This is a genomic window from Leisingera sp. MMG026, assembly GCF_021654205.1.
Lineage (GTDB): Bacteria > Pseudomonadota > Alphaproteobacteria > Rhodobacterales > Rhodobacteraceae > Leisingera.
This window is the reverse complement of sequence record NZ_JAKFZM010000007.1, coordinates 1-113770: the sequence shown is the minus strand read 5'-3', so window position 1 is coordinate 113770 and position 113770 is coordinate 1. Positions and strand designations below refer to the sequence as shown.

Genomic DNA, 113770 nt, shown 5'->3' with positions numbered 1-113770 from the left:
ACGGATGAGCGCCAAGCGGCTGTTGCTGCCCGTGTTGAGAAGGACGTCGAGCTCCTTCTCCGTGAGGTTCAGCATGGCGTAGTCCGCAGGCTGCGCGCGGATATTGGGCAGCAGGATCTGCGTCGGCACGGCCTCGACGATGGTCTTGCCGGTCCGGGTGCGCTCGAGCTGGCTTGCGTATTGCGTCATCATCACCGCGACGGTGTTCTGCTTGCGCGCAGTCACGAGCCAGTTCGACAACCGTTCGGCGAAATATGCGTTGTCGAGCGCCTTCCAGGCCTCGTCGATCACGATGATTGTGGGGCGACGATCCTCGATCTCGCGCTCGACCCGGCGGAAAAGATAGGATAGGACCGCCATGCGTTCTTTCTCGGCCTCGCTGTCGAGAATGCCGGTGAGATCGAACCCGACCACTTCGCCTTCGAGCGAGAACGTATCTTCCAGCGTCTGGCCGAAGATCCACCCATAGCGGCCGTCTTCGGTCCACTCAAACAGGCGCTGGTGCAGATCGCCGCCATCATCGGTGGACACAAAAAGCGATGCGAAATCCCGCCAGTTCCGCAGGGCCGGATTGGAGGCCTGCGCGTTCTGGCGCACCACTTCCTGGATGCGGTTGGTCTGTGCCGGGGTCAGGGGCTTGTCGGCGCGGTAGAGCAGCGTGGTGAGCCAGTCCGAGAGCCAGGCGGTGCCGCGTGCATCGGTTTCGGTCCAGAGCGGGTTGAGACCCGTAGGCTGACCGGCGTTCAGGGACGCGTAACGCCCGCCATTGGCGCGGACCGCCATCTCCATACCATTACGGTAATCGAAGACGAAGATCCGTGCGCCTGCGCGACGGGCCTGGGTCATCAGGAAGGCCGACAACACCGATTTACCCGACCCGGGCCGTCCCATGATCAGGGTATGCCCGCTGGTCGGTTCTTTGTCGGGCGAACCTTGCTCGTGATAGGAAAACCGGTAGGCGCTCTGCTCCGGCGTGGGCAAATAGGTGACGACCCGGCCCCATGGGGTTTTCGCGGCGGGTTTGCCGAGCTGTGTCCGGTGAAAGGCCGCAAAATCCGCGAAGTTGCGATTGGTGACGGCGCTGGCACGGACGCGCTTGGGCTGGTTGCCGGGATGCTGGCTCAAGTAATGCGCCTTGGCCGCGACCCGCTCGCCGATCATCTTCACGCCTTCGGTTGCGGCGGCGTTCATGATCTCGGCGCTGAGGGTTTGCAGTTCTTCGAGCGTGTCGCAAAAGAGCGTCACGACCATGTGATGCTCGCCGAAGCTTTGGCGCTTGGCCTCGAGATCATCGGCGGCGATGTCGAGGGCTTCCAGGAGCGAGAGGGCCGCGTCCTGGCTGGCCTGCATCTGGCGCTTTTGCCGCTTGATGCGGCCCGCCATGAGGTTCGAATTGATCGGCGTGAAGGAGTGCGTCACGATCATGTCGACCGGCAGGTTCAGCATGTCGAACATGGTGCAGGAGGTGGCCTCAGCATATTCCCCGATGGTGAAACTCTTGCCGTAGCGATGGCCCACGACGCCTTCGGAAAGCTCGAAATGGTCTCCGTGAAACGTTACGCGGGTATTGGCGACGTTGAAGGACAAAAAGCCGTAGGTGTTGGCCGGGTAGAGCGGCAGCTCGGTGCCCGTGTTCAGCGCGCCCAAGAATCCCACCAACTCTCCCGATCCGGCTGAGAGCATGCGCGGCTTGAGCTCTGCGAGGCCGGACAGGAAGACGTTCACGGCCTCACCGAGGCGCTGCAGGCGTTTGCGGGTCTCCTCCTTCAGTCGGTCCGGCGCGCTGCGGCTGAGGAACGGCAGGAGGCTTTTCGGGGGCGGGCGGTGAATGACGGTGAGCGTCAGTGTTTTGTCGCGGAGCCCGCTGGTCTCGAGTTTCGCGCGCCAGCGCCGGTCAACCTCGCCTGCGAAGCTGTCCTCACGGATCGGGTCGAGATCAGGTTTGATGGCCTTGGAGACCTTGTGGACGTAATAGCTGAATTCCGGCCCGAGCTGCGCGACGATGCGGGCAAAGAGCGCCGTCACCTTGTCGAGATAGGCATCGTCCGTCGTGTAGCTGTTGATCCCCTCGAGCCGGATGCAGCGGAAGAGTTCGTTCACCCGGGTCCGCACGGTCTGGTCGTCGACGAGGCTCACATAGGGCAGCATATGCGCGAGGCGGGTCTCGCGCGCATACCAGTCCGGCGTCATCGTGCGGGCATCGAGCGCAGCATCACGGGCGTCATCACGGGGCATAGCTGTCCCCGCCATGGATGGACCTGTTGCGCGTGGGCGGTGTCTCCTGCAGGGCCGTCATCATCACGTCGATGAAACGCGGGTCCCAATCGGCGGCCTTCCACAGCACCGGATAGAGAAGGGTGGCCACGCCCAGCACCGCGATGTGCTGGACCCAGACGAACAAGAGCACCGAGCCAAAGAGCCAGACCATCGCGTACATGATGGGCAGGCCCAGAAGCTTCGGCGGGCGCACGAGGCCGAGAAAGAGAGGCGAGCGCTCAGCCACCGGCAAAGACCGCGGCAACGATGGTGGGGGCAGCCGCGACACCGGCGATGCCCACGAGGACCCAAAGCGCTTGGCGCAGGTCGATGATGTTGAAGAACCAGCTCAAGAAAACGCCGAGAACGGCAAGCGTCGCGATGACAACGCCAAGTGGGCCGGTCAGCGCATCCACGATGCCCTGTAACAGGCTCTGGATCGGGGAGAGATCAATGCTCTGGGCGAGGGCGGGTTCGGCAATCAGCAGGAATAGCGCCAGCGAGGCGACAAAGAGGTTTGAAATCTGTTTCATGAATTTGATCCTTCCAATCGGGCCGCGACGGCCATGACGCGGGCCACGTGGTTCTGGGTTTCTCGGTAGGGGGGAACGCCGCCATACTGGCGGACCGCATCGGGTCCGGCGTTGTAGGCAGCCAGCGCCAGGTGCGGATCGCCGAACGTCTCCAGCATTATCGCGAGGTAGCGGGCGGAGCCGTCGAGGTTCTGCAGCGGATCACGCGGGTCGACGCCCAGATCACGCGCCGTCGCTGGCATCAATTGACCAAGGCCAATGGCACCTGCACTTGAAATCGCATCCTGCCGGTAGGCGCTCTCAACCTCGATATTGGCCCGATAGAGAGCCAGCCAATCCGTCACGGAAAGCCCCGCGCGACGCAGGCCAGGATGGCCGGCATAGCGCAAGGCCGTGGTCTGAATCCCGGAGAGAACATCGGCGCGGGGCAGGGGAGTCATGCGGGCAAGGGCCGCGACTTGGACGCCCTCTTGCTCGGCCTCTACCTCGCCGAAGATCGCGATCCCATCGGAAGCCGAACTCTGACCAATCCCGTCATAGTAGTTTCGAGCAAAGCTGCTTTGGGAGCGGGACGGGATCAGGGAGCCGTCGCTCTCCATGACCAGGACCATTTGCGCTGAGGCAGGTGCTGCGACCAGCCAGAGGCAGACGAGGTTAGTTGTCAGCGGCCTTGTCTGACGAGGCTTTGTCTGACGGGGCGAGTTTATGCGTGCGGCTTGTGCCCGCCTCAAGCGGCAGGTCGACATGCGCAAAGCCAAGGCCAATGAAGAAAGACACCACGCCGGAGATCGTCTTGAACTCGCGGATCTTGATATCGTTGTAGGTCGTCCGTGTGCGGGCGGTGACGAGGAGCTTTTCCACCCCATCATCAGAGACAACGCGCATGATCCAGACCCCGTAATAGCTGGGGCCTTTCTTATGTGCCGACTCCTGGCACAGGATTTCTGCGCTATAGCCGCTTTCCACGAGCTCGCGGAACCTGGCTTCCGTAACCACATTTGGTGCTTCGATGTCCCAGTTCATGGCCCGGCTCACGCTTTCTCCAATGGCGCGACCCCAGGCATTCCTACTTGAAGCCCAGAGTTACGATAGTATATTATCAACCGCAAGATGTAATATCGTGCTTTGGCTGTAGTTTGGTTACGCAAACACTAGTCACGGCCAGTGTCCGCGATCAAGGAGATAACAGGTTTGAGAAACCCAAGGTTGACATGCCTGCTCCCATTGCAAGCTATGGCCCTTCTGATCTGCGTTCCTGGGCCGGTTTTGGCGGAATCCTGCTTTGCGCCATCCCGTCCTTTCCTGCCAAGCGATTCGCAGGCCGCGCGGGACTATGCGGATATCATCCGCGGCGACTTCGAAGATTACATTCAGGATATCCAGAGCTACTTCCGTTGCCTCGACGGTGAACGGGCCCGCGCCTTCGAGGAAGCGCGCGAAGTCAGCGAGGAATATGGCCGGTTCCTGCAATTGGTAGGGGATTGATGGGCAACCTCGGGAGCATCAGACTTGCAGCCCATGGAAACCAGACGCCGATAACACCCTCATATATCTACTTTTTAGATAACAGATTTCATCCGCTAGCGACGTCACAAAAGGTATGTGACGCGTGGCAAAGACAATCAGAAGCAAGGGACAAGTGGCACTCTGTCAGGCGTTGGTCGACGCCCGTGTCAAAGCGGGCCTTGGTCAGAAAGACCTGGCAGACAGGCTCAGATGCCACCAGTCCCTTATTGCCCGCCTTGAGAGCGGCCAGCGCCGGGTCGACGTTGTCGAGCTGGTCGTCTTGGCGCGCGCCATCGGCTTTGACCCGTTCGAGGTTCTGGCGATCGTTGAAGCCGCCACGGAGCCCGACCACAGGATTTGAAGCCAATGAATTGTTGAGAACACGGGAACCCACTTTCCCGGTCTGATGATCATTTCCTCATCGAGGACCAGTTAGCCAACATCAAAGAAGCCCGGCGCGCGGTCGTAGTGAACGCTCTGCAACCCCACGCCGCAATTCGCAGCGCCGCAGTGCAGGAAGCCAGTAAACAGTGAACGAAGATAAGGGTGAGGGCGTCGCGATCGCCAATCTGATCGGGACCGATGGGTGCAGTGTTGTTGGTTGGGTTTATCGCTGGAGGACAGGCTCACATGCGGTGATGTGGGACGTCCAAGGGCCCCAGCCGGTATCGGAAACCCGGCCGGATATAAGTGACGAACAGAAGCAAGAAATCGACTTCGATGCGCTGACGAGGATCGGAAGAAGCGACGACGGGTGAACAGAGCGAACCCGCGGTGTTTGCCTAAACGCCAAACAGCATGTGGACCGCGAAGCGTATGCGGTGCGGTCGTGCAAGCCAAAGAAGCCGTCTTCCATGACAAATCTACGTAGCGGCAGGTCAGTAGTTCACCTGCTCGAACCCGTAGTTGCCGTCATAGTCACGCCAATCGACGAAGACGGATCGGTGATAAATGCCAGGGCAATGCTCGCCCCAACGTTCAAGTCCCACATGGGCCTCGGGCAGGGCAGTTATCGAAGATCGCTGCCATGAGAAATCGCCTTGGGTCCCGTAGGTGCCGAGGACCACGGTCGCGCTTCGGTTACAATCCCCATCGCGCCCGGACTCGTGCTGTCGTGCATACCGTACATCGAAGACGCGGATGGACCGCACGAAATTGAACTCTGGCCCGCTGATATCGATGTCCGCGCGGTCCTGAACGAGCCGCAGGGCGAGGTCGGTGGGAACGAGATTATCTACTGGCAAGGATTGAAGCGGTCGACGGCTGTCGGTTCGGTACAAGGCTTCAAAGATGCCGCCAGCGTTGTTTTGTAACCGATCGTTCTCGTAGGAGGCGCCCATGGGACAGCGCCAGATTTGCAGCGGTGGTTCGACCGGCCAAGGTGTAATCCGCCGGATAAATTCGGCGCGGGCTCGGGCGCAAGGGACGGAAGCAGGCCAGCCGCCAGACAGGCACAAGAGGATCGCGCAATCGATCGGGTATGTCTGCGCGCGGGCGGGTATTGGCAGCGAAGAACCTGTCACGGTCAAAGCGACTGCGACCGAGGGGAGGAGCTTCTTGAGTAAATGGCGCATGCTGTGGAGCCTCCGTGATAGGAGTTCAGCATACATACAATAATATACTATCGCAACGCTAAGTATAAAGTCGCATAATGAAGTTTATGTTATTTCTTCTCCGGCTAATGCCGACCTTCGCTTATGCTTGGTAAAGGTGCACATCGCGGGACAATGCCGTCATTCGTTTTTCATATTTCGCTGACGCAGCACGGCTTCGCGCATGCGGCAGGTTTGTCGCTGCGTTGCAGCTCAAGTTGCCAATGCGGTCATTCAATCTGGCTAAATGTCACAAAGTCCAAACTCCACCTTCGCTGTCTCTTCGCAGCATGTTTTCGAAAACAGTAAGGCGCACAACAACTTGAAGCACCTACAACAATCACACCAGTCCCGTAAATAATGACGGGATCTTTATCCATGGTTTACCGACGATCTTGAAGCGATTCCTCGACGGTCCAATTGTTGCGCTCTTGATCTAAAGATTTCACGATTTCGAAGCTCTAGTGACCAGATTGTTTGGCTACGAGATCCTCGCGCAGCGATAAACCTCCAAGGCTAGAATAATCCGTTTGCGGGGTTCTAAGAGTAGGACGGAATATTGACTTTCACCGCCATGGAACAGCCTTGAACCGACTTGTCGCTTTGGTCCTGAAGATTACCTTGCGGGAGACGGTATCGCTACTTCGACACCAACCACGGTTGTCCCCGCCAAGTTGCCCTGTGCAGACCCGGTCCACGCAACGACAACGCCAGCTGCTGATCGCGTAATCCTTGGAAATCCTACCGACTCTCGCCCACGATTGATGTGGAGTGCTTGTGGCGAAGTACACCCGCTCTCCGGCGACACCTGACACACGACTATTGCTTCACCGCCATTCGCATACTCCAACCAAAGAGCAAGTGCTTTGCCGTCACCCATCTGCAAGACATCTACGCGACCTGCGGGTGTGCCGAGATCGAGTTGCAACGGGTCTTCAAAGGATGCGCCCCCATCCCTGGAAAACGCAATTCGAGCCTTTGCCTCGCCATTGGCACCGGTGAACCACACGACTACCGCGTACGTTCCCAACGCATCGATGGCAGGTCCGTTGACAGGGCATCCTGCGATTTCCCAGCCGTCGCCGTAGATTGTTTCGGGGTCGGTCCATTCTTCTTCGACCAACCTGACAACCGAAATATCGCGGATTTCTTCGGCTGTTCGGTCCCTGTAAACCGCTATGATGTTACCTGCTTCCTTGCGGACGGCCGATGTTTGACAGCACGTACAAGCGCGTGGGTCGAGCAGGCTTTCCGGTCCCATTGAACCGTCCGGCGCAATGCGACGTGCGCGGACCTGCATGGCATTCTCATAGCTGTCGTCTGCGGCTTGATTATCGTATGCACGACCATCTAGCCAAAGAGCTGTCAAACCAGCGCTATCATCAGGGATTAGCGACACGAAACCATGTTCACGCTTTGATCGGTCATCGTGGGGTATGATTGGCGTTGTCCAGTTCAAACCCTCATCGAAGGAGAAAGCGATCTTTACGTCGTATTGATAGCTGCCCGGCCCATTCAATTCCAACCAATGCGCTGCAAGCGTCCCATCGCTAAGCCCAACGACTGACGGAAAGTCGGCCCAGTTCACAAACAGTGTCTCAGATTGATGAATTGTACGCGCCTCCGTCCAATAGGTGCCATCGAACAGGGCCATCCGAACGGCGTTGTTACCTTCGGTCCAACTCATCACGATCCGACCATCGGGCAGTGTTGAAAGCGAGGGTTCACGTGCGTGATCCCCAACCGGTGCAACCAGTGGTCTGACTGGAAACAGAGGGGCATCTTCAGCCGCTACAAAGGGCGCACCGAGCATAAAAAGAGCCGTGCAAACGAATAAAAATCTAATCGGCCTCAACCTCCGGTCCAACCGAAACGAGATAAGCCCAGACTGCCTTGGCATCCGTTTCTTTCTTCAATTTGAATGACATGCCAGATTTCGCCTTGCTGTCGTTCAGAAAAGTCGCGAGGAACTTCTTCGGATCTGCAATATAGGCTACGAAATCGCTCTCGTTCCAGACCAAGCCATTCTCGCCCGCTTCACGAATAGAGTCCCGAAATTTATTCCCAAACATTTCTTCGGTCCCTGCTGTTCGGTTGTACACACCATAAAGATTTGGCCCAACCGCGCCACCCTTTCGGATAACGTCACCATCCGTCCTGACGATTGAGTGGCAGGCCTTGCACTTGTTAAATACCTTGTCTCCGGCCGATGCGTCGCCGGTTGCATGTCCATCGGCGAGAACACCTGTTCCGGACAATGCCAATGCTAGCGTTGCGATAAATTTAGGTTTCATTCGTTTCTCTCCCCGTTGATGACAGTTATTATCTACTGGATGGCTGTTATGCTTTTGCCTCAGGTCGACAGGTCACTCAGTTAATTCCGTTTTCCCTTTGAAGAGCCCGTATATATGCCACGATATTCAATACTTCTGCTCGTGTTACGCCCTCGACAGCTGGCATGTTGCCAAACTTCCAATGGTGCGCCCGAACACCATTCTGTGCTGCGAGGACAAACGCCATGTCACCGTGGTGGCCCGGCTCATAAATCTTGTGCACCAGCGGTGGAGCAACGCCGTCCTGACCCTGCCCATTGACGCCGTGGCAGGTCGCGCAGGCCGCACCATAGGCACGCTTGCCGATTTGCTCTTGCTCGGTGAAACTTGGGGGCAGCCTGACAGTTGCAAGCGCACCTGCGGGAAGTGCCATTCTTTCGTCCGTCTGAGTACTCGTCTGGGAGTGGGTCGGCTGCAGGATGTACCATCCTGCCGCAGAAACGGCGATCAGAGCAAAAAATATTGCTGCCCATTTCATGCTATCAAACTCCTTCATTGTGAAGCGAGGTCTCCATGCCCCTCGAAAGGCAAAGTCGTTTTTCTGAGCGGCGATTGCTCGAATTGGCTGACCTTTTCCAGCGTACTGTCATCAGCCTGGGCCACTTCGGACGAGTGGCCTGACCCGGCAAAAAAAGCCGTGATTTCGTGATACCGGATTCGGGTGTCTTCCAAGGTCTGATAGTAGCGGAAAAGTTCCTTCAGCGGTGCCGAGAAGTCCTTGTGCGCTGCCAGGACGGCCACCAGCGCGCCGAGTGTGATCCGCCCTTCGATGACGAAATATCCACCCAGAGAGTAGAACAGGAATGGCGTCAGCGCGGTCAGAAAATTGTTGAGGGCCTTGATGAAGAACTTCAGACGGAAAATCTTCCTGCGCACGTGCTCAAGCTCTCTAAAACTTGCGCTTACTGGCAGCAGCCCGGCCGGATTGACCTGCCGTTCGCGCAATTGATCGCTGAGCTGCCTGCCAAGCTGTCGGACCTCCTTGATCCTGGTGCGTGAAAGCGCGTTGACCCGCCGTTGCAGCTTGGGCAGCAGCACGAGCTGAATTGGCAGTACCGTCAGTGCGGCGGCACCCAAGACAGGGTCCTGAACGAACATGAAAAACAGGATCGTCAGAAGCGTACCGCCTTGCAGGATTGGCAGCGTAAGGACATCTGCCGCGAAGCCACCGATGGGCTCGACTTCCTGTGCGAGAATAGGGACGATCTCGCTTTGGTTTCCGGAGTCTGGATCGCTGCGCCATTGCCGATAGACCAGCAGGCGGAAGCGCCGCAGAAAACGCTCGGCGACATACCCTTTGAAGACGTTAAGGCTATATTTGTTTAGCCCATTCAGGATAATAGCCAAAAGGTAGAGACCGCAAAGAAGCATGAGGAAAACGACCTGGTCGACGTCTCGTCCCAAAACGGCAACTGGGAAACGGCCAGAATCCAGAGCGTTGTTTACGATCTGTTTTGGCAGTTCCAAAGTCAGATAGAGTATAGGCATCGCGATGAGGCTAACCACGATCATCAACGCTTGCTGCCTTCTTGAATAGCGCAAGACGGTGCTGAAAAGACTTCCTTCGAGCCCTCGTATGGGCTCTGGGTGGATCGCAGGCGTGCTGCGGTACTTCCAAAGCTTCAGAATGCCGCGAATAGCAAGATATGAGCCAACACTGATCAGCAGCGCGGGGGCCAAGACCAGTATGAGATGAATGAACGGATGAACCCAGTCCGGCGTGGCATCGCTGTAGTCGTACCCAAGGGCGGCAGCTACGTCGTGTACAAGCAGGTGATACCTATCCAAGAGTGACATTGAAAATGTCTAATCCTTGGACTTCGGCGCAAGGTGATCGTGCACGATGATGACGCCCCACATGCCCGCTTCCCGGTGGCCGGGAATCAAGCATACGAACTCCAGGTTGGTCATATCGGAGAAATCCCAGATCAACTCGGCATTTTGCCCACTAGGGATCGAAACCGAGTTGGCGCTGTCATGCTGCATATCGGGATGTTCGCGCATCCATTGCTGATGTTTTGCGACCTCGTCAAAGGAACCGAGAAAGAACTCGTGATCCAATGCGCCGGTATTTCTGATTGAAAACTGGACAACCGAGCCGCTTTCAATCTGGATCGCGTCCGGCTCGAAAAGCATGTAGCCGCTTTCCGTCTCCCGTATGGATATTTCAATCGTCCTGTCGATCGAGGAGCCATCACCGGGTTTCCCGATCGGATCATGGCCAGGCACTTCGAAGGCTCGCGCGTGAGGCTGCTGGCCCTTGCCACTGGAAGCGCCCACTGAAAAAGCCGGAAGGACAAGCGCAAGGGCGATGGTGCAGGTTCTCAGGAAATTCTTCATGCTCGGCTACCTCCGTAGCGCTTGATTTTATGGGATCTTCTTGCTTGCTTGGGCTAAGCGATCAAGGCGATGGGGCCGGAGTGTTTACCCCCGGCCCCATTGTTAGTAGTTACTTCATCTGCGTGACGGTCAGTTTACCCTTGACCCGGTCGGCAACGAACTCGATGTCCTGACCTTCCGCCATCTTGGCCACCATCGCCTCGTCGGCGCGGAACACCATGGTCATTGCCGGCATATCCAGGTTGACGAGAGGGCCGTGGATAATTGTGACCTTGCCGGCCTTTGCGTCGATTTTCTTGATGGTGCCGCTTGTGTATTCCACGTCAGCCTGAGCCATCTGGTCACCGACTGCGACCTCACGGTGCATTCCCGATTCGTAGTGGCCCGGGATCAGGCACGCTGCTTCGAATGTGCCAGAATTTGCGAAAGTCCAGACAACTTCGCCCGAGGCGCCCGCATCGAGACGGATACGGTTCGGATCGTCATGTTCCATGTCCATCTTGGCCATTTCGATCTTGTGCTCGGCATTACGCTCTACCGTGTCGAGGACGAATTCATGCTCCAGCTCACCCTTGTTGGTGATGTTGAAGCGGATGGTTTCGCCCTCCTTGATATCCATCGGCTCACTCTCGATCAGCATCTGGCCCTCATCGTTTTCGAGCAAAGTGACGTCGATTGTGCGGTCAACCTTGGCGGCGTCACCCGGCATGCCGACCATCATTGCGGCTGGCTTGGTCTCCCCATGTCCGCCGTCGTGTGTACCTGCAGCAAAGGCCGGTGCTGATAGCGCGATCGCGAAGCTTGTCGTCAAAAGAAGATTTCTCATTTTATTGTCCTGTAGGTTGGTTCGGTTGGAGATGACGAAGGGCCGCTCAGCCCTTCGAGGTTGGTTTCGGTGTGAGAATGGTTTTGGGGCTGTTGTTGGAGGCAAAGTCGGGTAATTCGCCAGTCCATTCGTAGGCCATCTCGCCCGGAGGGTTCTCGTACCAGCCGGGATCGGAGTAATCGTCCGCGTCGATGCCGTCCCGCACCTTCACGACCGAAAACATGCCGCCCATCTCGATGGGTCCGTACGGGCCCCAACCCGTCATCATCGGGATGGTATTGTCGGGTAGCGGCATTTCCATTTTTGCCATGTCCCCCATGCCGGACATGCCCATCGGCATGTATTCCGGCTGGAATTGACGGATCTTCTGGGTCAGCGGCTTCTTGTTCACCCCGATGAACGTCGGCACGTCATGGCCCATGGCGTTCATCGTATGGTGCGATTTGTGGCAATGGATCGCCCAATCTCCCAGATGATCGGCGACGAATTCGTAGGCGCGCATCGCACCTACGGGAATGTCGATGCTGACCTCCGGCCACTGTGCTTCAGGCGGCACCCAGCCGCCATCCGTGCAGGTGACCTTGAAGTCATAGCCGTGCATATGGATCGGGTGGTTCGTCATCGTAAGGTTCCCAACCCGTACTCGCACCCGGTCGCCCTTGTTCACGACCAGCGGATCGATGTCGGGGAAGATCCGGCTGTTCCAGGTCCAAAGGTTGAAATCCGTCATCGTCATGATGCGGGGTACATAGGTACCCGGATCGATGTCGAAAGCATTCAGCATGATCAGGAAATCACGATCCACCGGCATGAATGTGGGATCCTTGGGGTGGACCACGAACATGCCCATCATCCCCATCGCCATCTGGGTCATTTCATCGCCGTGGGGGTGGTACATGAACGTTCCGGACTTCACCAAGTCGAATTCGTAGACGAAGGTTTTGCCCGGCGGGATGCTTGGATGGCTCAATCCGGAGACCCCATCCATGCCTGAAGGAAGAATGAGCCCGTGCCAGTGCACCGTTGTGCCTTCCGGCAGCTTATTGGTGACGTAGATGCGCACCCGGTCGCCTTCGACTGCTTCGATCGTCGGGCCGGTGGATTGGCCGTTGTAGCCCCACAAATGCGCGATCATGCCGTCGGCAAGCTCGCGTTCTACCGGTTCGGCCACGAGGTGAAATTCTTTCACCCCGTTGTTCATCCGGTGCGGCAGGGTCCACCCGTTCAATGTGACCACAGGTGTGTAGTCCGGCCCGGTACTAGGACGCGCCGTGATCGCCGTTGCTGCGCTATCCATTTGGGCAGCTTCGGGCAGGCCCATGTTCAGGGTTTGACCCCAGGCTTTCGAAGAGACCAGCGTTGCACCTGCCGCGCCGGCTCCGAGTAATTGACGTCTATTTAGCATGTCAGTTCCTTTCAGTGTCCTGCGCCGCCACCGGCGGCAAGTGTCGCGCCTTCTCCACCAGCACCGCCACCGCCTTCGCCGCCGCCATAGATCGCAGCGGTCAGATCAGCCTGTGCCATGTAGAATTCGCGTTTTGCGTTTGCCGCTTCCAGTGATGCGCCCAGTTTCTCGCGCACGTCTGTCAGCAGCTCGAAAGTGTTGGTGATCATGCCGTTATAAGACAGCAGCCCCTCTTCTTCGACGGTCGTGCGTAGCGGCACCAGAACGTCGCGATAGTGGCGGGCGATCTTATACGCGGCGTGATAGGAGGCTTCAGCACCACGCGCTTCGGACCGGACGTTGACGGCTCTTTCTGCCAGCACGTTGGCTGCTTGCAGGTACGACAATTCCGCCTTGCGCATCCGTGCCTTCCCGGTGTCGTAGATCGGGATTGCGAACTCCACCTCCACCTGAGGGGTGGTCACGGTCTCCGTTTCTCCGTCCTCAATTTCCCGCTCCGCTTCGAACCCGGCAATGAATTCGAGATCGCTGATAATGCGAGTCTGATCAGTCAGACCAAACGCCTTGGCCTGTGCTTCCAGGCCAAGTTTGGCAACGCGCAGATCAACCCGATTTCGCAATGCTTTCGCTTCGATGTCAGTCACACGGCCGACGGAACGCGGCAGCGCAGGAAGAGCATCGGGCACATAATAGTCGACTTCGGTGCCCCACAGCCCCATGAGCCTGGTCAGCTGCTCTTTGGACCGGGTAGCATTCAAGCGTGCCTGGGCAAGTTGTCCGGCGAGTTCGGCATTGAATGCCTGTTCACGGGCCTGCCCGGCTGTGTTAAGCGCGCCGGTCTCGCCCAGTCTCATCGCTAATTCCGATCCGGCGTCAGACGTCGCTTTCGCACGGCGGAGATAACTCACAGCCTCGAAGGCGGCTACGGCATCGACCCATGCCTTCCGCGTCTGATTGGCCAGTGCGAGTGTGTCGTTCACGGCGCTCAGTTGAGCCTGCCGGAAGTTTGCGTCTGCAATGGCCGTACGCTGCTTGCGAGTGGTGGCATCGAGCACGTTCGACCGGATCAGTCCCTCGATCGCCCTGTAGGCACCCAGTTCGGGCGCACCGATGCCCAGTATACCAATCGACACGATTGGGTTTTCCGGCATCGATTGCTGCCAGGCCTCTGCGGCAGACAGGCCGACGTTTGCATAGGACGCCTGCAACCCTTTGTTGTTCAGAAGCGCGACCTGAACGGCGGTGTCCGCCGAAATGGTCTTGCGGTGCACCATTGCGTGCACCTGCTTCTTCAAGGCCTCGTTTTCGGCCTGGGTTTCGGCGAAGGCTGTCCGTTTGCCGAGGGCTGGTGTGACCTGGCTGGAAATATTGGCGAAGCCAGCTTTTGGTTCCGTGTAGATGCCCGGCACAGCGGTAGCACAGGCACCCAGGATTAGCGGAAAGCCGAAAACCAGCGGAAACTTCGATACCCGCATCAGTTGCCCTCCGTCTGTTCTTGATTGACGGAACGCCAGTCGCGGGGACCTGTAGGGCCGCGATAGGTGTAGCCCGCCAAGGGGTCCTGATAGCTGATCGGCGATGAAACTGCCGTGTTGACGACGGCCTGTTGGGTCGCGACGGACGGCAACGGGGTGGGCTCATAGGCGCATGCGCCAAGCCCGAGGGCCGAAGCCCCCATAAGTAGATGAATTTTCATGAAAGTAACCTGATTGGTGAACGTTGTCTCACGCAGACTCTGCGCAAGGCTCACACCCGTTTTGGGCGTCGGTTCAGATCAGGAATCGAGGGGGCCGCAGGAACCCTGCTGTTTCCACCGAATACGTTTGACCGTCGAGAATGACATATTCACTTGTACCAACCGGCTCTGCTTCGATCTTGGTGTCTTCGAGGAAGACGACAGAAATACAGATACCGTTGCAACACTCTTGGGATTGTTGCTCTTTGCCATCCTTGTCGGACGCTGCGATGTCGCTTGCGACCCTAAGCTTCTCATGCGCGTGATGCGCATCGCTTCCGGTGTCATGAGTCATGGCGGCACCAACGACAACAATAGACTTGGCTTGATGTCCGTCATGCATGCCGGACGCCGCGTGAGCGGCAGAAGGTGGTGAAAATACCAAGGCTAACGCAAACGCAATGCACGTAAACGTCTTGAACCAGCATGATATGAAAACTCGAAAGCTCATGCTCTAGATATCGGATACCGAAGCAATCCAGTCAATCCGTCCTGCGCAGGAAGGTTTGTCGCTTTTTTGTGAAAAAGGCGAGATTCGGCCGCTGCCGTCAGAAAATGTTGCATATCAGAAACATATAAAGAGCCAATATTCCCCTCCGGTCAGCGGAGCGATGCTGACGCGTCTTGTGCTACCGAACTTCAGCCAGCTTCTCAGACCTGTAGCCCGCGTCGCTGATCGCTACCGCCAATGCAGTTTCATCCAGAGTGCTGTCGACGCCGACGATAGGTGCAGTCAGATCGCACGAAACTTTTGCATCTGGGTCGGCAGCCATGATGGGCTTTTGCATGGAAGCGGCACGATGGCCGCGATCTCCGCGCAGATTGCAATAGACCCTGAAAGGAGTCCGCCCACTCGGATAGGAATATTCCGTTCTGAAAATTACCGCCAGCGTAAGACATGCAGAAAAGCTACTTTCCAATGCTATCAACATTTCCGCAACTAGGTCCGGCAGTAACCTACCATTTGTTATGTCGCTCGGCCTGCAGTCGAGACATGGAACGCGGTTCAGGAGATTTCGAAACTTAAATTTCATTCGTCCCAAAGACCTGGAGCGAATGCTTGGTTCCCAAACGCAGGTTCAACATCCTCGATCTCAAGCCGTATATGTGCCAACGTTCTAACATGCAGAGGTTTTTCTCCGTCGACATGCCCGGTGTTCAATTTGTGAGCATTGTCTTGGCATTCAGCCTCGCAGCGTTACTGGCGGTCCTCTGCCTTTATATCTTGCTTTCGCCGGGCTTTGCAGCGGCTCTTGCCGCCGGCGGGCCATCGCTGGCCCGCTTTCTGAGGCAAGTTACGACCAACGGTCTGCCCGTAGTTTTTGCCATAAACTATGTCAGTTTTTTTCTTTTCGCGGTGATACAGAAACCAAAGGTCGCCCGCCGAGATACGGCGTTTTTCGTGCTGGTGGATATCTTGCTCAGAGCCATTCTCTTTCCAAGCCTCCACGCACTGATCTACGTTTTGTCTGCCGACTGGTTCGAGTCATTCGGGGGCAGTCGTGCAACCGCGTTGTCGGTCGTTGCCCCAACCCTTGCGCGTTCGGCGTTTTTTGAGAACATCTCCGGAGTTTATCTTTATGCGACAATGATCAGCGCGCTGCCGCTATATGTTTCAGCTTTCGGGCAGTCGGAATTTCTTGGACCGACCGTTCGTCGCTTGCCAATAAAAGCGGGCTTGATGCTGCTCGCCTTGTTTGCGTTTGCCCTGTCGGTCGGATTGATCGCAATCGGTGCACAAGGCATCGCATTCCTTCAGGGCTAAATGATGGCTGGCTATTCACCGTGGGAATGCGCGGCCTGAGGTGCCAACCATCGCGACAAGTAAACGCGCTCGAAAGCGAAGACAGCGATCATTCCGACAGCCGCATACAGAACGATCATCGGGTCGCTTTGAAGCTTCATCACGGTGAAAGCTGCCAGTACAACTACATCGAGCGCCAGGGCAGTCAAAAGCACGATACCTGAGGCGCCGACGTCTGCTCGACGATAGTGGAACACGCCCCAATGTATGATCATGTCCATGACGAGGTAAAAGAAGGCACCGAGGGATGCGATCCGGCCTAAATCAAAGAGCACGGCCAACGTCGCTGCGATGACGACAGTATAGACCAGGGTGTGGCGTTGGATGGGACCTGGCATACCGAAGTGGCTGTGCGGGATCATTTCCATGTCGGTCAGCATCGCCAGCATACGCGACACCGCGAAGACGCTGGCCAGAACGCCGGACGCCGTTGCGACAGCGGCCAGGATCACCGTGAGTATGAAGCCGGTTTGTCCAAGGGCGGGCTGCGCCGCCTGTGCCAGCGAATAGTCACGCGCTGAGATGATCTCCTCGATCGTGAGACTCGAACCGACCCCGTAGGCGACCAACAGGTAGACGACGACGCAGATTCCGATCGAGAACATGATCGCTCGGCCAACATTGCGATTTGGTTCAGTGATCTCGGCCCCGCTGTTGGTGATCGTGGTGAACCCCTTGAACGCGAGGATGGCCAGCGCCGTAGAGGCGATGAACCCCGTGAGCCCGTAGGATTGAGAGGTCTCGGACGCAGCGGCGAACGCAAAACCACTAGACCACAGGGCCGCGATGCCAAACAGAGCTATGCCTCCAATCTTGATCGCTGCCATGATCAGCGAGAACAGCCCGACCGAGCGATTTCCGGCGATGTTCACCAGAAAGGCGAAAACGATCACGGCCACGGCCAGGGCGGGGACCAGTGGGCCGCCTTCGATATCGAAAGGGCGCAAGACATAGGTGGCGAAGGTTCGCGCGACGAGGCTTTCCGCGATCACCATGCTGAGCGCCATCAGCAGCGCGGCACCGCCCGCGATGGCTCCGGGGCCATAGCACTTCTGCAGGATCATGGCGATGCCACCCGAGGACGGCCATTTGTTCGACATCCTGATGTAGCTGTAGGCGCTGAAGCTTGTGACGACCGCGCCGGCGATGAATGCAAGCGGGAAAAGCGGGCCGGCGAGCTGCGCGATTTGCCCCGTCAACGCAAAGATTCCGGCGCCGATCATCACGCCTGTTCCCATCGCAATGGCTCCGCCCAGACTGATGGAATCTTCGCGGTACGTTTCTTTTTCGCTCTGCATAAATGGTCCCCTTTTAATTTTGGTTCGTCCGAATGCTGTTGCGCGCTTCTAGATACGAACGCCGCGAAGGCGCAGCGAATTGAGCACCACCGAGATTGACGACGCGCTCATGGCGAAGGCAGCAAACATCGGACTGATGAGGATGCCAAAGAAGGGAAACAGAACTCCCGCCGCGACCGGCACGCCGGAGGCGTTGTAGATCAGCGCGAAGAACAGGTTCTGGCGGATGTTGCGCATAGTGGCCCGGGCGAGCCGCCGCGCACGCACGATACCGTCGAGGTTGCCCTTGACCAGCGTGATGCCCGCGCTTTCGATGGCCACATCGGCGCCAGTGCCCATGGCGATGCCGACATCGGCTTGTGCCAAGGCCGGCGCGTCGTTGACGCCATCCCCGGCCATCGCGACCCTGTGACCCGCCTCTTGCAATTCACGGATGATCCGCGCCTTGTCCTCCGGCAGCACGTCGGCCCGGATCTCATCGATGCCGAGCCGTGCGCCGATGGCGTTGGCAGTGCGTTCGTTGTCTCCGGTCGCCATGATGACGCGGAACCCCAGTTCATGCAGGTCCTTGATGGCCGCAGGTGTGCTCTTCTTCACCGGATCGGCGACAGCGACAAGACCTGCAATGTCGCCATCCAGCACCACGAACATTACCGTCTCACCTTCGTCGCGGCGGGCATTGGCCTTGGCGGTCAACGCGCCTGCCTCGAGCCCTAGTTCGCGGATCATCGCCAGATTGCCGAGCGCCACCGCTTTGCCGCCCACAACACCCTTGACGCCCTTGCCAGTGATCGCCTCGAAGTCCCGAGCATTGTCCATTTTGACATCTCGCTCCTCCGCACCCCTGACGATCGCTTCGGCCAAGGGGTGCTCCGATCCGCGCTCAAGCGATGCGGCGAGACGCAAGACCTCGGCTTCGTCGTGGCCGGGTTGCGGGAGTACGTCGACAAGCCGCGGCTTGCCTTCGGTCAACGTGCCGGTCTTGTCGACGATCAGGGTATCGACTTTCTCGAACCGCTCCAGCGCCTCGGCGTTCTTGATTAGGACCCCTGCCTGAGCGCCCCGTCCTGTCGCCGTCATGATCGACATCGGTGTCGCCAGGCCAAGCGCACAAGGACAAGCGATGATCAGAACCGCCACTGCCGAAATCAATGCGTAGGAAAGCGCAGGCGCGGGCCCCCAGATCGCCCAGGCGATGAAGGACAGGACCGCGATACCGATGACGGCCGGAACGAAATATCCCGCCACCTTGTCGGCATATTTCTGGATCGGGGCGCGCGAGCGCTGCGCGTTCGACACCATCTCGACAATTTGAGCCAGCATCGTGTCGGACCCGACACGCGTCGCCTCCATCACCAGACTGCCAGTGCCGTTGATCGTCGCACCAGTTACCGGGTCGCCTTCGGTCTTCTCGACCGGCACAGGTTCACCGGAGATCATGCTTTCGTCGATCGAGGACCGGCCGTCCAGAACCACGCCATCGACAGGAACCTTGTCACCGGGCCGTACGCGCAGCCGGTCGCCGACCTGTACGTCCTCCAGCGGGATCTCCTCTTCGGAGCCATCGTCCCGCATGACCCGCGCGGTCTTGGCGGCCATATCGAGTAGCGCACGGATCGCCTTGCCGGTTCCTTCACGTGCGCGCAATTCCATCACCTGACCGAGCAGCACGAGCGTCACGATCACCGCCGCCGCCTCGAAGTAGACGCCGACATGGCCTTCGGAGTCTCGGAACCCATCAGGGAATATGTCCGGTGCGAGAACGGCAACGACGCTGAAGAGCCAGGCGGCAAGAACGCCCATGCCGATCAGGGAGAACATGTTGAGGTTCAATGTGCGGAACGAAATCCATCCGCGTTCCAGAAACGGCCAGCCGCACCACAAGACCACTGGCGTTGCCAGGATCAATTCGATCCATTGTGTGGTGCCTTCGCCAAAAAAAGTCCGGACTGCGGGGAAACCGACGAATGGCCCCATCGTGAGGACAAGGAGCGGGATCGTCAGGACTGTGCCGACCCAGAACCGCCGTGTGAAATCCACCAGTTCGGGATTTGGACCTTCATCGCCCGGCACACCGGATTCCAGTTCCAACCCCATGCCACAGATCGGGCACGCGCCCGGATCAGGCTGCCGCACCTGAGGGTGCATCGGGCAAGTGTAAATGGGACCATCATGCCCTTGGGGAACCAGATCATATCGTCCATCCGCCGGCGCGGCACCTGCTTGGTGGTCGTGATGATCATGTGCTGAATGGACCTCGAGCTCCGATTCCGGCACGAGATGCATCCCGCATTTCGGACAATTGCCGGGCTCAACCTGCCGCACCTCAGGGTGCATTGGGCAAACGAATACCGAAGAAGCTGCTGTGGTTTCAGAACTGTCGGGGGTGCTCATTTTGCGGTCCTTTCCGAGAATGCTTCTCTTGCCTAAGGCTTCCATCCACAGGAGGGTCAAGAGAGATCAGTATGGTGATTACATTGCGGATCTGCGGGGTGGCGCTGTCCGGCCCCGTTCCCGTCGGGCGAGCACGATCAACGCCAGCCCGACCAACACCATCGGCATGGAGAGCAACTGGCCCATCGTCAAACCCCACTCACCAAAATGGAGCGCATGGCCAATCGGGTTGTCCGCCGTCACAAACTGTTGGTCCGGTTGCCGGAACATCTCGACGAAACTTCGGGCAAGACCATAGCCGGTCAGAAACACGCCAGCCAAGGCACCGGGCATTTTCAGCCAGCCCCGGCCCCAAGCGAGATAAATGAGCAGCATTCCAAGAATGAGCCCCTCCAATAGCGCCTCGTACAGCTGGGACGGGTGTCGGGCGCAGAGGCCGCTAATCCCTGGGCAGGCCTGCGCGACTTCGCCGGGAAAGATCACCGCCCAGGGAACGTCCGTCGGCCGCCCCCACAGCTCGTTGTTGGTGAAGTTCGCCAGCCTCCCAAGAAACAAGCCTGGTGGTGTTGTCAAAGCCAGCAAGTCGCCAGTGCTGAGCAATGACGCGTTTTGTCGAAGGCAGAACAACAAGGCCGCGATGACAACGCCCGCGAAGCCCCCGTGGAAAGACATGCCGCCTTGCCAGACCATCAGAATCTCCAAGGGATTGGCGAGATAATATGCGGGCTGGTAGAACAGTACAAAGCCCAGGCGACCACCAGCAATCACGCCGATGATGATCCACGTCAGAAGATCTTCGATCTGCGTCCGGTCAAGCGGCGGTCCAACTGATGTCCAGAGCGCGGGACGGCTTATGGCACTCAAACAAATGCGCCAGCCAATCAGGATACCGAAGATATAGGCTAGCGCGTACCAGCGGAGTGCGAATGTGACCCCCCCGATGTCGAAGGAGAAGAGGTCGGTTCCAATATCCGGAAATGGCAATCCCGCTGGCAGCACTGGGTCAGTTCCTCATCAGGAATTTACGTGGGGATTAGATGGCATTAATCGAGCACCGCCAATGGCGCTGGCTCTGCGACAGGGCATCCAACGCCCATCCCGCCATCACGCGGTGTCGAGGGCGTCCCGCAGGAGATCGCGGACTTCGCCGGCGACCGCGTCCAGGTCTTGGTTCTGCACCGCCTGCATCGAAGCGACAGGATCGACCGCGCTGACCTCGGTGTCGCCGTCCACTTGCCGCAGGATAACATTGCAGGGAAGCATCGCACCGATGCGAGGCTCGATCTCGATGGCTTTGTGCGCCATGCCCGGATTACAGGCCCCCAAGATGCGGTAAGGCGGCATGTCCGCATCAAGTTTCTTTTTCATCGTCGCTTTGACGTCAATCTCAGTCAAAACGCCGAAGCCCTTGTCTGCCAAAGCATCCCGAACACGCATCTCTGCGTCATCGATTTTGGTGTCTTTCAGGACGCGATCATAGGTATAGGCCATGGGAATTTTCCTTTCAGTGTCTCTATTTGTTGGCATACCGAGGCTAAACGGTTCAGGTCGCGGTTCGGTTCAATGTCCCGACCGCGAATGGTTTTGGCGTTGTGAGGACGGGTGCCGGAAAATAAACCGGCACCCATTGGCTCAGTTGTCCTGCATCATGGAGCCGTTGCCCATGCCCTGACCGTTGCCGGGCCGCGCAGGCGCATCTGCCATATTCGACCGCATCATCTGCATCCGCTCCATCCTATCGGCAGGAGCGGCCATCTCTTCCGGCGTCACCGCGCCGTCGCCATCGGCATCGAGGTGTTGGAAACGATCCACCATCATTTCGCGGATCATTGCGCTGTGGAGAGCTTCAAACTCGGTAATCGAGAGGTTTCCATCCCCATCGCTGTCAAACTCGGAAAGCTTGGCCTGAAGCCGCGTGCGCATTTCTTCCGGCGTGGTTGTGCCGTCTCCATCAGTGTCGAACATTTGCATCATGCCGGCACCCATGCCTGGGCCCATCATACCACTGCCCATGCCTGCGCCCATCATGCCGCCGCCCATCATGTTCCCGTGCATGCGCTTCATCATGTCCATCATTCCGCCCATGTTCGCCATCATGCCCGGACCACCGTTCTGCATCATGCCTGCCCCACCTTGGGCACCAAGCTGCCCACCGTGCCCATGGTTGGCATCCGCGAAGGCCGCGCCACCAAAGGCGGTTGCAGCCAGGGTCATTGCAGCGAGTAAAGTGTTGCGTTTCATTTCGATCACCTCGTGTCAGTGTTGCGATACCCACTATATGGGATGCACCTGCAGATGCGGAATAACACGCGAGCCGGTGTTTTGTATCGCGAGGTCACAAAGGCGGGGTCTGTTACAAACTGCGACAAATCAATTCGGGGCGAACGCTCCTCTTCATCTAAGACATGCGATATCCAGAGAAAAACCTGTCGAGGAGTCGTGTACCAACTGACACCGAAACCATGTTTCGGTGGAAGTGAAATTCGGAAGAGTTGGTGTCGAGAGTGGCAGAGGCCCTGATGTTCCCGAAAATTCAGTCATTCAACCCATGGCAGGAGGCTGCAAGTTGCTCTTTTTGAACCGCATTTTCTTGGTGCTTGCCTTGGTGATTTTGGCGGGGTGCGGTGCAGGAAACGACATGCGCCCTGATGCTTCAGCCGAAGTCATCAGTAGTGCATCCTACAGTCACGACGGACCGGCCGCGTTGACGCTGTACACTATGATCAATAACAGGTCCGGGGCGGGTGCGCATACCAGCGTCATGATCAATGGGTCGCAGCGCGTTATCTTCGATCCGGCAGGAACGGTCCGGCTGAGCGCGGTACCGGAACGGGGAGATGTGCTTTATGGCATTACTCCACAAGTGGCCGATTTTTACGCACGGGCTCATGCACGGGAGACCTACCATGTCGTCATACAAGAGATCGATGTGTCCCCCGAAGTCGCGGAGCGCGCCTTGCAACTTGCATTGGCAAACGGTCCGGCTGCTTCAGGCTTTTGTAGCGTCAGTACTTCTGCGATCCTAAGGCAATTACCAGGATTTGAATCCATTGGACGCACATTTTTTCCAAAGCGCCTGATGGCGGATTTTGGCAAGTTGCCGGGCGTGCGAACCACAAAGCTGTTCGAGAACGATGAGGACGACAAATCCGTAGCGATCGCACAGTTCGAAAATTCACTTGCGACGCGGCCTTGAGTGTTCGTCCAACAATTCGTTGCAAGTTGTCCCTGCACGACGCGGTACTCGGCGTGTGAGCCAAAGATTCTCTGTCCTACGAATAGGTCAGCTTCGAGCGGTAACGCTGTCTTCGGCCGAGTAAAGGAACGCCGTCGATCCGACAGCGACATTCGGATAGAGATCATTGATATGGGCCATCACCATGCGCACGCATCCCGAACTGGCCCGGCCGCCAATGCTGCGAGGGCTCGGCGTTCCGTGAATTCGAAGGTACGTATCCCGATCTCCGACGAATAGATACAAAGCCCTGCTGCCCAAGGCATTGTTGGGGCCGGGCTCCATACCGTCGGCAAACCGCTCGTAAGCCTCCGGATCGCGTTCGATCATTGACTGTGTTGGCGTCCAGTGCGGCCATTCGACCTTTCGGCGGATCGTATAGGTGCCGGGTTCATAGAGATCGCCCTTGGCAATCGCGACCCCGTAGCGCATCGCGGTGCCATCTTCCTCGATATGGTACAGATAGCGCGCGATCGCATCGACGTGAATGTCACCCGGGCGCAAACCGTCATTCGCCAAAACGCGTTGCGGCAGCAGCCTGGGATGCAGCCCCCATGGGTTGGTTGTTGCCGGGTCATAGTTGGCGGGCGTGACCTGCGCATCCCAAGCTGCTTTTTCGGCTGTTGTCGGCCAGGTCTTAGCGAATGCTGGCGAACTCAGAGAAGCTGAAAACAGCGAGCCGGAAAGTGCAAGGAAGTGTCGTCTTGTAACCATGAAGCGAAGCCCTTTGTTTGTTTTCGATGAATGCGAGACGATTCAAGAAACGTCCGCGACCCCATGCCATCGACCCTTTTGATGTCTTGCGATCGCGACCAACCAGAGGCAAGCAAGGACACCGCTTAGGATCGCGTTCCAACTCGCCATGGACAACGTCAGAAATTCCCAGACAACCTCATTGCACAGAACAAGAGTGGACGCATTTGAACTCGCAGAGGGCAGCAATTCCGATACCGACATTTGGGAAACATCGAGGCCGGATCCCGTGCAAGAAGTCGGTCCCTCCCACCAGCCGCGCTCGACACCGGTATGAAACATTCCCAACGCGGATGTGCTGAGTGCCGACAGGGCACCGATTATCAGGATTGGCAAAATCGGCAGAGCAAAGAGCAACAGAGCGCCCATTCCAATGGCGATTGCGTGTGGGTAGCGTTGCCAGATGCACATTGCGCACGGCGCGTACCCAAGAGCCTGGAAAACGAAGGCCCCTAACAGCAAGGCGGCTGATCCTGCCGCCGCAGTCATGCCGAGAGATTTTGGTGTCAGGGTCAATGAACGCTCCCGTTGGCAATCGATGGACCTGTTTCTCGCTTGTCAGGTTACGTAGACGGCAAAAGGCCTGTTATCATTCAGAGATTTGTAACGGTATGTATCCGTCTCGACCCTCAGCCGACTCTGATCCACGTTGCCATACCGTCGGCTTGGTGGCTCAACATGTGGCAATGCAGCATCCAGGATCCCGGATTGTCCAGGACGACGAGAATATCCCGCGTCTCGCCGATATCCAGGAAGGTCGAGTCCCGGTATGGACCGGCTTCCCCCGCCGCATCGAGTTCCCAGAAATGGTGGCCATGCAGATGCATGACGTGTGGAAACCCGGTTTCGTTGCGGATTGAAATGCGCACGGTCGTCCCCCGCGCGACGGATAGGAAAGGGGTTCGAGGCAGTCCAGATACGTCATTGAGCGCCCATGTTCCAGTGCCGTTATGGGACGCGCTTCCCGCACCTCCCTGGAGCACCAGCTCCGCGGTTTGGCCGGGGTCTTGCGGGGCGGGCATTCGGTTGGCGGGCAACGCGGTGATGGGCACTTTCGCAGGGTCACGAGAGCCGGAAACAGCGATTTCGCCAAGGCTCAACGTCCACTCTCCAAAGCTGTCGTCGAATCTAATAGGCCCGGTCGCATCACCAATCACATCGCATCTTTGCCCCGGAGCTAGGAGGATGGGTTCGAGTGTCTGTGGCTGCGCCAGGGGCATACCATCCAGTGCAACGATCTTGCCTGCCAGACCGTCCAGCCCGACACGGTAAACCCTGTCGATAGAGGGATTTATCAGGCGCAAACGCAGGCGGTCGCCTTGTCTCACATTCTTGCTGGTTCCATTGGAAACAAGCGCCGTGACCGTATTGCCGATACGGCCCTCGGTCGCGAAATGAGCCGGGTTGAACCCTTCGTCGTACTGTCCGGACTGATCCAACAAGACATCGAAGAACTGAACAACAATGTCATGGTCGACAGCCGGCGCATTTTGCTCCTCGACGATGAAGGCGCCGAAAAGGCCGCGGCTGACCTGATCGTAAGACAGGTAATGCGAGTGATACCAATACGTGCCGGCATCCGGGACGCCGAATTGATAACGATACGTGTCGCCCGGAATGACCACATCCTGAGTGAGAACGTTGACACCATCCATCCGATTTGGAACCCGCAACCCATGCCAGTGAACAAGAGCGCCCTCCTCCAATCGGTTATCGAGGGTAATGCGGGCGGTTTGTCCTTGTCGCATTCTGACTTCTGGGCCCGGCAGACCACCGTTGAAGCCCAACATCGACACGTCGTACCCAGCAAGGCGCGCCTTGATCGATTGGGGCGCGAGGATCAACTCGCGTGTCGCTGCTGGCAAGCGGGTACCAGCCAGCGCAACGGTCATCCCGCCAAGGAAAGACCTCCGGCTCAAAGACAATTCCGTCACCTCATGAATGATGGACTGGCTTTCGCCAACTGCCGCACTTGTGCCATTTCCGGAAGAGGAACTTCAAGGCGACAGAACGCTCCTCACGCCGTTGTCACTTTGGGATACAGGAAGACGCGGGCGCCAATTTCTACGCGATCATACAAATCTTTTACGTGTTCATTCGTCAACCGCGCGCATCCATTCGACACGGCCGATCCAATGGTTTCCGGAGCGTTGGTTCCATGAATACGAAGATAGGTATCGCGTCCCTCATCATCATAGAGATACAGCGCGCGGGCCCCGAGCGGGTTGTTTGGCCCGCCTTTCAGCCCATCCTTGTACTTCGCGTATTTGCGTGGCTCGCGCCGGATCATGGCGTTCGTTGGCCGCCACCATGGCCATTTGGCCTTGCGCGCTACCGTGAACTCTCCGGGTTCGTACAAACCTTTGCGCCCTACCCCGACCCCGTAGCGGATCGCCATCCCGTCCTCGAGCATGAAATAAAGGAAAAAATCGTCGGGAACGACGTGGACATCGTCTTTAACCCAGTCACCACGACGGGTGTTTACCAATTGCGGTTCGAACCGTTCGGGCAATTTGACTTTGTGGGCCCAGGCAATTGTGGGCAGAAAGCAACCCATCGCTCCGGCACAAATCAATTCTCGTCTCGTGAAATTCTGCATGGCGCGATCTCCTCGGACCCATGAAAATTCAGTGCGCGTCAGGGGCAAAGAAAAGAAGCCGTGAACCGGGGCAAACGACGCGCCTTTGTTGCCTTGAAACTACGAAAATTCGCGCTTTTGGAACTCTCCAGCGCTGGAATGTTGTTGTTTTACAGAGAACTGCAAGGAGGTGACTGGAAATGCACTACTCACGGTTCTTTATGATGATCGGAACATCGACCGTGGTCATGTTCGTTCTGATGTACCTGAACACCTATCTTTGGGGCCATATCTTCTTTTCGGAGACACGCCTTTACATGGCCATCCTGATGGGGGCGACCATGGCCGTGATCATGTTGGCGTACATGTTGTCCATGTATCAGAACACCAAAGCCAACATCGCGATCTTCGGGGGCGCCATACTTGTCTTTGCGGCAAGCCTCTGGCTGGTACGCGGGCAATTTACGGTGCAGGACAGGTCCTACATGCGCGCCATGATCCCGCACCACTCGATCGCCATCATGACGTCGACTCGTGCCGAGATCACCGACCCGCGCGTCCGGGGGCTCGCAGACGACATTATCTATGCGCAGGACAAGGAAATCGCCGAAATGCGCTACCTCATTGCTGACATTGGCGCAAACGGTGAGGCATCGGCCACGCCGACCGGAACGCCGGTACAGGTCGTGGATGCGCAACAGGCGCTTCAAACGGAGGTCGTGTCAAAAATCGATCCCGAGTTTCTGACGGAAGACGAAATCGCAGCGGTGTTCCCGAATGGTGGAGACTGCCGATTTGCCTACACCTCGGACAGTCCAGCCGTGCTGGTGACCGGTGAGACCGGCGAAGGGACTGGGGCCGCGATGAAGATCAGCGGTGACCTGGTGCGCCTGGATGCGCAGGGCGAAAATGCGTTTTCTCAAGGCCCGCTATCGGCCGAGATCGTAGAGACAGACGGTGACCTGACCGATCTGATCGTCAGCGCGGAACCGACTACGAAGCCGGGTTCCGTGGTCAATTCACCTGCGCCGGATAAGGAGGAAAGCATATGCCCCGGGACACAGACAGTAAATCCGCGCAGCTTTATCGCATGGTCATGCCGGGCCATGTCTGCCCCTACGGTCTGAAATCGAAAGACCTGCTGGAGCGGCAAGGCTTCGAGGTGGAAGACCATCCGCTTGAGACCCGTGAAGACACCGATGCTTTCATGGAGAAGCACGGGGTCGAGACGACGCCGCAGACCTTCATCGGCGGAGAACGGATCGGCGGCTACGATGATCTCAGGGTGTTCTTTGACATCGACCCACCCGAGGAAGAGCAAAGCGACACGACCTACCAGCCGGTCATCGCGATCTTTTCCGTCGCCGCGCTATTGGCACTGGGCCTGTCTTGGCACCAGTACGGGTCGGTCTTTACCTTGCGCGGGTTCGAATGGTTCATTTCGCTGTCCATGACCATTCTCGCGATCCAGAAATTGCAGGATGTCGAAGGGTTTTCGACGATGTTCCTCAACTACGATCTGCTGGCGCGCAAATGGGTACGATACGGCAAGCTTTATCCGTTCGGCGAAGCGTTGGCAGGTGTCCTGATGACTGCCGGCGCGCTGCTGTGGCTCTCGGCGCCTGTCGCCCTGTTTATCGGCACGGTCGGCGCTGTCAGCGTATTCAAGGCTGTCTACATTGACAAGCGGGAGTTGAAATGCGCCTGCGTCGGCGGTGACAGTTCCGTCCCGCTGGGGTTCATTTCGCTGACGGAAAACCTGATGATGATCTTCATGGGTATCTGGATGCCGGTCCGCGCAATTTGGTTCTGAAACGTGCCGAACCGGCATCGATTATTCGGACATTCGTACAGGTGAGAGATCTGCGAGGATCGGGCAATCCGGACGATGATCCCCGGCACATTTCTCCACAAGCTCGGTAAGCGTCGTTCTCATGGATTGCAGTTTCTCTATCTTCTCCTCGATCTGGCGAAGATGGTCTTCCGCAACCGTTTTCACCTGAACGCTTTCGCGGTTTTCATCCTCGTAGAGAGCCAGAAGCGTCCTGCAATCTTCGATGGTGAACCCCAAGGCCCGTGCTCGACCGAGAAACGCCAGCTTGTGAACGTGGTTCTCGGTGAATGCGCGATAGCCGTTCTCACTTCGGTTCGGGCGGATCAGCCCGATTTCCTCGTAGTAGCGGATTGTTTTTGGGGGCACACCCGATTGTCGGGAAACGTCTCCGATGTTCATGTCGAACCTCCGTTATTCTGCTGGAGCAGGAGTGACAGCTGCCAGCTCTGCCGGGATTGCGCGCTGCTCGTCCATCGCCGGCGCGATACCTCGCAGGCGCAGGGCATTGGTTAGAACGAACACCGAGGACAACGCCATCGCGCCCGCCGCGAGAATTGGTGACAGGAGCAGCCCAAAGGCCGGATAAAGCACCCCGGCGGCGACCGGAATCAGCGCGACATTGTAGGCAAAGGCCCAGAACAGGTTCTGCCGGATGTTTCGCATGGTTCGCCGCGACACTTCGAAGGCATTCACCACGCCGCGCAAATCGCCGGACATCAGGACGACATCCGCGGACTCGATGGCCACATCAGTGCCGGTGCCAATGGCGATACCCACATCGGCATGCGCCAGCGCCGGGGCGTCATTGATCCCGTCGCCGACAAAGGCGATGCGCTTGTTCCCTTCGCGCAAACCGTCAAGCGCCGCGACCTTGCCGTCTGGCAGAACGCCGGCAACGACATGGTCGATGCCGGTTTCGCGGGCGATGGCTTCGGCGGTTTCGCGTTTGTCCCCTGTGATCATCGCAACCGCAAGACCCTTCTCGTGCAGCGCTGCGATGGCTGCGCGGCTTGCCGGTTTGACCGGATCGGCGACGCCGATCACGGCGGCGACACGTCCATCTATGGCAGCGTAAAGCGCCGTGCGACCCTTGCTTGCGATCTTCGTTTCCTCTGGAGTCAATGCCGAGACGTCAATGCCTTCGCGCGCCATGTAGCGGTCGGCCCCAACCAACACCTCCACGTCTTCGACCACGGCGCGCACGCCGTAACCTGTGACCGATTGAAAGCCTTCGGCCCCCGCAAGAGGTGCGCCCTCGGCCCGCGCGGCACGGACGATGGCGTCCGCGACAGGATGCTCGGAGAGCGACTCCACGGCGGTGATCTTCGAGAGCGTTGTTGAACGATCGAACCCTTCGGCCAGCACCAGGTCAGTCAGTGCGGGTCGCCCCTCGGTCACCGTGCCTGTTTTGTCGAGGGCGACCACATCAACGGAATCAAGTTGCTGCAAGGCGTCGCCCTTGCGGAACAGGACACCCATTTCCGCAGCACGTCCCGTCCCGACCATGATCGAGGTCGGCGTCGCAAGCCCCATCGCGCAGGGGCACGCGATGATCAGCACCGACACACCGGCGATCAGCGCCATTGTCAGGGCCGGATCAGGCCCGAAAACCAGCCAGACCAGCACGGTCGCCGCCGCGATCGCCATGACGGCAGGTACGAACCAAAGCGTGATCCGGTCGACCAATCCCTGGATCGGCAGCTTGGCGCCCTGGGCCTCTTCGACCATGCGAATAATTTGCGCCAGGGTTGTGTCGGCGCCGACCCGGGTGGCGCGGAATTGCAGACTTCCGGCACCATTGACCGTCCCGCCGGTCACCGGATCTCCGGCACTTTTTTCAGCGGGAATCGGCTCGCCTGTCAGCATGCTTTCGTCGACGCGGCTGGTCCCCTCGATGACCTCGCCATCAACCGCGATGCGTTCACCAGGGCGCACGATGACGATGTCACCCTGAACTAGCGCATCGATCTCGATCTCTATGCTTTCACCGTCCCGCATCACGCGTGCGGTCCGCGCCTGAAGCCCCAGCAGCTTCTGGATGGCCGCGCCCGTTCTCCCCTTAGCGCGCGCTTCAAGAAAACGCCCCAGCAAGATGAGGACGACGATGACCGCTGCCGCCTCGAAGTAGACAGAGCGCAGCGTGTCAGGCAAGGCCGATGGTACGAATGTCGCAACTACGGAATAGAAGTAAGCCGCCCCGGTGCCGACCGCGACGAGGCTGTTCATGTCGGGCGCGCCCCGGAATAGGGCCGGGAAACCCTTGGTGTAAAACGTCCGGCCCGGGCCGAAGAGAACGATTGTCGTGAGAACGAATTGAAGAAGCCAACTCGTCTGCTGACCAATCGTGGTCTCGATAAGCATATGAACGGCCGGAATGACGTGGCCACCCATCTCGATCAAAAAGACCGGCAAGGCGAGGATGGCTGCAAAGGTGACCCGTTTGGCAAGCGCCAGAGCCTCTTCCTCCTTGCGCGCAACCCTGTCGTCACCGGCTTGGGCCGTTGCCACGGTGGCCGGATACCCTGCCGCGCCGCTTGCATCGATCAGATCGGATGTCGTGACAAGACCTTCGACGTAAACCACCGTCGCCGTCTCGGAGGCGAGGTTGACGTTCACCTCGACCACCCCGGGCACCGCGGCAAGCGCCTTGTCGACCCGCCCGACACAAGAGGCACAGGACATGGCCGCAATCGTGAGTTCGGCCCTGACCGTCCGCGCAGGGTAGCCCAGCTCGCGGAGAGTTTCGATGACTTCCGGAACGCGCTTGAGCGCGTCCACGCTCATACGCGCGGTTTCGGATGCAAGATTCACCGACACATCCTCTACGCCGTCGATTGCATTCAATGCGCGATCGACCCTGCCGACACAGGACGCGCATGACATGCCTTCGATCGGCAGGCTGATCTGTTTGGGTTCGGGCATATGTTTCACCTGTTTTTCCATTCGAGGTGGAATGTAGGGCTTCCAGTAACTGGAGGGTCAATGGGAGGGCGCCAAATAAATTTCTTCTCTTGACCTTCCAGGCCCAACCGCCCCGAAGCTGCACAAATGGGCGTTATGAAGAACATGACATGAACACGTCACGATGGCCTGTAACTTTTGGGTCCACCCGACCAAGAAAGTGTCACATATGGAGCAGTGCGGCCATATGTGACGCTGCAATCTGTCACTTATGACCGTCTCATGCGGGTCTACCCTTTTGTGACGCGATATCGACAGCGGCCATTCATGCTGTGCGCGGCGAAACCTGGCTGAGAGCCAATTGCAGAAGTGTCAAAATTTCGCTGCATGCGCGCGCAGCAGAGATTTTTCCGAAGCGGCGAAAGATTTTATGCTGCCTGGCAGCGGAAACAGCAGCCGTTCATGCAATGCGCAGCAAATCTGAAACCATGAATTCGAAAATTGCGGAACAATCCCGCCTTTTGCTTTTGCCTCTTTCGCTGACGCAGAAAACCTTGGTAAATTCGGCGCAGAGCGCGCGGTGTTCTTGCAAATTTCCCCAAAACCGCCGTTCATGAGCTGAACGTCCACAGGATTTCAGGCCCGCCTCTAGCTGCGATCATTTTCAGCCCGCAACCAGTTCAAAAATGCCTCCGCACCCTGAGACATCGGCCGATCCGTGAAAATGACAAAGTACCCCGCGTTTTCAACCCTGACATCGGACAATCTGACAAGTGTTCCGTCGTCAAATTCAGGTGTTATCAGATCATCCCAAAGGGCGATCCCCTGACCATCCACCACCGCCTGAACGCGGCTGTTGGAGTCCGGAATCGTCAGGCTGGACCGGCTGGGCGCGTAAGCGAGCCCAGCGGCTTTGTGCCAGGCCCGCCAACCCGCATCGCCGGAGCTGTCCCCCAAAAGCGGAAGCTGCCTGACCGCCTCGGGCAATCCAAGCTGCGTTACCCGCTCTGCGACAGCGCGGTTGGCGGTCGGGACGGCAGGCAGGGACAGAAGAAGTTCGCTCTTGTGGTCCTCCCAGCCGCCAATTCCCCAGAGGATAGCCATATCGACTTTGACAGATCTCAACATTTCGACGGAGTTGAACGGTTCGATCCGCAGGCTGATACCGGGATTGGCCTCGAAGAAGCGAGTGAGCCTTGGTGATAGCCAGCGCGACGAGAAATAGGTCAGTGCGCCAACGGTCACGGCACCTGACGCGGTACCACGCAGATCTTCGATTTCACGGTCGATCTGGCTCAAGGCTGTTTGGGACACATGCCACAACCTACGCCCTTCTTCTGTCAGCACGAGCTTTGCATGTGCACGCTCGAACAGGCGAAAACCGAGCTCGGCTTCAAGCTTGTTGATTTGGTAACTGATCGACCCTTTCGACTGATGCACCTCGTCCGCCGCCTTGGTCATCGAAAGATTGCGCGCAACGACATCAAAGGTCTTGAGAGAATCATAGGAACGAAAGCGCATAGCTATTGTCTAATTTTTTCGAACGACTTGTGCAAATCATTAGATTTGCGCCAAGCCCAGGCGGCACAATATCCTAAACTCAATGCGTGGCACCCATCTATCCTTGTCGAAGATCACCCGCAGATGTCTAACAATTCTGAACGGTGAACTACATGACAACCGACCTCTCCCACTATCGTTTCGTCGCCAAGGCTCTCCCCAATCAAGGGGCACGTCCACGCGAGCTTGCCCGCACCATGCCTGCCCATCCGCTGAGCTACATGGAGCTGCCGCATGATCCCGAATACACGCTCTACAATTCGCGCCTGACACCAGAGAAACTCGACACGGCCACAGATGACGAGATGTATTGGGCCGTGCGCACCAACGTAATTTTCCGGCACACCGGTGAATTGCCGATCGAAATCAGCGGCCCTGACGCCGAAACGCTGCTGAACAAGGTTTTCACCCGGAGTGTCAGCAAGGTGAAACCGGGGCGCTGTTCGTATCAGTTTGCCTGCTACCACGATGGCGGCATGATTACCGACGGGGTGCTGTTGCGGCTTGCGGAAGACAGGTTTTGGATGGCGCAGGCCGATGGCGACCTGTTCAGCTGGTACAAAGCGCATGCCCAGGGTCTGGATGTGAAAATCCACGATCCGAATGTTTGGGTCAGCCAGATCCAGGGTCCACGCTCGCTGGAACTGCTGGCAGCTGTGCTTGACGGACCGATGCCGAATCCCTTCCGCTACTTTGATTGTGCAGAGGTTTCAATTGCAGGCCAGACTTGCTGGATCAGCCGTTCGGGTTTCACCAATGAGCTGGGCTGGGAGGTCTATCTGCTGCCTGATACGGATATCCCTGCAATCGGCGACAAAATCATGGAGATCGGCGCTGCATTCGATATCCTGCTGACCGGAACGCCTGTGTTCCGCGCGCGGCGGGTCGAGGCCGGGTTGCTCAATGCCGGGTCAGATTTCGGGGCGGAGACGACACCGTTCGACGCGGGGCTTGGCGGTTTTGTCGAATTTGACGACCGTGACTTTGTTGGCCGTAAAGCGCTGGAGGCCGCCGATAAATCCTGCCGAACCTGGGGCATGCGGGTAACCGGCGGCGTGGCACAGCTTGGACGCGTTATGACCATTGATGGCAAGCCAGTCGGCCGTGCCTGTTCCTCGGGCTATTCGCCCTATCAGGGCTGCGGTGTTTGCATCGTGCGCATGGACGATCCCGCGCAGGGTCCGGGCACGCAGGTCGATGTACTCTGCGCCGATGGGTCCACCCAGAGCGGTGAGCTCTGCACCCTGCCTATGTATGACGCCGACCGCCTGATCCCGCGCGGCAAGTTGGTGAATATTCCAACCAAACCGAATGCAGATTAGTGACCTTCATGCCCGGCGTTTCAACAGCACGCATCGGGAGTTGCGAACCAGAGGCGGCTTCGGCCGTCTCCACGCACTTTGCTTTTCTACTGTTGAGGTCGTCCTCTTCCTTGGATCTTTGTGCTGCGCTGGACGTGTTGAATGAAGCTAACCAGTTTGACCAGACGCCCAGATATTCGTGGTCTCTGTTCAGTGAAGACGGAAACGCTGTGTTGACGTCTAACGGTTTGTCCATGAATGTGGATGGTCCGATGATGCCGGTCAGCAGAAGAGACACGGTGATCGTGCTGGGAGGCAAAGAATACGTCGACGCATCTACTTTGCCAGTTCTGGCCTGGTTGCGAAGTGTTTCCCGGAAAGGTTCGCGCATAGGCGCGGTGGGAAGCGCTGTCTTCACCTTGGCCAAAGCCGGGGTACTTTTGAACGAACCGGTAGCTGCGCATTGGGTATACAGGGGAGCAATTGCCGAAACTTGCCCAGACTTGGATTTGGAGCAGAACATCTTCTGTATTGGCAAAAAAGGCCTGACCTGTGCCGGAGGGGCTGCGACCTTGGATATGATGTTGCAGCTGATCGCCGAAAACAGTGGCAGCAGTATAGCCAACTGGGTGGCAGACAGGCTTGTTTGCGGCTCTGTTAGGACTGGGCAAGAAGAGCAGTCGGTTGCTGAGTTCCTGCATACAGGAAAGCGAAACACCAAGCTCGCAAGCGCAATCAGACTTATGCAGTCAAACTTGGAGGAACCTATTCCAGTTCAAGAAATAGCTTTGTCGGTTGGTATTTCAGTGCGGCAGCTTGAACGTCTCTTCAAGGCGCTTTTGTCTACAAGTCCAAAAGCATTCTACAGAAAACTGAGGCTCGAACATGCGCGGCGATTGCTTCATCAAACAGCGTTGCCAATCATCGAAATTTCCATTGCCAGCGGCTTTAGCAGCCAATCCCATTTTTCCAGACTTTATCGCAGGCACTTCGGCGTCTCCCCTCATCAGGATGCTGCAATCTCGTTGGGCAACAGGTCGAGGAATCTATAAAGTGCCGGATTGTGTGCTTCCTTGAGCCAAACCGCCGAAATGTCGACCACTTTTCCCACATCCCGGATGCGCACAGCGCTGAGCCCTGCCCGGCGCGCGCGCACAACGCTCTCTGGATAAATCAGGACGCCCATGCCCAGCAGCACAAACGTGAAGAACTCATCCCGAAGGTACGCAACCTGACCGGTCTTTGGGACAAACCCCCGTTCGATGCAGAGATCTCTGACAAGGTTGGTGAATGGAAGCCAGGGTGTGTCACCTCAATCGACGGTCGAGAGATGGCCGTGGAAGACCCCTCCACCGAAGAGAAGATCGCAACTATCACGCTAGGCGGTGATGCGGATGCCGATGCGGCTGTTGCCGCAGCCAAAGCTGCCTTTCCGGACTGGGCGACCACGGAACCCGAGGCTAGGGTCGCCGCGCTCGAACGGCTAATGGACATCTATAAGTCTCGCGCACAAGAAATGGCACAGGCGATAAGCCACGAAATGGGCGTACCGATTGCCTTGGCGAAGACGGCTCAGGTGGGGGCCGGAGCCGGGCATCTGAAAAACACCATCCGCACGGCGAAGGGCTTTGCCTTCGAACGGCGCTTGGGCGACCACGCGCCCAATGACATGATCCTCTATGAACCGGTCGGCGTCTGCGCTTTGATCACCCCCTGGAACTGGCCGATGAATCAGGTGATGCTCAAAGTCGCGCCTGCATTGGCAGCGGGTTGCACGATGGTTCTGAAACCCGCCGAGCAGGCACCGCTCAGCGCCATGCTGCTGGCCGAAATGATTGACGAAGCAGGTTTTCCGCCAGGTGTATTCAATCTGGTCAATGGAGATGGCGCAGGCGTGGGCAGCGCCCTCACCGCGCATCCGGACGCGGATATGGTCAGCTTCACCGGCTCGACACGTGCAGGTGTAGCGATCAGCAAATCCGCGGCAGACACCGTCAAACGCGTCAGCCTTGAACTGGGCGGCAAGGGCGCCAACATCATCTTTGCCGATGCCGATGCCGATGCCGATGAAAAGGCGGCCACACGCGGTGTGCGCCATTGCTTCAATAATTCCGGCCAGTCTTGCAACGCACCGACCCGGATGCTGATTGAACGCTCAATCTATGAACAGGCCGTCGAAACCGCGCGTTCAGTTGCAGAAAAAACTGAAGTCGGACCGGCAAACGTTGAAGGTCGACAGATCGGCCCAGTTGTCTCAAAAACCCAGTTCAACAAGATCCAATTCCTGATCAAGCGCGGTTTTGATGAGCGAGCAAGATGGGTTGCGGGCGGACTGGGCCTGCCGGAGGGGTTGGAGCAAGGCTACTTTGTCAGACCTACCGTCTTTGCAGACGTCACACCGGACATGACGCTTTGGAAGGAGGAAGTCTTTGGCCCGGTTCTGGTCATGACTCCGTTTGATACCGAAGAAGAGGCCATCGCATTGGCCAACGACACGCCCTACGGCCTGACCAACTATGTCCAGACCAACTATGTCCAGACCGCTGATAAGGCCCGTGCACGCCGGGTGGCGCGGCAACTCCGTTCTGGCATGGTTGAAATGAATGGCAAATTCAGTGGGGCGGGCTCCCCTTTCGGCGGCATGAAACAGTCCGGCAATGGGCGCGAAGGCGGCGTTTGGGGCTTAGAGGAATTCCTCGAGGTCAAAGCCGTCACCTGTTGGGAGTGAAAACTGGATTCGGTTCTTTTTTTGGAACCGAGCCTCAAATCTGTGCACCCAGAAAGGCGACAAGTTTTTTTGCGATCTCCGATGCAATTTCAACGTGAAGGAAGTGTCCGCATGCGTGGAAGATCTGAAGTTGAGCCATTGGAATAGCTTGCGCCATGGCTTCGATTTCTGTGGCTTTCACCATGCGGTCTTCCTGCGCCGCAAGAATCAATGTCGGGACTTGAAGCGCGGACAACTTTGCGCGCAAGTCCAACTTTGAACACGCAGTGAAATCGTCAAGCAGAACGTTTCCTCCGGCAGACATCATCCTTTGCCGCGTAGTCTTCACAAAGTGCTCTGGCGTCGATTTATGCCAACAGGAGCGCGCGATGGCGGCGACGGTATTTTCGGTCTGGTTCTTTAATCCCTCCAGCAAATCGGGTGTGACCGACATTCGCGCAGCCCCAGCGATCAGACACAGTGAGGAAATTCGTTCGCTGGATTGCAGCGCGGCTGACAACACAACTCCGGCACCCATTGAGTGCCCCACTAGGCAAACGTTTTCCAGACCAAGCGCTTCAATGAACCTGAACACCGCTGAACCGTAGCTGTCGATATCACTAAGGCTTTGGCCATAGGATCCACCGTGACCGGGTAGATCGATAGCAAAGACTGGATAAGAATGCAGCGATTGCCCGCCCTGGCCGGGCAGAACAGCCGTCGACGACGGAAGGCCAAGAGGGGCTGTCGCCGCCGCCACACTCCTCCAAGACTGCGGCCAGTCGAGCTTGGACCCGCCCGAGCCATGAATCAGTACAAGTGAAGGTCGCTCCGACGTCACCGCAATCCCGTTGGAGTTAAAGCAAATATCTTGCCCATTCACGCTCACCTTTTGGTTAGCGAATGTCTCAAGCCGAGGTTGAGGTCTCACAGCCGTCACACCAGCTTGTGCATTGTTTCCAGATCAGTGGAACCGATCTCGTCTACAATTTTGCTGCGCAGTTTTCGCATCGCGCCCAGCCATTTGTCGTAGTTGGCCGATTTGAATTGGATGAATTGCGCGACATCCGCGTGCGGCAAGATCAGGAAGCTTTCCTGCGCAACACCCTCAACCACGGTTTCTGCAAGTGCTTCTGGCGTGATCACACCCGGCAGATCGCTTGATGCGCCTTTATCGGCATACCCCAGCATCGGGGTTGCCACATATTGCGGACAAATGACCGAAACCTTGATCCCGTCACCGCCATGGGTGATCGCGACGGATTCAGCGAACCCTAAGGCAGCATGTTTGGTTGCAGAATAGGCCGCATCACCGATTTGGCTCAGCAACCCGGCAGCCGAAGACATCTGCAGCAGATAGCCGCTCCCGCGTTCGATCATGCCTGGCAGAACCGCGCGAGCGGCATAGACATGCGCCATCACATGAACGTCCCAGCAAAGGCCCCAGGTGTCATTGCTGGCCGAGGCTGAATGTGATGGCTCGCCCAAACACACACCCGCGTTTGAGCAGAACATGTCCACCGGGCCAAAGTGCTGCTCTGCCCGCTTAACCAACGCCTGCACATCGGCCTCCTTGGTTACGTCGCATGCCACACCCAAACCATCAATCGCGGCCGCGGTTGCTCGCGCAGCACCTTCGTCCAGATCGGCGACAACAACCTTTGCACCCTCCTTGGCGAACCGAGTGGCTAAGGCCGCACCAATGCCGCGTGCGCCGCCGGTGATAATGATCGTCTTATTCTTAAGATCCATGAGATTTTCCTTTCGCAAATTTTTACAGAAGAGATGGCAGCCACAGCGCCATCGAGGGAAATGCAATCACAAGGCCAATCATCACAAACATGGCGAAGACGAACGGGATCGCCCCTTTGATTACGTCTTTGATTGGTCCGCTTTGGCGGATGGATTGCACAACATAGAGGTTCAGCCCAATCGGCGGTGTGATCAAAGCGGTTTCCAGCAGCAACATCAGCACCACACCGAACCAGATCGGATCGTACCCAAGGGCGACGATCACCGGCACGACAATGGGGGTCGTTGTGATCAACATGGACAGGCTCTCCATGAAACACCCCATCACCAGATAGATGGCGATAATGATCAACAACACCTGAAACGGGGACAGGCCCAGGCCTTCGATAAAGCTTTGGAATGCGGCCGCGAGGCCGATGACGGCAAGCACGAAGTTCAAGAATGCCGCTGCCAGAATGATCAGCATGATCATCGCTGTTGTCCGCATGGTGCCTTCAAATGATTTCAGAAGCATATCCCGTGTCAGCTTGCCGTTTTTCCACGACAGCAAGAGTGCCGCAAGAACGCCCAGAGAGGCACTTTCCGTTGGCGTCGCCCAACCCGCATAAATGGAGCCGATGACCACGATGAAAATGAACAATGGCTGCAACAGATTTGGCAGGCTCGCGAAACGCTCAGACCACGAAATTGAGATCTTTTCGCCGCCCCAGCCTTTGTTGGCGAGGCACAGAAGGACGATGGTAAGACTGTAGAGCCCCGCCAAGACCAGCCCCGGTAGGATACCCGCGAGGTAAAGCTTGGGCACGGATGTATTGGTCAAAAGCCCGTAGATGATCAGGCCAACGGAAGGCGGTATCAGAATGCCAAGTGTCCCACCGGCGGCAAGCGAGCCAAGAAACAGGGGTGTGTGATAGCCGCGCTTGTCGATCTGCGGCACCGCAACCGTCCCAACGGTGGCCGCCGTGGCAACGGACGACCCAGACGTCGCCGCAAAGATAGCGCTGGAACCGATATTGGAATGCATTAGCCCGCCCGGCAGCCATGACAGCCATTTTGCCATCGCATCATACATCTTTTCAGCGATGTCCGAGCGCAGCATGATCTCGCCCAGCATGACAAACATGGGCACCGCAACGAGCAGAAATTCGATCGAGTTTTCCCACATCATGTCACCAATGGCGCGACGCAAAGGCATGATGGAAAAGCTCTCGTCCAGCACCACACCCAACAGGCCAAGTGCTGCGCCAACCGGGATTGCAAGGAAGATGAACAGAAGCAGAAGTGAGAACGTGACGATAAGGATCATGATTTGCCCTCCGTCTCGACCAGCTCCGCTTTGATTTCACCCTCGATGCCTTCAGAGCCGATAAGCTCAGAGACTGCATCCCAATTGCGGCGCAGCACATTACCTGCCACACGAAATGCAATCAACACCCACATCGCCAGGGCAAGTCCGATCCCGCTGATCCAGACAATCTGAGGAATAGAAAGCGGTGTGCGCAGGGGCGTGACCGAGATACGGCCGGTTTCAACCGTTCCTTTGACCAGTTCAAACCCGTACCAGCCAATAAGTGCGAACAGCGCGCCAAGTGCGAGAAAGCTGAGAATGTCCAATGCAATACGCAAAGGGCGCGGCATCAGATTATAGACAACGTCGATCCGCACATTTCCTTTCTTTCTGATCACTGCGGCGTAGGACCAGGCAGTAGCTGCCGCGAAGACATAGCCTGAAATTTCATCCGCGCCCCCAAGCGACGCGTTGAAAAGCTTACGCATGATGACTTCCAATCCCACCATGAAAGCTGTCATCAAAAGGGCCGCCCCTGCGACCCAAACGGCAATTTCTGAGACACGGTCAAGCGCGCCTTGTGTTCGGATCAACATGGTAAACCCCCTGCAAAGTTGGATGGCGGCACCAGCATGCCAGTGCCGCCAGGCGCGTTACTGAATGGATAGACCGTTGGCGGCGCCGATCGTGGCGTTCCACGGGCCTGCGCAGTCCGCGTCGCCGCAGCGGTCGAGCCAGCCTGGGAAGACATGGCTTTGCAGGATCCCTTTGGCCTGCGCGCTATCGTCTTCGGTCATCGGGATAAGGCTCATGCCGACGGCATCACCTTTGGAACAACCAGCGTCATCACCCGTCAGACAGGCCAACCCCTCGTTTTCTTCGGTGACATAGTTCGTCCAGGTAGTGTCTTCCCAATTGCTGATCTGCTCGGCCAGTGCGGAGCGGGATGCGTCATCAATGCTCTGCCATTTGGAAAGGTTCGCGTAGAGCCCCGCCATGCCCATGTTAATCGGCAGTTCACCAACATAGTTGATCACCTCGTGCCAGCTGGCGTCATAGGCTGGGATCGCACCAGTGACCGCGCAATCGACGACGCCGTTCTGAATGGCAGGAACAACCTCACCGAATGCAATCGTCACGTTCGTCGCCCCTGCGCCCGACAAGAAGTCTGCGTGGGTGGCGCTTGAGGTCCTGATCTTGCGGCCTTCAAGTCCGGCCAAGCCATCGAACTCGTCCTTGCAGAACACGAACTGGCGACCAAAGGGGTAATGCGCCAGCATGATTAGGTTCTGCTCCGCCAGACGTGCATTGATCACGTCGCGGTAGGCATCGGCATTGGCACGTGCACTGGCCATATCGGTTGCTACACCGGCAAGATCGATGCCTTCCATCTCGGGCGTCGATCCGGTGACATAGGCGACAACCATGTTGCCCATATCGAATACTCCGTTTTGTAGCAAGTTGAGCGTCTCGTACCCTTTCAGGCCCATGACAGAGATGGAGACGATTTCGCCGCTCATCTGACCTTCGGTGTTTGCAGACAAGGTTTCGGTCCAGAACGGCGCTTCGTAGTTTTTGAACTGGCTGAGACTGCTCCAGGTCCCAAGCACCTTAAACTGGTGCGGCTGGATGTCGTCTGCCTCTGCCGTTCCAGCGGCGACTGCAAAACTTATCCCTGCGATGGTGGCGAGTGATTTCAACATGAGTTTCCTCCCTTGGATGTGTTGAATATGTGCCGCTGCGGTTATTCCGAGCGGTCGTTGATGGGTGTGTTGGTGGTCCAGTCAAAACTTCCGGTGTCGCGTTCCTGAACGGCCTGTTTCCAGCCGACCGCCTCGACGCGGGCCTTGAAATTCATCCCTTCGGGCGAATGGCGGGTGATCCCGTCAAAGACGGTGGCCAATCTTTGGGTCTGGTTGATCTTTTCTTCCACGGCCGCATTGATCACCATCTTCTGCATGGCCAGCTGGTTGATCGGAACGCTCGCCATCCGGGCGGCCAGTGCTTCGACCTCGCCGTCCAGCTGTTGATCCGGCACCGATTTCAGAACCAATCCCATCTCGGCTGCCTCAGCCCCGGTGATCTTGTCGCCGGTGAACATCATACGCTTGGCTTTTTCCGGCCCCAGCCGGTGCACCCACATCGCCGTCGTCGGGCAGCCCCAAACACGGGTGGGCATATAGCCGATCTGCGCTGTGTCGCCCATGATCGTCAGGTCCGCGCAAAGGGCTATGTCCGACCCACCTGCCACAGCGAACCCGTGCACCTTGCAGATCACTGGCTTCATCGCGCGAAAGAGCGACATGAAACTTTGCGTATTGGCCCACATAAACTGGAAATCCTGCATCGGATCCCAAGGCATCTCTTGCACAACCTGATTTGTACCATTGCCTTCGGCGTAATGCGCCAGGTCATAGCCTGAACAGAAAGCCTTGCCCGCACCCGACAAGACCATCACATGCACGTCCCTGTCGGCATCCGCTTGCGCCACCGCCGCAGCCAACTCGCCTGGCAAGTCATCGTCGATGGCATTCATCACCTCGGGACGGTTCAGGGTGATCCGACCAATGCGGCCGTCTTTCTCGTAAAGAACTTTTGGCAAGGTGCGTTGCTCCAGTTGTGACTCTCGGTTCGCTGACCGGTTATGGGAGCATGGTTGGCAAACCTGATATTTTCCATTATTAGTTTTCTATGTTTTGATAACTTTGGAGTATCAATAATGTTACCAACACTTCGCCAACTCCTCGTCTTCAAAACCGTAGTTGAGCAAGGCAGTTTTCGAAAAAGCGCTGACGTCCTGAACACATCCCAGCCAGCGCTGTCGAACTCTGTTAAGGCGCTGGAGGATGTTCTGGGAACGTCGGTGTTCTTCCGAACAACACGATCTGTGGAACTGACTGCGGCTGGCACCGCGCTTTATGCGCGCACCGATCAAATTTTTGAGATGGTTGAGACTGCCACATTGGAAGCCCGCGATGCGGCAGACGGCAAAGGCGGCAGGCTACGATTAAATTACGTGGATTTTGCGATCCTGGGTGGATTGCCCGATGTGCTGGAAAACTTTCGGTCGAAAAACCCGAAGATAGAGATTGACATAGGTTTCGCCCGCACGCTTGAACAGATTGAAAAAATGCAGAAAGGCCAGATAGATATCGGGTTCATTTTTGACATGGACACGCCTATTCCGCCGGATTTCAGGCGATTGGTTTTCAGTGTTGAAGGGCTTGCCGCTGTTGTGCCCAGAGCGCATCGGTTGGCCAAGAGGGCCACGCTGGAGCTGGAGGAGCTCAAAGGCGAACCCATCATTGCGGGCGACGCCAGATGGGAGCGGTATACGGATATGGTCAACGAGCATTGTATTGCCCGTGGCTTCTCGCTCGAGATTTCTCAGCGGGCTTACTTGCGCGACGAGATGCTGTCCCTCGTTCTGGGCGGCATGGGGGTTCTGATCTATCCCAATTGCATCATGAACGCCGCACGCTTTGGTTTGCGGGCTATTCCGATCAGCGATGTTGGCGATGTTATCACGACCTCACTGATCTGGCGCAGCGACAGCGCGAACCCAATTGTAGCCCCGTTTGTCGACGCTGTGCGCAAGTCGTTGGGCAGCGACTTTGATGTAAAATAATTATCAATACATAGATTTTTGATATTTGAGAATTCGCGGCACGTTGCCTCTGATATTTCATGAGAACAATGAATAATCAGAGCCACAAATGTACAACTTACACCTCGAAAAAGCGTATTTCCCAGCTCAGTCAGACATGGATGCAATCGATGTGCCTATTGGCGAAGGCCTAAGGGAGGTCACAGCAAGCAACATTTACAAGCCGGCACTGACTGAGATCCGTCAAGATGGGTCTCGGGGACGCTCCTGGACATACGGCGCGCTTTGGGATGATTGCGAACGATTAGCGCTTGCTTTGAGTTCGCGTTTTACCAAGGGCGAAAAGATTGTGGTCTGGTCTCCAAACAGCCCTGAATGGGTTTTGATGGAATATGCCTGTGCGCTTGCCGGTCTGGTGCTTGTAACGGCCAACCCATCGCTGCAAGCCAAAGAACTTCGGTATGTACTCGAGCAGTCTGGCGCTGTTGGCCTGTTCCATGTTCAGGAATTCAGGGGCAACCCTATGGCACAGATCGCCACGCTTGCCAGCGACGGCAATAACTTCCTGCGGGAAGTAACTGATCTTGATGATCACGACGTTTTGTTTGCACGAAGCTCAAACGAGGCACGTCTTCCTGAAGTGTCGACCTCCGATCCGGCACAAATTCAATACACGTCAGGAACGACCGGGTTTCCAAAGGCCGCGCTGTTATCCCATGGGGGGCTGTTGAACAACGCGCGCTTCTATGCAAATCGCTGCGGCGTCACACAAAACAGCATCTGGATCAACATAATGCAGATGTTTCACACATCCGGCTGTGGGATGGTGACGTTGGGCGCAATGCAGGTAGGCGCGCATATGGTACTTGTCAGCTTGTTTGACGCGCCGCGCATCGTCGATCTGCTTGAAAGCGAAAAGGCCGATGTCATTCTGGGCGTTCCGACAATGGTGGTCGCCCTACTTGAGGAACAGGAACTTAACCCACGTGATACAACTGCGCTGCGCGTGATCAGCTGCGGCGGCGCAAATGTTGCCGCGGATTTGATACGACGGGTGAAGAAAGCGTTTGGATGCGGATTTTCGACCCTCTATGGCCAGACGGAGCACTGCCCAGTCATCACCCAGCACCACTTGGACGACAGCATTGATGATATCTGCAAGACGATTGGCCAGCCGATCCCGCAAACAGACGTGTCAATCCGACGCTTGACTGACAATTCCTGCGCTGACCTGAACGAGTCAGGTGAAATCTGCGCGCGCGGTCCGTGCACTATGCTTGAATATCACGACAACCCAGCGGCCACGTCCGAGACGATTGACGCAGACGGTTGGCTTCATACAGGCGATCTGGGCACAATGGATGCGCGAGGCTATCTCAAGATCACCGGACGGGTAAAAGAGATGATTATTCGTGGCGGAGAGAACCACTTCCCTGCGGAAATCGAGAATGCGATGCTAACGCATCCAGAGATTCAAGAAGTCGCTGTGGTCGGCATCGCCGACGAGAAGTGGGGCGAGTTAATCGCGTGTTTCCTCCGGACATCGGGCGATGCAACTTTGAGCGCGGCGGAACTGAAATCTCATTGCCGATCCGAATTGTCTCCGCAAAAAACGCCAAATCTTTGGATTGAGGTCAAAAGCTTTCCGATGACCGGGTCCGGCAAGATCCAGAAATTCGCCTTGCGCGATTTGTTCGAACGCGGTGAACTCACACCTTTAACGGCATAGGTGATCCAATGACGAATTCCGAACGGGATCTGCTGACGGCGACGCATTGGGGCACCTACCGGGTGGATGTTGAGAATGGTCGTGTCACCAACCTTCGCGGGTTTGAGCATGACCCAGATCCCTCGCCAATTGGGCCGGGGATTGTGGATGTGCTTGACGGCCCAACACGGATCACGGCCCCGATGGTGCGCAAGAGCTGGCTGGAAGGTGGCCCGGGCACGGCGGGTGACAAACGCGGGTCGGACGCATTCGTGGAGGTAAGCTGGGCTGAGGCCAACCGGCTGGTCGCTGCAGAGCTTACCCGCGTGCGCTCCACCCATGGCAACCGCGCGATTTATGCCGGGTCTTACGGCTGGGCCAGCGCAGGGCGGTTTCACCACGCGCAAAGCCAGCTCAAGCGGTTTCTGAACTGTATCGGTGGATATACCGGTTCCAAAAACACGTATTCCTTCGCTGCGGCAGAGGTGCTCGTACCTCATGTCCTCGGCACCTTCCGCGGGCATTTGGATACAACCACAAGCTGGGAAAGCATTGCATCAGATTGCGACCTGTTCGTCGCTTTCGGCGGTGTGCCTCTGAAGAACGGACAAATCAGCCAGGGTGGGACCGGCGCACACGTACAGAAAGGCGGATTGCTTGCGGCACACAAGGCAGGCGTCAAGTTCGTCAATATCTCTCCTCTCAGGGCGGACCTGCTGGACCGGGTCAACGCAGATTGGCTGCCCATCCGGCCCAATACAGACGTGGCGCTGATGCTGTCGCTGGCCCATGTGTTGCTCAACGAAGACCTGCACGATCAAGCGTTCCTTGACCGCTACACCGTCGGTTTTGCGCGTTTTGCTGACTATCTGTTGGGCAAAACGGATGGCATTCCCAAATCACCTGAATGGGCCGCAGACATTTGCGAGATTCCTGCCGACACCATCCGTGATTTGGCCCGTCGCATGGCGCGCAGCCGGACCATGATCTCAACCGCTTGGGCTTTGACACGTCAGGATCACGGCGAACAACCGTTTTGGGCGGCCATCGCACTTGCGGCGATGCTGGGGCAGATCGGCCTGCCGGGGACGGGCCTGGGTTTTGGCTATTCGGCGATGAACAACACCGGATTGAACCGCACGCCAATCCACTATGCGTCCTTTCCGCAAGGCCATAATCCTGTGCCGGATTTCATCCCCGTGGCGCGCGTGACAGACATGCTGGAGACCCCCGGGGGGAAATTCGACTATGACGGCGCGTCTTACAAGTATCCCGACATCCGGCTCGTCTGGTGGGCCGGTGGCAACCCCTTCCACCACCATCAGGATCTGAACCGTATGCGGCGGGCCTGGGCCAAGCCCGAGACCATCATCGCCAATGAATGGTGCTGGAACGCATTGGCCAAACATGCCGATATAGTGCTGCCCTGCACCACGCCGCTGGAGCGCAGCGACATCGCACTGACGCCCAAAGACCCCTATCAAGTGGTGATGGATCAGGCCATCGAACCCGTGGGACAGGCGCGTGATGATCACGAAATCCTACGTGGCATTGCCGCTGAAATGGGCGTGGAAGAGGCGTTTACCGAAGGGCGCAGCCCGCAGGATTGGCAACGCTGGATCTGGGAGGTTTCGCGCCAACAGGCCGCAGGACAACGTGTTGAGCTGCCCGATTGGGAGAGCTTGCAGCGCGACGGCTGGGTCAAGGTACCGGTGCCGGACAAGCCCACTGTCATGCTGGATGCTTTTCGCACCGACCCGGAGGCCAACCCGCTCGCCACACCGTCGGGCAGGATCGAAATCTTTTCGCAGACCATCGCAGACTTCGGCTATGACGATTGTCCCGGCCACCCTGCGTGGATGGAACCGACCGAATGGCTGGGCGCTGCTGCCCCGGACGATCTGCACATGATATCCAACCAGCCCCGCAACAAGCTGCACAGCCAGTTAGATCACGGCGCGGTCAGCCAGGCTGACCGGCCAAAGGGCGTTGAACCGATGACGATGCACCCGAGAGACGCAGCGGTGCGCGGGCTGATCGAAGGTCAGATTGTCAAAATTCACAACACCCGCGGCGCATGCCTTGCTGAACTGCGGATCAGCGACATGATCCGACCCGGCGCTATCCAGATTGCGACCGGCGCATGGCTCTATTCTGACGGCGACCTCTGCCGCCGTGGCAACCCGAACGTGCTGACCCGTGACAAAGGCACATCAAGACTGGCCCAGGGTCCCGTGGCGCATTCTTGCCTTGTCAAAGTAGAGACTATTGCAGGCCAAGTGCCTCAACAAAAAAGGTGAACTGAACGCTGAACAGCAAAACAAGACTTCAAAATTCACGTGGGATGACCATAGTACTTGTCCGGCCCAACGGACCTATTTGCATTGGCTGACGCGCGCCACAAGCAAAAGAGCTGTCCATGTCCACTCGGTTGCGCGTCTCTCTTGTCCGGACATCATGCGGCGAAGTGCAGTTTGAATGGTGACGCCGAGACCGGCTGGGAATGACCGCTTCGACGATTTGAATTGCGACGCCGCATGAACGCCGCTGCATGTATTGACTAATGCTGCGTGAGCAACCGTTGCACCAGCAAAAGGCCGGTTTGTCCCGCATCTTACCCGTTCACGCACGGCGCAGCGAACGGCCACTCCATCATACGTTCTCTATACGTTCCTCATAACCCCCATCTGTGCACGTTCGGGGCGGTTGGGCCTTCCAGCGCGGGGAAGCCCCATGTCACCGGCAGAAATCAGATCAAGGAGTGGTTCCGATGAAGTTCAGCGTTCCGGACATGAGCTGTGGGCATTGCACCGCAGCAATCGAAAGCGCAGTGAAAACCGCAGATCCGAATGCAGGCGTAGAATGTGACCTTTCTGCCCGACAAGTGCGTGTCGACAGCGTGTTACCAGCCGATCAGGTCCAAGCGATCATTCGGGATGCGGGCTATGACGTGGAACCTGCGGCCGCTTGATGCAGTGCCCGGACCACCCAGGGGCGGTCCGGGCAAGAACTTTCAGTCTTCGTCTTTGCGGGCTTCTTCGACCAAGTCGGCAAGCTGCGCCTTTTCGACAAAGCCAGGCACCAGCGCGTCACCGATCACGAAAGACGGCGTGCCGTTGAAGCCCAGAGCTTGGGTCAGTTGCATGGATGTCGCAATGTGCTCTTCGACCTCGGGGGCCTCCATGTCCTTGCGCAACTGCGCGATATCCAGGCCGATCTCCTCGGCAACGCGCAGCACGGAGGCCTCTTCCGCGCGGCCTTCCAGCCCCATCATCGCCCAGTGAAACTCTTCGTATTTGTCCTGCTTGCGCGCTGCCAAGGCCGCTTTCGCGGCGAACACCGATCCGTCTCCGAGAATGGGCCATTCACGATAGACGAGGCGAATGTTTGGATCCTCTTCGATCAAAGCCCGCACCTCGGGTTTGACCCGCCGACAATAGGGACAGTTGTAGTCGAAAAATTCCACAACGGTGACGTCCCCTTCCGGGTTGCCGAGAACCGGCGCATTCGGATCGTTCTCGATCAGATCGCGCTGGTCATTCAGAACTTGGGCCTGACTGAGCTCCTGCGCTTGCGCCTGCCTCTGTTCGAGGATCGCCACGGCCTCCATGACAATCTCCGGGTTCTCGCGGATTGCCTCGAGCACAAGTTCCTTGACCCGGGACTCTGACAGTTCGTCGGCGAGTACCGGTATCGGAAGCAAGGCAGCTATCGCGACAGTCGTGAAGGCTTGTCTGAAACGCATTTTAATTATCTCCCCGTTGTTCGTCGGCTTCTGTCCGCGCGGCCTGGACTTCGCGAACGCGGTCTGGCCAGGTGGACCGGATGAAGGCCAGGATGTTGTGAATTTGCTGGTCGGTCAGCACGTCTGCGAAACCCGGCATTCCGCTGTCGTATTCGACACCCTGACGCGCCAGAAGCGCCGCACCCCCCAGTTTTGTGTAATCGAAGAGCAGGCTGTCAGGATGATGCCAGGTGTGACCCGTCTCATCATGCGGTGGTGCTGGCAGGCGCCCATCCGCGCCGGGCGTTCGCCATTCCGGCTGGCCTTCCAGATTTGCGCCATGACAAGACGCGCAGTTGTCTGCGTAGAGCAACGCGCCTTCTTGGATGTCGGAGCTCTCCGCCTTGGACGCGCTGCCGACATCCGAGGATGCACTGGTCGAGAGCCAATAGGTGAAAGCGGCTGCGACAACAGTGATCGGAACGGACCAAACGAGATACCTCATGTGACCCGCATCCAGGTTGTCATGCCGGACGCGGCGTGGCTGAGCATGTGGCAATGGAACAGCCACTTGCCGGGATTGTCCGCCGTAAAGGCGATCTCGCGGGACTCGTTGCCAGCCAACAGGATCGTGTCGCGCATCGGTCCGAACGCGCCGTCGGGGCGCAGCTCACGGAAATGCATTCCGTGCAGGTGCATCGCATGTGGGAACACGGTCTGGTTCTCGATCTTCAAGCGCACCGGCTCGTTCAGGGATAGATCGGCCAATGGCGTGTCGGTCATTTCGGCGACATCATTCAGGGCCCAGAACTTGCCCGCCTGGGCAAGCTGACGAAACCCAAGGCGTTCCCCTCCGAGCATGGCAGACTGCATCCGCCCCATTGCTCCACCGGACATGACCAGTCGCAAATCACGCGCTTCGGCAAGGTCCGGCGCGTGTGCCGCGGGATTCGGCGGCAGCGGCAGCGGCTTGTCTCTCGGTACTGAACTGGTTGTGCCATCGACGGAAAAAGTCACCAGCGGGGTCAGTTGATCATCATCGCCGATGCGCAGCACCTCTGCGGTTCCGCCTTCGTCTGCGGTCACATCGACGATCAGGTCCACGCGCTGTGCGGGACCGAGGATCAATTCACCGTCAACCGGCTGGGGTTGGCCGATAGGCATCCCATCCAGGGCCATCGTCCAGCCACTCACCCCCGATAGCCTCAGCGGGAAAATCCGCGCGCTAGCTGCGTTGATGATGCGCAAGCGAATGCGTTCGTTACGCTTCGCGGGCAAGGTCAGGTCATAGCGCCCATTGGTCGTGATGAAGTTGCCGGTACGTCCACTATGGCTCATCATCATAGGCTGTTCGAAATTGTCGAACAGCTGCCCGCTCTCAGGGTCGAGCAACCAGTCCTCCAGAACGATGACTTCCTCGCTGTCGATGTCCGGCCCATCGGCCTCTTCGACGATCAAGGCACCGCGCAAACCACGCGCGACTTGCTCGTATGAGCGATTATGCGCGTGATACCAATAGGTGCCCGCGTCTGGTACGACGAAGTCGTAGTCAAAGGTTTCACCCGGTGCCACGGGCTCCTGGGTCAGCCCTGAAACGCCATCCATCGCGTTGTCGATCCGGATTCCGTGCCAGTGAACCGAACTGGGGTCAGGAACCTCGTTGCGGAACCTGCGGCGCACCCGATCGCCTTGAGCGACCCGAATTTCCGGAGCCGGAACGAGGCCGTCATAGCCCCAGATCTCTGTTCCCGGGTAGGTGTCCGGAAGAAGCTGTTGACGCGCAACCTTGGCAACCACGTCCTCGAACGGGGTTGCGGCATAAGCCGACCGCGGGATGGCCGCCGCGCAGGCCGCCAGTGTCGCATGGCGCAAGAAATCCCGACGTGTTTGTTTCATTTCGATCCTCGATAAAGCGAGGGCTTGTTGCCCCCGCGTGATGTTAGTTCGAAGCGGGGTTCTCCGCCTCGACCGTGTCCTTGTTCAGCAGGAAAAGCGCCATCGCTTCGCGATCGGCAGGTGTCAGAAACCGAGTTCCCTCGCGAACCACTTCCGCCATGCTGCCGCCGAAAGCATCGCCCGAAGGGGTGATGCCGGTCTGGAGCGCATAAGCGAGGTTTGAAACCGTCCAGTCGTTTTTGGCCAGGTCTTTTGGCCGTATCGCGGGTGCCTTGCTGCCACCGGGAAGCTGGGCGTTGCCTGCAAAGGAAGCACCGATATCGCGACCTCCTGCAAGATTGCGCGGCGTATGGCAGGCTCCGCAATGTGCCGCACCGCGCACCAATTCCCGTCCGCGGTTCCATGCGCCGCTTCGCCCTTCAACCGGTTCGGTATCCGGATCGTAGAAGAACGCCGCTCGCCAGAGCTTCAGCCCCCATCGTTGATCGAATGGGAAGCTGACATCGTTTTCTGGTGCAGGTTCGTCCACGGGCGGCACGGTTTGAAACGCCGCCCAGAGGTCAGCGATATCCTGGTCAGAAAAATCCGCATAGAACGTATATGGGAAAGATGGATAGTAGGGCGTTCCATCGGGGCCGATCCCCTGCCGCACGGCTTTTGCGAACTGTTCTGCCGTCCATTCGCCCATGCCATGTTTGGGGTCGGTCGTCAGGTTGGGCGGATAGAACGTTCCGAACGGGGTTTCGAGCGGCGCCCCTCCGGCAAGTGGTGCGCCGCCCGCTTCAAAATTGGTATGACAGGCAATGCACCCACTGGCGCGCGCCAAATATGCGCCCCGGTCGACATTGCCCTCTGTTGCAATCGGAGTCACTGCACTGCCGACAGGCCATGCAATAACAGCGCCGAGGCCGGCCGTGCCAAGCACGGCGACCCCGCTGACGAGTGTCAAAAACCGGCGCATGGTTAGTCTTCTTCCGCCCGGAAGCGTTCATGGCATGCGGAACAGACCTGGGTCGTCATCGCGAATGCCGCGTCGGCGGGCATTTCGGAAATGGCGGCGGCATCCATCATGCCGCCTCTGCCCATCATCGCGCTCCCGCCCATCATGGTTGTATCGCTTCCCATCATGGATCCGCCGCCCATCATCGAGGCGCCATCCGTGGAGGTATTGCCACCCATGCCGCCTAACCCATTGTCGGCTGCGCGTTCCAGGCCCTCAGAGTATTCCTCCAGCTGACTTGCCAATGCTGCGAAGCGGTCCCAATCGGTCCACACCTCGTCTTTGGCTTCCGAGGGCATGCCCCCCGTGCCCTCCGGGAACAGCTTTGTCATGCTCTCGCCGGCGTGCTGCTGGAACAGGCGCGCTGCATCGCCCACTGTTTCTGCGTCATAGGCCGTTTCACCCCGCATCATCGGGGCTACGGTTTTGACTGCCTTTCCCATGGCGGCCATGGCATCCATGCGTTCCTTTACGATGCCCGTGGCACCGCTATGCGCAAATGCCGCAACCGCGGTTCCTGCAATCAACACTGCCGCTGTGATAGTTGTCTTCTTCATGTCTTGGATCCTTCTTTGGGTCTGCTTTTCGAGCGATGTGAAATCAGACCCACCGTCGTGGCGGTGGAGGATCGCTGGTGGAGCGCAACTCTGTTAGTTGGGTCGCGGCGTCTTGCATGACAGCCGTCAGCAACTGAGGCTCGTAAACCACGTTTGGCTGGAGAAACACCACAGCCGTGACAGAACAATCGAGTCCCGGATGACAGTGGCCAGAGGCCTCGTTCGTCGATGACCCTACATCTTCGTGAGCGTGAAATTCTTGCGCCAAGGACGCTTCACCATGAAACGCTGGCGCCTCAGGCACTCCGAGAACCACTTGGAAAAGGCCGAAAACGATCGACAGAATCCATCGGTTTGTCTTCGACCAACGCATCAGTCAATCCCGTTGGCCCGCTGTAGTTCGCGGACATAGGCGGCAACCATCTTGACGTCTCCTTGTGTCAGTCCTTCGATCCTTGGCATATTACCGAATTTCCAGTGATGCGCACGCACGCCATTTTGAGCGGCCAGAACAAAGGCCATGTCTGAATGGTGGCTTGGCTCGTAAATCTTGTGCACAAGAGGCGGGGCAATCCCGTTTTGTCCCGCTGCGTTTGCTCCATGGCACTCGGAACACTTAGCCTCGAATATGGTTTTCCCAATCGTGGCTTGCTCCGAGAATTCTGCCGGCAGTTGGACCTGAACGATTGGGTCGCCTGCTTCTATCTTACTCGTGTCAGGAGGCGTCATGGAATGACCCATCGCTGTATCTTCCGCAGAAATGAACTGCCAAGTTGCAACTCCCCCGCCAGCTATAACTACGGCTGCGATAAGTGCGGTCAATTTATCCATGCTTGTGTCTTCCGTCTTGCCCGTTGTGTCAGATGAGTTTGACCTGAGTGCCGACAGGCATGCGCTCATAGACCTCCTCGATTTGTTTGTTGAACAAACCGATGCAGCCGTTTGACGACCGACGGCCGATCTTGCGCGTATCCTGTGTCCCGTGAATACGGTAGTACTGCCACGACAGGTACAGTGCACGAGTGCCCAAGGGGTTGTCCGGATCACCCCCCTCGACACGAGCCGGCCATTCCGGATTGCGTTCCCGCATGGAGGGCGTTGGCGCCCAACTGGGGTTTTTGCGTTTTTCCACCACTTCGGTGTAACCGCGTTTGGTGAGTTCGTCGGTCAGCGGAACGGAAGTTGGGTAGATCCGCATCTCGCCATCTGATGTCCAATGCTGGAGCGACTTCGTCACGGTATCGGAGATGATGATCCCCTTTCCGAGTGCGTCGAAGTGGTCTTGCCAGTCATGAACTCGGAAAGAAGAAATGTTGCGGCGAATGGTTTCGGCTCGAACCACGCTTGGTGCAGCCAAAGCGACAGCCGCATACCCCAATAGGCTTCGTCGATTGATCTTTTTGTTTCGCAATGTCGTCATGACACACTCCTAGCCTCGGGTTTGTTGCATCTCTTTTACGGGAGACCCGGCATCAGGCAACCTGACAAGGCCGCGAGAAGTGTATCCATTTGTATCCTTGACCTTACCCTGCTGGAGGGTCGCAAATGGCGCGAAGAACGAGACAATGAGGGTGTCATGGACCACCAAAACCACAGAAAAAAGCCGATCACGGACAGGCTCATGCATTACGGAATGATGGCGTGTTGCGTCGTCATGCTGCTGCCCATTGCGGGATTTTTTCTTGCCGGCGGCACATTGGCGGGCATGTGGGGCAATGCAGCGGCTTTCGCCCCACTCCTGCTTTGCGTCGGTGCGCATCTCGTGATGCACAAATTTATGGGAAAGTCGTGCCATTCGAACGAAGAGAAAGGCAGTATCGAAGAAACACCCGTGTCCGTGCCTTCTGCGATTCCCGTGGTTGCACGCAACAGGCGATAATTTGCGCGGGAAAATGCGAGCAAGCGCATGGTTGCTGACGATTACAACGCTTGGCGGATGCGCCGCAAGTCTTGAAGACTGTCCCGAGCGGGAGGTCATCGTTTCCACCAAGCAGGCATCGATCATCCTCCCCGACGGGTGTCGGTTGATATCCTCGTCCTCTGTCGACGTAGCGCGTGTTGTTTGTTCTGATGGTCGACAAGGCTTTGCCGTCGGCGGTCTTTGAGACAAAGTTCCGGGTGCAGATTCAACCCGAGCCGGCTTTAAGGGAAGGAAGCGGATCCTTGGCGAAAACCCTGTCGACACTGCGCCGGGTTCTGATTTTGCCCGCACTGATCCTGGCGCTTTCCTCTGGCAGTGGCTCGGCGGAGACATCAGCCGCGTATCAAAGCTCTCCGCTGAAGGCGCATCTCATCACGGCACAGGACGGTGTTTCCAAGAACACGCAGACTCTTTCCGCCGGACTTCATCTCCAACTGAACGAAAACTGGAAGACCTATTGGCGGTCGCCAGGAGAGGTGGGAATACCGCCTTCGGTCGAATGGAGCGGTTCCGAAAACGTCGCAGATGTCGAATTCATGTGGCCTTCCCCGACACGCTTCACCGCCTTCGGCATCGAAAATTTTGGTTATGCGGGTGAAGTCGTCTTTCCGCTGCGCATAACGCTCAAAGATCCCGGCGCACCTGTGACTCTTTCCGCGCAAGTCAAACTGCTGGTGTGCTCCAATGTCTGTGTCCCGGAAGAGTTTGACCTGTCACTTCGCCTCGGACGCGGCAACGACATCGACAGCACTGCGGCTGGGCTGATTGGCACGTTTTCCGAGCGCGTCCCCGAAGGAGCCGAGGCGGGTGGCGTCAGCGAGGCAAATGCCTTCATCGACGAAGACCTCACGGAGTTGATCGTCAATCTGCGCGTCGATGAACCACTCCAGTCGCCGGATGTGTTTCCCGAACTGGGTATCGGTGTTGCGCTTGGCAAACCCGATATACGTTTGGGAGAAGAGGATCATTTGCTTTGGGCGCGCTTGCCGATCCTCTCGTCGAATACGGATGTGACGGTGGCGCCGTCGATTACCGTCACCGATGGCGAGAACCGGGCCTTCACCGTGATTGCGGATCGCGTGGCGCGACGTACGGCACCGCCCTTCGAACTGGCCGCCACGACACCGGACATGATGGAACTGCTCTGGATTGCCGTGATCGCGCTGCTGGGTGGATTGATCCTGAACGTGATGCCCTGCGTGCTGCCGGTGCTGTCCATCAAGGTGTCGTCTGTGCTCAAACACACAGATCACGACACAACCCGTGTCCGGTTCGGTTTCGTCGCAGCCGCCGCTGGCATCATGACGTTCATGTGGGGTCTGGCGCTCATCCTTTGGGCGCTCCAGACGGCAGGGCTCAGCGTCGGGTGGGGGCTGCAATTTCAAAGTCCGCTATTTCTTGCGGTGATGATCGCAGCCCTGCTCGTCTTTTCGGCAAATCTGTTCGGAGCGTTCGAGTTCGCCCTTCCACAAGGCATGCAGACAAGGCTTGCAGATACCGGAGGGCGGAGCGGATATTCCGCCGACTTTTTCACCGGCATGTTCGGTGCCGTCATGGCGACGCCTTGTTCGGCACCGTTCCTCGGCACCGCGGTGGCCTTTGCTTTGGCCGGGCGTGGCGTGGACATTCTCATCGTCTTTACGAGCCTCGGGCTCGGCCTCGCCCTGCCCTATCTCGTCATCGCCGCGTTCCCGCGTCTGGTCGCGTTCATGCCCAAACCTGGCCGGTGGATGCTGATCGTCAAGAGCTTGATGGGGATCTTGCTGCTTGCAACCGCCGTTTGGCTGTTCTGGGTGCTCGACGGTGTCGCCGGGCTGGCCTCCGTCATCGCGGTCGCGGCGTCTTCCGGTCTCGCCGTTCTGATCTTGTCCCTCCCGAATGTGCAGTCCCAATTCAGATGGTCTATTGCCACGGCCAGTCTTGTTCTGGCTCTTGCCGCGGGTCCTCTCCTGCAGCAATCAGCGCCTGCCCGTGCAGGGTCGCAATCGGCGTTGGCTTGGGTCGCATTTGACCGTTCGGACATAGCGAAACGCGTGTCCGCAGGAGAGGTCGTCTTTGTCGATGTAACAGCTGACTGGTGCCTGACTTGCAAAGCGAACAAGACACTTGTCATCGACCGGGAGCCGGTCCGCAGTACGCTGGACGCGCCAGGCGTCACGCCGATGCAGGCAGATTGGACACGCCCGGACGCGCGCATTTCCCGTTACCTTGAGAGTTTCGGCAGATATGGCATCCCTTTCAATGCCGTCTATGGACCGTCGGCACCAAACGGCATTGTGCTGTCCGAATTGCTTACGACCGAAGACGTGATGGACGCCTTGGCGCAAGCCAGCGGTCGAGATGTTTCCGCAAAGGTTGCCGGACAGGAGTGATCTGCCCGGGCGGGACACCGACCAGCAGTCAGCCGCCGAGCCGCTCGAGCGCAGCGCGGACCGCCGCACGCCGAGGATCATTGGCGGGCTGCTGCTCCAACAGCGCTTCAGCCTTACGGTAGGCCTCAATGGCGCGATCCTGCTCCTGAAGGACGGTATAGGCGTTTGCCAGCCGCATCCAACCATCCAGATCTTCCGGTTCATCCTCAAGACGCCCAGCCAGCCGCGAGACCATCGAGCGGATGAACTCCGCGCGGTCCGCGTCATTCATCTCTGACGCCGCCGCAACATCTGCCGCACTCGGGCCGGGTTGTGATGTCGGCCCGCTGGGTAGATCGACGACCGGGAGGTCGGCGGCCGCTGCAATCCGGTTGATCTGCAAAACGTATGTTTCCATCCAGGGCACGAACGTCTTTTCCTGGTTCAGCCGGGAAACGAGCAGATCGTAGGCCTTACGCGTCTCTTCTTTTTGAAGATGGTAGAGAGACTCGAAATAGGTTGCCGCAGGATTGGATGGGTCAAGTTCCAAAGCGCGATCAATGGCCAATTTCGCCCGTGGAATAACAACGCCATCATTGGCAACCGCGACAGCCTCCGCCAGCATAGAGAATGTCGCGGAGGTGGCATCCTCCCGTTTGGCGACAACTTCAAATGCTTCGACAGCATCAACTGTTCTGCCCATGCGCTGATAGGTCTGGCCCAACAGCATCCACCCTTCGCTGGGGCCGCCGGTCGGATCGGATACAAGCCTTTCGCGAAGTTGTATTGCAAGCGCCATCACTTCATCAGTCTGTGCGCGCTCCTCTGCACGGGCAGCGAAGGCCATTGAAGGCACCTCAGGCGATCCCATTGTCAGATAGTAGCCCGCGGCAATAACCGGCGCGAGGACCGCCGCGACAACGAGAGTGACTCTGCCGCCATTGCGGGATGATCCGGTTTTTTCTCCCGAATTGCGGGTCGTCGCGAGGATCCGTTTCTTGATTTCGAGTCTGGCTGCTTGAGCTTCCTGTTCAGAAATCAAACCGCGGTCCATGTCTCGTTGAATTTCCCGCATCTGATCGGCAAGGATCGCCGGTACCGCATCTCCTCTGGTGAGAGTGTTCGATTTGGACAGCAGCAGCGGGTAGAGGACAATTCCGACTGCGAGCAGCGTCAGAAGACCGAAAATACCCCAGATCATGACGCATCCCCCGCTTCGTTTCGTCTGAGAATTTCGGACACGGTGTTTTCATCCTCCGAGCCCAAATCTTCAAATGCCTCTTGCTTTCGCCGACTCATCAGTACCCCACCACCAACGAAAACCCCGATGAGGACGAAAGCGATCGGCGCAAACCAAAGCGCGTAGGTCGCAGGCTCCAGAGGCGGCTTCAGCAGCACGTAATCCCCGTACCGCGCCCGAATGTATTCGATCACCTCGGTGTCAGCGTCTCCGGTGACCAGTCGCTCGCGTACGAGCAGACGCAAGTCCCGCGCCACACCCGCGTTCGAGCTGTCGATGTCCTGGTTTTGACAGACGACGCATCGTAGATCCTTGGAAATCTCCCGCGCACGCTGTTCCAATACCGGGTCGCTCAGCATTTCGTCCGGTTCGACCGCATTGGCGGCAAAGGGAAAGAGCCCGATGCAAAACGCGAAAATCAACTGTCTCATAATGCTGCTCCATTTGGCAGTGCGCCTGCTTGCTTCAGGGCTTGCGTGAACCGTTCGACGGCGTCCGGACCGACGACCGGCCCGACATAGCGAAACAAAACGGTACCACCGCCATCGACGATGAAGGTTTCCGGCACGCCTGACAGGCCCCATTCGATCCCGGTGCGGCCCGACAGGTCGGACCCGATCCGCTCGTAGGGATTGCCGAGGTCATTGAGCCACTTCACGGCATCCTCTGGTTTGTCTTTGTAGTTGATGCCGAACAACCGCATGCCCCCGCGTTCGACAAAGCGTGTCAACACGGCATGTTCCGCGCGGCAGGGCACGCACCAGGACGCAAAGACATTGACCACGACCGGTCGTTCGTTGCCGACAAGATCGCTTCGGGCCAGGCCGGGTGTCTCCAACCCCGGCACGGGATCGAGATCGAACGCCGGGGCCGGTTGCGAGATCAGGACGGAAGGGATCTCATTGGGATCCCGGTCGGGATTGAGCCCCCAGAGAAAAAACCCCCCGAATATGACCGCCGCAATAAACGGCAGCCCGGCAGTGAGACGTTTCATCTTCTCTCCTACTCCGCAGGAACAGCATCGCTGGCTGGCTGTTTGGCGCGGCGCGGCGCCCCGACCCTCAAACGGCGATCCGACAAGGACAAACAGCCACCGATCACCAGCAAGATCGAGCCGATCCAGATCAGGTTGACGAGCGGTTCATAGAGGATCCGAAGGGTCCAGGCTCCGGCGTTGTTCACTTGATCGGAGGCCGGCGTTGCAATCGACGTATAGAGATCACCCGCCAATGTGGACCGGATGGCCGACTCCGTCGTCTGACTTTCCGCGACCGGGTAATACCGCCGTTCCGGGAACAGCTTCGTGACCAGTTCGCCATCCCGACGCACCACAAGGGTGCCGCGATCCGCGATGTAGTTCGGCCCTTGAACCTTTGCGGCCCCTTCGAAGGTGATGTCGAACCCGGCGATCGTGACTTCGGTCCCGGGGCCGGCAAAGACGATCTCCTCACTTTTCCATCCGGTCGAGCCGATCATCCCCATCATCAAAACGGCGACCCCGGCATGGGCAAGCGTCATGCCGTGTGACGCACGTGGGAGGTTGCGCGCGCGTCTCGCGCTCTCCGCAAGGGGAACCTCGAACAGGCGGATGCGTAGCGCCCATTCCCGTAGGGTTGCAAAAAGCAGCCACGCTGCACCGAGGATGGCAAGATAGGCCATGATCGGCCCACCGTTCAGAAGATACCATGCGGCCAAAGCTGCGATGACCGCCAGCACGGCCACGAACCGAATGCGATCGAGCAAACCGGCGATATCAGCCCGCTTCCACGACAGGAATGGACCAAGACCCATGAACACGACCAGCGCCAGCATCATCGGAATGAAGGCCGCGTTGAAGAAAGGTGGACCCACCGAGATCTTGTCCCCGGTGACAGCTTCGAGGATCAGCGGATAAAGCGTCCCGAACAGGACCGTTCCCGTAGCGGCGGCCAGAATGAGGTTGTTCACGAGCAGCCCGGCTTCGCGGCTGATCGGGCGAAACAGACCACCCGGCTCCATTTCGGGCGCCCGCCAGGCGTAGAGCGCCAGCGACCCACCGATGGACACGGCCAGCAGACCCAGAATGTAAAGCCCGCGCTCTGGATCGACGGCGAAGGCATGCACGGAGGTAAGCAGGCCGGATCGGACAATGAACGTGCCGAGAAGTGAAAGCGAGAAAGTCAGGATGGCAAGCAGGATGGTCCAGCTTTTGAACGCGTCGCGCTTTTCGGTGACGATGGCGGAATGCAGCAGCGCCGTGCCCAGAAGCCAGGGCATGAAGCTCACGTTCTCGACCGGGTCCCAGAACCACCAGCCGCCCCAGCCCAGTTCATAATAGGCCCACCAAGATCCAAGAGCGATACCTGCCGTAAGGCTGACCCACGCGGCCAATGTCCACGGGCGGACCCATCTGGCCCAGGCTGGATCGACGCGCCCTTCCAGAAGAGCCGCAACGGCAAAGGAAAATACGATGGAGTAGCCGACATACCCGAAATACAAAAGCGGCGGGTGCATGGCGAGACCCATGTCCTGAAGCAACGGGTTGAGGTCATTGCCGTCGAGCGGCGGCGGAAACACCCGCTCGAAGGGGTTCGACGTCAGCAGCAGGAAGGACAGGAAGCCGACGCTGATCCACGCCTGCACCGACAAGGTGCGCGCCTTGGTCTCGGCGGGGATGTTCGATCCGAACCAGGCGACGCCCGCGCCGAACACCGCGAGTATCAGGATCCAGAGCAGCAGCGAACCCTCATGGCTGCCCCAGGTCCCGGCCACCTTGTAGAGCATCGGCTTGAGCGAATGGGAATTCTCGACGACGTTCCTGACGGTGAAGTCGCTGGCGATGAAGGCCTGCATCAGCGCTGCGAAGGCTATGGCCACAAACAGCACTTGTCCTATTGCCGTCGCCTGGGCGGATTTCATCCAGACGGCGTTTCCACGCGATGCACCTGCAATCGGCAGAACGCTTTGAACAAGTGCGAGGGCCAGCGCGAGGGCCAGTGCGAAGTGACCAATTTCCGGGAACATGGCGTTCTTTCCTATCCAGTGTCGGTGGGCGTCGCGTCGGACGGCTTTGGCGTCCGCGGCGGGGTCTATTCGTCGAGCGTTGCTTTGCGGTGACGGAACTCTTCTTCGTCGATTTCCCCATTCGCAAAGCGGCGCCGGAGCGCTTCCTGCGCGTCCGAGTCCGGGGGACGGGTGCCATTGTCCCGCAGCCTGAGTACCAGAAACACGATCAATGCGATCACGGCGCCCCAGAAGGCGAGCATCATGAAGCCGCCCATAAAGCCATAGCCTCCGCCCCATATGTGACCTGTCCAGGAGCCTGGACCATCAGCTCGCGCCATGCTGGCGGGCAAGCTGGCCAGCAACGTTGGAATGAGCGTTTTCAGTTTCATCTGTTTCTCCTTCGATTAGTTCGCTTTCATCCAGTGGGATGGTGACAACAGCGCGCAAACCCGCGCTGTTATGGTTGACCAGCTGGATATCGCCGCCATGGGATTGGACGATTGTCCTCGCGATTGAGAGCCCAAGCCCATAACCGCCCGTTTCCAGAGACCTCGATTGCTCGAGGCGATAGAAGGGATCGAAGACCTTTTCCAACTGGTCGACGGGAATGCCGGGCCCATTGTCATCGATGTTGAGTACGAGGTTCGAACCGTGGGTCGCCCAGCTGACTTTTGCGGCACCACCGTAGCGAACGGCGTTCTCAAGCAAGTTCCTCAGTGCCCTTCGGAACGCGTTGGGTCGAAGCCGCACGGCAACATCATCACTCGGGGCAAAGGTGCAGTGTGCCGCCATATCGCTGCACAAGCTGTCCAGAAAATTGCGCAGATCGACCACTTCGGAGCCTTCTGATCCGGTAAGGCCCCGTGCAAAGGTGAGCGTCGCTTCGACCATACTCTGCATCTCTTCGACCGATGCGATGAGGCTGTCCCGCGTCTCTTCTTCGTCAACCAGCTCCGCGCGGACACGCATAGCAGTCAACGGCGAGCGTAAATCGTGACCAAGCGCTGCGAGCATCCGTGTCCGATCACTGACAAACCGGGTCAGCCGTCGTTGCATGCGGTTGAAGGCGACGGTCAGATCCCTGACCTCGGTCGGCCCTGCGACGGTCAATTCAGGCACATCCTCGCCCCGGCCAAGATGGTCCGAGGCCTTCGACAGGTGCCGCAAAGGACGCGTCAGGCGCGTCATGACAAACCAGAAAATCGCCACCAAAAGCAGTCCGGCGGAAATTCCAAAGGTCAGCATCGAATAGAAAGGCCATTGGATTGGTGGACGCTCGAACCGCGTTCCGACATTCAGCCAACGCGCTCCCTTAATGGCGATCGACAGGTTCATTTCAACCGCTGTCAACTCTCCGCGCATCATCGCGAGATGCATTTCCGTCATTTCGTCAGAAAGATTGGGCAAGGGCCTCAATTCGCCCTCGATCTCGTGCAGTTCAACGCGAATATCGCGGCTGTAGCTATCGTCCATTAGCGCACGGATACGCCCTTCAACAAGGTCGCCATGCGAATGACTGGTGTGTTCCACACTCGGAGCGTCTGACAGATCAAACCGGATAAGTGGTGAATTTGCCGCGCGAAGGATGGAATTCTGCAGGTCCAACGGGGCCTCTTCGATCAACCGCGCCACATTCGCTGCGCGTCCAGCAGCCTCGAACCCCAAAGCAGCACGGATGGCCAGGCTGCGCTCGTCAGCGAACAGGAACAGGCTGATCGCCTGGGCCACGACAAGTGCCGCGACCACAAGCAGGATCAACTGGCCGCTCAGAGATCTCATCGCACGGCGCATCACGGCGCATCCTCGACATCGGCAGCCAGGCAGTATCCGCCGTTCCGCACAGTCTTGATGACACTCGGTCGCAATACATCCGGCTCGATTTTGCGACGGAGGCGGCTGATCTGATTGTCGATGGTGCGATCCATCGGGCCTGCCGTCCGACCAGCGGTCAGGTCAAGCAACTGGTCACGGCTGAGCACCATCCTCGCGCGTTCCAGCAGGACCGCCAGCAATTTGAACTCGGAGGTCGTCAATGGCGTTTCGGTTGCGGCCTCGTCAATCAGCACCTGCCGGTCGGTATCCAGTATCCAGTGCGCAAAACAAATCTTCCTCCCAGCCAGGGTTCCGGCCACGGGTTCGTCGCGGTTGCTTCTCCGAAGAACCGACTTGATGCGGGCGAGCAGTTCTCGTGGATTGAATGGCTTGGCGAGATAATCGTCCGCACCGATTTCCAGCCCCACGATCCGATCCGTTTCCTCACCAAGCGCCGTTAGCATGATGATCGGAAGATCACCTTCTGGCGCAAGTCTGCGGCAAACCGACAAACCGTCCTCGCCCGGCATCATGACATCGAGCACGAGCAGGTCGAAGTGACCGGTGGCCAGCTTGGCATCCATCTCCACGGCATCCCTGGCGACGGTCGTGCGCATTCCGTTCTTCTCCAGAAAGCGCGCGACGCTTTCACGTATCTGTGCGTGGTCATCCACGATAAGGATATGAGGTGGCGGTCCCATGGTGTCTTTCCTAAATCATCGTTGCATCGTGTTTCATGGGCAGAATTGTAGCCATTTGTATCAGGTCAGTCCCTTGCTACAGATGGATACAAATCTGTGCCTGCACCGTGTCGTGCTCCCGGGTAGCGTTGCTGGCATGTTATGTGACCTTTGGGATCGCAACCGATCAAAGGATGAGGTTTTCGAATATGGCTCTTGATTTGAACCGGCGCCGTTTCATTCTGGGTGCTCATATGACGGTGCTGACCGTCACGGCGTCACCGCTGCTGGCGCAGAGCCGATCTGTCTGGTCGGCAGAGAATGCCTTTGACGCGCTTCTATCGGATACGGCGCGGATCATCGATGTCAGAACGCGCGAAGAGTGGCAAGAAACCGGCGTAGGTGCTGGTGTATGGCCGATAAGCATGCACGCGTCCGGTTTTCCGGACCGATTGTTCAGGGCGAAGGAACTGAGCGGTGATCGCACCGTTGGACTGATCTGCGCCACTGGCGGACGCTCCGCATCGCTGCTTCGAGCGTTAAGACAAGCTGGTTATTCGGGCTACGCCGATATCTCGGAAGGGATGTTGGGATCAGGCGAAGGGCCTGGCTGGATCGCATCGAACTTGCCGACCGTTCCGGTGGATGTCGCCCTGAACGGGTTGCCCCCCGCGTTGGCCTGACCTGTGAAGAATCAATCGGTCCAGTTGTGCTAAAAAGCCTGATGTATGGTCAGATTGACCTGTTTGAATAGGAAGACGGGTTTGGGGGTATGACCGAGTTGATGGCCATGTTTGTCGGAATATGCGCGGCGATCCTGATGGGAATTGTCCATCATTATGCGTTGTCGGGCATTCTGAAGTTTTCCCCGCAGCGGTCGGATGGCTCCGGCTTTCGGATCATCCTGACGTTTTCCGCGTTGCTGTTGCTGCACGTATTGGAACTTGTGACGCTCGCCGTGTTCAACACGATGGTGGTGGCAAGCGTTCTGCCGCAATCGTTCAGCAACAGCCCGCCGATGTTTCAGGATGTTCTCTATGTTACGGGCATCTCGTTCTCGACCCTTGGCTATTCGTCCATAGAGGTGGTCGGGCCCTTTCGACTGTTGCTGATGCTGCAATCGCTTTTGGGCTTCATGTTGCTGACCTGGTCAGCGACGTTTCTTTACTCAGCCTGCCAGCAAGTCTGGCAGAAGGCGAAAGATGACTGAAAATCGCCACGCGCGTCGGACATGAACCGGGCGTCAGCGTCAAATGCGTCCTGATATCGGTCCTTTGACCTCCCCGTGGAACGGTTGAGTGAGCGCCGCGTTGCGCGCGTGGATGAATAACCCTTGACCTTCCAGTTGCTGGAATCCCTAGGTACCAAGCCATGGCACAGATTTTCAAAAAGACAGGCGATCACTTATCGCACCATCGACACGGGGATATCTTGAAATTTCCCGTATGGGTTGGCGTGTTGATTGTCTTGCTCTCAATGCCGGCTCACTTGTTTTTGGATGAAAAGAGCTCGATAGCTCTTGCTTCGATCACGCTTGCTTTGATTGGCGGTGCCTATATCGGCTTTGGCGCCGCGGACGGCAGAGCGCGCGTGTTCTGGGCAGAGCTCGCCGTGGCCCTTTTGTTCGGCTCGGCAGCCTTCCTGGGGCTGATATGGCATTGGGCCTTCCTCCCCTTGGGCTTGGCCCTGCACGCCCTTTGGGACATGTCACACCACAATTCTTATCGTCTCGCCCGGATTCCGAACTGGTATATTCCATTCTGCGTGGCCTTTGACCTTTTGGCTGCGACGTTCTTCGTTCTGCTCTATGCCGTGTTTTGATCCATGATGATGCGCGTTCTTCTTATTGCGGTGTTCCTGATGGGAGTCGTCGCATTGGCCTTCCCGGACGTCCTTGGCGTTGACATTCGCCTGCCGGATCGCGCGGAAATTGACCGCTGGATCGAGGCGGCAGGTCTTGCCGGACCAATTGTCATCGTGGCGCTTATGACAATCGCTATCGTGGCAAGCCCCCTGCCCTCGGCGCCGATCGCACTCGCCGCCGGAGCGGCTTATGGACACACGTACGGGACGCTCTTCGTCGTTCTAGGTGCGGAACTCGGTGCGCTTGCCGCCTTTGGTCTGGCCCGCGGCCTGGGTCGTCCCTTCGTTGAGCGTCATCTCGGTCAGAAGATTAACGCAGGCCTGTTCGGGTCCCAGAACACTCTGACCTTCCTGGTCTTCGGCAGTCGCCTGCTGCCGTTTCTGTCCTTCGATATGATCAGTTACGCCGCAGGTCTGAGCAAGCTGCATCTTTGGAGGTTCGCGCTGGCCACGATGGCCGGGATTATTCCCGCAAGTTTTTTGCTCGCTCACATGGGCAGCCAGGCGATGAACGGAGATGCCCGCACCGCCACATGGACCGCGCTTGCGCTCGGTGGCTTTACGGGCCTGTCGGTTCTCTTTGCCGCGACGCGAAAGACCGGTACGCAACGGGAGGAGAGCTGATATGGCCAATCATTCTCACGCTGGACACATGCCGAGTTCCGGCAAGGCCCTTGTGATTTCTGCCTGGCTCACCGGCGTCTATTTCATGATTGAACTCGCCGTCGGGCTCTGGACCGGCTCGATCGCCGTCCTGTCGGATGCGTTTCACACCCTGTCGGCGGTTGGCGGTGTTCTCGTGGCCATCATCGCGAAGCGGATTGCGCGCCGTCCAGCGGATTCGGCGCGCAGTTTCGGATGGTACCGCGCCGAGATCATCGGCGCGCTGGTGAATGGCAGCTTTCTTCTCGGCATGGCGCTTCTGGTGATCTGGATGGGCGCGATTCGGCTCGGAAATCCGATCCACCTGGCCACGGGCCCAATGCTTTGGGTCGCCTTCGGTGGCCTGGTCACAGAGGTCATCTCGCTGGGGCTGATGTGGCAATCGAGCAAAGACGATCTGAATGCCCGCGGCGCGCTCTGGCACATCATCCAGACCTTTGTCGGCAGCCTCCTGATCATCGTGACCGCTCTCGTGATCGAGTTCACCGGCTTTCTCGCGATCGACCCGATCCTCGGCATGGCGTTCGGGGTGGTTCTCCTCTGGGCCTCCGTCGGCGTAATCAAAGAAGCGGTCCACATTCTCATGGAAGGCACGCCCGAGGGAACGGATCTCGACGCTGTGATGGCGGATCTGAACCACCAGGACGGGGTTGTGGATGTTCACCACGTGCATGCTTGGACGCTGACCAGCGGCAAACACGCGTTTTCCGCCCATATCCGCCATAGGGCACCCGCCGAGGCCGCGCACTTGCTGAACAGGGCCTATCGACGGCTGACGGAGCAGCATGGGTTTCACATGGTCACGCTGCAGCTCGAAACCGAGTGTCTCGACGAGCGCCACGCGCTGGATGTTGATATAGTCCAGATAGCGGCTGCAAAGGCTGCGCAAGAAAAGACTGATGTGCGAGATGCGCATCCGCACCCAAGCCCTAACACAGAAGGGCCATAGACTGTGATGGACACGATACTTGCCGCAGAGCCGGAGATTCGTCTGACGGCGTTTTTGAGTGTGCTGGCCGCCATGGCGCTTTGGGAACTCGCCGCCCCGCGTCGGCGGCGTGACATTCCGCGTGTCATCCGTTGGTCGAACAATCTGGCTCTTGTCGTGATCGATACGGCGATCCTGCGGTTGTCTTTCCCAATCCTGGCCGTTGGTCTGGCGGTCATGGGCGAGGAGCGGGGTTGGGGTTTATTCAACACTATCGGCGCGCCGTATTGGTTGGCCGTTGTCCTGTCCATGCTGCTTCTCGATCTGGCCATCTATTTGCAACACGTCATGTTCCATGCCGTCCCTACGTTGTGGCGTCTGCACCGGATGCACCACGCGGACCTCGAGTTCGACGCCACAACGGGATTGCGCTTTCACCCGATTGAGATCCTTATCTCGATGGCGATCAAGCTAAGCTTGGTCGCAGCGCTTGGTCCGCCCGCCGTCGCGGTTTTGTTGTTCGAGATCATCCTCAACGCCACGGCACTCTTCAACCATGCCAACATCAACCTGCCGAGACCAGTCGACCGGTGGCTCAGATGGATCGTCGTCACACCCGACATGCACCGCGTGCATCATTCTGTCGATCCGCGCGAAACCAACTCAAACTACGGCTTCAACCTGCCGTGGTGGGACCGCCTCATGGGTACTTACGTTGCCCAGCCCGCGAAGGGCCACGAGGGAATGACGATCGGCATCGAGCAGTTTCGCACGACGCGCGACCTCTGGGTCGACAAGATGTTGATCCAGCCCCTTCGCGGGCCGGCAAGCGGGCACGCCCTGGATGCACCCGCCCTCTCGCCGACAGAGCAGGAACAGCCTCTGGACTCTCAAACACACAGTTCTACGGTCTCGGATACTTCAAAAAGGAACACATGATGAAAAGACGCACATTTTTGCTGGCCGGAGCGGCTGCCACACTCCCCCTGCGAGCACTGGCCAACACAGAACCGGTCATTAAAGTCCTGAAAACCCCCACCTGCGGGTGCTGTACCGCCTGGGTCGATCATGTCCGGCAAGCGGGCTTCACGGTCGAGGCGCAGGATGTCGATCAGGATGCGCTTTATGCGTTCAAAGACCGGCTACAAATCGCTCCGGAACTTGCTGGATGTCACACGGCGATCATAAGTGACTATTTTATCGAGGGCCACGTGCCTGCCGCGGACATCACGCGGCTGCTGGCAGAACAACCGGTGGCGCGCGGGTTGACGGTTCCCGGCATGCCGATGAGTTCGCCCGGCATGGGCGGTCCCGGGGCTGGTGACACTTTTGATACCTTGCTTGTCGGCTCCGACGGGGTGACCTCGGTCTTCGCGAGCCACAGCTGATCGGGTCATGGGCGCAGCTGATAAATCCCGCGGGCGGGGTTTTTGACCCGCCCGTCCTGCACAAGCTTTCGCAAGGCCCTGTAGGTCGCCTCATGGCTCAGCTGTAATCGGGCGGCGAACTCGATCACGGAGCCGTCGAGCAGGCCCGCGACCAACCCCGCCAACACCCGGTCTTCTGCACGCCGGATACCCACGATCTCAAGCATCTGTCTTTGTGCCTGTATCTGCTGAGCCGCCTGGCGACCAAAAGCGCGCGCAAACTCAGGGTCGGCGAAGGCGTCCAAAACGGCATCCTTTTCGATCCGGATCAGCGTCCCTGCCTGAACGAAAACAGCATCGCAATGATAGACCTCTGAAAACACGGAAGCTTCGGCAAAGCTTGTTCCGGCTTGGGCACGGTGAATGATGAACCGCTCGCCATCTGGGCCGACCCGCTCGAGATACACGCGCCCGGTTTGCACGACATAGAGACCGTGGGTGGGACCGCCTTGGTGAAACATGATGTCGCCAACCGCGCCGGAAAAAGGGCGCAGGGCTGAACTCGGGATAAGATCATAGGGGGCTGGCAACATATGATTGCAATCATATTGCGATACGCCCGCCCCTGCTAGCGTAAACATGACAGCATCCCATTGAAGGACCCGTCCATGCGTCTCATTTCCCTCCTCCTTGCCATACTGATGGCCGCACCCGTGGCCGCTCAGCACGCCCATTCCGCGACTGGCCATGACATGGGTGGACCGCAGGAAACCGGGCAATCGGCCTTTGCCGCCCTGGCGGAGATCGTTGCGATCCTGCAGGCCGATCCCGAGACAGATTGGGAGCGGGTCGATATCGACGGATTGCGCCGCCATCTGGTCGATATGGATCTTCTGACCCAAGAGGCCGTGGTCACCCGCACCCTGCGGCCGGAAGGGGCCCGGTTCGAGATTCGGGGCACCCCCCGTGTTCTCGAAGCCATCCGCGCCATGGTGCCCGCCCATGCGCCCTTTCTTGCGGCTGAAACCGGCTGGGACGTTGTCACGGAGGAACTCGAAGATGGCGTGGCGCTCAGTGTCGATGGCGATGCCGCTCAGATTCAGGGACTTGGTTTCTTTGGCCTGATGACCATCGGGGCGCATCACCAGGAGCACCACCTCATGATGGCAAAAGGCGCAGCCCCGCACCATTGACGCGCCGACACGGCTTGTTTGTTGATCCGTAGAGAGGTGCACTGACAAAACGTTACATCTCGCGTGTTGACCTTCCCGCGCGGGAGACATGGACACATGTCCCGTGATGGAAGCGTCAGAGGATACCGCGCGCAGGGATTTCCTGTATTACGCAACGGCCGGGGCGGGGGTCGTGGCCGCAGGGGCCGCGCTCTGGCCACTGGTGAACCAGATGAACCCTTCCGCCGATGTCCGCGCCTTGGCACAGATCACTGTCGACATTTCCGATCTCGCGCCTGGAACGCAATTGACCGTCAACTGGCGCGGAAAACCTGTCTTTATCCGTCATCGCACAGAGGCAGAAATGGCTCAGGCTCGGGCAGAGGCGGTCTCTGACCAGCCTGACGGCAAGGCGCGCAACCCCAATCTGCCCGCCGATGCGCTGGCGTCGCGTAGCCCTTAATTGGGCTCTGCCTCACTTTGTGTGGCGCAACTATCCTGAAACAGGAAAATTCAGGAGGGATGGTTGTGAGCTCGAAGAAGCATTGGTCGCCCGGGGCCGAAGTTTCGGTTCAATGCGTTGAGCGAAGTGATTTCGGCGGGTGGATCGTATCGGGCAGTCTGACACCAAGCGGCATCTGCCCAGACTGTGGATTGCATTCACGCCGACGTCACGGCTGGCGGCGTCGGCGGTTGCAGGATTATCCCGCCCATGGAGAGGAGGTAACGGTTGATCTCGCGATTTGCCGTTGGCGATGTTTGGCACCCGCTTGCCCACGCCGGACTTTCGCAGACCAACTCACCTCGATTGCGCATCCGTTTGCACGTAGCACTTCGCGTGTCGGGGAGATTGTCAGTCATCTTGGGCATGCAACCGGCGGACGGCCTGCCGAACGGCTCTTGCACCGTTTGGGCCTTGGGGTCAGCGATTACACGGTGCTCAGGCAGTTGAAAAAGCGTGCTCAGGGCACCGCCAAGCCGCCGACGGTCATCGGGATTGACGACTGGAGCTGGCGGAAGTCGCAAACCTACGGCACGATCATTGTGGATCTGGAGCGTCGCGTGGTGATCGACATTCTTGAGGATCGAGATGTCGTCACCTGCACCAACTGGCTCAAGCGACACCCCGAGGTGAAAGTGATTAGCAGAGATCGGTGTGGTCTCTACGCCTAGACTGCACGGCAAGGGGCACCGCAGGCGAAGCAGGTCGCTGATCGGTTCCATATCGTGCAAAACCTGCGGCAGGCCATTGAGGAGCAAATGAACCTCCACGGCCCTGAGACCGGCAGAGCGCTGCTGGCCGACGCCGACAATATCACCGCAGCCGGCAGCCTTCTGAAGTCACGCCTTGCGCACAGGACATCTCGGGAAGAGATTTTCACCACCATCCATGCGCTCCGAAATCAGGGGCTTAACTGTAGCGAGATCGGGCGACGAACAGGGTTCCCGCGCCGCAGCATCGCGAAATGGCTGCAGTTCGAGACGCCACCGGACCGCAAACAGGCCGCTTTGAAACCGACTTCGCCGTGGTACTTTGAAGAATTCCTGAGCCAAAGCTGGAAGGACGGCATTCGAACAGGCAGCGCCCTGTACCGTATGATCCAAGAGCGTGGTTACGAGGGGAGTCAGTCGCATTAAAAGCGGCTGGGGGCGGGCGGGCGCAGAGCCGAAAAGCAAACGAAGGGCCCCGCCGTGGAGCACCAGATCCTGGAGCCGGTCCGGGGCCCGGAAACGGGGCATGCGATCTCTCCGGTCATTGCGGCCGCGCTGTGCATCAAACCCAGCGGAAAGCTCACCTCGGATCAGGCGCGGAAAGTCGACACGCTCAAAGCCGGTTCTCCCGCCTTCACAACGATGCGCAGCCTCGCCATGCGTTTCAACGGTATCATGCGTGGCCGCCAAGCGGGTCCGCTCCCTGCATGGATCGACGACGCCATCGAAACCGGCCTGACGCCCATTGTGCGCTTCGCCCGCACCTTGAACCGGGACTTCAATGTGGTCAAAAAGGCGATCGAGATGCCCTGTAACAACGGCCAGGCGGAAGGTCAGATCAACCGCCTGAAAACCCTCAAGCGCGCCATGTACGGCCGAGCCGGTCCAGAATTGTTGCGGGCGAGAATGCTACCGTTCCGCCACACAGATTGAGGCAGAGCCCAATTAAAGGCTACGCGACACAACCGTTTGATGACTGGCGCCCGATCTTGCGTGTGTCCCCGGTCCCGTGCACCCGGTAATACAGCCACGACAAATAAAGCACGTGGGTTCCAAGCGGGTTGTCAGGACCCGGCGGCCAATAGTCAGGCCATTCGGGGTTGCGCTCTTTCATTGATGGAGTGGGCCGCCAACTGGGCCTCTCCACCTTCCTTATAACCTCTGTATATCCTCGGCGGGTCAGCTCTTCCGAGGCGGGGACACTTGAAGGGTAGAGTTTGTAAACACTTTCGTCTTCCGACCAGTACTGGACTGCACGCGAGTCAATGTCGCACATAATTGCACCGTGCTGAAGGTTATCGAAGTGGTCTTGCCAGGGATCCGCACTGAAGGACAGAAATATTTCTGCGTACCGCCGAGGGCTCCTGCTCCTGAGCACGGAGAAGGGAAGGTGTTCCCAGAAGTCCGATCATAGTTGTCGAGACGAACTGGCACCGTGTTTTCTTTGAATCAGTAATATACTTTGCCTCGCCCTTTTGTTGATGAACGGATACGACCTCTAGCTGCTAGAGCTTCAACCGAAAATTGATGACGTTCTCGTGAGGCGGCGAGACTAGAGATATCTACGTGTTTCAGCGCAATAGTTGCGATACTTGGTGCCGTATTGTTCGCACAGCCATGGCTCTTCTGCGAGCGGGGCAAGGGCCAGCGCGGCAACTCCAACGATGACGACAGGCCAAACCCAAGGTGAGGCGAAGAGAAGACCCAAACCTATTAGGATGGCCATGTCGGCAAGATACTGCGGATTCCGAGAGAAACGGTAGAGACCCGAAGTGATCAGCTCGTCTCTCACCCCACTGGTGGCTTTCAGTCCAATGATGAATGCCCCCCACCAGGCGATCAGATTTCCGATTGCGATCAAGAACGGCCCGACTGCCCAACGGAGCGCGTTGGGCATAGAAGCGGATTTCCAATCCACGATGCCCAAACCGATCACCGCCCCAAACACGGCCAATGTGAGGCCCCATGCAATGATTGGTATGACTGAATGCTCTCTGTTTGGAGGCCAGATGCGCTTGGACGGGCGGACGATCGACCAAAGGAGCGCACCAATCAAAACCAGACCGGACAGCAGGCCTACGACCACTAGTATGCCTTGGGCAATCGTCATGAGCGGTGTCCGAACACCTGCGCCTCCTGATGCGCATTGTCGGTCGCTTCGAATTCAAGCGTGGAATGCTCGATTGAGAAACGTTCATGCAGCACCGATTTGACGTTTTCTTTAATTTTGTCGGCCTCACCCATCCGGTCGCGTTCGACAACAATATGGCAGTCCAATGCCGCAGCGTTCTCCTGCATTTGCCACAGGTGGACATGATGCACGTCCACAACGCCATCGACAATCTGGATCGCTCTGACCACGTCATTTCCATCAATATCTGGTGGGCTCCCAAGCATCAGGGTTCGAATTGGGGCCCCTATTTCGGTGAAGGACAGATACAGGATGTAGAGCGCGATGCCGATGGTGATGGCCGGATCCACCCAACGCATATCATAAAGTATAATGAGCGTCCCGCCGACTATGACGGCCACTGAAGCCAACGCGTCCGAAAGGTTGTGGAGAAACAGCGCGCGGATGTTCACGCTCCCCTTCTGCATCGAATAGGTCAGCATTGCGGTCAGCGTGTCGACCACAAGCGCAATTCCACCGAGAATGACGACGGTCCACCCCATGACTTCGGGTGGATCAATCATGCGCATGCCACCTTCGTAGATCAGGTAGAAGCCGATCACGATCAGGGTGGTGTAGTTGATCAGGGCAGCGACGATTTCGACCCGGCCATAGCCGAAAGTCATGCGCTCATCGGCCGGGCGGCGCGCGATCTTGCGCGCGGCGAAGGCAATGACAAGCGAGGCCATATCGGAAAAGTTGTGCAGCGCATCGGCGATAAGTGCTAGACTGCCCGACAATATGCCCCCGACGATTTGCGCAACAGTAAGTAGCCCATTCGCCCAGATCGCGATCGCAACCCGTCGATCCCCAGAATTCGGATCGATATTCGCGTGCCCGTGATCATGCGGCATTGGCAGGCTCCTCATGCGCGTGTGTCGCGCGTCGGTCAGTCTTCAGGCGGCCGCTGCGGAAACCACGTACGCGCGCATTCATCCAGTGGCGTATTATATGACGGTAAAGGGCACCACGCAGCCTTCCAAAGGATTGCTCATGGGACAAATAGAAGGCGTCGGGCGTATCGTACACGCCGAAATCTTGCACGATGCCGGTTTTCTGAATGTAGGTATCTTCTCCGTTCCAGGCGACGGGAGGCGCGCCAAGGCAATCCGTGCCCGCGCCATAACCGCAGAGACTGTCCGTGTCCGAGAACGATCTTTGCAGGACTTCGAAGAAAGCGTCATCCAGGATGAAGCCTTCAAGGTTGATCCAGGCCCCTTGAAATTCGATCTCTACCCACGAGTGGAGAATTTCCTCTGGAGCAAGCGGATACACCAACTCTGGGACAACACCGCGCTGCAAGCCTTTGTGGATCGTAAACCCATGCAACCGGCAACGAACGCCAACACCACGCAGCAGCGCCATTAAGAGCGTGCCTTTCGTATTGCACTGCCCGTAGCCGTCGGAAAGTACCTCGGATGCGGGGATGTCGTCAGCTCGATTGTATCCGAACGCAATTTCATTTCGAACGAAATCATAGGCAGCTCCGATCCGATCGTATTCGGATAAGTCGCGCCAGCTGCGGCTCTCTATTAGATGCGCAAGAGGCGCGGCATCAAAATCCAGTAGTTTGGTGGGTGCAAGTAGGGGGTTGGTTATCTGCAACGGAGTCGCTCCTCGAATCGTCTTGGAACAGACTAGTCTCTATAGTTACTGTAGCTTCAACCCCTTCTTTTAGAAACGATCTCTCGCAACTACTTGTCCGTGTGAACTGCTTTGTGGTGTTCACCGTGTGCGTCGCGTAGGATATTGACACCGCCCCAGGCCGCGATCCCGGCGATAATCACACCGACGACTAGGTCGGGCCAGTTCGTTCCCAGCCAGGCAACGAGGCCACCTGCGACTACGATTCCGAGGTTTGCCGCAAAGTCGTTCCAGCTGAAAGTATTGGCCGCGCGGATGTTGACGTCCGGATCTTTGAGCCGAGCGAGCAACCAGACACAAACTGAGTTGATGGCCGCCGCGATCAGCGCCATGACGATCATAACGGTGCCAAGGGGATCCGACCCACCGACATAGCGGCGCCAAGCATCATAAAGGATCCCGATGGCGAACACGATCAGCAGGCCGCCCGAGACATTCGCCGCGCCACGTTTCCATTTCGCAGACCGCGACAATGCAAACAGACTGATTGCGTAGACCAAGCTGTCTGAAAGGTTGTCGAGCCCGTTGGCGATCAGGGCACTGGAATCCCCGAAGGTCCCAGTTGCGAAAAAGGCCGCAGCAAGACTGATATTGAGACCGAGAACGATCCAAAGTGTGCGTCTTTCTGCTCGTTTTTCTGCCGCCATACTTCCCATTCCAATTTGTGAACTATGATCTTTCAACCTCTCTGGCAGATCAGGGTTCCGGATTGATTATTGATGGTCAGTTCCACGTACGACCGTCGGGAGCTTTCAGGCAGGCGCCCCAACCAATGCAGAGCATAGCCCTTTTTATGGGGCGATGAGATCGCGATTTGAGACGGTTTCAAGTTCAAACCATAAAGTTCAATTGGTTCGTGGCGCGGCCAGTATTATAGCTGCGCCGAGCAAGCAAACGGCTGTGCCAAGCGCATCCCACCTGTCCGGTCTGTGACCCTCTGCAAGCCACATCCACAGTACCGAAGCCGCAATGTAGACTCCGCCATAGGCGGCAAAGGCGCGGCCCGCAGCAACCGTTTCGACTTGCGCCAGAAGCCACCCGAATACCACCAAGGCTACAATACCGGGTACGAGCCAAGCCGCGGATGCGCCGAGGCGCCACCAGCTCCAGATCGCGAAACACCCGGCGATCTCGGCCAAGGCCGCAAGCGGGTATGCAAGCGCGGCAGGCATCTCAGGCGCCGATCTCGTCATGTTCGGTCAAACATTCGGAATGATCCCGCAACACCTCAAGCACCTTGCAATCGGCAGTACGTCCACCGCTGCATTCGTGAACCATGCGTTTCAGTTCGGTGCGCAGCGCCTTCAGACGGGCCATGCGCTGCTCCACCTGCTTTAGCTGGCGACGCGCAATCGCGTCGGCTTCTTCGCAGGGCCGATTGGGCTGGTCGCTGAGGTCGAGCAGCTCGCGGATCGCATCAAGCGAGAAGCCGAGTTGTCGCGAATGGCGGATGAAGGACAGTCGGTCGAGCTGTGCGTTGTCATAGCGCCTCTGTCCGCCTTCAGTCCGGCCAGGTTCGGGCATGAGCCCGATCTGCTCGTAGTACCGAATGGTCTGCACCTTTGTGCCGGTCTTCTTTGACAGAGTGCCGATCGTGAGCATCTTCGCCTCCATGAAAAAGTTACAGTCTTTGTAGGTTTTGCCGCCCCAATAGACAAGTGCCGGATTCACAGACGCGTGAGTTTAAGCCACAACGTGATTTCGCGCTTGAACCTCTAGTAGCTAGAGGATGTAAACGCGACAATAATCAAGAACCAAAATCAGGCGCGCAGGTTTGTCCCTTACATCGGCACAGAAATTTCTTTGGGTTTTGGCAGGCGTCGCGTCGCTTGCCTTCGTATGGCTTTTGCTCTGGTCGGACTATCGCGCTGACCGCGCCCGAACCGACAACGATCCAGCGTTTGTCGCTGCATTCGAATTGACGGACCACCAAGGTGTGGTTCGCACGGAAGAAGACTTTTCGGGGCGTTGGATGTTGGTATTTTTCGGCTTCAGCAACTGCCCCGATGTCTGCCCGACGACACTGTCTGAGGTCGCGGCGGTGATGGACGGTCTGGGCGACAATGCCGCGAGGGTCCAGCCGATTTTCATAACCATCGACCCCGAACGGGACACGCCCATGGCACTCGCCGAATTCGTTCCGCTGTTCGATGCGAACATCATCGGGCTGACAGGTACGCCCGAACAGATCGCCGCTACATCCGAAACGTTTCCGATCTTCTTTGAACGCATCGAAGAGGCTACAGCTCCGGATGGCTACACAATGGGCCACACGTCACATCTGTTTCTATTCGACCCCGAGGCAGGCTTTGCAGACTCATGGCCCTATGGCACGTCCGCTGAAGAGATTCTCGCCGATCTGGAAGAGAGGATCTGACCGACATGAACCGCGTACCCGCAGAAACCGCCCTCGGGCTGGCATGGATCGTTGCCCTCGTCGCCTCGCTTGCTGTACTTTTCATCGGCGAAGTGATGGGGCAGACACCCTGCGTGCTGTGCTGGTTCCAGCGCGCCTTCATGTTCCCGCTCGCGATCATTCTCGGCCTCGGCCTTTGGTGGCGAGACGGCAGCGTCGGGCGCTATGGCATCGCTCTGGCGCTTGGTGGTGGCGTGGTCGCCCTGTGGCACATGGGCCTCTACGCGGGCCTGATCCCCGAACGCATCCAGCCCTGCACGGCCACCGGCCCCTCTTGCACCGATGATAACCAATTGGTCTTCGGCATTCCGATCCCGCTGATGGCGCTGGTCGCCTTCGCACTGATCGGGTTCCTGTCGGCACTTTCATTGAAGGAAACACAAACATGAATCGACGCGGCTTAATCCTGTCCGTTCTCGCCCTCGGCGTTGCCGGTTTCGGCGGAGCCACTTGGTACGCGACTCGCCCCGGCCCCGCGGCCGAAGCAAAAACCGTTGCGCCGGAACTCGCGGACGCGATGATCCGCTCTTACTCGCCCATCCTCGGACCTGCCGACGCGCCCGTCACGATTGTCGAATTCTTTGACCCGGCCTGCGAGGCTTGCCGCGCCTTCCATCCGATCGTGAAGGACATCATGGCACAGCATGGAGATGCCGTCCGCGTCGTTATCCGCTACACCGCGTTTCATGGCGAGGCATCCGAGGAAGCGATCCGCGTGCTCGAGGCAGCACGCATGCAAGGCGTTTACGAGCCGGTGCTCGAAGCCGTTCTGCGGGATCAGCCGAGATGGGCGTCGCACGGCGCGCCTGAGCCCGGTCTGATCCTCCAGATCGCCGCCACTGCCGGACTCGATGCAGAGGCCGCGCGCACGCAAATGCTGGCACCGGATGTCGTTGCGATCCTGAATCAGGATCGTGCGGACGTCGAAACCGTGGGAGTTCGCCAGACTCCTACTTTCTTTGTAAACGGCAAGTCGCTCGATCCATTCGGGGAGGCAGAACTGCGTCGATTAGTGGCCGCGGAAGTTGCTGCCGTGCAAAGCTGAATGGAAAAGGCAGGACCAAAACGATGAAAAAGATTATTATGACGGGCACACTGGCCGCGCTCTTGACCTTTGGAGGGCTCTCAGTACCCGCACTGGCCGGACCCGTGGATGTCGTCGTCGAAAGCGCCTGGTCCCGCGCCTCCATAGGGATGAACCGCCCCGGGGCCGCCTACATGACGATCCGCAACACTGGCGACGAGCCGGTGACGCTGATTGGTCTTTCAACACCCCTCGCGATGATGCCCGAGATCCACGAGACGAAGACCAATGCCGAAGGTGTGAGTTCCATGAGCGCGGCAGGTGAGATCGCGATCGCCCCGGGCGAGAGCGTCGCGCTTGAGCCGGGCGGCCTCCACGCGATGTTGATGCGGCTACAACAACCCATGACGGAAGGGGAAACCTTTCCGCTGACCCTACTTTTTGTCGACGGGGGCGAGGTGACAGTCGAGGTGCCGATCCTTGGCATCGCCGCACGCGGACCGGAAGACTAATGCGACGAAGGACGATCGCAGGATACGGCGCGGCCGGTGCCGGTGCAATTGCCTTGACGCTCTTCGTCGGTTGGTGGCGGGTCGACGGACCCGGTGCGCCCGAACCTATCGAGCAGCGGCCTATGGCTCTGACCGAGATGGATTTCCGCCTGACTGACCATGAAGGCAACGAGGTCGGGCCGGAAACCCTGATCGGGCGACCGACGATGGCGTTCTTCGGTTTCACTTACTGCCCCGATGTCTGCCCGACCACGCTCTCGGACATTTCAGGTTGGCTCGACGATTTAGGAGACGAAGCCAAACAGTTGAACGTGGTTTTCATCACGGTCGATCCCGAGCGCGATACCGTCGAGGCGATGGCAGAATATGTCAGTTATTTCCACCCAGCGATCCGCGGCTGGACGGGACCGGAGGGGCAGATTGCGCGCATCGCGGACGGCTTCCGCGCTGCCTACGAGCGGGTGCCCACGGAAGGCGGCGACTACACGATGAACCACACGGCCAGCGTCTTCCTGTTCGGTGCCGCTGGACGGTTCGTCACCATGATTGACTATCATGAACCGAGGGAATTCGCGGTACCGAAGATCCGCCGCGCGTTGGAAGAAGAAACGGAGGGAGCGACATGAGGCTCAGAACTTTTGCGGCAGGTGTCGCGCTTGCGGGGACCGTTTCGGGGGCGGCTATCGCATTCTTCGATGTTCTGTCGAAAGAACCCGTGCCGCCAGAACTTGCCCAGGCAGGTAGCTGGATGCCCCAGCGTCCTGAAGCTCCCCGGAGCCTGGATATTCCGTTGTCGCTGCCAGCTACGGCGTGGGTGGAAGATACACCCGGCTTCGGCCCCTTGCCCCTGCTGCAGGCCGCTGTTGTTGACAGGCCGATGCAGGCCATCGAACCGCCCCTGTTGACTTGGTCTCGCGACATCTCTTCTGGTGAAACGCTCGACTCCTTGCTTTCCGAAGCCGGTCTTGCGGGAGCCGACAGGGCGGAAGTCGCCCTTGCACTTGGCGCGGAATACGATCTGCGACGGTTGCGGCCGGGGAATTCGGTCACTGTTGTTTCGACTATGGATGGCAGCCCCCGCACCGTCTCGCTCGCCGTCGAGGACGGGGTGCGGATCGAGGTGCTTTTTGGCGAGCAGGTGTCCACGCAGGTCGTGGCGCCGGATCCGGAGATCGTAACCCTTGCTGGGGAGGCCGTGATCGACACCTCGATCTTCGCGGCACTCGACAATGCCGGCATCCCCGCCCGATTTGCCGTGGACCTTGCGCAAATGCTGGGTGGAACCGTGGATTTCCGCCGTGAGATGGCTGGAGGCGAGACACTAAGGCTTCTCTGGCGCGAGACGCGCGTCGGCGATGACAAGATCGGACAGCCGGACCTCGCCTTCGCCGCACTGGAAATCGGCGATTCGCTTTACGAGATCGTTTGGCCGGACGACGGCAGCGGTCAGGCGACGATCTACGTCGATGGCGAGGTGCTTCGCGTCTTTGCACAGCCAGTCGAGGGCGCGCGCCTCAGCTCGGTGTTCGGGCGCCGCACACATCCTGTCTACGGAAACGTCCGGATGCACACCGGCGTCGATTTTGCCGCGGCAAGCGGGACGCCGGTACGGACGACGGCACCGGGCCGGGTCAGCTTCATCGGCTGGCGAGGCGGTTATGGACGCGTGGTCGAAATCTCCCATGGCTCCGAGACCATGACGCGCTACGCGCATCTCAGCGCCGTGTCGGAGGGCCTAACACAGGGCCAACGCGTGGCGGCGGGAGATGTGATCGGCCGCGTTGGCGCAACCGGCACAGCGACAGGTCCCAACCTGCACTACGAAGTCCTCGTAGATGGGCGTCCGACTGACCCTCTCTCTGACGACAGGCTCGCCGAAGCCGCAGAGAACGAGGTGGATGATACCGCCGCGCTGTTGCGTCTGACCGAGGCGCGCGCGCTTCTGACTGAAAACCTTGACAGCGAAATTGCCCAGACGACAACCGAAAGGCTCTGACCCATGAAACGCATGACCCAAGCTCTGACCATCGCGCTCGCCCTGTTCCCGGCGGCCCAGGCCCTCGCAGAGGCAACAGCGATAGACGTCCGCAAGACCAACGGATGCGGCTGCTGCCTGTCCTGGATGAACCATCTCGAGGAAAACGGATTCGCGCCGACGGGCGAGAACATGTTTGGCGGGTCGCTGGTTCGTTTCAAGCTCGACAACGGCGTGCCGCAGCGCATGGTCTCCTGCCATACCGCGCTCATAGAGGGCTACGTGATTGAAGGCCATGTCCCGGCCGCTGATATCCGCCGCCTTCTTGAGGAACGCCCGGACGCCGTCGGCCTCGCCGTTCCGGGAATGCCCTATGGCTCGCCCGGCATGGGGCCGGAAGAAAACCGTGAAGCTTATGATGTCTTCCTCATCCGCGAGGACGGGTCGACCGAAGTCTTTTCAAGCTACGCCGAAGGATAATCTGGCCCGCTTATGGAAAACCTGTCTCCGATAATGCTCGGCTTTCTCGGAAGCCTTGCCGCCGGATCGCTCACGGCAGTCGGAGCAATTCCCGTGCTGTTCGGGCGCATCCCGTCGCGGGCGACGCGCGATCTGTCGCTCGGCTTCGCTGCCGGCGTCATGCTCTCAGCCTCGTTCTTTTCTCTGATCATCCCGGCGTTGGATGCGGCGGAGCCGATGTTCGAGAACGGCGCGATGCCTGCGGCCATCGTTTGCGTCTCGATCCTTTTGGGCATGGGGGCCGTTGCATTGATGAATGAAAGGCTGCCGCACGAGCATTTCAGAACGGGACGCGAAGGGCCCGAAGCGGCGTCCTTACGGCGGGTCTGGCTGTTCATCATCGCAATCACGATCCACAACTTCCCGGAAGGCCTCGCGGTCGGAGTTGGCTTCGGTTCCGGAGGTATGGAAGGCGGTCTGCCACTCGCCATCGGCATCGGGCTTCAGAATGCGCCTGAAGGGCTGGCCGTTGCGGTATCCCTGTTGGGCGAAGGATATCCGAAGCTGCGCGCCTGGGGCATCGCCGCGCTAACGGGAATGGTCGAGCCGATTGGCGGTTTGCTCGGGGCCGGCATCATCACACTGTCGGAACCGCTGCTGCCATGGGGCTTGGCCTTTGCCGCAGGCGCCATGCTTTATGTCATCAGCCACGAAATCATCCCCGAAACCCATCGCAGCGGCCATCAGAACAAGGCAACGCTCGGCTTGGCCGTCGGGCTCGTTTTGATGCTTTTTCTCGATGTTTGGTTGGGGTGACGCAATGCCAGTGCATAAACTATCTCCGGTGATCGGCATTTTTGCGGCGCTTGCCGCTTTCGTAATCGATCAGATCACAAAAGCCATTGTTGTGGCGAATGCGGCCTCTTTAAGCACTGGAATCGCCGTGTTTCCAGGTTTTAACCTTGTCTTTTATCGCAATGATGGCGTCACTTTCGGATTACTTGGCGGCGCACCATGGTGGAGCCTCATAGCTCTCGCTCTTGCCATCTGCGGCTGGCTGGGGGTTATGCTGTTTCGCGCCGAAAATGCGGTTGAAACGCTCGCTTACGGAGCGATCATCGGTGGAGCCTCGGGCAATGTCATTGATCGTGTGCGGTATCGGGCTGTAACGGACTTCCTGGATTTCTACATCAACTCAACGCATTGGCCTGCCTTCAACATGGCCGATGTGTTTGTCGTCAGTGGCGTGGGGCTCTTGCTCGCCGCACCCTGGATCAGTGCGCGGCGTCCGATCAAGTCGTGAAGCCGGCAATTCTGAACTGCTTCGCTCTGCGCAAACGTCTGCTCTCGCGGATGACGCTTGGTTTCGCCGCCGGGCCGCTGACCGTTCTAACCTTCCCGCCTTTCTCGATTCTCCTTCTTGTTCCCGTTGCCTATTCTGCGTTGTTTGTCGGTCTTCGCGACCTCTCCTTCGGGCGTGCTTTTCTCGTCGGCTGGGCGTTTGGTCTCGGCCAGTTCGGTTTCGGGATTTCGTGGATCGCGGAAAGTTTCTACGTCGAACCCGAGCGTTTCGGGGCGCTGGCGACCCCGGCCGTCGCGGGATTGTCCGCAGGTCTCGCGATTTTCCCGGCCATTGCCGCCGTGCTCTTCGTCGAAATCGCGCGGCGCGGAGCCATGGGCAGTCTCCTGGCCTGCCTCCTGTTCGCGACCTCCTGGACCGCGGCCGAGTGGTTGCGCGGTCACGTTCTGACAGGTTTTCCGTGGAACCTCGCCGGCTACGCTCTGGTCGATTACGCCGCCCTTCGCCAGCCCGCCGCCTGGGTGGGAAGTTATGGGCTAAGCTTTCTCACCGTGTTCGTAGCGGCACTCCCCGGCGCGGCTCTCATGGCGGTCGGGCGACAACGATTGATCATCTCGCTAATGCCGCTGGCCGGCATCGTGACGATGTGGGCCGTCGGCACGCTTCGCCTCCAGTCGGATGCACCACAGCCACCGGATGTCGACCTGCGCATCGTTCAGGGCAACGTTCCCCAAGAGGAGAAATGGGCGCCCGAGAACCGCGAGGCGACCTTCGCGCTCTATCTCGAGCTTTCAACCCAGCCCGGCGATTTCGACGTTCTTCTCTGGCCGGAAACCGCCTTTCCCGGGTTCCTCGATGAGGATGCCCAGGCGCGGGCCCGCATTGCCGCTGCGCTACCGGACGGCAGCGTGCTGCTAACCGGAGTGCCGGACCGTGTACTGAGCGAGGATGGCACCCGATATTTCAACACCGTCCAGGCTTTTGACGATACCAATGAGATCCTGACCGGATACGCGAAACACCATCTCGTGCCCTTTGGCGAATACGTGCCATTCCGCGGCTGGTTGCCGATCGAGCGGCTGACGGCGGGGCTGGGCGATTTTACGCCCGGACCGGGTCCGCGCACCCTTGCGCTTCCGGGTATGCCGCTGGTCGCCGTGGCGATCTGCTATGAGATCATTTTCCCGGGCCATGTGGTCGACGACATGTTCCGACCCGACTGGATTTTTAACGCGACGAACGATTCCTGGTTTGGAACCAGCATCGGACCCGAGCAGCATCTGGCTTCCGCACGTATGCGCGCCGTAGAGGAAGGCCTTCCTGTCATCCGAGCCGCGAATACGGGCATCTCTGCGGTCATCGACGCGAACGGAGAGATCATTGCGCGGCTCGATACAGGGGAAAGGGGCATCATCGACGCTGATCTTCCCTCAGCGCAGCCGCCTACGCCATATGCGCTTTTCGGGGACTGGATGTTGCTGGCGCTCATCTTGGCTTCGTGGAGCTGGGCTCTGGCGGCCAATGCGACGGCTAACTACCGCCGCATGAGAAAGACCGTCATGCAAAGATGTGGATAGGCGTTCCGTCCTTCACCATTGCATAGATGTCCTCGATCTGCCGATCTGTGACTGCGATGCAGCCAGCTGTCCAGTCGCGGATGTCCGTCGGGTCGATGCCGGGGCGTGGACCACCATGGATGAAGATGTCGCCGCCGGGGGAAAGGCCCTGCGCTGCGGCAAAGGCGATGTCGGCCTCATTTGGATAAGAGATGCCAACTGAAAGATGATACGTACTTTCAGGGTTGCGCTTATCGACTATGTAGGTGCCCTCCGGGGTCCGACCGTCTCCCTCGAATTGCTTGTGACCCTGAGGAGCGAAGCCCAGCCCGATCGGATAGGTTTGCAGCACGCGATCGGATCCGTCGAGAACAAGCAAACGCTGTCCCTTGTAGAGCCGAAGTCGCGTCACTTCGGGTCCGTCATAGCTGCGGAACTTGCCGGCACAGCCCGACAAAAAGGCCGCTAAGCCACCCAACAGGACGGCGCGGCGGGGAAATCGGATGGTTTTCACTGCTCGATGCCTCTTTCGTGAGGTCTGATATGGAAATAATGTTACCTTGCAAATGCCGCGTGATCAATGTCCGTGGGCAAGCGCGGCCTTTGCGATCTGTGGCCCAACCTGCTCGCCACCGGACGGCGGTGCCTTGGCCTCTTGGCTGTTGAGCAGGCGCAGGGCGTTCGCCACCACCAGCAATGACACACCCACGTCGGCTGCAATAGCGCCCCACATCGATGCCATTCCGAACGCGGTAGCGACAACGAAAACTCCCTTGGTCGCCAAGGAAATACCGATGTTCTGATGGATAATCGACATTGTCCGGCGCGAATGACCGATCAGCCAAGGCACCTTGCCGAGGTCGTCGGTCATAAGGGCAATGTCCGCCGTCTCGATTGCCGCGTCAGAACCAACCGCACCCATCGCGATGGCATAATGCGCGCGCGCCATTGCGGGTGCATCGTTCACCCCGTCGCCGATCATGGCAACCATGTCATGAGTTTTGACCAGTTCTTCGATGGCTGTCACCTTGTCTTCGGGCAGAAGCTCAGCGCGCACCTCGTCGATACCGACCTCGGCGGCAACGGCGCGCGCTGTTCGCTCGTTGTCACCGGTCAGCATAACGATGGTTTTCACGCCTTGCGCGTGAAGTTGCGCCACGATGCCCTTGGCATCAGGGCGGATGCGATCGCGCAGTTCAAGAATGCCCGTCACGCCGGATTCATCGCCGACAGCGACAAGGGTGCTGCCGGCGCCTTCGATCCGCTCCCGCAGATCCTTCGGAATGGCGTCGCCGAAACCCTTCTCCTCGGCAAACCGGTCCGACCCCAGCCAGATGGACCGTCCGTCGGTGCGTCCTTCAAGTCCCCTGCCGGGAATGGTGCGGGTATCCTCTGCGGCGGACACCTTGACGCCGTCGGCCTCCGCCCGCGCGAGAATGGCACGCGCCAAAGGGTGCGACGAACGTGCCTCCAGCCCTGCGGCGAGGGTCATCAGATCTTGTGCTGAAGCCCCGCCCAGCGGGTGCACCGCCGCCACTTCCGGCTGACCCATGGTGATTGTGCCGGTCTTGTCCATGGCCAGCGCCGTGGTCCTGCCCGGCGCCTCTACATAGGCACCGCCCTTGATGAGGACGCCCGCCCGCGCCGAAGCGGTGAGCGCTGCGACGATGGAGACAGGGGTCGAGATGACCAGAGCGCATGGGCAAGCGATCACCAGCAGCACGAGGGCATTGTAGAACCAGTAATCCCAGGCTCCGCCGAAGATAAGCGGCGGCAGTAGCGCAATTGCGACGGCGAGAGCCATGACGATAGGCGTGTAGATGCGGGCGAACTTTGCCACCCACTGTTCCACCGGCGCGCGGCGGGCATGGGCGTCGCCGACCATGCGGATGATCTTGGCCAAGACGGTATCCGAGGCGACCTTCGTGGCGCGCACAGTTAGTGTACCTTCGCCGTTGATCGTGCCCGCATAGACCTCGTCTCCGGCCTCTTTGGGTATCAAGGCACTTTCGCCGGTGATCGGCGCCTGGTCGACCGCGCCCGCGCCACCCGTCACCTCGCCGTCGAGCGGGATACGGTCGCCACCGCGTACAATAAAGCTTGAGCCTACGGCGACTTGCACCGCCGGCATGTCGGTCTCGCTTCCGTCATCGTGGATCACGCGCGCCGTAGGTGGCGCAAGATCCAGGAGCGCCGACACAGCGTTCCGCGCGCGCCCAACGCTCCAGCTTTCGAGAAAGAGGGACAGCGAAAAGAAAAAAGCCACTGTCGCTGCCTCGAAGAATTCACCGAGCCCGATGGCTCCGGCGACTGCGACAACCATCAGCAGGTTCATGTCGGGCGACAGCCGACGTGCGGACGACCATGCCTTCGGTGCCACAAGCCAAACGCCGAATAGGATAGCAACTGCAAAAAGCCCTGCCTCGGCCAGCGGCATCGGCGCTTCGCCGTGCCCCGCGAAGAGGCCGAGCGCCCCCCCCATACCGGTCTCGACGATGTGCCAGAGAAAACCCGCCGCCCAGAAGCCGCCGCTGAGAGCCGTAAACAGCCGCTGTCGTGCAAGATGGGCCGCTTGGTCGACCGACGCGTTCTCGGCATTCCACGGCTTCGCCGTCATGCCGGTGCTCGCGACAAGTTCCGCAACTTCGTCGTCCGATACACTCTTTGCGCTGTCGAGAATGGTCATCCTCCCGTTGATTACATCGAACGCGAGATGCTCGGCCCCGCCGATCTGCGGGCCGATTACCTTATTCAAGATCGCGACCTCCTCGGCGCAATCGAGGCCAGACACCTGAAAACTGCGCCCGCCGGTTGGCGCGGGAGTCGTCGGTGCGATGTCGCCGCACTTTCCGGCGCTACCACAGCAACTGCCGCCGCTTGCCTGGGCGTCTTCGGCGTGATCGTGATCGTGGCGGTGGGTGTCGGACGGCATGAACGGACCTCTGGATTCGGGTGCTTTGTCATGACATAGCCCCTACAGTAGCTAGAGCTTCAAGAGAAAAGTTCGGTGGTATTTCCGTTTGTTTTCTTGCTAGACGGTCCGACGACAGCCTCAATCACGGCGTGAGGCATAAAAAGCCGATACGAAGAAAAACAGAAAAGAAAGGAAACTCGATGCAGGTTTTGATGCTGAAGCAAAAAATGATGGTTGCGGTGGCGCTTTTGCTCACGACAGGATGCGCCATCCAGCCGACAGGGCCGGACGACACGGCAGACCAGACGGGCAACGTTCCCGAAGCCGTGGTTGCGATGGCTGCTCCGGATCAGGATGTTGCAACCGCGCGCCTCGTGCCGGAAGACGGCTGCTATTGGTACGAACACAGCGGGCCGGTCGAAACGACGCTGCTGCCGTTGCGCACGGCGAACGGTAATCCGATCTGCGTGGCACGCGAAGCTTGAGGACGCGTCAGACGTTGCATCAACGCGCCTCAGACCTACGCACCACACTCAACTTCGCGCGGTGACACTGTCCTCCGCTGAGTACAAATGTGCCGTCGATTCGATCTCAACGTTGGGATAAAGTTCGTTAATGTGAGCCATGACCATCCGCACGCAACCCGAACTGGCTCGACCGCCGATACTTCTCGGATAGGGCGTGCCGTGTATTCGAAGATAAGTGTCGCGGCCTCCGACGTACAGATAGATGGCTCGTGATCCCAAAGCGTTTTCGGGGCCGGGTTCCATCCCGTCGGCCCATCGTGCGTTTTCCGGATCCCGCTCGATCATGTTCTGGGTCGGTGTCCAATGCGGCCACCTCACCTTGCGTTTGATCGTGTAGACCCCAGGCTCGTATAGGTTGCCCCGGGCAATGGCCACACCGTAGCGCATTGCGGTCCCGCTCTCCTCGATATGATAGAGATACCGCGCGACCGCATCGACATGGATGTCTCCTGGCACGAGCCCGGGTTTCGCAATCACGCGTTGGGGCAAAAAGCGCGGGTGTAGGCCCCAAGGGTTTGACGCGGCCGGATCGAATCCGGGCGGCGTGACTTGCGCGTCCCATTCAGCCTTCTGTGCCTCGGTGGGCCAGGTATCGGCCAACAGGGGGCTGGAAACAGACGCGGAGAATAGCGCCGTTGTTGTTTGAATGAAGTGTCGTCTTGTCAGCATGTCGTACCCTTTCGGTTCCCACCAGAATCTATGGCAAGAACGGTATCTGTTCACTTTGATTAGATAGGACTTCTAGTGGCTAGAGGTTCAAGGACATATTTTCGTGAAAACACACGATCCTTGTGATCCGCAATTTACCATCCGCTACTACGAAAAGATCGGCGCGCCGCCCAGCCTGACCCGGCCTGTTCCCGAGACCACGGTTGCTGCAGAGTCAGATCCTGTCGAAGCTGGCTATGGAGGAAGGCCATATCGCCCGCTTCGCCTGAGCAGCGAACGGCAGTGTGGTGAACTTTGACTTGCACGGTGACGGGGGCAGGCAAAGCAGCAACGACAAACAGGGCCGCGCAGTGTCCAAAATACCGGGCGTCTTGCTCGCCGCCTTCACCAGTCATCATAGATGGTGAAGGCACAACCGCACGGAAGCGCCGGCCACAGCGGCCTTGCGCACTGGCGAGGAGTATCTCCAAATTCGAGCACCTTGATTGCCAAGGTTCCGGCGGGCTTTGCCTCCTCCTACCGGAACTTTGGCCGACTGGCACGCACCCGTCAGGATACCGAGCGATGACGCTCATCTCTTAGGTCGTGGTGCGCCACATCCGGAACCGGCCCTGCCCGGTCACTTCGCAGATCAAACCCCGCGCTTCCATCCAGACGAGGTTGCGCTGGACGGCGGCGCGGCTGGCACCGGTCAGGGTCTCGGCCATTGGGGCGGAGACGAGGGGCCATTCGGCCAGCACGGCGCGCAATGCTGGTGGTGTCTTGCCAGAGAGCGGGGCCATCATGGTTTCCGCCCGCGCTGACCATGCCTGGATATCGTCGAGGTGCCGCATCGCGGTCAGGCATGCTGTTTCCATTCCCTCGAGCCAACGCTCCAAGCGCTCAGCTGGTGGGCCACTGGCGCGCAGCCCCCCTGCCCCGCGCATAGCCAGAGGCGCAAAGATGGCCCCTCCATTCGAATTCGGGCCTTCGCTGGCGGCAATGCGTGCGGCGGTAACCGCCGCTTCCATCCGGTCGCCCTGTTGCCCGAGGCCCGCAAGGCTCCAGAGGTGAAGCCCCATGCAGGCGCGTGTGATCGGGTGCAGGTCGACGGCTTGCGCCATCAGGTCAAGCCAACCGCCCGCGCGATCCGCAAAGGTTTCGGCTTCACCTGCTATGTTTTCGGGGTCACGGCGATCGAGGAAGGCGGACAGGTCCACCTCTGGGCCGGGACCGCCTGTTAGACGCCGCACTGCCCATCCGACACGCGCGAGCGCTGCAGTGTTGTCCTGCACGCCGGACAGGCGCATGGATATCCAGAGCGCCAGCCGATCCGGGCCAATACGGTCACCCACAAACCAGCTGAGGTCTGCCGCCTCCATCAGCGCGAGCCTGTGCCGCCAGCCTTTCGGGCCACGGCGCAGCCGGTCATCCAACGCGCCGATCCGACCAGCCACACGGGCGAGACGCGCGGCATTAACCGCCTCTGCCTTCCGCCAATCGTCGAGGACTGCGGTTTCACGCAGCTCTGCTCTCGGTCCGGGCAGCAGATAATCCGGCTCCACTTCCATCGGACCGGGCAGGAACCACAGGTCGTCCTCAGACGTCTCTTCAAGCCCCTCCGAATCCACTAGAGGATCGTCAAAACTATCATAATGTGTAGATACTTGAGGCTTCATATGTGCAAAATACGGCACTTTTGCATTTTACCCAAGTGTTTTGTCAGGGTGCGCCCACACACCTTATATAGCACGTGCGCGCGGTGGTCTGCGAGATCTCTCTGATCACGCTCAGCGTATGGAATCCAAGGGGTTTTTGATGAGCAGCACCACAGAGAGAGCGGTTGCATTCGTTTACAAACGGTCGTTTAGTAACGGTATATGAAATTGCAAACGGCCGATTTTCATGCCCCTGATAGGCTATGCGCGCGTATCCACAGAGGATCAGACCCCCCTGCCCCAGTCTGAGGCCCTGCAAACTGCGGGATGCGTCGAGATCTTCGAAGAGCACGCCTCAGGCGGCAATCGTGCCCGGCCGGTGCTTGCCCGCTTGCTGGAGCGCATTAGCAAGGGCGACACGCTGGTTGTCGTACGGATCGACCGGCTCGCACGGTCTCTGTCGCACCTTCTCGAGGTGATCGAACGGTTGGAGGCCAAGGGGGCGTTCTTTCGTTCCATTCAGGACCCGATCGACACCGGATCCCCGCAAGGCAAGTTCACGCTGCAGGTTCTGGGCGCCGCGGCCGAGTTCGAGCGGGCGCTGATCCGGGAACGTACCAAAGCAGGGCTGGCGAGCGCCCGTACCAAGGGCCGGGTCGGCGGGAACCCTGGACTGCGGGCCAAAGACCCTGCTGCTCTTCGCAAAGTACGGCTGGCGCGACAAGACGGCTACATGGAGCGTCTGAACGAGACGGCACAAGATTGGGTGCCCCATGTGCGCCGGTTGCGACCCGACTTGGCCTGGGAAGACGTGGTGCGCATCATCAACGGCCCCTTGCCCGAGGCGCGTCGCTGGACCCAAAGCCGTCTCTTGCGCGCTGTGAAGGCCTATGTCGGCGACGGCTTCCTGCCGGCCGAGGTGCTAGCCCGCGCCGGGCGCCGCGAAACCGACGACCGTCTGCCCGCCATCGTCGCCGGCATCAAGGGCGCGGACCCCGACATCACGCTTCAGGCGATCTGCACCCGGCTGGAAGCGATGCGCGAACGCACGCCTCGTGGCCGAACAAGATGGCAGCCGTCTTCGGTGAAAATGCTGTTGGAGCGGGCGGAACGACTTGGCCTCATGCCGTACGAATCGAGCCAAAATCAGATGTAGCTTCTGACCCGAATCCAAAAAATTTCACCGGGAGAAAACTCCGCAGGAGGCAGAAAGTGCCATTAGTTGCTTGGGGTTAGCTGCTAATATGCCAACTCAACAGAGTAGCGGCTCGATTTGGTTAGATCTGCATTTAATATATCTATATCAATGACTTGCTGAGTTTTTTACACGACAACACCTATAGGTGTTGTGGATAACTTTCACACTACATTTAGATTCTTCTTGCCGGACTCACTGGATCGTGGCATTCCCATTCTGACGGCAAAACGCGTCAGACACGCTGTACACCGTCAGAATGACTAAGAGCCTCAACAGAGGCCGAGAGTGGGCGGCAGGACATGGATGATCGTAACATTGGATACACGCAAGGCATAGGCTCTTCCGATATCGGAGCATTTGCCAACAATCTGGCTGAGTCTTTGGATCGCCAGATGAAGATCGCTTTCGAACCCGAAGAACGAAAGTCCCTACGTCGCTTCAGTTCCACCGAAGTCGCCGGCCTCCTGCGCGTAAGCACATCTAACCTGCGCAACCGGCACAAGGACGGCAGCTTCCCGGAAGTGCATACAGACAACCGCGGACACCGGTTCTACACAGCCCAAGAGATTGATGAGTTGCGCGATGTTCTTGGACGCACTGGAAAGAACGCAGAAAGCTACCGCCCAGGTCGACGTGATGGCGATCGTCTCCAGGTGATATCCGTCGTCAACTTCAAAGGCGGCTCATCAAAGACTACTACAACGATTCATCTTGCGCAAAGGTATGCCTTGCGCGGTTACCGCGTGCTGGTCCTAGACCTCGATCCGCAAGCAAGTTTGACCACGTTTTTCGGCTTTCGGCCCGAGCTTGAGTTCGCCGATGGCGGCACAATCTATGATGCTTTGAGATATGAGGACCAAGTTCCTCTCTCGAACGTCATCCAAAAGACCTACTTCCATAAGCTCGACATGGTGCCCGCCGGTTTGATGCTCTCGGAGTACGAAACCGAGACCGCAAACGCTCTCGCCCGTCGCGTACAGCCCATCTTTGCAGAGCGCCTCGCCTTGGCGCTTGAAGAGGTTGAGGCAAACTACGACATCGTCCTGATCGACTGCCCGCCTCAGCTTGGGTTTCTAACCCTGACTGCGCTGGCAGCGTCGACGGGGCTTTTGGTTACCGTGGTACCTGGCATGCTTGACATCGCATCCATGAGCCAATTCCTGAAGCTTGCTTCAGAAACGGTCAAGGCCGTGGAGGAAGCCATCGGTCGGCGTGTCACATGGGATTTTGTCAAGTTCCTGATTACCAGATATGAACCGTCGGACGGTCCGCAGACCCAAATGGCAGGCTACCTGAGATCAATTCTGGCAGGTCAGGTCATGACAGAGCCAATGCTGAAGTCTACGGCGATCTCCGACGCGGGGATGACCCAGCAGACCGTCTACGAAGTCGATCCAAGCCAATTCATCAGAAAGACAATTGATCGCGCCCTGACCAGCGTGAATGGCGTTGGCGATGAGCTAGAGCAGACGATCCAAATGGCATGGGGGCGTCGCTGATGGCCCGAAACATCTTCAACCAGCCTCCAAGGAATGAGACGGAGAGCGGAGCCCCCTCCCCTACCCCGCCAAAAGCGGCAAAGCTGCCGGGATCTGTTGGAGGATTGCGCGACTCTTTGCGCGAGATCACAGCAAACTCGATTCGCGATATCGAACCCGATCAGATTGACATGGATGGGCTGCGCGATCGGTTGGTGCTGGAAGATTCCAGTATCGATGAGTTGGCCGAGAGCATTCGCAAGCATGGCCAACAAGTGCCCATCATGGTCCGTCCATCAGCCCAACCGGACAGATACCGCATCATCTACGGCCGCCGCAGGCTTGCGGCGATCCGTAAGGTCGGTGGAACGGTCAAGGCAATTGTTCGAACCTTGGACGATGACGCATCTCTGATCGCTCAAGGCCAGGAGAACAACCTCAGGCTTGATCCGTCTTTTATAGAAAAGTCTCTTTTTATCAAAGAGATGCAAGAATCCGGGTACAAACCCGGTGTCATTCAAGATGCTCTAGGTCTGACCCGGCAAGGCGTATCCAACCACAGGGTCGTCATAGAACAACTGCCAGACGGTCTTGTTCAACTCATCGGGCCAGCACATGGGATCGGACGACGGCAGTGGGGTGATCTAGCTGCCTTGTCGGTGAAGGTAGATTTGGTGGACATCGCCAAAGAGGCGCTCGCCGCCCTGCCCGACGACACTCCTAGTTCCGAAAAGTTCCAAGCGGTCTATTCGGCTTGCTCGAGCAAAGCACGTAGCGACAAGAAGCCGCCCAATCGTGGGCTGACTTCGGTCATCAATGATGAGAACGGCAGTTCATTGGGCACGCTGACAATCGATGAGAAGGCGATCGCGCTCAAGGTCACCAAGAAGGACAATCCAGAATTCGGCCAATGGCTCGAAGAGCACGCGGAAGCTACGCTTTTGCAACTCTTCGTACAGTGGCGGAATGAGAGAGGCTCTGGGTCCTAACCCAGGCCACACAGAGCAACACGAGCAGAGGAGAAAAGCGAAGACCCGAAAGAAAAGAGCCCCCCAAAGTTTCCCCTGGAGAGCCCTCATCATCTGATTAGCATCTTTGATGTAGCAACCTCCAGCATACCGGTCAAGAGTCACCGATTCGGTGGACTGATATTTTTTGCCTTTTTCCGCGAAAATTCGAGGAAAGAGACGGGGAAGTTGTGGGCCGAACGGTCGTCGTGAACAAGCCATGGCATTTACAAAACTCTCGATCGAAGCCGCAGGTGCTGATGCAACCCGCGGCTCATTTCCCCCATCTGAAACCGACGTCTGGACCATCTTCAGAGCCCTGAGAGATGCACGCAGCGTGTTTGGTCTACGTCCTGGCCACATACAGACACTTCAAGCAATGCTCAGTTTTCTGAAACCTGGCCATGGCGAAACGGTTTTTGCGTCTAACGATTCACTTTGCCAGCGCGTTGGCGGAATCGACGAACGGACACTCCGGAGGCACATCAACCGCTTCGTTGAACTCGGATTCATCAAGCGCAATGACAGCTCGAACCGAAAGCGCTACCGCGTTCGCTCATCCGGCGGGGAGTGCATCAGTTATGGATTGTCTCTCACCCCCCTGCTCCAACGTGCGAGCGAGCTTATAGCCATCGCGCAAGAGATGGAGAATAACCGGCGAGATCGGATATTTGTCCGCAAACAGATCCTTACAAAGCTCGCCCATTTGGAAGAGCACGATCCTAGCAACGCATTCATCAACCACGCACGGAAAGCTCTACGCAGGAAGCTGAGCCTCCCCGAATACCACGCTCTGCTCGCCAATACAGATGCAGAATGCCAGAGTTTGTCTACCCCGGATGACCCGCCTGAAACTATGGAATTGCCCGCCAATGACGGACAAACTGTCCGGCATCAATCTAAGTCTGAAGAAGAAAAAAAAGATTTAGATAGCAACATAGGCCTTGAGGCCCTGAAACCAGACTTGCTGACCTCAGTCTGCGATCAGGCGACATCGTTCTCCACAGAGAGACTTAGAAACTGGTTGGACATTGAAAACCATGCTCGAACACTTGCACCCATGATGGGCATTCACCCAGAGACTTTCGAGAAAGCCAAGAATGCTGTAGGAGCTCAGAAAGCGTCATGCGCGATCTTCATCATGCTACAGCTTGGAAAACGCATCAGGGATTTTGCAGCGTATTTTCACAGTATCACCCTGGGTCAAAGGCAAAACCAATTTGATCCATTAGCTTTGATCAAGCGACTGTCCGAAAACAATGAGCGAACTGTCTAATGTCCACCGCGGTGGACTTCGAACGAGAATCGGCGCTTGTGGCAACCAAAACTGTCCAAACGCACATAGCGGCGCGTGGTGGTTCTTCAGTTTATCTCAGACCAGCAGATGTCCACCGCGGTGGACAAGTGACACATGAGCAAGCCTTGATGAAAATCTGGCCGCCCATGGAAGAAATCGGCGGCCAGGCATTACACCCTAAATGCCTAAAGTTATTGTGGGAGGTCACCGTCTCCAAAGAGGTTTGGAAAGAGCCGCTCTCGATAATCCAACGGAAACGCCAACCGAACCGGCGTCTTCGGCGAGGCGGACCTCAGGTATCCGGCGGCGGTCAGTTTACTCAGCGTGTTGCGAGCAGTACGCTCGGACGTCTTGAGCACAATCTGCGCATCGCCTCGTTCCAGTGCCCCATGCCGAAGAACCGCCGAGATTAGTTCCGGCGCTCGCTTGTCATCGATGGTATCTGCAACAAGACGACGATACCGTTGGTCTAGTCCGCCGAGATCGAACAATCTTGCTGAGAAGGTGATCTGGTCGAGCGTCACCTTTAGGAACCATTCACTAAACGTCTTCAGTGCCGCTTCTGACAGGTTCCCCCGTCCGTCGCGGTCTCCGCGGCGTGGACTGTCGGCCAGATCCATCATCCGTTTGTACTCGCCCCGATCGGTTAGCCCGCGGGCCAGCCCACGTGATACGGACCAGAGCCCTTGGCCACCAATCCCCGCTGTGAGGGCCATGGCATGAGACATCAGTCTGCTGACACGGCCGTTACCATCCGGGAAAGGGTGGATGTAGTTGAGCCGGTGATGCGCAGAGGCGATCGCGATGATCCGTCCGCTCGAAGACCGCGCCGCAATCTGAAATCGTTTGTCGAAATGGTCCATGAATGCCGCGACGCGCGACGATGAAGGAGGTAGGTGGCGCCCGACCGCAACTTCCCGATCATCATCCTGGCGCATGCGTCCCGGAACGATGGGCTCTTGTGTGCCGTCGGGATGTTCGATGACCCGAAACTCATCCGGCATCTCGTCGTAGAAGCTCTTATGGACCCAAGTCAGGAATTCGACGGATGTGGGGCGGGGCAGGGTGCCCTTGCGATGCATCTCGTCGATGGCCCGTTGAACGATGACGTGCGCCCGGGCCTCAAGGGCGAGGGGACGGGTTTCTTCCTCAAGCTCGGCGCCAGCCAGCGCCCTTTCGATGTCGCGGGGGCGCGTGTTGTGTCCTTCGATCAGGTTGGAGTAGTAGCAGTTCATCACACGGACGAGATCGGCAAGTTCGGCTGCGCTGTCAGGATGCAACCCTTGTCCCAGCCCGGTGGCTTCCCTCTGGATGTCGACCGAAAGGTCTGCCAGTTCTGTCGGAATATGCTCCTCGAAGAAGCAGGGTTCGATCCTGGCGGGTGTTTCCAGCATTTTGCCGATCTTCCATGTTTGCAAAGTAATTGAAAAATAAACACATTTTGTACTTTTAAGCAAGGTTTTGCCGATATGCGTTGCCGATCTTGGTTGCCGATCTAGAATTGCTGCATGAAATCAATGGCTTCGGCAGATGTGCCGGGCTTTTCGGTTTTGTTGTGTGCCCAAAGGGGCCGAAAAAAGAGAAAGTGTTCTTCGGGTTTTGTGACTGACGGATGAGGACCTTTGGGGTCCCTCAGATGGGTCCGGGCCGGATTCCGGTCTGTCTTTCCTGATGAAGGGCATTCCCATGCAAACAGGTGTCTTGCGCGTGCTCCGCGCAACCGCTGCCTCGTGGTGGCGGCATAGAGAGTTGCGCCGAACTGGCCAGACGTTGCTGGCACAGCGGCTCGAACGCCAGACCGTCCTGCGTGATCTCGGCTATCTGAAGCAGGCCGCGTCATTACCAAACGCGCATGTGATCTGCGGAGAGGGCGGGACATTCATCCATCTCGGCTGGACCACCGTTTCGACCTTCGCGCTGATCGAGCGCTTTCCCTTGGCCACTCTTGCGGTCGCACGAGGAACCCCGTTCATCGATATCCGACCCATCAGTGACGTCATCGCCTTCGCGAACTTGCCGTGCGTGGCGCGGGACGGATCGGTTGACCCTGAACCTTCGGGTTCCGGCAAGTCCGTCTCGCTGACCACCTACATCGACATGGTCGAAGGGCTCGGCGCGAGGATCCTCAACGATCCGCGGTCCCATCAGTCAGCCTGATCACCACTTACTCTCACCAAAACTCGAAAGGAGGCCAGCCATGGCCCGATCCCGCACGCCCAAATTCGATGCCTCCGAGGTCATCACAAACGAAATCATCCGCATCATCGAGCGCGGCGTCCTGCCGTGGCGCAAGCCATGGACCGCAGGTGGCAGCTCTCGTCCCCTGCGCGTGGGCGGAGAACCCTACCAGGGAGTGAACAACTTCCTGCTGACGATGCGGACCGTGATGGCGGGCCACAGCTCACCTTTCTGGATGACGCTGCCGCAAGCCAATGCCTTGGACGCAAAGGTCCGCAAGGGCGAAAAATCCTCTGTCGTCGTTTATTACGGTCAAAGCCGGAAAGATGCGGGCGCAGATGAGCATGACCGCAGCGACGGGGATGATCACTCCGAGGAAGCCCGCATCTTCCGCTTCCAGAAATCCTACCGCGTGTTCAATGCCTGCCAAATCGATGGCCTGCCCGACAGTTTCTTCCCCGACCCGGAGCCCGTGCCCGAGCATGCGCCGTCCGAGCCCATCCCGCACATGCAGACCTTCTTTGATGCGATCGACATCACAACCGTCTTCACGGGCACGGAGGCGTACTATTTGCCGCCCGTGGACAAGGTCTACATGCCGTCCATCACGCGGTTCCAGGACCCGCGCAATTTCTACGGGGTCTGGGCCCATGAGCTGGCCCATGCCACGAAAGCCCCGCATCGGCTGAACCGTGATTTCGGGTTCTCGAAGTTTGGCAACACGTCCTATGCGCGCGAGGAGATCGTCGCGGAATTGACCTCGGTGTTCCTGGGTCAGACGCTCGGCTTCACGGCGCATACGCTCGAGATGAATGCCGCCTACCTCCACAACTGGTTGCGCGTTCTTCGGTCGGACAAGGGTGCGATCTTCAAGCACGCCGCGGATGCGCAGCGCGCCTGTGACTATCTGATCGCACAATCTGAGGCGGGTAGGGCAGGGCGCAGTGCCGAGGCCGCCTGACCACACGGAGAACGGAGACTCGCATGTCACGCAAGGAACCCAAGACGCTGCGGGTGGCCTGCTTCGAAGACGGCCGCCGCAAGATCATCACCTTCAAACGCGGTGCCTATTGGTGGAGCCCGTCCGAGGGCGCTTACCCGCTCTCGGCGGCACTCGAGAGCATCAAGGAACAGGGCGGCTGGATCGAAACCATCCCCAACCCGAACTACAGAGCCAGAGGGCTGTTCGGGTAAGGCGCCTTCTGCTTCGGTCCTTCCGCCAAGCAGAAAAGTGAAAGCGGGCTTTGGGAAGGGTGTTTCAACTTCTCAAAGGAGATCCCATGTCCATGACCGTTCAATCCCAGCCAGACCGTCCGGATCCGACCGTGATCGCGGCGCAAAACGACGCGTTTCGCAAGCTCGCGTGCCTTGGAGTGGCGCCCGCGCAGCCCACCCAGGGCCGAATGCATGTCACCCGCTCGCTTATGGAGGCCGGTGACGGCTTCATGGCCGAGGCGGTGAAGGCCACCGGTGCGTTCGATACATTCGAGCCTGAGAATGATCCCGAGGGATGGCACGATTTTGGCGCGGTCGAGATCCGGGGCGAGACCGTGTTCTGGAAAATCGATCTCTATGAGGCAGATTCGGATTTCCGCTACGGGGCCGAGACCCCGGACAATCCTGCCACAACCATGCGCGTGCTGACCATCATGCTGGCGCGTGACTGGTAGGGTAGGAGGGCTTCCCAAAGTGTCGATCTGAAAACTCAAGGCCCACTGACCCCTCAAAGGGAAAGTGGGCCTTTTGTCTTGGTGATCCCTGAAGCCGGGGATTGGTCACGCGCGTGAGCGCGCGGGCCACACCTCACCCTCCTGGAAGGATATCCCATGACCACAAGCTTTGCTCCCCTTACCGTCGCCATCGGCGATCTGATCCCGCATCCCGCCAATGTGCGCAGCAACGCGCCGGAAACCTATGACCCCGAGAACATCGCGCATCTGAAGGCCAGCATCGCTGTGCTGGGCCTGCTCCAGCCGCTCTTGGTCCAGAAGCTTGACGGCAAATATGCTGTCCTCGCCGGTGGCCGACGCCATGCTGCGCTGAAGGAGCTGGTCGCCGACAAGGCCACCAAGGGGTTCATGGCGAAAACCAAGGTCGACTGTCGCCTTGTCCCAGACGACTGCGACGTCACCACGGCGCTGTCGCTCGCCGAGAACATCACCCAGGCACCGATGAATGCCATCGACGAGTTCGAGGCTTTCGCCCGGATGATGGAGGTCGACAGCCAGACGCCCGAGACGATCGCAAAGACCTTCGGCGCCACGGTGGCGGCCGTGAAAGGCCGGTTGCGTTATGGCCTTATCCACCCCGACATCCGCGCCGCAGCCCGGGGCAAGGTGATCACGCTCGACACGATGAAGGCCTTCGCCGAGCACCCGAGCCAGGAGGCGCAGCGCGAGGTCTTCGAGGCGCTCACGAAAGACGGCGGCTATCTGCAGGCCTACACCGTCCGTCAGGCCCTCAAATCCCGCGGCGTGCAGGTCAGCGATGATATTGGGGCCTTTGTGCGCGCGGACTACGAGGCGCGGGGCGGTGCTGTCGCGGCTGACCTTCTGGAAGAGCATTCCGTGCTTGAGGATGCAGCACTGGTCGAGACCATCCTGCTCGAGAAGCTCGGTGCCGCCGCCGAAGAGGCCCGTATGAGGCTGGGCTTTGCCTGGGCCGATGCGATGGTCCGCTATGATTACGCGACCATGGCGGACTATGGCCGCGTCTATCCCGGCCCGATTGAGCCGGATGAAGCGGCCCAGAAGCGCATCGATGAGATCACCGCAGAACTCGAGAAGCTGCAGCTCGAGATGGAGGATGAGGGGCTCGAGGACGGTGCCTACAATGCCCTTTACGAGCGCGTGGACGCCTTGGAAGAAGAAGTGCGCGATCTGCAGGAGGCCTACAGCGCCGAGGACCTCGCGCGGTCCGGGGTGATCGCGTCGTGGCAGGGTGGGCAGGTCACGCTCCATGTTGGCCTCGTCCGCCCCGAGGACACCGTGAAAGTGGAAGGCGCGCGCGGCTCGTCGGTCAACCCGACGGGGGAGGAGGCACCGGACGCCGGCGAAATCACCTATCCAGCCTCGCTGGCTGAGGACCTCAAGACCGAGCGGGCCATGGCCCTTGGCGCCGCGATGGCGCTGCATCCGGAAGCCACGCTCGATCTGACGCTCTTCAAGCTGGTCAGTGACGTTCTGGCCAGCGGAATGAGTGTCACGCAGGCGATCAAGATCGATGCCCGCAAGGAATACCGCAGCCATGCCAAGATGGACGAGATCGACGAGACCTCGCTCGAGCAGGTGGCGGCGGCGCATGATGCGCTTGATCTCTCCTGGCTCGATGACACCCGCGCGCCCGCCGATCAGTTCGCGGCGTTTCGCGCGCTGGAGGCAGGCGAGAAGGCCAAGCTCGTGGCCTATGCCACCGCCAGCACCACGCAGTCCTGCTTCGCGCGGGATCCTCGGCGCGACAGCCTGATGCATGCGTTCGAGATCGAGATCATGCCCGACATTCGCGCATATTGGACGCCGAATGCGGCGCTCTTCAACCGCTTCAAGAAGGCCTGGCTCCTGAAGATTCTCGGCGAGGATCTGGGTCTCGCCCAAGAGGCGGTGACGCTCGCCTCGTCGAGCAAGAAAGAGATCGTCGCCTTCTGCGACAAGCTCTTCGCCGAGCCTTTCGCCACACTCACGGACGCGCAGCGCGCTGCCGTGGCCACCTGGTGCCCGCCCATGATGCAGACCGCCGGTGTCGCCTGTGATGAGGCGGAGCCCGCTGCGGAAACCCCCGAGCCTGACAGCGAGGTCGCGCAAGCGGCCTGAGTCCTCACGCGACTCGCGCGAGGCATTCCCCGCGCGGGTCGACCCTCCCACACCCAACCGAAAGACATCCTCATGGCTATTCTCAAGTTCTCTGCGTCCGCTGTTGCGGAACAGATCGCCCATGCGCGCGCCTGCAAAACCTTCTTGCCCAACTGGAACGGGCCCGTGGACAGGCCCGCCCTGATCCTCATCGTCGGCAATGGTGTGCATCTGCGCTCAAACGGCATCGATGGCACGACCACCCGTATCGTCACCACCGAACAGGCCGATCCCTCCTTCGCTTTCGCCGACGGCATGAACCCGTTTCGGGACACCGACTGGATGGCGCAGCGCCGCATGGCGTTTCGCGATCTGACCGGCCAGTTCTATACCGACATCCTGGATGACGTGCAGGTGCTCATCGACCGGGGGCGGGGGGCGATCCGGCTCGCCACCGATGGCCACAGCATCCGCGTCTTCGTGCGCCGGGCCTCGGATTATCTCATCGGCGGGACCTACGAGGTGCCGTCAGGCCTCGGCGGCACCTTCCGGGTCATCCTCAAGGATGCCTGCGACACCTTCGCGATCGTACAGAACTGCGGCAATTGCGAGGATTTTGACGCCATGCAGCCCTACCGCGTGCCGCTCGATGCGCTGATGGAAATCGATGACCGGAGGGCGGCGTGATGGGTTGGCTCTTCTACACCGACGGCCGCGTCCAGACCTACGCGGATGAGAAAGCGGAGATTGCTCGGCTGTGCACCTTCGAGGGCGAAAGGCGCAAGACGGAACTGGTCAAAGCCTGCAAGGTGGGTTCGACTTGGTACGCGGCGGCAAAGGTCACAAATATCGACGGCACCCCTGTCGAAGACACGACCTATGTCACCGATGCGGATGGCTCCATCACTTTCGCCGCCGTATTCCTTACCCGATATGATGACGGCTGCTGGGGCTACAAGGACATGGAGGAAAGCGCGGGACCGGTCGAATCCCGCGCGCCACTGAGCCTATTGGCCCTGCTGTCCGAGCTGAAAGACCCAGACAGCTATGCTCATGCCTGGCGCCAGCGCTGCCAGGACTGGGCTGCGATCCCGGACTACGAGGAAGGCGACAAGATCAAGCTCGCCACCCCTGTGACGCTCACCGATGGCAGTACCTGCCAGATTGTCACCGCGACCCACTACAGGCGCGGGCGGCAAAAGCGCCGCTGCTACCGCATCGAGGAAACTGGTGGGCTCGTACGCCTGTCGAAGGCCTCGCTTGCGGGCTCGGAGCTGCTCAGCTCCACGAAAGGTGCGGCTAGCCCGGTGCTGGCGGAGTTCCTGGCGGGGCGAAATTAGGTCCTGCGCCGGACGGTTCATCGACCTGCCCGGCGACAGCAGATGCTGCGGCTTGTCTTGACAAGGCAATGCAAATGCATTACCTATCGCGGGCAGCAAAGCCCCTTTTCTTCAGGAGACTGCCATGACAGCCCTCGCACAAGATGTCTCGAAACTCACGGATCGGTATCAGACGACCGTGCCGGCGGGTGTGCGCAAACAGCTCAAGCTGGGCAAGGGCGACCAGATTCGTTACTGCACCGAGCCGAGTGGCAGGGTCTATATCGAGCCCGTGCGCAGCGACGAGGAAGATCCCGTGCTCGGAGCCTTTCTCGATTTTGTCGAGGCCGATATCAAGGCGCATCCGGACCGCATTCGGGCTTTCGATGGGGCTTTGCATGACCGTCTTGCAGCACTGGTCGGAGACGTTGATGTCGATCTCGATGCGCCGCTATCGCTCGAGGATGAATGAGCGGCGATAGCGTGCCCGCCCAAGCGCCCCTTGTCGTGAATGGATGGTCGATTTATGCGCACCCACTCTTTCTGGACCAGCTCGAAGGGCTGGTCGAGGAGGTAGAGGCGCGTAAGGCTCGCGATCCCAAGACCTGGCACAAGAAAAACCCAACGAAACGGCTGGCCGCCATCTTCAAGCTGGTCACCGAGGCCATACCTGCAGATCCGGGTGCCGCCGCTTTCCGGCAAGGCGGCACACTAGGCGATCACCGCAAGCACTGGTTCCGGGCGAAATTCTTCCAGCAGTATCGGTTGTTCTACCGGTTCAACAGCGATGCGAAGGTCATCGTGGTGGCATGGGTGAACGACGACAAGACCCTGCGCGCCTATGGCAGCAAGACGGATGCCTATGCGACGTTCAAAGGGATGCTGGAAGATGGCAACCCACCTGACAATTTCGACGCGCTCTTGAAAGAAGCTGCAGCGGCAGGCAAGCGGTTCGAGAAATCCCTTGAAGCGGTGCCCGATCGGTAAGTGGGCCAGCTTGCTATGACCCTTTGGCAACATCATTTACGACGCCACGCTCGAAGATGTAGCATCGGCTGATAATGCGGTCGGAGAAAGCACAATGAATGAGACGGAAAAGGATAGGCAGCACCTCGGTCTAGAGGAGCAATGCGCGCCTGACCTGACGGGGCACCGTTTCCCAATTGCTGTGCGCGTTGCAGACATGCCCGATGACCTCGGCAAGCTGCTGGATATCGGGCTCGAGGAGCATTTCCGTGGCCGCTGAAGCGAATTCTTATGACACGTGGTTTTGCGCGCAGGTGCAGGCCACGCTGGAGGATGCACGCTCGGGAACATCTCAGGTTCAGGTGATGCAGGCCGCACAGGCATTGATTGATGCGAAGCGGCAGGTCGAACCCAAGTCCTGACCAAGCCTTGGAGGTCAGCGCGGTCTGACTACGTCACCCTGAAAAGCGAAAGCGGGCTTTTTGTCCTTTGGAACTCAGACCCTGATCCAAAGGAAAATCCCCATGTCCAAACCCAGAACGGCCAACCCGGCTCTCGCAATCTCCGAAGCCGATCTCGCCTCTGCCCTCGCGCAAATCGGCACGGAGGTCGATGACCAGCCCCTGCGCAGTTCAGCGCTCGCGCGTATCATGCGCGAGACGTTTCATGGCAGCGATGCCGGTGGCGCCTGGGACTGGCGCATGGCCTATGACATGATGCAGGCAGCGGCCATCCAGGTGCTTCTGCGTGGGGCCGGTGCCACAGCAGACATCGCCAACGCAAAACTCCTCGCCTCACGTCTCCTTACGGAAACCCGCCGGTCAGAGCAGCAGATCCGTCTGCAGCAGTTTTCCACGCCGCTGGCATTCGCGACCACGGCGGTGCGGGCCGCGGCGATCCGCAAGGGCGAGACCGTTCTGGAGCCCTCGGCGGGCACCGGTGCACTGGCCGCTTTTGCCGCCCGGGCCGGTGCCACGCTTTTGCTCAACGAGATCGACCCCTTTCGCCAGCGCCTCCTGCGCGCGGTTTTCGGCGGCGAGGTGACGGGCCATGACGGCGAGCATATCGATGATCTGCTGCAAACGCCGGTTCTACCCGACGTCGTGGTGATGAACCCGCCCTTCGCCTCCTCGGTCGATCGTTCCCGGGACAAACACATCGCCGCCAAGCATCTCATCGCGTCTGCGAAGCGTCTGGCACCCGGCGGGCGGCTGGTGGCGATCATGCCGCCAGGATTCACGCCCGAACGCGATGCCGCGCATTGGTCGCGGGCCTGCGGTCTTCTGACGCCGCGCTTGGCGCTGACGATGCCGGGGCAGGTCTACCGCAAGCTCGGCACCTCTGTCGAAACCCAGCTGATGGTCTTCGACAAGGTGCAGGACGATGGCGAACTCATCCGCGCCGCGGTTCAGGATCTGGAGGAAGCCTTGGCATATGTCGATGCCGTGGCCGCAACCCGGATCGAGATGCGCCCCGCCCAGCGGGCTGAAGCGATCCCTCAAGCGCGACCGACCGTTCGATCATCTGCCCCGCGCAAGACCGCCGCTTCGCCTGTCGCCGCCTCCAAACCACGGCCCAATACCGTCCGTCCGCTCAGCTTCACAAGCCTTCAGACCCCGCGCGACAACACGCCCATCTCTGACATCTATGCGCGCTACCGGCCGCAGCGGATCGAGATCGCGGGTGCGCAGGAACATCCCACGCCGCTCGTCGAGAGCATCGCCATGGCCTCTGTCGCGCCGCCGGTGCCCTCAGGCGCGGCCAGTGCGGAATTGCGCCTGCCCGCGAAGCTGATCGAGGAGGGTCACGTCTCCGAGGCGCAGCTGGAAACCATCATCATGGCACATGATGCCCATGGGCGTGATCTGCCGGGGCGGTTTATGATCGATGACGACCAAACCAAGCTGACGCGTGCTGATGATGACCCGGACGCATGGGCCTATCGCCTCGGCTATTTCCTCGGCGACGGCGACGGCACCGGTTGCGGTAAGGGACGCGAATGCGCGGGGCTGATCCTTTTGAACTGGCTTTCCGGGCGCAGGAAGGCGATCTGGGTCTCCAAATCCGCCACGCTTATCGAGGACGCGATCCGCGACTGGACCGATCTCGGCGGCTCGCCCGCCGACATCCAGCCGCTCTCCAAATGGAAACCGGACCAGCCGATCACCGTGACCTGTGGCATCCTCTTCGTCACCTACGCCACGCTGCGGTCTGCGGGCAAATGCGGCACCACGCGACTGAGCCAGATCCTCGACTGGATGGGCGCAGACTTTGACGGCGTTCTTGCCTTCGATGAGGCCCATGCCATGCAGAACGCGGCCGGGTCTGAGCAGGGCAGGGGGGTCAAACCCTCCCAGCAGGGCCTTGCGGGCCTGCGGCTGCAACTGGCAGCACCCCGCGCTCGCGTCTTCTACATCTCGGCCACGGGTGCCACGAGTGTGCACAACCTGGCCTATGCCGCGCGGCTGGGGCTCTGGGGGCAGGGCCCCGAATACCCCTTTCCGAGCCGCGAGAGTTTCGTCTCGGCGATGGAAGCCGGCGGTGTCGCCGCCATGGAGGTGGTCGCGCGCGATCTCAAGACGCTCGGCCTCTACACGGCGCGCGCCCTCAGCTTCGACGGCGTGGAGTATGACGTGCTCGAACACGCGCTCACTTCGGCCCAGATCGAGATCTACGACGCATACGCGGCTTCTTTTCGGACGATCCACCACAATCTCGAGGCCGCGCTGACCGCGACTGGCGTCAACGGTGCCTCGGGCGAGACCAATGCCTCGGCAGCACGCGCCTCGGCCAAGTCCCGCTTCGAGAGCACAAAGCAGCGTTTCTTCAATCATCTGCTGATGGGCATGAAGGCCCCGACCATCATCCACGCCATCGCGGACGATCTGGCGGCAGGCAAGGCTTGCGTCATCCAGGTGGTCTCGACGGGTGAGAGCCTGTTGAAGCGTCGGCTTGAGACGATGGACCCGGAGGATGAACTCGTCGAGGGTGCCTTGACGCCACGCGACTATGTTCTCGCCTACCTCGAACAGACTTTTCCGATCCATGCCCAAAAGCTCGTGGAGATCGACGGCAACATGGTGGCTGAGCCGCTTCGGGATGAAACTGGCGCGCTGGTCGTCTCGCGCGAGGCGCTCGCTCTGCGTGACGCGGCCATGATGGAGTTGATGACGCTGGCGCCGATCCCCTCGGCGCTGGATCAGATCCTCTGGGCCTTTGGCGACGAGGCCGTGGCAGAAGTCACGGGGCGGTCCATCCGGCCCCTCAAGGCCGAGGATGGTCATCTCTTCATCGAAAAGCGCGCCGCCAGCAGCAATTCATCCGAAACCCAAGCCTTCATGGACGGTGATAAGGATATCCTTATCTTCTCCGATGCGGGCGGTACGGGCCGGTCGTATCATGCGGCGCAAACGGCGAAGAACCAGAAACGGCGGCGGCACTACCTGCTGGAGCCCGGCTGGCGCGCCGATGCGGCCATCCAGGGGCTCGGCCGCACGCATCGCTCTGCCCAAGTCAGCGCGCCCTTCTTCCGGGTCTGCACCTCGGATGTGCATGGCGAAAAGCGTTTCACCTCGACTATAGCCAAACGCCTCGACCAGCTGGGGGCCCTGACGAAGGGTCAGCGCGAGACCGGCTCGCAAGGCATGTTCCGGGAGGAGGACAATCTCGAAAGCCCGATCGCGCGGGCCGCACTACGTGGGTATTTCGCCGATCTTGCCGCCGGGCGGGCCGAGGCGATGAGCTACGAGAGCTTCACCGACTGGACCGCCCTGCGGCTGATCGACAAGGACGGGGTGCTCCTTGAGGAGCTTCCCCCGATCCAGCGGTTTCTCAACCGGGTGCTTGCCCTTCCCATCCACATGCAGAACGCACTCTTTGCCGAGTTCATGCGCCGGATTGCCGATCAGACGGAACGGGCGCGCGCGGCGGGCACGCTCGATCTCGGCGTGGAAACCCTACGCGGCGACAAGATAGAACAGGTCTCCACCGAGGATCTCTGGACCTGCCCGAAATCCGGCGCCGTGACGCGGATTATCGGGCTGGAGGTCACCGACCCAGTGTATGTGCTGGACGCCGAAGAGGCCATGTCGCGCAATCCCGACAAGTTACCGATGGTCAATCGCGCCTCCGGTCGCGCGGCGCTCATCTCGGCGCGCCCCATGCAGATGTATGACGAGGATATCGTCACGCTCATGCGCAAGGCGGTGCGGCCCAATGGCTCCAGCTACCTCGAAGAGACGCGCTTCGAGTCCTCGGCTTGGGAAGAGATCGACAGGCCCGAGTTTGCACGGCTTTGGGATGCCGAGGCAGCGTCCTTGCCAAAAACCACCACAACCAAGCTCTACCTGCTGACCGGGCTGCTGTTGCCGATCTGGAAGGACATCCCGACCACGAATGAACGCATCTACCGCGTCACGCCGGACGGGGCGACCGCCATGATCGGGCGCACGCTGAGCGAGGAAGGGGCGGCCGCGCTGCGCGCCAGCTTCCTCGTCTCCAACCCGCAAACGCCACAGGAGATGCTGACCGCCGCCCTCGGCACCACCGCGCCTGTCGATCTGGGCCGGGGTCTCACCCTGACCCGTCGCCGGGTCGCAGGCGAGATGCGCCTTGAGCTGGGCGGTGCGGACAAGGGCATGATCGAAGGCCTCAAGGCGCTCGGCTGCTTCACGGAGATCATCGCCTTTCAGTTGCGGGTGTTTCTGCCGCATGGGGACGGGATCGACACGGGCCGCATTCTGACTCGGATCTTGGGGCATGCACCAGATGCCGCTTCAGTGGCAGCAGAATAGGCAATGGGGGGAAAGATCATGACACTCGGAGAGATCAAAACCGCCATCGATGCAGGCCAGACCGTGCACTGGGCCAATACCGGCTACGTTGTTCACAAGGACAGCCTCGGCCAATACCTGATCACGTTTGAGCCGAACGGCAGCACCATCGGGCTGACCGACCGGAGCGGGCAGCGGTTGAACGGGGAGGAAGCAGAGTTCTTCATCGCGGGATCGGAGGAGGTCGACGAGAATACCCAGGACAGCCATCCGAGGCCAGACGAACAGGGGAGGGGCGTCGTACCCGGCGGGAAGGTGGCACAGTCTTTCAGGCGTCAGCGCTGAACTGAAGGTTGGGAAGAAAGGAAAGCGAGCTTTCTGGTTTGTGATCCCTCAAGGGGTCGAGAAAGCAATCCCGGTTGCGTTGGCAAAAACGTCAGGCACCGGCCAATCCAAAAGGAACCATCCCATGTTCGCAGGAACCCTCACCCGCAATGTCGAGACCGCAGCCGCCGAGTACACCGGCATGATCCATTCGACGCGCTTTGACATCGCCATCCAGATCGAGGCACGGGCCAAGATGTCCGCTCGCAGCCCGGATTACGACGTGACGGCAGTCAACAAATCAGGCCGCAAGGTGCGTATCGGCACGGCCTGGAACGAGACCGGCAATACCAGCGGCAACCCCTACATCTCGATGCAGATCGATGTCGGCCTCGGCCCGTTCCGGGTCAACGCGGTGCAGACGAAAGAGGCGCGCGCGGCCCAGAGCGGCGAATTCGAGATCATCCCGCTGGTCTCGAACGGCCTGATGAAATCCGGCTCGATCTCGGGCGAGCTCACCGCCATGGACGCTGACAACGCCTTCACGGGCTACATCGCCAACATGATGTTCGATCTGGAGTTTATGCTGATCGAGAACAGCTACAAATCCGAGGAGACCCACCCCGATTACCGCATCGAGGTCAGCTCGCCCCGGGGTAAACCGATCCGCGTCGGCTCGGCGTGGATGGCCAAAAGCAGCCGCACGGGCAATGACTACCTGTCGCTGCTGATCAACACGCCTGATGGCGACTTGCGCGTCAACGCCGTGCAGAACGAAGAACAGCGCGGCGGAAAGACCTTCTCGATCATCCCGTTCATCGACAGCGGTGAGCAGCCGCAGGACGCGGGCGCGGGGCTCTCCTTGGTCGCCTAATCGGCGCGCGGGGGGGAGACGATCTGAACCGAAAGGGGAGCCGTGGGATCACGGTTCCCCTTTTTCCATGTCCGTTTGCGTGAAGGACGTCCCCCGCTTGCGATCAGGTGCAAATGTGATACAATAATATATTATCGATACATCGAGGGCGGGCACGTGGCGGCTAGATCAGGGACGGTTCCATGGTTTGACAACTTTGATGTTGAGGCAGAGGTTGCAGATCTCCTCGCCCATATCGAGCGCTGCACCGGATTCGCGCTACCCGCCCGAAAGCGTGAAGTCATCATGACCCATGCAAGGGCAAATCTCGACAGGACAAGGCAGGCACATCTGGAGGACAAGGCGGCGAGAAAGCCGGTGTCCACATCGCGGCGTGCGTATCTGACCGACCTGCAGGACACGATTTTCATGGCGATCCCGGAAGAGAACCTCGCGCGGATGCCGCTGAGCGAGCAGGTTCTCAACGACCCGTCATTTTACGCTGGCGCCATGCACAGCGCCGCTGCGATCAGCGAGGATGAGCTTTTCATGGCGCTGTCCTCTTCGCTGAAAGACATGAAAGTCCAAGACGCCCGCGCGTTCGTCTCGAAGCTTTGGCACGGCACGATTGACGACAACGCCCGCAAATACGCCGAAGCCCTGAAGCGCCCCGAGCGTGAAATCATGCCGCTGCGGCCTGGGAACACCCTGTAAAATCGAGGCCGCTCCCCTGGCTCAGGCTGTGATCGGATTTGCCGCCTTGGCCACCGGTCCCTTAGGCGTATCGCCGGTAGCGCGCGAAAGCGGTCCATATTTTTTGAAGAGCTGTTCCATAGTCATCAAACTTCAGGTGAAAGAGTGAACAGCGGGATGCTAATGCGGCATCTCCACGACGGAAACTCCTGGAATGTTCTTGCGTGCAAGCTCCAACAGGTGCGCATGGTGCGTGAAAATGATTGCCTGACCGCTCCGTCCGATCTCGGCACAGAGATTCAATGCGGCAGATGCACGGGTATCGTCGAAGGTTTCCATAATATCGTCGAGAACCATGGGCAGGGGGCCCGGATCACGCGCGAAGCTGCGGTAACCGGCCAGGCGCAGGGCAAAATATAATTGGCCCATGGTTCCAGTGGACATGTTTTCGACCTTCACGGGGCCGCCGCCGGGTTTGATGCCGACCAGCTTTTCGCCCTCGGATTCACTCCAGACAACGACTTTTTCCCATTCCTTAGATGTCATGGTGACAAAAGCTTCTTCCACGTCTTTCAGCATTGCGCTGCTTCGTTCGGCAGCCAGGCGCTTTAAGGCACCCCGCGCAGCCAATATCCCGAGCCTTGCGACAGCCGCATGCCTTGCACCGTTTCGTAACTCTTCGAGGATCGTGGCCTGTTCGGTGATCAGATCGCTGTTGTCAGCGGCATGAAAAGCTTCCTCGTAAAGGCGTTCTTTTTCATTCATTTCCTTCAAAGCGGCATCCCGTGCCGTTTGCGCATCGTCAAGTTTTTGCTGCAGTTCCGCTTCTCGCGTTACATCGGGCAATCGCGTCAGCTCTTCGTCAAAGAGCGTACGATCCACGCCGTCGCGCGCCTTATTGCGGCTCGTGTCCGCATTGGCCCGGTCTTCGCGCAACTCGTCGCGTTCAGCTAGAATCCCCACGCGCTCCGTCGGCGAAAGATCCTCACCACCTTGTCCTTCAAACAAGTTTTCCAGCTGGGTTTGCGCTTCGTCCCGGGCAACTATCGCACGCTTTCGGCCTTTGACCTCCTTGTCGAGAAGGTCTTCTTCTCGTTTTCTCACACGATCCGCCTCAGCGGTTTTGGTTACACGCGCACGAGCGCGGTTGATGATGGGAAGTGGATCGTCTTTCGGATTGTAAGGCTCCTCCAGGATCTCCGCCAATCGTGCGGCACTCCTTGCCAGGGTGGCAACGGCGCGTTCCAGGGCTTCAACACGTCCCGCCAGGCTTCTGTGATTACTGTGAACCTGTTGCAGCGTGCGCAGGTGCGGCAGCGCTGCTTTCACGCCCGTGGCCGAGCGATCAGGAAGAGGTCGCGCCGAGGTCAGCGTTTCCAGTCGGTTCAAGGCTGCCTTATGATCTGTCTCGGCTTGGGATACAGCTTTCTGGTAGTCGGCAATGCTACGTTCCCCGCGACGCCAGTTCTCCCATGTCTTACGGACACTTTCCTGAAGTGTGAGAGCCTTGCCAACCCGCTCAGGGAGGTCACTATCTTCACCTTCAAGGGCGACTAGGCGGGCTGCTGCCAGCAGTTCGTCAAAGGCTGCCTTGCGGCGCTTGGCGCGGTCCTCAAAGGCATTCTCCGCAATAGTGACCTCAGTTGCGATCTCAGCCGCCGCCGTCAGGCTGGTAAGTCTAGCAGCAAACGCAGCCGGCCCCGTATCGACGGGAAAGCCCAGGGCAGTCGCGAGTGAGCCGCCCCGCTTGGTCAAAGCTTCGTGTTTTCCGGTGAGTGCTTCGAGTTTGTCTTTTGCCGTGTCACGTGCGGCTTTTGCGGTGCTTTCCTGTGCGCGCGAGTTTGCAAGCTGTTTGCGCGCCTCCGTGCCCATCAGATAGCTCGTTCGGGCGCCATCATCTGCATGCATGGCCTCCTCAAAACGCTCCGCGGTTTTGTCGGAGAGACTGCCACGATGGGATTGCCAGGCTGTGTCACGCTGACGACGGGTTTCTTCCGTCGCTGCAGCGTCAATCGAATCCGGCGCGCTTTCGTCGGCTTCGCGTTTTGCGCGCGCGGCCTTGTAGTCCGCTTCGCGACCTTCCAAATCTTCTGTGGCGGAAACGATGTTGGCATTCAGGGTGTTCCATTCCCTGAGGATTTCATCGAGACTTTCACGTGCAGGCAGGCCGTTCTCGATAAGTGTCTGCCAAGAAGCAGGTAGACCCGAAACTGCTTTGGCTAGCCGGGCGAGTTCCGATGCGAGGTTATGTTCAAGACCTGACACGTCCGAAACTTTCTGCCATGCGTCAAACGCGATCTGCAGGTGAGACAAGTCCTTTGGTTCGGTTGGAGTATCCCCCAGCTGATCGCGTGCGGTCTTCAACACGTTTGAAGCCGCTCGCAGCTCGCCCTCGCTGGTTTGACAGGCCTGTACCGCATCCGCGAGTGTCTCCAGTTCTTCGGTCGTCAGGACCAAGGCCTCTACAGGCTCGTCACTTACCGCCAACGCTGTCAGAATCTGTTTTATCTGGCGGCCCGCGTCATCGCGCTCACCTGCGCGCTTTTCCAGATCCGATCTGGCCGTGTCCGCTCGGGAGGTGAGGGACGCCCCATCGATTCTGATTTGATCCAGCTCTGTGAGTTCCGCTTCGAGATGTCCGGCAGCCGGGTCAGCCTCATTTTCTGAAATGACCGCTTCATGGCGCGCAATTCTGTCATCGGCGCCTGCGATACTTTCTGCTTTCTCCGATAGGGTTGTCACGAGTGTGGCGACTTGCCCATCCGTGCCCTTCTTCAAATTCGGACCTTCCGGAAAATCGGCAGAAAATTCGTCGATTTTCCGAATTTCCTCCGATTTGTCATACCAGGTCTGCGCCGCCGCTCCTGCTGCCTGCCGTTTTCGGGCACGCGTGAGGTCGGTGTCCGCCTGTTCGAAAGCCTTTTGCGCGGTCTCTCTGTCTTTCCGAAGAGTGCGTTCCCGATCCGGCGTGAGACGTTCCGTTCGAAGTGCCTGATGGATCTCTTTCAAGTGGTCTTTGCCGGTTTTGAGCGCCGTACCTCGGCCGCTCTTCTTGTGAAACTTTTCGGCGCGGGCTGTCATGTCTTCCAGTGTCGTCGCCATACTGGTCAGGCCTGATACACCCGCATGCAGAAGCTGGCCCAGGTCGCCTTTTGCCTCGGCAATCCGTTCACCGCCTTTGCGGAGTCCTTCGTCGTTGAGTGAGAACCTTTCGACATAACCCTCCATGGAAAGGCCATGGAGCGCACTTGAAAGAATGGCTTCGTCGACCGGGCGGTCCTGATGATCAAGCAGGGACTGGGTGCGTTTGCCATTTCGGCGCAAAACTGTCACCCCGCGTCCGGGGATACCCAGCTCCGCTCCGACCAAAAGGTCATTGCGTTCAAACCTGAAAGCGTACGGGTGGGTTCCTGCTTTCATACCAAAGAGAAGTTCCAGAAACCCGTTAAAGGCCGTGGATTTTCCCGATTCATTCGGTCCATAGATTACGGTGACATCAGGTTTGCCCTCGGCTGGTGCCGGGAGCACGATCTCGGCGCCGTCAAAACGGCCATAGCGAATGAGATCAAGCCGGTTCAGTCTCATTCCGCGGCTCCTGAGTGCAGAGACAGCGTAACTTCAGTAACGGCCTCCTCCAAAAGGTCATCCAAGGCGTCTTCAGATAATTCGTCGGCAATTTCACGGGGCATTGCGTTTCTGAGTTCTTCGAGGATCTCTTTGGTGGCCAGCTGGAAGCCCGGTTCGGTGAGCTCGGCCCGCATCAGGCGCACTAGGTCATCCGCCTTTGCGTCGATCAGTTGTTTGGGGGCAACCACTTTGATTTTGTCGATAAACACGCGCTCGATGTCATCGAACAATTCGTTCGCAAGGGCCGTCAGTGTCTCAGCAGTATGGTGGCCTGTGGCCACCTGCAGACGCACCGCTATGCGGTGTTCTGGATGCTGCACCCCTTGGAGTGCACACCGAAGCGCGCTCAAAACTTCCTGAACATCTGAAGATTTACTGAGATCCAAAGCGCATTCGGTGAATCTCAGATGTCCAACCCGATGCCGTTCGATATTCGGAGTGTCATCATCAAGCTCGACAATCGCGACCGTACCGCCGGTAAGTTCTCCGAAGTGGCGTGGTTGCGGAATGCCCGGCATGACAGCGAGAACTGGGCCTGATGTGCGCTCAAAGGGGGCATGGATGTGGCCGAGGCACCAAAGGTCATAGCCATGTGCCAGCAGATCCTGCTCGGAGCAGGGAGCATAGGGATCGTGACCTGGCGAGCCATCCAGCGACGTATGCATCAGTCCGACGTTTTTCCGGCCAGCCACCGGCGCCGGGTAGTCGGGCAGGAAGCTTTTTGAGACATGCGCCGTGTCGAAAGACAGTCCGTGGAACCACACGCCACCGATTTCCACGCTGGGCTCGTTCTTGTGCAGCAAATGAATATTCGGACCCAGGTTACCGTGGGCTCGGTGATCGAGAAGGG

Annotated in this window: 117 protein-coding genes and 4 pseudogenes (1 of these 121 cut by a window edge); 57 read left to right on the top strand and 64 right to left on the bottom strand. The window is 58.8% G+C overall.

The genetic code is table 11. The features are described from left to right. The 5 genes in view from L1069_RS05700 to L1069_RS05680 are tightly spaced (at most 43 nt apart) and all read right to left on the bottom strand, a layout consistent with a single transcriptional unit that may run on beyond the window. A protein-coding gene (locus tag L1069_RS05700; RefSeq protein WP_040182600.1) for a type IV secretion system DNA-binding domain-containing protein crosses the window boundary here: on the bottom strand, positions 1-2235 show its 5' portion. It extends 141 nt beyond the left edge of the window; the window shows 2235 of its 2376 coding nt (coding positions 1-2235); it begins with the start codon at positions 2233-2235; its stop codon lies off the left edge, out of view. Continuing rightward, on the bottom strand, positions 2225-2503 hold the full coding sequence (locus tag L1069_RS05695; protein WP_027238604.1) for a VirB3 family type IV secretion system protein: 279 nt from the start codon (positions 2501-2503) through the stop codon (positions 2225-2227). The genes L1069_RS05700 and L1069_RS05695 overlap by 11 nt, the downstream gene beginning before the upstream one ends. Beyond that, a complete protein-coding gene (locus L1069_RS05690; protein ID WP_009503803.1) occupies positions 2496-2789 on the bottom strand; it encodes a TrbC/VirB2 family protein in 294 nt (97 codons plus the stop codon). Before L1069_RS05690 ends, L1069_RS05695 begins: the two co-directional genes overlap by 8 nt. Next, on the bottom strand, positions 2786-3400 hold the full coding sequence (locus tag L1069_RS05685) for a lytic transglycosylase domain-containing protein (protein WP_027238603.1): 615 nt from the start codon (positions 3398-3400) through the stop codon (positions 2786-2788). Before L1069_RS05685 ends, L1069_RS05690 begins: the two co-directional genes overlap by 4 nt. A 43-nt stretch (positions 3401-3443) precedes the next feature. Further along, positions 3444-3812 (bottom strand): hypothetical protein, encoded by a 369-nt coding sequence (locus tag L1069_RS05680; RefSeq protein ID WP_027238602.1) that lies wholly within the window; start codon positions 3810-3812, stop codon positions 3444-3446. Positions 3813-4022: 210 nt separating this feature from the next. Between L1069_RS05680 and L1069_RS05675 the strand changes: the two genes are divergently transcribed. The 3 genes from L1069_RS05675 (at position 4023) to L1069_RS05665 (ending at position 5053) form a co-directional block, all read left to right on the top strand. Next, positions 4023-4274 carry a hypothetical protein gene (locus L1069_RS05675; RefSeq protein ID WP_008327366.1) on the top strand — a complete coding sequence of 84 codons (252 nt, stop codon included), beginning with the start codon at positions 4023-4025 and terminating at the stop codon, positions 4272-4274. 124 nt (positions 4275-4398) lie between these two features. Further along, positions 4399-4656: a helix-turn-helix transcriptional regulator gene (locus L1069_RS05670; protein ID WP_017470289.1), complete on the top strand. Its 258-nt coding sequence runs from the start codon at positions 4399-4401 to the stop codon at positions 4654-4656. 169 nt (positions 4657-4825) lie between these two features. Further along, positions 4826-5053, top strand: coding sequence for a hypothetical protein (locus L1069_RS05665; protein ID WP_027238601.1), 228 nt, complete (start codon positions 4826-4828; stop codon positions 5051-5053). Between the two features lie 120 nt (positions 5054-5173). Here L1069_RS05665 and L1069_RS05660 read toward each other — a convergent pair whose 3' ends face one another. The 11 genes from L1069_RS05660 to L1069_RS05610 all read right to left on the bottom strand — a co-directional run bounded on the left by L1069_RS05660 (position 5174) and on the right by L1069_RS05610 (position 14869). Continuing rightward, positions 5174-5869 carry a hypothetical protein gene (locus tag L1069_RS05660; RefSeq protein WP_173674657.1) on the bottom strand — a complete coding sequence of 232 codons (696 nt, stop codon included), beginning with the start codon at positions 5867-5869 and terminating at the stop codon, positions 5174-5176. A gap of 634 nt (positions 5870-6503) precedes the next feature. Further along, positions 6504-7574 carry a sialidase family protein gene (locus L1069_RS05655; protein ID WP_096708181.1) on the bottom strand — a complete coding sequence of 357 codons (1071 nt, stop codon included), beginning with the start codon at positions 7572-7574 and terminating at the stop codon, positions 6504-6506. A 154-nt stretch (positions 7575-7728) separates the two neighbouring features. Next, the gene (locus tag L1069_RS05650) at positions 7729-8181 is read right to left on the bottom strand and encodes a c-type cytochrome (RefSeq protein WP_027238598.1); all 453 of its coding nucleotides are present in this window, start codon (positions 8179-8181) and stop codon (positions 7729-7731) included. A gap of 76 nt (positions 8182-8257) precedes the next feature. After that, positions 8258-8716 (bottom strand): cytochrome c, encoded by a 459-nt coding sequence (locus L1069_RS05645; protein ID WP_036783961.1) that lies wholly within the window; start codon positions 8714-8716, stop codon positions 8258-8260. Beyond that, a complete protein-coding gene (locus L1069_RS05640; protein WP_027238596.1) occupies positions 8713-10017 on the bottom strand; it encodes an ABC transporter transmembrane domain-containing protein in 1305 nt (434 codons plus the stop codon). The genes L1069_RS05645 and L1069_RS05640 overlap by 4 nt, the downstream gene beginning before the upstream one ends. A 9-nt stretch (positions 10018-10026) precedes the next feature. Further along, positions 10027-10560 (bottom strand): plastocyanin/azurin family copper-binding protein, encoded by a 534-nt coding sequence (locus L1069_RS05635; RefSeq protein WP_027238595.1) that lies wholly within the window; start codon positions 10558-10560, stop codon positions 10027-10029. A 109-nt stretch (positions 10561-10669) separates the two neighbouring features. Continuing rightward, entirely contained in the window at positions 10670-11386 is a 717-nt protein-coding gene (locus L1069_RS05630) for a copper-binding protein (RefSeq protein ID WP_027238594.1), read from the bottom strand. A 46-nt stretch (positions 11387-11432) separates the two neighbouring features. Beyond that, complete coding sequence (locus tag L1069_RS05625) at positions 11433-12791, bottom strand: copper oxidase (RefSeq protein ID WP_027238593.1); 1359 nt, start codon at positions 12789-12791, stop codon at positions 11433-11435. Between the two features lie 11 nt (positions 12792-12802). Then, positions 12803-14266 carry a TolC family protein gene (locus L1069_RS05620; RefSeq protein ID WP_027238592.1) on the bottom strand — a complete coding sequence of 488 codons (1464 nt, stop codon included), beginning with the start codon at positions 14264-14266 and terminating at the stop codon, positions 12803-12805. Continuing rightward, positions 14266-14487 carry a hypothetical protein gene (locus L1069_RS05615; protein WP_226892491.1) on the bottom strand — a complete coding sequence of 74 codons (222 nt, stop codon included), beginning with the start codon at positions 14485-14487 and terminating at the stop codon, positions 14266-14268. Before L1069_RS05615 ends, L1069_RS05620 begins: the two co-directional genes overlap by 1 nt. A gap of 73 nt (positions 14488-14560) precedes the next feature. Continuing rightward, positions 14561-14869 (bottom strand): hypothetical protein, encoded by a 309-nt coding sequence (locus tag L1069_RS05610; protein ID WP_232367722.1) that lies wholly within the window; start codon positions 14867-14869, stop codon positions 14561-14563. 717 nt (positions 14870-15586) lie between these two features. Here L1069_RS05610 and L1069_RS05605 point away from each other — a divergent pair. Beyond that, positions 15587-16291, top strand: coding sequence for a hypothetical protein (locus L1069_RS05605; protein ID WP_237455014.1), 705 nt, complete (start codon positions 15587-15589; stop codon positions 16289-16291). An 11-nt stretch (positions 16292-16302) separates the two neighbouring features. Here L1069_RS05605 and L1069_RS05600 read toward each other — a convergent pair whose 3' ends face one another. The 5 genes from L1069_RS05600 to L1069_RS05580 all read right to left on the bottom strand — a co-directional run bounded on the left by L1069_RS05600 (position 16303) and on the right by L1069_RS05580 (position 22263). Next, positions 16303-17628: an APC family permease gene (locus L1069_RS05600; protein WP_096873520.1), complete on the bottom strand. Its 1326-nt coding sequence runs from the start codon at positions 17626-17628 to the stop codon at positions 16303-16305. 48 nt (positions 17629-17676) lie between these two features. After that, a complete protein-coding gene (locus L1069_RS05595) occupies positions 17677-20022 on the bottom strand; it encodes a copper-translocating P-type ATPase (RefSeq protein WP_170863238.1) in 2346 nt (781 codons plus the stop codon). Positions 20023-20100: 78 nt separating this feature from the next. Beyond that, complete coding sequence (gene lgt, locus L1069_RS05590) at positions 20101-21021, bottom strand: prolipoprotein diacylglyceryl transferase (RefSeq protein WP_058123688.1); 921 nt, start codon at positions 21019-21021, stop codon at positions 20101-20103. 105 nt (positions 21022-21126) lie between these two features. Then, entirely contained in the window at positions 21127-21513 is a 387-nt protein-coding gene (locus L1069_RS05585; RefSeq protein WP_046212135.1) for a DUF302 domain-containing protein, read from the bottom strand. Between the two features lie 141 nt (positions 21514-21654). Next, positions 21655-22263 carry a calcium-binding protein gene (locus L1069_RS05580; protein WP_237455013.1) on the bottom strand — a complete coding sequence of 203 codons (609 nt, stop codon included), beginning with the start codon at positions 22261-22263 and terminating at the stop codon, positions 21655-21657. 397 nt (positions 22264-22660) lie between these two features. Here L1069_RS05580 and L1069_RS05575 point away from each other — a divergent pair, with 397 nt between their 5' ends. Continuing rightward, complete coding sequence (locus L1069_RS05575) at positions 22661-23218, top strand: hypothetical protein (protein ID WP_233486466.1); 558 nt, start codon at positions 22661-22663, stop codon at positions 23216-23218. An 87-nt stretch (positions 23219-23305) separates the two neighbouring features. Here L1069_RS05575 and L1069_RS05570 read toward each other — a convergent pair whose 3' ends face one another. The 4 genes from L1069_RS05570 to L1069_RS05555 form a co-directional block, all read right to left on the bottom strand. Then, on the bottom strand, positions 23306-23971 hold the full coding sequence (locus tag L1069_RS05570; protein WP_024099381.1) for a L,D-transpeptidase: 666 nt from the start codon (positions 23969-23971) through the stop codon (positions 23306-23308). A 42-nt stretch (positions 23972-24013) separates the two neighbouring features. Beyond that, positions 24014-24499: a disulfide bond formation protein B gene (locus L1069_RS05565; protein WP_040104428.1), complete on the bottom strand. Its 486-nt coding sequence runs from the start codon at positions 24497-24499 to the stop codon at positions 24014-24016. A gap of 140 nt (positions 24500-24639) precedes the next feature. Continuing rightward, the gene (locus L1069_RS05560; RefSeq protein WP_092465203.1) at positions 24640-25902 is read right to left on the bottom strand and encodes a multicopper oxidase family protein; all 1263 of its coding nucleotides are present in this window, start codon (positions 25900-25902) and stop codon (positions 24640-24642) included. A gap of 125 nt (positions 25903-26027) precedes the next feature. Beyond that, the gene (locus L1069_RS05555) at positions 26028-26609 is read right to left on the bottom strand and encodes a L,D-transpeptidase (protein WP_082645005.1); all 582 of its coding nucleotides are present in this window, start codon (positions 26607-26609) and stop codon (positions 26028-26030) included. A gap of 179 nt (positions 26610-26788) precedes the next feature. Here L1069_RS05555 and L1069_RS05550 point away from each other — a divergent pair, with 179 nt between their 5' ends. Further along, positions 26789-27715 carry a DUF305 domain-containing protein gene (locus L1069_RS05550; RefSeq protein ID WP_306434225.1) on the top strand — a complete coding sequence of 309 codons (927 nt, stop codon included), beginning with the start codon at positions 26789-26791 and terminating at the stop codon, positions 27713-27715. After that, positions 27637-28401, top strand: a complete 765-nt coding sequence (locus tag L1069_RS05545; RefSeq protein WP_170863239.1) for a glutaredoxin — start codon at positions 27637-27639, stop codon at positions 28399-28401. Before L1069_RS05550 ends, L1069_RS05545 begins: the two co-directional genes overlap by 79 nt. A 21-nt stretch (positions 28402-28422) precedes the next feature. Here the strand turns inward: L1069_RS05545 and cueR are convergent, their stop codons facing one another. From cueR to L1069_RS05525, 4 genes are all read right to left on the bottom strand, one after another. Next, complete coding sequence (cueR, locus tag L1069_RS05540; RefSeq protein WP_058123691.1) at positions 28423-28821, bottom strand: Cu(I)-responsive transcriptional regulator; 399 nt, start codon at positions 28819-28821, stop codon at positions 28423-28425. 12 nt (positions 28822-28833) lie between these two features. After that, positions 28834-31344 (bottom strand): heavy metal translocating P-type ATPase, encoded by a 2511-nt coding sequence (locus L1069_RS05535; protein ID WP_058123748.1) that lies wholly within the window; start codon positions 31342-31344, stop codon positions 28834-28836. A 351-nt stretch (positions 31345-31695) separates the two neighbouring features. Further along, a complete protein-coding gene (locus L1069_RS05530; RefSeq protein WP_102875615.1) occupies positions 31696-31938 on the bottom strand; it encodes a hypothetical protein in 243 nt (80 codons plus the stop codon). Between the two features lie 33 nt (positions 31939-31971). Next, positions 31972-32844, bottom strand: a complete 873-nt coding sequence (locus tag L1069_RS05525) for a LysR substrate-binding domain-containing protein (protein ID WP_102875616.1) — start codon at positions 32842-32844, stop codon at positions 31972-31974. 152 nt (positions 32845-32996) lie between these two features. Here L1069_RS05525 and L1069_RS05520 point away from each other — a divergent pair, with 152 nt between their 5' ends. The 3 genes from L1069_RS05520 (at position 32997) to L1069_RS05510 (ending at position 36912) form a co-directional block, all read left to right on the top strand. Then, positions 32997-34205, top strand: a complete 1209-nt coding sequence (locus tag L1069_RS05520; RefSeq protein ID WP_102875617.1) for an aminomethyltransferase family protein — start codon at positions 32997-32999, stop codon at positions 34203-34205. Positions 34206-34213: 8 nt separating this feature from the next. Next, a complete protein-coding gene (locus L1069_RS05515) occupies positions 34214-35236 on the top strand; it encodes a GlxA family transcriptional regulator (RefSeq protein WP_123619117.1) in 1023 nt (340 codons plus the stop codon). Positions 35237-35499: 263 nt separating this feature from the next. Continuing rightward, positions 35500-36912: an aldehyde dehydrogenase family protein gene (locus L1069_RS05510; protein WP_237455017.1), complete on the top strand. Its 1413-nt coding sequence runs from the start codon at positions 35500-35502 to the stop codon at positions 36910-36912. A gap of 34 nt (positions 36913-36946) precedes the next feature. Here the strand turns inward: L1069_RS05510 and L1069_RS05505 are convergent, their stop codons facing one another. From L1069_RS05505 to L1069_RS05480, 6 genes are read right to left on the bottom strand one after another with little or no spacing between them, the layout of a single operon-like run. Next, on the bottom strand, positions 36947-37774 hold the full coding sequence (locus tag L1069_RS05505) for an alpha/beta hydrolase (protein WP_158526391.1): 828 nt from the start codon (positions 37772-37774) through the stop codon (positions 36947-36949). A gap of 53 nt (positions 37775-37827) precedes the next feature. After that, positions 37828-38643: an SDR family oxidoreductase gene (locus L1069_RS05500; RefSeq protein WP_102875622.1), complete on the bottom strand. Its 816-nt coding sequence runs from the start codon at positions 38641-38643 to the stop codon at positions 37828-37830. Positions 38644-38665: 22 nt separating this feature from the next. Further along, entirely contained in the window at positions 38666-39949 is a 1284-nt protein-coding gene (locus L1069_RS05495; RefSeq protein ID WP_102875623.1) for a TRAP transporter large permease, read from the bottom strand. Next, positions 39946-40527, bottom strand: a complete 582-nt coding sequence (locus tag L1069_RS05490; RefSeq protein ID WP_102875624.1) for a TRAP transporter small permease — start codon at positions 40525-40527, stop codon at positions 39946-39948. Before L1069_RS05490 ends, L1069_RS05495 begins: the two co-directional genes overlap by 4 nt. Before the next feature lie 57 nt (positions 40528-40584). Beyond that, a complete protein-coding gene (locus L1069_RS05485) occupies positions 40585-41634 on the bottom strand; it encodes a TRAP transporter substrate-binding protein (RefSeq protein WP_102875625.1) in 1050 nt (349 codons plus the stop codon). A gap of 41 nt (positions 41635-41675) precedes the next feature. Further along, complete coding sequence (locus tag L1069_RS05480) at positions 41676-42548, bottom strand: crotonase/enoyl-CoA hydratase family protein (protein ID WP_082649345.1); 873 nt, start codon at positions 42546-42548, stop codon at positions 41676-41678. Positions 42549-42650: 102 nt separating this feature from the next. Between L1069_RS05480 and L1069_RS05475 the strand changes: the two genes are divergently transcribed. The 4 genes from L1069_RS05475 (at position 42651) to L1069_RS05460 (ending at position 48217) form a co-directional block, all read left to right on the top strand. Beyond that, positions 42651-43559, top strand: a complete 909-nt coding sequence (locus tag L1069_RS05475) for a LysR family transcriptional regulator (protein WP_211038629.1) — start codon at positions 42651-42653, stop codon at positions 43557-43559. A gap of 136 nt (positions 43560-43695) precedes the next feature. Beyond that, entirely contained in the window at positions 43696-45267 is a 1572-nt protein-coding gene (locus tag L1069_RS05470; RefSeq protein WP_237455012.1) for an AMP-binding protein, read from the top strand. Between the two features lie 8 nt (positions 45268-45275). Next, the gene (locus L1069_RS05465; RefSeq protein ID WP_211038627.1) at positions 45276-47546 is read left to right on the top strand and encodes a molybdopterin-dependent oxidoreductase; all 2271 of its coding nucleotides are present in this window, start codon (positions 45276-45278) and stop codon (positions 47544-47546) included. Positions 47547-48016: 470 nt separating this feature from the next. Further along, positions 48017-48217, top strand: coding sequence for a heavy-metal-associated domain-containing protein (locus L1069_RS05460; RefSeq protein WP_024099389.1), 201 nt, complete (start codon positions 48017-48019; stop codon positions 48215-48217). 42 nt (positions 48218-48259) lie between these two features. Here the strand turns inward: L1069_RS05460 and L1069_RS05455 are convergent, their stop codons facing one another. The 7 genes from L1069_RS05455 to L1069_RS05425 all read right to left on the bottom strand — a co-directional run bounded on the left by L1069_RS05455 (position 48260) and on the right by L1069_RS05425 (position 53843). Then, positions 48260-48991, bottom strand: coding sequence for a DsbA family protein (locus L1069_RS05455; protein ID WP_058123692.1), 732 nt, complete (start codon positions 48989-48991; stop codon positions 48260-48262). Between the two features lies 1 nt (position 48992). Further along, positions 48993-49475, bottom strand: coding sequence for a cytochrome c (locus L1069_RS05450; protein WP_058123693.1), 483 nt, complete (start codon positions 49473-49475; stop codon positions 48993-48995). Then, entirely contained in the window at positions 49472-50866 is a 1395-nt protein-coding gene (locus L1069_RS05445; RefSeq protein WP_096873521.1) for a multicopper oxidase family protein, read from the bottom strand. Before L1069_RS05445 ends, L1069_RS05450 begins: the two co-directional genes overlap by 4 nt. A gap of 43 nt (positions 50867-50909) precedes the next feature. Then, positions 50910-51827, bottom strand: a complete 918-nt coding sequence (locus tag L1069_RS05440; protein ID WP_058123695.1) for a cytochrome c — start codon at positions 51825-51827, stop codon at positions 50910-50912. A 2-nt stretch (positions 51828-51829) separates the two neighbouring features. Next, entirely contained in the window at positions 51830-52423 is a 594-nt protein-coding gene (locus tag L1069_RS05435; RefSeq protein ID WP_058123696.1) for a cytochrome c, read from the bottom strand. A 372-nt stretch (positions 52424-52795) separates the two neighbouring features. Then, a complete protein-coding gene (locus L1069_RS05430) occupies positions 52796-53254 on the bottom strand; it encodes a cytochrome c (protein WP_058123698.1) in 459 nt (152 codons plus the stop codon). 28 nt (positions 53255-53282) lie between these two features. Continuing rightward, the gene (locus tag L1069_RS05425) at positions 53283-53843 is read right to left on the bottom strand and encodes a L,D-transpeptidase (RefSeq protein WP_058123699.1); all 561 of its coding nucleotides are present in this window, start codon (positions 53841-53843) and stop codon (positions 53283-53285) included. 156 nt (positions 53844-53999) lie between these two features. On the opposite strand from L1069_RS05425, the gene L1069_RS05420 reads away from it, so the two are divergent. Next, positions 54000-54302 (top strand): DUF2933 domain-containing protein, encoded by a 303-nt coding sequence (locus tag L1069_RS05420; RefSeq protein WP_058123700.1) that lies wholly within the window; start codon positions 54000-54002, stop codon positions 54300-54302. Positions 54303-54586: 284 nt separating this feature from the next. After that, the gene (locus L1069_RS05415) at positions 54587-56716 is read left to right on the top strand and encodes a protein-disulfide reductase DsbD domain-containing protein (RefSeq protein WP_096873525.1); all 2130 of its coding nucleotides are present in this window, start codon (positions 54587-54589) and stop codon (positions 56714-56716) included. Positions 56717-56744: 28 nt separating this feature from the next. Here the strand turns inward: L1069_RS05415 and ccmI are convergent, their stop codons facing one another. The 7 genes from ccmI to L1069_RS05380 all read right to left on the bottom strand — a co-directional run bounded on the left by ccmI (position 56745) and on the right by L1069_RS05380 (position 63433). Then, complete coding sequence (gene ccmI / locus L1069_RS05410; protein WP_096873522.1) at positions 56745-57896, bottom strand: c-type cytochrome biogenesis protein CcmI; 1152 nt, start codon at positions 57894-57896, stop codon at positions 56745-56747. Next, positions 57893-58366, bottom strand: coding sequence for a cytochrome c-type biogenesis protein (locus L1069_RS05405; protein WP_024099400.1), 474 nt, complete (start codon positions 58364-58366; stop codon positions 57893-57895). Before L1069_RS05405 ends, ccmI begins: the two co-directional genes overlap by 4 nt. Beyond that, positions 58363-58929 carry a DsbE family thiol:disulfide interchange protein gene (locus L1069_RS05400; RefSeq protein WP_024099401.1) on the bottom strand — a complete coding sequence of 189 codons (567 nt, stop codon included), beginning with the start codon at positions 58927-58929 and terminating at the stop codon, positions 58363-58365. Before L1069_RS05400 ends, L1069_RS05405 begins: the two co-directional genes overlap by 4 nt. Positions 58930-58937: 8 nt before the next feature. Next, positions 58938-60938 (bottom strand): heme lyase CcmF/NrfE family subunit, encoded by a 2001-nt coding sequence (locus tag L1069_RS05395; protein ID WP_096873523.1) that lies wholly within the window; start codon positions 60936-60938, stop codon positions 58938-58940. A 65-nt stretch (positions 60939-61003) separates the two neighbouring features. Continuing rightward, a complete protein-coding gene (locus tag L1069_RS05390) occupies positions 61004-61309 on the bottom strand; it encodes an SHOCT domain-containing protein (RefSeq protein WP_233486461.1) in 306 nt (101 codons plus the stop codon). After that, positions 61245-62711 carry an ATP-binding protein gene (locus L1069_RS05385; RefSeq protein WP_024099404.1) on the bottom strand — a complete coding sequence of 489 codons (1467 nt, stop codon included), beginning with the start codon at positions 62709-62711 and terminating at the stop codon, positions 61245-61247. Before L1069_RS05385 ends, L1069_RS05390 begins: the two co-directional genes overlap by 65 nt. Continuing rightward, positions 62711-63433 (bottom strand): response regulator, encoded by a 723-nt coding sequence (locus L1069_RS05380; protein WP_058123704.1) that lies wholly within the window; start codon positions 63431-63433, stop codon positions 62711-62713. The genes L1069_RS05385 and L1069_RS05380 overlap by 1 nt, the downstream gene beginning before the upstream one ends. Positions 63434-63621: 188 nt before the next feature. Between L1069_RS05380 and L1069_RS05375 the strand changes: the two genes are divergently transcribed. The 7 genes from L1069_RS05375 to L1069_RS05345 all read left to right on the top strand — a co-directional run bounded on the left by L1069_RS05375 (position 63622) and on the right by L1069_RS05345 (position 68254). After that, on the top strand, positions 63622-64095 hold the full coding sequence (locus L1069_RS05375; protein ID WP_024099405.1) for a rhodanese-like domain-containing protein: 474 nt from the start codon (positions 63622-63624) through the stop codon (positions 64093-64095). Positions 64096-64184: 89 nt separating this feature from the next. After that, on the top strand, positions 64185-64622 hold the full coding sequence (locus L1069_RS05370; RefSeq protein ID WP_040104431.1) for an ion channel: 438 nt from the start codon (positions 64185-64187) through the stop codon (positions 64620-64622). Positions 64623-64783: 161 nt separating this feature from the next. Then, a complete protein-coding gene (locus L1069_RS05365) occupies positions 64784-65233 on the top strand; it encodes a DUF6010 family protein (protein WP_024099407.1) in 450 nt (149 codons plus the stop codon). A 3-nt stretch (positions 65234-65236) separates the two neighbouring features. Further along, positions 65237-65899, top strand: a complete 663-nt coding sequence (locus tag L1069_RS05360) for a VTT domain-containing protein (protein WP_038008367.1) — start codon at positions 65237-65239, stop codon at positions 65897-65899. 1 nt (position 65900) lies between these two features. After that, positions 65901-66887 (top strand): cation diffusion facilitator family transporter, encoded by a 987-nt coding sequence (locus tag L1069_RS05355; RefSeq protein ID WP_038008366.1) that lies wholly within the window; start codon positions 65901-65903, stop codon positions 66885-66887. A gap of 3 nt (positions 66888-66890) precedes the next feature. Beyond that, entirely contained in the window at positions 66891-67805 is a 915-nt protein-coding gene (locus L1069_RS05350) for a sterol desaturase family protein (RefSeq protein ID WP_212733583.1), read from the top strand. After that, positions 67802-68254, top strand: coding sequence for a DUF411 domain-containing protein (locus L1069_RS05345; RefSeq protein ID WP_009807995.1), 453 nt, complete (start codon positions 67802-67804; stop codon positions 68252-68254). Before L1069_RS05350 ends, L1069_RS05345 begins: the two co-directional genes overlap by 4 nt. Positions 68255-68259: 5 nt before the next feature. Here L1069_RS05345 and L1069_RS05340 read toward each other — a convergent pair whose 3' ends face one another. Continuing rightward, the gene (locus tag L1069_RS05340) at positions 68260-68874 is read right to left on the bottom strand and encodes a Crp/Fnr family transcriptional regulator (protein ID WP_237455011.1); all 615 of its coding nucleotides are present in this window, start codon (positions 68872-68874) and stop codon (positions 68260-68262) included. A 27-nt stretch (positions 68875-68901) separates the two neighbouring features. On the opposite strand from L1069_RS05340, the gene L1069_RS05335 reads away from it, so the two are divergent. From L1069_RS05335 to L1069_RS05325, 3 genes and pseudogenes are all read left to right on the top strand, one after another. After that, positions 68902-69426, top strand: a complete 525-nt coding sequence (locus L1069_RS05335) for a hypothetical protein (RefSeq protein WP_038008363.1) — start codon at positions 68902-68904, stop codon at positions 69424-69426. 106 nt (positions 69427-69532) lie between these two features. Continuing rightward, positions 69533-69856, top strand: a pseudogene (gene petA / locus L1069_RS05330) (ubiquinol-cytochrome c reductase iron-sulfur subunit); the annotation flags it as partial. A gap of 155 nt (positions 69857-70011) precedes the next feature. After that, positions 70012-71550: pseudogene (locus L1069_RS05325) on the top strand (ISL3 family transposase). A gap of 25 nt (positions 71551-71575) precedes the next feature. Here the strand turns inward: L1069_RS05325 and L1069_RS05320 are convergent. From L1069_RS05320 to L1069_RS05290, 7 genes and pseudogenes are all read right to left on the bottom strand, one after another. After that, positions 71576-72029, bottom strand: a pseudogene (locus L1069_RS05320) (L,D-transpeptidase); the annotation flags it as partial. Positions 72030-72169: 140 nt separating this feature from the next. Beyond that, complete coding sequence (locus L1069_RS05315; protein WP_009807988.1) at positions 72170-72727, bottom strand: methyltransferase; 558 nt, start codon at positions 72725-72727, stop codon at positions 72170-72172. Beyond that, a complete protein-coding gene (locus L1069_RS05310; RefSeq protein WP_009807987.1) occupies positions 72724-73641 on the bottom strand; it encodes a cation diffusion facilitator family transporter in 918 nt (305 codons plus the stop codon). The genes L1069_RS05315 and L1069_RS05310 overlap by 4 nt, the downstream gene beginning before the upstream one ends. Then, positions 73631-74386: a transglutaminase family protein gene (locus L1069_RS05305; protein WP_092465208.1), complete on the bottom strand. Its 756-nt coding sequence runs from the start codon at positions 74384-74386 to the stop codon at positions 73631-73633. Before L1069_RS05305 ends, L1069_RS05310 begins: the two co-directional genes overlap by 11 nt. 95 nt (positions 74387-74481) lie before the next feature. Next, positions 74482-75078, bottom strand: a complete 597-nt coding sequence (locus L1069_RS05300; protein ID WP_009807985.1) for a cation transporter — start codon at positions 75076-75078, stop codon at positions 74482-74484. Between the two features lie 198 nt (positions 75079-75276). Next, positions 75277-75603 (bottom strand): YnfA family protein, encoded by a 327-nt coding sequence (locus tag L1069_RS05295; protein WP_009807984.1) that lies wholly within the window; start codon positions 75601-75603, stop codon positions 75277-75279. Position 75604: 1 nt separating this feature from the next. Continuing rightward, the gene (locus L1069_RS05290; protein ID WP_039965742.1) at positions 75605-76033 is read right to left on the bottom strand and encodes a helix-turn-helix domain-containing protein; all 429 of its coding nucleotides are present in this window, start codon (positions 76031-76033) and stop codon (positions 75605-75607) included. Positions 76034-76205: 172 nt separating this feature from the next. On the opposite strand from L1069_RS05290, the gene L1069_RS05285 reads away from it, so the two are divergent. Genes L1069_RS05285 through lnt form a run of 10 tightly spaced genes read left to right on the top strand, consistent with a single transcriptional unit; the run spans position 76206 to position 83694 of the window. Further along, positions 76206-76808 carry an SCO family protein gene (locus tag L1069_RS05285; RefSeq protein ID WP_232617642.1) on the top strand — a complete coding sequence of 201 codons (603 nt, stop codon included), beginning with the start codon at positions 76206-76208 and terminating at the stop codon, positions 76806-76808. 5 nt (positions 76809-76813) lie between these two features. Further along, positions 76814-77236, top strand: coding sequence for a disulfide bond formation protein B (locus tag L1069_RS05280; RefSeq protein ID WP_009807981.1), 423 nt, complete (start codon positions 76814-76816; stop codon positions 77234-77236). Further along, positions 77233-77892, top strand: a complete 660-nt coding sequence (locus L1069_RS05275; protein ID WP_009807980.1) for a thioredoxin domain-containing protein — start codon at positions 77233-77235, stop codon at positions 77890-77892. Before L1069_RS05280 ends, L1069_RS05275 begins: the two co-directional genes overlap by 4 nt. A gap of 23 nt (positions 77893-77915) precedes the next feature. Then, a complete protein-coding gene (locus L1069_RS05270; protein ID WP_009807979.1) occupies positions 77916-78383 on the top strand; it encodes a copper chaperone PCu(A)C in 468 nt (155 codons plus the stop codon). Next, the gene (locus tag L1069_RS05265; protein ID WP_009807978.1) at positions 78383-79009 is read left to right on the top strand and encodes an SCO family protein; all 627 of its coding nucleotides are present in this window, start codon (positions 78383-78385) and stop codon (positions 79007-79009) included. The genes L1069_RS05270 and L1069_RS05265 overlap by 1 nt, the downstream gene beginning before the upstream one ends. Further along, complete coding sequence (locus L1069_RS05260; RefSeq protein ID WP_009807977.1) at positions 79006-80379, top strand: M23 family metallopeptidase; 1374 nt, start codon at positions 79006-79008, stop codon at positions 80377-80379. Before L1069_RS05265 ends, L1069_RS05260 begins: the two co-directional genes overlap by 4 nt. A gap of 3 nt (positions 80380-80382) precedes the next feature. Beyond that, positions 80383-80838: a DUF411 domain-containing protein gene (locus L1069_RS05255; protein WP_009807976.1), complete on the top strand. Its 456-nt coding sequence runs from the start codon at positions 80383-80385 to the stop codon at positions 80836-80838. 12 nt (positions 80839-80850) lie between these two features. Beyond that, a complete protein-coding gene (locus L1069_RS05250) occupies positions 80851-81633 on the top strand; it encodes a ZIP family metal transporter (protein ID WP_027238629.1) in 783 nt (260 codons plus the stop codon). Then, the gene (lspA, locus tag L1069_RS05245; protein WP_211003343.1) at positions 81617-82120 is read left to right on the top strand and encodes a signal peptidase II; all 504 of its coding nucleotides are present in this window, start codon (positions 81617-81619) and stop codon (positions 82118-82120) included. Before L1069_RS05250 ends, lspA begins: the two co-directional genes overlap by 17 nt. Further along, entirely contained in the window at positions 82117-83694 is a 1578-nt protein-coding gene (lnt, locus tag L1069_RS05240) for an apolipoprotein N-acyltransferase (protein WP_237455010.1), read from the top strand. The genes lspA and lnt overlap by 4 nt, the downstream gene beginning before the upstream one ends. On the opposite strand, the gene L1069_RS05235 is transcribed toward lnt, so the two are convergent. Continuing rightward, positions 83675-84187 (bottom strand): L,D-transpeptidase family protein, encoded by a 513-nt coding sequence (locus L1069_RS05235; protein WP_009807972.1) that lies wholly within the window; start codon positions 84185-84187, stop codon positions 83675-83677. The genes lnt and L1069_RS05235 overlap by 20 nt on opposite strands. A gap of 63 nt (positions 84188-84250) precedes the next feature. Next, positions 84251-86605, bottom strand: a complete 2355-nt coding sequence (locus tag L1069_RS05230; RefSeq protein ID WP_092465195.1) for a cation-translocating P-type ATPase — start codon at positions 86603-86605, stop codon at positions 84251-84253. 182 nt (positions 86606-86787) lie between these two features. On the opposite strand from L1069_RS05230, the gene L1069_RS05225 reads away from it, so the two are divergent. Then, positions 86788-87072 (top strand): hypothetical protein, encoded by a 285-nt coding sequence (locus L1069_RS05225; protein WP_092465194.1) that lies wholly within the window; start codon positions 86788-86790, stop codon positions 87070-87072. A gap of 48 nt (positions 87073-87120) precedes the next feature. On the opposite strand, the gene L1069_RS05220 is transcribed toward L1069_RS05225, so the two are convergent. Continuing rightward, positions 87121-87783 (bottom strand): L,D-transpeptidase, encoded by a 663-nt coding sequence (locus L1069_RS05220; protein ID WP_092465193.1) that lies wholly within the window; start codon positions 87781-87783, stop codon positions 87121-87123. Positions 87784-87886: 103 nt separating this feature from the next. Between L1069_RS05220 and L1069_RS05215 the strand changes: the two genes are divergently transcribed. Then, on the top strand, positions 87887-88081 hold the full coding sequence (locus tag L1069_RS05215) for a hypothetical protein (protein ID WP_123618725.1): 195 nt from the start codon (positions 87887-87889) through the stop codon (positions 88079-88081). A gap of 280 nt (positions 88082-88361) precedes the next feature. Here L1069_RS05215 and L1069_RS05210 read toward each other — a convergent pair whose 3' ends face one another. Next, a complete protein-coding gene (locus L1069_RS05210; RefSeq protein WP_092465192.1) occupies positions 88362-89441 on the bottom strand; it encodes a hypothetical protein in 1080 nt (359 codons plus the stop codon). Between the two features lie 226 nt (positions 89442-89667). On the opposite strand from L1069_RS05210, the gene L1069_RS05205 reads away from it, so the two are divergent. The 4 genes from L1069_RS05205 (at position 89668) to repC (ending at position 94379) form a co-directional block, all read left to right on the top strand. Continuing rightward, positions 89668-90576 (top strand): recombinase family protein, encoded by a 909-nt coding sequence (locus tag L1069_RS05205; RefSeq protein ID WP_024099421.1) that lies wholly within the window; start codon positions 89668-89670, stop codon positions 90574-90576. A 341-nt stretch (positions 90577-90917) separates the two neighbouring features. Further along, on the top strand, positions 90918-92117 hold the full coding sequence (gene repA, locus L1069_RS05200; RefSeq protein ID WP_024099294.1) for a plasmid partitioning protein RepA: 1200 nt from the start codon (positions 90918-90920) through the stop codon (positions 92115-92117). Beyond that, positions 92117-93085, top strand: a complete 969-nt coding sequence (repB, locus tag L1069_RS05195) for a plasmid partitioning protein RepB (protein ID WP_024099295.1) — start codon at positions 92117-92119, stop codon at positions 93083-93085. The genes repA and repB overlap by 1 nt, the downstream gene beginning before the upstream one ends. Before the next feature lie 238 nt (positions 93086-93323). Further along, positions 93324-94379: a plasmid replication protein RepC gene (repC, locus tag L1069_RS05190; RefSeq protein WP_024099296.1), complete on the top strand. Its 1056-nt coding sequence runs from the start codon at positions 93324-93326 to the stop codon at positions 94377-94379. 212 nt (positions 94380-94591) lie between these two features. On the opposite strand, the gene L1069_RS05185 is transcribed toward repC, so the two are convergent. Beyond that, complete coding sequence (locus L1069_RS05185; RefSeq protein WP_024099297.1) at positions 94592-95794, bottom strand: Fic family protein; 1203 nt, start codon at positions 95792-95794, stop codon at positions 94592-94594. 292 nt (positions 95795-96086) lie between these two features. Here L1069_RS05185 and L1069_RS05180 point away from each other — a divergent pair, with 292 nt between their 5' ends. The 15 genes from L1069_RS05180 (at position 96087) to L1069_RS05110 (ending at position 109314) form a co-directional block, all read left to right on the top strand. Continuing rightward, positions 96087-96557 (top strand): hypothetical protein, encoded by a 471-nt coding sequence (locus L1069_RS05180; protein WP_024099298.1) that lies wholly within the window; start codon positions 96087-96089, stop codon positions 96555-96557. Between the two features lie 40 nt (positions 96558-96597). Then, entirely contained in the window at positions 96598-97539 is a 942-nt protein-coding gene (locus tag L1069_RS05175; RefSeq protein WP_096705139.1) for a zincin-like metallopeptidase domain-containing protein, read from the top strand. A 23-nt stretch (positions 97540-97562) separates the two neighbouring features. Further along, positions 97563-97772 carry a DUF6330 family protein gene (locus L1069_RS05170; protein WP_040182663.1) on the top strand — a complete coding sequence of 70 codons (210 nt, stop codon included), beginning with the start codon at positions 97563-97565 and terminating at the stop codon, positions 97770-97772. Positions 97773-97858: 86 nt separating this feature from the next. Continuing rightward, positions 97859-98248: a DUF3768 domain-containing protein gene (locus L1069_RS05165; protein WP_024099302.1), complete on the top strand. Its 390-nt coding sequence runs from the start codon at positions 97859-97861 to the stop codon at positions 98246-98248. Between the two features lie 156 nt (positions 98249-98404). Continuing rightward, positions 98405-100387 (top strand): ParB/RepB/Spo0J family partition protein, encoded by a 1983-nt coding sequence (locus tag L1069_RS05160; protein ID WP_024099303.1) that lies wholly within the window; start codon positions 98405-98407, stop codon positions 100385-100387. Positions 100388-100459: 72 nt separating this feature from the next. Continuing rightward, positions 100460-101053 carry a hypothetical protein gene (locus L1069_RS05155; protein ID WP_024099304.1) on the top strand — a complete coding sequence of 198 codons (594 nt, stop codon included), beginning with the start codon at positions 100460-100462 and terminating at the stop codon, positions 101051-101053. Then, entirely contained in the window at positions 101053-101706 is a 654-nt protein-coding gene (locus L1069_RS05150; RefSeq protein ID WP_024099305.1) for a hypothetical protein, read from the top strand. Before L1069_RS05155 ends, L1069_RS05150 begins: the two co-directional genes overlap by 1 nt. 124 nt (positions 101707-101830) lie before the next feature. Continuing rightward, positions 101831-102157 (top strand): type II toxin-antitoxin system PrlF family antitoxin, encoded by a 327-nt coding sequence (locus L1069_RS05145; protein WP_005668772.1) that lies wholly within the window; start codon positions 101831-101833, stop codon positions 102155-102157. After that, the gene (locus L1069_RS05140) at positions 102154-102672 is read left to right on the top strand and encodes a type II toxin-antitoxin system YhaV family toxin (protein WP_024099306.1); all 519 of its coding nucleotides are present in this window, start codon (positions 102154-102156) and stop codon (positions 102670-102672) included. The genes L1069_RS05145 and L1069_RS05140 overlap by 4 nt, the downstream gene beginning before the upstream one ends. Before the next feature lie 94 nt (positions 102673-102766). Further along, on the top strand, positions 102767-102931 hold the full coding sequence (locus tag L1069_RS05135; RefSeq protein ID WP_009819683.1) for a hypothetical protein: 165 nt from the start codon (positions 102767-102769) through the stop codon (positions 102929-102931). Then, positions 102921-103073, top strand: coding sequence for a hypothetical protein (locus tag L1069_RS05130; protein WP_024099307.1), 153 nt, complete (start codon positions 102921-102923; stop codon positions 103071-103073). Before L1069_RS05135 ends, L1069_RS05130 begins: the two co-directional genes overlap by 11 nt. Before the next feature lie 102 nt (positions 103074-103175). Then, on the top strand, positions 103176-107444 hold the full coding sequence (locus L1069_RS05125; protein WP_096873514.1) for a strawberry notch family protein: 4269 nt from the start codon (positions 103176-103178) through the stop codon (positions 107442-107444). Positions 107445-107462: 18 nt separating this feature from the next. Beyond that, positions 107463-107768 (top strand): hypothetical protein, encoded by a 306-nt coding sequence (locus tag L1069_RS05120; RefSeq protein WP_024099309.1) that lies wholly within the window; start codon positions 107463-107465, stop codon positions 107766-107768. Positions 107769-107892: 124 nt separating this feature from the next. Beyond that, positions 107893-108621: a DUF736 family protein gene (locus tag L1069_RS05115; protein WP_024099310.1), complete on the top strand. Its 729-nt coding sequence runs from the start codon at positions 107893-107895 to the stop codon at positions 108619-108621. A 285-nt stretch (positions 108622-108906) separates the two neighbouring features. Next, positions 108907-109314: a hypothetical protein gene (locus L1069_RS05110; protein WP_040104417.1), complete on the top strand. Its 408-nt coding sequence runs from the start codon at positions 108907-108909 to the stop codon at positions 109312-109314. A 159-nt stretch (positions 109315-109473) separates the two neighbouring features. Here L1069_RS05110 and L1069_RS05105 read toward each other — a convergent pair whose 3' ends face one another. Together L1069_RS05105 and L1069_RS05100 are read right to left on the bottom strand one after the other, a co-directional pair. Continuing rightward, positions 109474-112878 carry an AAA family ATPase gene (locus L1069_RS05105; protein WP_024099312.1) on the bottom strand — a complete coding sequence of 1135 codons (3405 nt, stop codon included), beginning with the start codon at positions 112876-112878 and terminating at the stop codon, positions 109474-109476. Continuing rightward, positions 112875-113770: pseudogene (locus L1069_RS05100) on the bottom strand (hypothetical protein); the annotation flags it as partial. The pseudogene L1069_RS05100 and the gene L1069_RS05105, both read right to left, overlap by 4 nt.

Bases quoted from the DNA above. Each gene is read 5' to 3' on its own strand.
- L1069_RS05390 (WP_233486461.1), bottom strand. From the start codon at position 61,309: ATGAAACTGAAAACGCTCATTCCAACGTTGCTGGCCAGCTTGCCCGCC.
- L1069_RS05290 (WP_039965742.1), bottom strand. From the start codon at position 76,033: ATGCTCACGATCGGCACTCTGTCAAAGAAGACCGGCACAAAGGTGCAG.
- L1069_RS05555 (WP_082645005.1), bottom strand. From the start codon at position 26,609: ATGCAGAATTTCACGAGACGAGAATTGATTTGTGCCGGAGCGATGGGT.
- L1069_RS05165 (WP_024099302.1), top strand. From the start codon at position 97,859: ATGTCCATGACCGTTCAATCCCAGCCAGACCGTCCGGATCCGACCGTG.
- L1069_RS05600 (WP_096873520.1), bottom strand. From the start codon at position 17,628: ATGCAGAGCGAAAAAGAAACGTACCGCGAAGATTCCATCAGTCTGGGC.
- L1069_RS05585 (WP_046212135.1), bottom strand. From the start codon at position 21,513: ATGGCCTATACCTATGATCGCGTCCTGAAAGACACCAAAATCGATGAC.
- L1069_RS05280 (WP_009807981.1), top strand. From the start codon at position 76,814: ATGAACCGCGTACCCGCAGAAACCGCCCTCGGGCTGGCATGGATCGTT.
- L1069_RS05160 (WP_024099303.1), top strand. From the start codon at position 98,405: ATGACCACAAGCTTTGCTCCCCTTACCGTCGCCATCGGCGATCTGATC.
- L1069_RS05375 (WP_024099405.1), top strand. From the start codon at position 63,622: ATGGCTCTTGATTTGAACCGGCGCCGTTTCATTCTGGGTGCTCATATG.
- L1069_RS05445 (WP_096873521.1), bottom strand. From the start codon at position 50,866: ATGAAACAAACACGTCGGGATTTCTTGCGCCATGCGACACTGGCGGCC.
- L1069_RS05205 (WP_024099421.1), top strand. From the start codon at position 89,668: ATGCCCCTGATAGGCTATGCGCGCGTATCCACAGAGGATCAGACCCCC.
- L1069_RS05210 (WP_092465192.1), bottom strand. From the start codon at position 89,441: ATGAAGCCTCAAGTATCTACACATTATGATAGTTTTGACGATCCTCTA.
- L1069_RS05430 (WP_058123698.1), bottom strand. From the start codon at position 53,254: ATGGATAAATTGACCGCACTTATCGCAGCCGTAGTTATAGCTGGCGGG.
- L1069_RS05255 (WP_009807976.1), top strand. From the start codon at position 80,383: ATGAAACGCATGACCCAAGCTCTGACCATCGCGCTCGCCCTGTTCCCG.
- L1069_RS05180 (WP_024099298.1), top strand. From the start codon at position 96,087: ATGCAAACAGGTGTCTTGCGCGTGCTCCGCGCAACCGCTGCCTCGTGG.
- L1069_RS05220 (WP_092465193.1), bottom strand. From the start codon at position 87,783: ATGCTGACAAGACGACACTTCATTCAAACAACAACGGCGCTATTCTCC.
- L1069_RS05170 (WP_040182663.1), top strand. From the start codon at position 97,563: ATGTCACGCAAGGAACCCAAGACGCTGCGGGTGGCCTGCTTCGAAGAC.
- L1069_RS05150 (WP_024099305.1), top strand. From the start codon at position 101,053: ATGGGTTGGCTCTTCTACACCGACGGCCGCGTCCAGACCTACGCGGAT.
- L1069_RS05690 (WP_009503803.1), bottom strand. From the start codon at position 2,789: ATGAAACAGATTTCAAACCTCTTTGTCGCCTCGCTGGCGCTATTCCTG.
- L1069_RS05385 (WP_024099404.1), bottom strand. From the start codon at position 62,711: ATGCGCCGTGCGATGAGATCTCTGAGCGGCCAGTTGATCCTGCTTGTG.
- L1069_RS05685 (WP_027238603.1), bottom strand. From the start codon at position 3,400: ATGGTCCTGGTCATGGAGAGCGACGGCTCCCTGATCCCGTCCCGCTCC.
- L1069_RS05435 (WP_058123696.1), bottom strand. From the start codon at position 52,423: ATGAAGAAGACAACTATCACAGCGGCAGTGTTGATTGCAGGAACCGCG.
- L1069_RS05230 (WP_092465195.1), bottom strand. From the start codon at position 86,605: ATGCCGTCCGACACCCACCGCCACGATCACGATCACGCCGAAGACGCC.
- L1069_RS05575 (WP_233486466.1), top strand. From the start codon at position 22,661: ATGCGCCCTGATGCTTCAGCCGAAGTCATCAGTAGTGCATCCTACAGT.
- L1069_RS05110 (WP_040104417.1), top strand. From the start codon at position 108,907: ATGACCCATGCAAGGGCAAATCTCGACAGGACAAGGCAGGCACATCTG.
- L1069_RS05455 (WP_058123692.1), bottom strand. From the start codon at position 48,991: ATGCGTTTCAGACAAGCCTTCACGACTGTCGCGATAGCTGCCTTGCTT.
- L1069_RS05535 (WP_058123748.1), bottom strand. From the start codon at position 31,344: ATGCCCGAACCCAAACAGATCAGCCTGCCGATCGAAGGCATGTCATGC.
- lspA (WP_211003343.1), top strand. From the start codon at position 81,617: ATGTTTGGTTGGGGTGACGCAATGCCAGTGCATAAACTATCTCCGGTG.
- repC (WP_024099296.1), top strand. From the start codon at position 93,324: ATGGCATTTACAAAACTCTCGATCGAAGCCGCAGGTGCTGATGCAACC.
- L1069_RS05360 (WP_038008367.1), top strand. From the start codon at position 65,237: ATGATGATGCGCGTTCTTCTTATTGCGGTGTTCCTGATGGGAGTCGTC.
- L1069_RS05610 (WP_232367722.1), bottom strand. From the start codon at position 14,869: ATGCATGACGGACATCAAGCCAAGTCTATTGTTGTCGTTGGTGCCGCC.
- L1069_RS05680 (WP_027238602.1), bottom strand. From the start codon at position 3,812: ATGAACTGGGACATCGAAGCACCAAATGTGGTTACGGAAGCCAGGTTC.
- L1069_RS05515 (WP_123619117.1), top strand. From the start codon at position 34,214: ATGCCCGGCGTTTCAACAGCACGCATCGGGAGTTGCGAACCAGAGGCG.
- L1069_RS05145 (WP_005668772.1), top strand. From the start codon at position 101,831: ATGACAGCCCTCGCACAAGATGTCTCGAAACTCACGGATCGGTATCAG.
- L1069_RS05365 (WP_024099407.1), top strand. From the start codon at position 64,784: ATGGCACAGATTTTCAAAAAGACAGGCGATCACTTATCGCACCATCGA.
- L1069_RS05400 (WP_024099401.1), bottom strand. From the start codon at position 58,929: ATGAAACGTCTCACTGCCGGGCTGCCGTTTATTGCGGCGGTCATATTC.
- L1069_RS05615 (WP_226892491.1), bottom strand. From the start codon at position 14,487: ATGAAAATTCATCTACTTATGGGGGCTTCGGCCCTCGGGCTTGGCGCA.
- L1069_RS05635 (WP_027238595.1), bottom strand. From the start codon at position 10,560: ATGAAGAATTTCCTGAGAACCTGCACCATCGCCCTTGCGCTTGTCCTT.
- L1069_RS05340 (WP_237455011.1), bottom strand. From the start codon at position 68,874: ATGTTTACGCTAGCAGGGGCGGGCGTATCGCAATATGATTGCAATCAT.
- L1069_RS05560 (WP_092465203.1), bottom strand. From the start codon at position 25,902: ATGACCGTTGCGCTGGCTGGTACCCGCTTGCCAGCAGCGACACGCGAG.
- L1069_RS05370 (WP_040104431.1), top strand. From the start codon at position 64,185: ATGACCGAGTTGATGGCCATGTTTGTCGGAATATGCGCGGCGATCCTG.
- L1069_RS05565 (WP_040104428.1), bottom strand. From the start codon at position 24,499: ATGACTGCGGCGGCAGGATCAGCCGCCTTGCTGTTAGGGGCCTTCGTT.
- L1069_RS05300 (WP_009807985.1), bottom strand. From the start codon at position 75,078: ATGGCGGCAGAAAAACGAGCAGAAAGACGCACACTTTGGATCGTTCTC.
- L1069_RS05530 (WP_102875615.1), bottom strand. From the start codon at position 31,938: ATGAACGGCGGTTTTGGGGAAATTTGCAAGAACACCGCGCGCTCTGCG.
- L1069_RS05475 (WP_211038629.1), top strand. From the start codon at position 42,651: ATGTTACCAACACTTCGCCAACTCCTCGTCTTCAAAACCGTAGTTGAG.
- L1069_RS05495 (WP_102875623.1), bottom strand. From the start codon at position 39,949: ATGATCCTTATCGTCACGTTCTCACTTCTGCTTCTGTTCATCTTCCTT.
- ccmI (WP_096873522.1), bottom strand. From the start codon at position 57,896: ATGATCTGGGGTATTTTCGGTCTTCTGACGCTGCTCGCAGTCGGAATT.
- L1069_RS05425 (WP_058123699.1), bottom strand. From the start codon at position 53,843: ATGACGACATTGCGAAACAAAAAGATCAATCGACGAAGCCTATTGGGG.
- L1069_RS05570 (WP_024099381.1), bottom strand. From the start codon at position 23,971: ATGGTTACAAGACGACACTTCCTTGCACTTTCCGGCTCGCTGTTTTCA.
- L1069_RS05595 (WP_170863238.1), bottom strand. From the start codon at position 20,022: ATGAGCACCCCCGACAGTTCTGAAACCACAGCAGCTTCTTCGGTATTC.
- L1069_RS05645 (WP_036783961.1), bottom strand. From the start codon at position 8,716: ATGAAGGAGTTTGATAGCATGAAATGGGCAGCAATATTTTTTGCTCTG.
- L1069_RS05490 (WP_102875624.1), bottom strand. From the start codon at position 40,527: ATGTTGATCCGAACACAAGGCGCGCTTGACCGTGTCTCAGAAATTGCC.
- L1069_RS05640 (WP_027238596.1), bottom strand. From the start codon at position 10,017: ATGTCACTCTTGGATAGGTATCACCTGCTTGTACACGACGTAGCTGCC.
- L1069_RS05395 (WP_096873523.1), bottom strand. From the start codon at position 60,938: ATGTTCCCGGAAATTGGTCACTTCGCACTGGCCCTCGCGCTGGCCCTC.
- L1069_RS05420 (WP_058123700.1), top strand. From the start codon at position 54,000: ATGGACCACCAAAACCACAGAAAAAAGCCGATCACGGACAGGCTCATG.
- L1069_RS05310 (WP_009807987.1), bottom strand. From the start codon at position 73,641: ATGCCGCATGATCACGGGCACGCGAATATCGATCCGAATTCTGGGGAT.
- repA (WP_024099294.1), top strand. From the start codon at position 90,918: ATGGATGATCGTAACATTGGATACACGCAAGGCATAGGCTCTTCCGAT.
- repB (WP_024099295.1), top strand. From the start codon at position 92,117: ATGGCCCGAAACATCTTCAACCAGCCTCCAAGGAATGAGACGGAGAGC.
- L1069_RS05185 (WP_024099297.1), bottom strand. From the start codon at position 95,794: ATGCTGGAAACACCCGCCAGGATCGAACCCTGCTTCTTCGAGGAGCAT.
- L1069_RS05525 (WP_102875616.1), bottom strand. From the start codon at position 32,844: ATGCGCTTTCGTTCCTATGATTCTCTCAAGACCTTTGATGTCGTTGCG.
- L1069_RS05520 (WP_102875617.1), top strand. From the start codon at position 32,997: ATGACAACCGACCTCTCCCACTATCGTTTCGTCGCCAAGGCTCTCCCC.
- L1069_RS05650 (WP_027238598.1), bottom strand. From the start codon at position 8,181: ATGAAACCTAAATTTATCGCAACGCTAGCATTGGCATTGTCCGGAACA.
- L1069_RS05115 (WP_024099310.1), top strand. From the start codon at position 107,893: ATGTTCGCAGGAACCCTCACCCGCAATGTCGAGACCGCAGCCGCCGAG.
- L1069_RS05580 (WP_237455013.1), bottom strand. From the start codon at position 22,263: ATGAAACGCAACACTTTACTCGCTGCAATGACCCTGGCTGCAACCGCC.
- L1069_RS05660 (WP_173674657.1), bottom strand. From the start codon at position 5,869: ATGCGCCATTTACTCAAGAAGCTCCTCCCCTCGGTCGCAGTCGCTTTG.
- L1069_RS05545 (WP_170863239.1), top strand. From the start codon at position 27,637: ATGCCCCGGGACACAGACAGTAAATCCGCGCAGCTTTATCGCATGGTC.
- L1069_RS05295 (WP_009807984.1), bottom strand. From the start codon at position 75,603: ATGCCTGCCGCGCTTGCATACCCGCTTGCGGCCTTGGCCGAGATCGCC.
- L1069_RS05250 (WP_027238629.1), top strand. From the start codon at position 80,851: ATGGAAAACCTGTCTCCGATAATGCTCGGCTTTCTCGGAAGCCTTGCC.
- L1069_RS05175 (WP_096705139.1), top strand. From the start codon at position 96,598: ATGGCCCGATCCCGCACGCCCAAATTCGATGCCTCCGAGGTCATCACA.
- L1069_RS05620 (WP_027238592.1), bottom strand. From the start codon at position 14,266: ATGCGGGTATCGAAGTTTCCGCTGGTTTTCGGCTTTCCGCTAATCCTG.
- L1069_RS05225 (WP_092465194.1), top strand. From the start codon at position 86,788: ATGCAGGTTTTGATGCTGAAGCAAAAAATGATGGTTGCGGTGGCGCTT.
- L1069_RS05135 (WP_009819683.1), top strand. From the start codon at position 102,767: ATGAATGAGACGGAAAAGGATAGGCAGCACCTCGGTCTAGAGGAGCAA.
- L1069_RS05630 (WP_027238594.1), bottom strand. From the start codon at position 11,386: ATGAGAAATCTTCTTTTGACGACAAGCTTCGCGATCGCGCTATCAGCA.
- L1069_RS05270 (WP_009807979.1), top strand. From the start codon at position 77,916: ATGAAAAAGATTATTATGACGGGCACACTGGCCGCGCTCTTGACCTTT.
- L1069_RS05335 (WP_038008363.1), top strand. From the start codon at position 68,902: ATGCGTCTCATTTCCCTCCTCCTTGCCATACTGATGGCCGCACCCGTG.
- L1069_RS05470 (WP_237455012.1), top strand. From the start codon at position 43,696: ATGGATGCAATCGATGTGCCTATTGGCGAAGGCCTAAGGGAGGTCACA.
- L1069_RS05405 (WP_024099400.1), bottom strand. From the start codon at position 58,366: ATGAGACAGTTGATTTTCGCGTTTTGCATCGGGCTCTTTCCCTTTGCC.
- L1069_RS05460 (WP_024099389.1), top strand. From the start codon at position 48,017: ATGAAGTTCAGCGTTCCGGACATGAGCTGTGGGCATTGCACCGCAGCA.
- L1069_RS05440 (WP_058123695.1), bottom strand. From the start codon at position 51,827: ATGCGCCGGTTTTTGACACTCGTCAGCGGGGTCGCCGTGCTTGGCACG.
- L1069_RS05345 (WP_009807995.1), top strand. From the start codon at position 67,802: ATGATGAAAAGACGCACATTTTTGCTGGCCGGAGCGGCTGCCACACTC.
- L1069_RS05105 (WP_024099312.1), bottom strand. From the start codon at position 112,878: ATGAGACTGAACCGGCTTGATCTCATTCGCTATGGCCGTTTTGACGGC.
- cueR (WP_058123691.1), bottom strand. From the start codon at position 28,821: ATGAACATCGGAGACGTTTCCCGACAATCGGGTGTGCCCCCAAAAACA.
- L1069_RS05465 (WP_211038627.1), top strand. From the start codon at position 45,276: ATGACGAATTCCGAACGGGATCTGCTGACGGCGACGCATTGGGGCACC.
- L1069_RS05120 (WP_024099309.1), top strand. From the start codon at position 107,463: ATGACACTCGGAGAGATCAAAACCGCCATCGATGCAGGCCAGACCGTG.
- L1069_RS05675 (WP_008327366.1), top strand. From the start codon at position 4,023: ATGGCCCTTCTGATCTGCGTTCCTGGGCCGGTTTTGGCGGAATCCTGC.
- L1069_RS05450 (WP_058123693.1), bottom strand. From the start codon at position 49,475: ATGAGGTATCTCGTTTGGTCCGTTCCGATCACTGTTGTCGCAGCCGCT.
- L1069_RS05125 (WP_096873514.1), top strand. From the start codon at position 103,176: ATGTCCAAACCCAGAACGGCCAACCCGGCTCTCGCAATCTCCGAAGCC.
- L1069_RS05140 (WP_024099306.1), top strand. From the start codon at position 102,154: ATGAGCGGCGATAGCGTGCCCGCCCAAGCGCCCCTTGTCGTGAATGGA.
- L1069_RS05315 (WP_009807988.1), bottom strand. From the start codon at position 72,727: ATGACGATTGCCCAAGGCATACTAGTGGTCGTAGGCCTGCTGTCCGGT.
- L1069_RS05550 (WP_306434225.1), top strand. From the start codon at position 26,789: ATGCACTACTCACGGTTCTTTATGATGATCGGAACATCGACCGTGGTC.
- L1069_RS05275 (WP_009807980.1), top strand. From the start codon at position 77,233: ATGAATCGACGCGGCTTAATCCTGTCCGTTCTCGCCCTCGGCGTTGCC.
- L1069_RS05355 (WP_038008366.1), top strand. From the start codon at position 65,901: ATGGCCAATCATTCTCACGCTGGACACATGCCGAGTTCCGGCAAGGCC.
- L1069_RS05265 (WP_009807978.1), top strand. From the start codon at position 78,383: ATGCGACGAAGGACGATCGCAGGATACGGCGCGGCCGGTGCCGGTGCA.
- L1069_RS05625 (WP_027238593.1), bottom strand. From the start codon at position 12,791: ATGCTAAATAGACGTCAATTACTCGGAGCCGGCGCGGCAGGTGCAACG.
- L1069_RS05380 (WP_058123704.1), bottom strand. From the start codon at position 63,433: ATGGGACCGCCACCTCATATCCTTATCGTGGATGACCACGCACAGATA.
- L1069_RS05260 (WP_009807977.1), top strand. From the start codon at position 79,006: ATGAGGCTCAGAACTTTTGCGGCAGGTGTCGCGCTTGCGGGGACCGTT.
- L1069_RS05500 (WP_102875622.1), bottom strand. From the start codon at position 38,643: ATGGATCTTAAGAATAAGACGATCATTATCACCGGCGGCGCACGCGGC.
- L1069_RS05655 (WP_096708181.1), bottom strand. From the start codon at position 7,574: ATGAGTTGGACCGAAGGTAACAACGCCGTTCGGATGGCCCTGTTCGAT.
- L1069_RS05155 (WP_024099304.1), top strand. From the start codon at position 100,460: ATGGCTATTCTCAAGTTCTCTGCGTCCGCTGTTGCGGAACAGATCGCC.
- L1069_RS05485 (WP_102875625.1), bottom strand. From the start codon at position 41,634: ATGTTGAAATCACTCGCCACCATCGCAGGGATAAGTTTTGCAGTCGCC.